Origin of the sequence: Paenibacillus sp. CFBP13512 (assembly GCF_005233705.1) — a bacterium.
Lineage (GTDB): Bacteria > Bacillota > Bacilli > Paenibacillales > Paenibacillaceae > Saccharibacillus > Saccharibacillus nuruki.
This window is the reverse complement of the sequence record NZ_QGAD01000013.1, coordinates 1-115,343: the sequence shown is the minus strand read 5'-3', so window position 1 is coordinate 115,343 and position 115,343 is coordinate 1. Positions and strand designations below refer to the sequence as shown.

Here is a 115,343-nt window from a genome sequence, read left to right as displayed (position 1 = left end):
TTCTATATATTAAAATAAAATAAATCGCTCGGAACCCGCACCACATCAACTTTCTAAACATAAAAGTTGATTTAGTCAAAAATATACGGTTTAATATAGAGAGTAATATGTTTATTTACATAGGGAACGGTTTTTAGCAGTTGTCATTAAGTTGAATACTATTTTTCTTATTGTTTCTGCTAACTTTCGTTTCTGAATTCTAAATTCTGGGAGGTATTTTACAATGGCATTCGAATTACCAGCATTACCGTACCCTAACAACGCTCTGGAACCACACATCGACGAACAAACGATGATGATTCACCATGACCGTCATCACAACACATATGTGACTAGTCTGAATACCGCTTTGGAAAGTGCTCCTGAATTGCAAAGCAAAAGCTTAGAAGAATTGATCAGCAACCTGGACAGCGTACCTGAAGGTATTCGTACAGCAGTTCGTAACCACGGTGGCGGACATTACAACCACAGTCTTTTCTGGGAAATTATCGGACCTGACGCTGGCGGCGCACCTACTGGTGATATCGCAGCAGCAATCGATAGCGAACTAGGCGGATTTGAGAAATTCAAAGAAGACTTCGCTAAAGCAGCAACTACTCGTTTTGGTAGCGGTTGGGCTTGGCTAGTTGTTAAAGATGGCAAATTGGCAGTAACAAGTACTCCTAACCAAGATAGCCCGGTTATGGAAGGTGCTACTCCATTACTTGGTATTGATGTGTGGGAACATGCATACTACCTTAAATATCAAAACAAACGCCCTGACTACATTGCAGCTTTCTGGAATGTAATCAACTGGGATGCAGTAAACAAACGTTACGCTGCTGCAAAATAAGAATATACCCTTTTACAATAGAAGTATCAAAAAGCCCTTTGGAGTATTTATATTCCAAAGGGCTTTTTTTGTATTCTTTATACTCTGATCTTCTTGGTCTTCTGTACACCATTCATCAAAATAACACCTATAAAAATCACGATCAACCCGACAATCGTTCCTAAAGTAATATGTTCATTTAAGAGCAAGATTCCCCAGAAAATACCGAATAGCGGAACTAAAAAAGTTACACTTACTGTTTTGGTTGGGCCGACATGCTCCACGAGATAGAAATATAACAGGTAGCCAATAGCCGTACATAACACTGCTAACCCTAATACAGCGATCATCACCGTTAGCGAAATCGTTGCTGTCGGTACAGTCACTACACTTAAAGGAATAAGAATAATTCCCGCTGCTAGCTGTTGCCCGATCGATAACGAAAGAGCCGGTGTATTGGTAAAGGTAAGTTTCGTATACACACTGCCAATGCCATAAAATAACGCCGCTGTTAGCGAAGCACCGATCGACAACCATACTTCTAGAGTAAAGGGAACTGAACTCCAACCCATCAGAATACACACACCTACAAGTCCAATCAGAATACCAATCACTTTACGAACAGATAAATATTCTTTTAACCAGATGCGAGCTACAATCGCTGTAAAAAGGGGGGTTGTAGCATTCAAAATAGCTGTTAAAGAAGCATTAAGATGAACAGCTGAATACGCAATAAGTGAAAAAGGAATAGCCGCATTTAATAGACCCAACATCAGATAATATTTCCATTCCTTTTTAAAATCAGGCAATTTGCGTACAATAAGCGCATAGATAAGTAGTACAATACCTGCAATCCATACACGTAAATCAATCAGCCAGATCGGTCCCAATACAGGTGCGGCTATTCGTATAAATATAAATGAGGCTCCCCAGAGAGCACCCAATAACAGTAACGCTCCTAATTCTTTAGGTTTCATAATCGTTGACCTCCACTATCTCCAAATATTATATGTCTATGTAGTATGTCTTTACTATAAAATACACCGTAGAATAAAACTTTCACTTTCTTGCTTTTGTATTTGCAACAGAAATAGCGTACACCACTGAATCTCTACTGTACGCTATATTCTCGTTGTAACTATACTTTATGATATCACTATCAAGCTTTAACAATCAGTCATAACTAATAATAAGGCAGATCCTCTAGCAATTCGGCAAAAGAATGACGACAAGGAATGATCGACTCCTCTTCCTCTAGCCAGACAACAACTTCTCCATAGTGTTGAGGCACTATTCGTAACAAAAAGCTGTTACCTCCAGCATCAGAAGCAAATGGAATACAGACTTCTTGCAAAATATCCCACGCATACTGCATATCTATCATTAATTGCTCTATCGTTAGTGAACCATACGTAATAGGCATAAATCCATGAATCAAAGGCGCATATTCTTCCCCATCTACAAATAACGGTTCTAGATAACCTCCATTATGCTGTAGATAGAAGTCTTTGAACGATTCTGGAATTGGATAGTCTATACTGTTAGCAAATGTCTGCCATTCATGCTCGGTTAATGATTGTTCACTTTCCTCTAACGATATCATGGCTATATCGCTCCTTTTTACTGGGCAAAATGCTGTTGCAGAATTTTGAGAAATAGATTTGGGAACGCATAGTTTTTCATATCGCCTGCGGTAATCCAGCGATAATCGTAAGCAAAAGCTTCACCCACCAGTGTACTTGGAACAGCTTCATAAACTTCTGGATGTTCAGCAACCGCTTCTTGTTGTTCTACTGCCAATGTATCATCAAGGTGAAGTTGTTTTTGGATTTTCTGTAGACTGCTTGGTGTTGAACCTGATAATTTGAGTTCTAATGTAGCTTGTTCATATTCCAAAGGATCGATCTCTTTCAAAGCGCCTTGTGACGCTTCTAACGGCTGTGTCGCCGAACTTGTATAACGAACAGTAGGTTCTGATTGTTGCCCTGTAGCAGAGACTCCAGCTTCACGACAGCGGAATACACGCATCGTCCAATGGATATGGCTAAACGTATGCTCTTCTGTAATCCACGGCTCTAGCGGTTGGATATCTACTCCTTCGTTATGAATCCCATAGGTTAAGCGCTTCATTGCATCTGTATCCGGCAAGTCTGCACCTGCACCTGCTTTTTTGGAATCGTCTGCAAGAATATGAGGCAACTCCCACATGCGTGCAAGTAATCCTGTAGCTGGACGTTGGCGAATCAATACTTGTCCTGCGCGTTCTCCTGTTCCTTCAACCAGAGCGAGTAAACGATGTTCAGGACGTGGAGGTTTGGATTTGGTTTTGATCGGCAATATAAGCTCCATCCCATTCATTCGTCCTTCACAATGCTTCATCACCGGACAGGTAAGGCAACCCGGAGATTTGGGCGTACATACCATAGCTCCAAGTTCCATTAACGCTTGATTGAAATCCGAAGCACGACCACGTGGAATTAACTCTTTAGCGAGCACTTCCATTTTGACCCGTGTAGGCCCCTTAGCAATATCATCTTCTAAGCAGAAGTATCTCGATAATACACGCATCACGTTACCATCTACGGCTGGAACAGGAACACCATAAGCAATACTAAGCACTGCACCCGCAGTATACGGGCCTATTCCTTTAAGGGCAGAGATTTCTTCTGGTGTATTCGGTACAATACCTTCATGACGCTCTACCACTTGTTGCGCCGCTGCTTGTAGATTACGTGCACGTGAGTAATAGCCTAGCCCTTCCCAGCTTTTTAACACTTCTTCTTCCGGTGCAGTCGCTAATGCTTCTACCGTCGGGAATTTCTCGATAAAGCGAGTAAAGTAAGGAATTACAGTATCAACACGTGTCTGTTGCAACATAATTTCAGAGATCCAGATATGATAAGGGTTACGACTTCGTCTCCATGGCAAATCACGCTTATGTTCGTCATACCAGACTAACAATTCACGACTAAAATACGTTTTGGCTTCTTGCTGTAAGGCTAAATTAGACATAGTACTCTCCTTCAATGATCGCAATCTTGTGTGATCAGATATGATGTAGAATCATGTTGTAAATGAGGTGCATAAGTGTAGATAACATGCTTAATTTCAATGGGTTAACGTTATTTTTTCGATAACGGCAAAAGCAGAAGCTAATTCGGTCTGGTGAGAAATGCTTAAATGAATAGCATACTGTTCAGCTTGATCTGATAATCCTAATCGCTCCCATGCTTGAGCAGATAAGGCAACCGTAGGTTTGCCTGAAGGATTCGGTACAATCTCTATATCACCAAAGCTTATTGTAGCGCCAATCCCAGAGCCGAATCCTTTAGAAATAGCTTCTTTGGCAGCAAAGCGTCCAGCTACAAATTCGTGTAGTTTGGCTCCTTTGGTCTGAGCAATGTTACGTTCGGCTGGTGTTAGTATACGATCTATAAATTTGGACCCTTGTGAACCTGTGACAATTCTAGCTACCCGTTTAATTTCAAGGACATCATGTCCTATACCATAAATCAAAATACGTACCTCCTGCACATTCCAATCTTGAATACTATTATTGTACCATTGGTGTTGCTTGTACTGCCAAGCATGTATAGTTAGATATTCAGCTAAAGCCCAAATCATTGTTTATTCGATATCGGTTACGCTTTGATTACCAAGTGCTTTGGGTAAGTAGTACTTAGAAGGAGGTAATGATGATGTCAAATTCATTCACGATCCCCGGAGCAGACGGGGCAGTCATTCGTTGTACTCGCTACCCTGCTAAGCATGAAGTACGAGCTGTTATTATTATCGCTCATGGTTATAAAGGATTCAAAGATTGGGGCATGTTCCCGTATGTTGCTCAGCAGTTGAGCAGTATCGGTGATGTGATTACATTTAATTTCTCACATAATGGTATTGGCGAACAGCCAGAAGAATTTACAGAGCTTGAGTTATTTGCTCGTAATACGTATGGTTTTGAATTGGAAGATTTATCGAACTTGACGAATTATATAAAAGAACAATCACAATATCAAGAAGTACCTATTTTTGTGCTTGGTCATAGCCGTGGAGGTGGAGTGAGTCTAGTGCATGCACTCGATCATCCAGATCAGATTGCTGGTGTATTATCATGGAATGGTATAAGCGATCTGCCAAGCTTATTCACAACAGAACAGAAAAAAGAAATGGTGACTGCGGGCAGAAGTTATATTACCAATGCACGTACAGGTCAACAAATGCCACTTGATCGAATCATTATTGATGATATTGAGGAACACCGTGAACAATATGATCTGCTTCATCGAATAACAGAAGCGGCGTTGCCGATTATGCTTGTCCAAGGAACAGAAGATCATCCTCATCTGCTTGAAGGCTCACAAGCTTTGCTAAATGCTAATCCTTCGATTAATTATGTTGCTATTGAAGGCGGTAACCATATGTTTAATACGGTTCATCCTTTTGTCGGTTCTTCTCCTCAATTGGATCAAGCATTGGAAGCCAGTAGTACATTTATTCGTAGTGTTATCGGTAGTCGTTTGGATTAATCTATTTAGTTATTTGGGTTGCCAATTTACATCCAAGCATAAACAGCGTTCTTTCAACCCTTACTCAGGTTAAAAGAACGCTGTTTTTTCGTGTGTATAAAAAAATCCGTCATTATGTTCAGACTTTATAGTATAGCAACTCTGATTTAGATACCTGGAATTGGATCACGTTTGTGTGCAGTGCGTTTGTAATAACTTTCAAGACGCTCTGCTGCTACTGGATCTATTGTTTTGCCTTCTAGATAGTCACTATTGTCGTTATACGTAATCCCTAACTCGTCTTCATCCGTCTGATCTTCCCATAGTCCAGCAGAAGGAGCTTTATCTAGAATCGATTGAGGTACAGCCATATGTGTAGCCAATTGACGAACCTGACGTTTGTTTAACGTGCTTAATGGCGTGATATCTACTGCGCCATCACCATATTTGGTGAAAAAGCCTGTGATCGCTTCAGAAGCATGATCGGTTCCAACTACTAACAAATTTAATTCATTAGCTAGTGCATATTGAGTGACCATACGTGTTCTTGCTTTGATATTACCTTTGGCTTGAGGTGTAATTGGATCTTGAATATCAATGCTTGGCAACACTTTATTTACAAGATCAGTGATGGCATCTACACCGCTCTGTACATCAGTTTCAACGGTATGTTCAAGCTTGAAAGCTTCAGCAACCGCATAGCTATCAGCGATATCTGATTGTTGTCCATAAGGTTGATATACACCAAGTGTCATGTATTTTTTACCTGTAGACTCACTAAGCTCATCCGTTGCTTGTTTACAAAGACCTGCGGCAACTGCACTATCAATTCCACCACTAATTGCAATCAGTAATCCTTGTGTACCTGATTTTTGAATATAGGATTTGAGAAAATCAACACGCTTGCGAATCTCTGCATCCGGTTCAATTGTTGGTTGAACACGTAAATCATCAATAATTTGCTGTTGTATACTCATCTTTATTTCCACTCCTTTTATTCATTCTGTAATACATCTTTACCCATTCCATTCTATTCATATCAGCTAAAAAAAACAAATGCCCTACCATTTTCAGCTTAGCCGAAAATCGCAGGACATTGATAGATGTTTATATAAACCGTTAGGTTAGATTACAGGCAATATTTTTCAAATGCATCATTCAATGCATAAGCAATATCTTCTGCTGAATTATTTTCAATCTGGTGACGCTCGATAAAGTGGACTAATTCTCCATCTTTCATCAAAGCAATCGAAGGCGAAGACGGTGGGAATGGTGCGAAATATTCGCGTGCTTTGGCTGTTGCTTCTTTATCTTGTCCTGCAAATACCGTATACAAATGATCCGGTTTTAATTCATTTTGCAGTGCTTGAGCTACGCCTGGACGACATTGACCTGCTGCGCATCCGCATACAGAGTTCACGACAACCAGTGTTGTTCCTTTTTGATCAGGAAGATGTGCTTCTACCTCTTCTGGAGTACGAAGCTCCGTAATACCTAGTGTAGTTAGTTCATCCCGCATCGGTTGAACCATATCTCGCATATATTGATCAAAAGACATTGACATTGTTATTCACTCCTTACTTTTAATAAGCGTTAAGTTATATTATACAGTCATATAGGCTGAAAGCAAGCAACAGAATACAATACTTGTTAAGACAATACCATAAATTAATCTTTATTTTCAGTAGAATTCACTTGATCATGCGAAGGATCAAAGATGACGTTAAACGTTGTTTTGACGCCTTCTTCTGATTCTACCTGAATACGACCATGATGGCGCTCAACAATACTCAGGCAAAGCGATAACCCCAAGCCTGTCCCTTTGGATTTGGTCGTATAAAATGGCTCAAATAATTTCTCCAACTTATCTGGAGAAATTCCCGGCCCTATATCTTGAATACTCATGGTCACCTCATTGCCATGACAATACGTCTCGATCTTGAGCTCACCTTTGTCATCCATCGATTCCATCCCATTACGTGCTAGATTCAGAATAAGCTGTTTGATCTCTTTGGAATTCAAGTTCAGTTCAGGCAAGTCTTTGCCGGGTACAAAAACGATACTTTGTCCTCGTAGATTCGCATCTGCCCATAATAACGGCAGCAATTCTTCTATAATAGAATGTAAATGAATCCACTGCTTCTCAACCACTCGATTCTGTGCCAGAGACAAAAAGTCGTTAATAATACTATTTGCACGATCCAATTCATCCATTACTATCACGTAATAATGATCAAGCGAAGGTGGGCTCTTTTCTTGCATTAACTGCAAAAAACCTCTAACGACTGCCATTGGATTGCGGATCTCATGCGTGATACTAGCAGCCATTTTACCAACAAGGCTTAACTGCTCGACATGATCCAATTCGTTACGTAACCGTTCTAACTCTGTCGTATCTTGACTCAAAATAACCACACCAGACGGTTCTTCTGAAAATGTACGCAAAGGCACAATATTCACATAAAATGAACCATAACCTAGACGAAGCAATTTGTTAATCGTTTCTTGACCTGCTTGAGCAGCTTTCGTTAACGTTACTACTTCGTGTAGACCTGGTGTAATATCTTCTTTTTGCAAGCCGGTGAAATGAAACCCGATTGCAGATTCTGCGGTCATATCCGGGAATGAGCGTTTCATCAATTGCAAAGCGCTTGCATTAATCGAAGTAATCCGTCCATGTTCATCAAGCGATGTAATAATCATGGGTGATACATTCATAATCTGACGTAACTTTTCAGCTTCTGTAATAAATTTGTTCGATAAACGTAACATCTGTCGATCAATTTCTTTTTTCTCTATAATACGTTCAATCGCTTGCACGCAATAATCTCCTGCAGCTAATGCCGCCAAAACAATCATCACGACCATGATCCAGAGTTCCGGACTCATAGGTACTGCATTTTGATTTAACAACGAAATAATCATAGATAATACAGCACTTAACAAAATAAGAGACGCTACAAACGAGCGTTTAACTTTTAAAGTCGCTATGCGAAATCGTAAAGAAATCAGGCATATAAACGGAAACAGTAATAATCCGGTATCTATAAGTAAACCATTCCAACTCCAATGGTTGTTAAATATAAAATACATTGCGATACCTAACCCCAGTAAAACTATACCGCGAAGAGGGCCTATATACATGACTCCAACAATCAGTGAAACTACGCCCATATGTAAAGCATAGGGAGATGCACTATACATCGAGAAAAACCAACAAATCATTATACTAATGGCGAAGGAAACTACAATAACGGGAGAATATCCACGCCATGCTAATCGTCCATTATGCAAGGAATCGTAGCCACTGCGTTCAATAACGCCCATGAAGAAAAAAATAGCAGAACCTACAGACAACATTTGCAGTAGAATTTCCTTGACGACAATAATAATGACGTGCCCCTCCTTTACATATGTCTTATCCCGATTAAATCATAGCAGACATTACATTACAATATATAGAAATTTACGCTAATATTTTGAAATCATCTACTCAATACCCCTGCTCGCTATCATTATAAACATTTGTTCAATAACTATTTATGATTTGTTGTCCTATCCATTCCTTATTAGTGGTATATTGAAAAAGAACGATTCTTGGATAGTATAGAGTCTGTTCCTATTTTTAAGACAAAGGAAAGATACATGTTGATATACGATATTATAGTAATTGGCGGCGGATCAGCTGGACTGATGGCAAGTGTCGCAGCAAGTGAAGATGGTGCACAGGTTCTACTGGTTGATAAAGGAAACAAATTAGGGCGTAAGCTTGGAATCTCTGGTGGTGGACGTTGCAATGTCACCAATGCCAAAGAAATCGATGACTTGATCAAATACATTCCGGGTAACGGACGTTTTCTATACAGTGCTCTCGCTAATTTTAGCAATCGAGATATTATGACTTTTTTTGAAAATATGGGTATTCAGCTTAAAGAAGAAGATAACGGTAGAATGTTCCCTGTATCAGACAAAGCCAAAACAGTTGTCGATGCACTGATTAATAAAGTGCGTTCTCAAGGCGTACAGATTCGTACCAATAGCCCTGTAGACGAAGTGCTATACGATCAAGGACAGGCTGTCGGAGTACGACTTCGCTCTGGCGAAGTATTTCACAGCCGGGCTGTTATTATCGCTGTAGGTGGTAAATCGGTTCCTCAGACTGGTTCAGAAGGCGATGGTTATGCCTGGGCAGAACAAGCAGGACATACGATTACAGACCTTTATCCTACTGAAGTTCCTATGACTTCACCAGAACCATTTATTCAGAGCAAAGAACTTCAAGGATTATCTTTACGTAATATCGGCTTAACCGTCTGGAATCCAAAGGGCAAAAAGTTAATTTATCATGATGGCGATATGATTTTTACCCATTTCGGGATATCTGGCCCTACCGCTCTAAGATGTAGCCAATATGTGGTCAAAGCACTCAAAAAATTTCCGGTTACTTCTATTATGGTCACGCTAGACTTGTTTCCTGACAAATCGGTAGATGATGTCTATAATGAAACTCTTGCTTTAGCGGAAACGGATTCAAAAAAAGCGATTAAAAATGTATTAAAAGGTTATCTACCTGAACGAATGATTCCGCTGATTTTGAGCAAATCAGAGCTAGAAGACGATATTACCTTCTATAATATTCCCCGTCAATTATGGTTAGAGATGGCGAAATTACTCAAAGCTTTCCCGATTGCGATGCATGGTACACTGTCGATCAAAGAAGCTTTTGTTACAGGTGGCGGTGTAAACCTGAAAGAAGTCGATCCCAAAACCATGGAATCTAAATTAATGAACGGATTATACTTTTGTGGTGAAGTGTTAGATATTCATGGCTATACAGGTGGATACAATATTACTGCTGCTTTTACTACCGGTTATAATGCAGGCAAAAGTGCAGCACTCCAAGCCAGTCAAGTATAAACGATTTTGTTCATACACAAAAAGAAGCTTTTCCTATCGTTATGGAAAGCTTCTTTTTTGTATGATAGTTATGCAATATAGATCAAATAATAGCTATTCTTATGTTATTCGTTAAGATACGCAAATAATCCTTCTGGATCATCGGTCTGAATCATATTCACACCACGGCGAATATGCCATTCCCATCCTTCTGATACATCTACCCGAGAAATAATATCTGAATGACCACCGCAGATCGAATCCCACATTGTATTTGTCCAAATACGGCAATGATTGCTTTTGATACGGTCTAATACTTCTATGGATATCCGTTCGTCTGCTTCATCTTCAAAGCAAATCTCAAAAGCTTGTGGCTGTACCGCTGCACAGATGTAATCAATATCTTGAACCATCTCCGGATTCGAATCATCAATAATCTGCATATACAACGGTTGCTCTATTTTATCTGCCAAAAATAACTGTACTTCTGCCGCACTGGCTGTACTTTTAAATAAAGCTTGCGATACTGTACCTGTACGTAATAATACTTCATAGACTTGCTCCCGATAATCCCAACATTTATCCAAATTAATCATAACTTTATTTTTGATCAAAATTAATATTTCTTCTAATGTAGGAATACTGTAATTGGTTAATGGTTGATTGATTCCACCTTGATATTGACGCAGACGAAGTTCCCGCAACTGTCTAAACGTCATTTCATTAATAGAGCCTGTTCCATTGGTCATTCGATCGACGGTCTCATCATGCATCAGAATCAACACACCATCCGCAGTTTGTTGTACATCAATTTCAATCATATCCGCTCCAGCAACAACTGAATATTGAATTGCTGCTAATGAGTTTTCTGGTGCTTGCTTCCAATTTCCTCTGTGTACAGCCATCATCACCCGACCATTCGGGTCCCAAAAGCTAGATAAAATCTCTTTCAACGACGATTCTGAAGGTTGTTTGCGTGCAGCAGTGATATTATTTCTCACCATGTATCATTCCTCTATTCTTTTATTCGTTAGAATTAATTGAATTTCATCAGATGTGGTTTCTGCGTTATAACTGATCTTTATACTGTAATCAATAAGGGTCAAAATCAGTAGATATTTGATCTCTTTTTATGTAAATTCGATTTTTGAATTATAAACAGCTTATACACAAATTAGTACCAGATATTAAGGGTTTACACACACTTTATCAACAAGTTATACACAGACTGAGGATAGATTTAAGTAAAATACTTCCACATTAATCATTTAAAAAAATAATTATGCACCGAAATCAGGGGATAGATTGTGGAAAACTACTTATTTATACGATTTTTCTATACATTCTATACTAATTTTACGTATATTGTCCGTAATTTAATATTCACTCTATTTATACACATACTTATCCACAAATTTTATCCACTTATACACATTTAACACACAGCAAACAAAGCAATAGAAAATCTATTTTTTTGTAAATTTAATGTTTCAAAAATCGTTATCCACAATTTATCCTACTTTTCCACGCTTTGATTGGAATTTAATATTTAAATTTAATATTTAAAAAGTCTACCATTGTGACAAATCGCATGTTTTTTCAATAAAATTACAAGTAAAATAGATTTATATTCCAATCCATTAATTCATTTGATGAATATATTCCACACTAAACTGCCTAGAAAGGGTGAATTTATCATGATCAATATGTCCATGAATGATACTGAACAATCTATGCACCTTTACCGTGTTTTCGCTAAAGCTTTTAAAAGTTTGAGTGAACATGCTGTAGCTGGAAGCAAAATTGAAGGCTTCAACTCTACTGCTTTTGCTGTAATGGAAGTTCTTTATTTTAAAAGCGCCCAACCGATACAACAAATTGGTGCTAAATTATTACTACAAAGTGGTAATGTTACTTATGTGATCGACAAGTTAGAACACAGCGGATTGTTACGTCGTCATCCTTGCCCTACCGATCGCCGTGTGATCTATGCTGAATTGACTGATGTGGGACGTGCTGTAATGGATGAAATTTATCCAAAATATGAAGAACGTCTGAATTATGCGTTAAGCGGTCTGAATTTCCAAGAGAAAGAACAAATGATTTTCTTGCTTAAAAAATTAGGTATGGAAGCAGAACGTTTGTCTCCTGCTATGCGTAAATAAACCGTTTGTACGTTCCGCATACTCTATTAAAAAAAGGATCATTCCCTATTTTCTCCATGTTTTGCAGGAGAGAATGCGAAATGATCCTTTTTGGGTTTGTTTTTTGAAAATATCGCTTGGGTGGGGTGAATGAGAGCGCTACGGGGAATAATCGTTCTTGTCGTCGCTGGTGCAAGCTGATCCCTTGAATAACCGCTTTGCGGTAGGGATTAGCTTACAAAGGCGAGCGCTTCGCTCTTTCAGAATGATTATTCCCCTCCGCTCTAGATCGCGGTGGGAGATATTTTAAGAAAAAAATTAACCCTATTAATTGATTAGGTTGACCACTTTTGGCGGATGTCTTGGGCTTCTTGGAGCATGCGTTGGATGAGTTCTGCTACGGTTGGGATGTCTTTGATGAGACCGATGACTTGTCCTGCCCAGGCGAAGCCTTGTTCGGGTTGGTCATCATAGATCCATCGTTTGTTGGCTTCGCCACTGATATAGGATTTTAACGCTTCATAGGTGGGTGTGGCTTGTTCGATTTTTAGAATTTCATTGGTATAGTCCGTTCGTAATACTCTTGCAGGTGCTTTGATAGAGCGTTTGATAATCACGGTATCGGATGCTGCGCTGTCGACCAGTGCTTTTTTATAAGAAGCTGATGCATGTATACATTCGGTTGTAGCAATAAAGCGTGTGCCCATTTCTATACCTTCTGCACCTAGCGCATGTGCCGCCATCCAGCCTCGACCGTCTCCGATCCCTCCTGAAGCGACCACTGGAATACTCACTGCATCGACTACTTGGGGAACCAATACCATCGTTCCTACATCATCGATCCCCAGATGTCCACCGCCTTCTTGTCCAACAACGATCACAGCATCTGCACCTAATTGCTCTGCTTTTTGCGCTTGTCTGGGTGACGATACAAGCACTAATGCTTTGATAGCTGTAGGTCTAAGCATCTCTAATACAGGTGCTGGATTGCCTCCTGTAATTGTGACTACTGGAACATGTTCATCTATTGCCACTTGTACTCGATCTTCATAACCAAATCCATACTGCCCTATCGCAAAGTTCACCCCAAACGGCTTATCTGTCAATGTACGTAGACGACGAATATCTTCACGTAATGCTTCGGCATCTGGCAGACTCATAGCTGTAATTTGCCCGAGTCCACCTGCATTACAGACCGCAGCCGCAAGGTCAGAGTAACCTAGATAGGCTAGTCCACCTTCTATGATGGGATATTCAATCTGTAATAGCTCTGTTATTCTTGTATTCCATTTCATCATTATCATCCTTATCTGATAGGTCTATATCTTCATTATATTTAATAATAACAGACCTAGCGCAATTAGGATGGCGATAATCATCACGATATAATCGATAGATTGCCACTGTAGTTGTCGATACGATGTTCTGCCTTTACCTTTGCCATAAGCACGAGCATCGATCGCATCACTAAGATGTTCAGCCCGTTGAACAATCATAAATAGCAATGGAACTAGAATAGGAATATATGCTAGCACACGTTGTGGTAAGCGAAGTGTAGTGATATCGTATCCTCTTGCTTTTTGCGCTAACAAAATACGCTCTAATTCTTCTAAAATAGTCGGGATAAAACGAATTGCTATCACGATCATTAATGAAAATTGTTCAATAGGTACGTTAAGTTTCCCCAGTGGATACATTAACTTCTCTAACCCGTAGGCTAGTGTTAACGGCTTAGTCGTTAATGTTAAGATCGCTGCCAGTATGACTAACAAAATAATACGCCACACCAAACGTACACCATTCTCCAATCCTTCTATCGTAATCTGTAACCATCCCCATGACCAAATAACAGTGCCCTCTGTAAATAGCATATTGTAGACAAACGTAAATAATAAAATAACGACTAATGGAATCAGTCCACGCCCAAAAATAACAACTGGAATACGAGTGATTCCTACAATCATGACCACAAATAAACTAGCTACGATATAGCTAATTCCTGTATTCAGCCATATCAAGCTCAGCATAAATATAAATAAACTGATCAATTTCGTACGTGGATCTAAGCGATGAATAATCGAATGAGTCTCTACATATTGACCAATAAGTACGGGATTAGCCAAAAGTCTGCTCCTTTCGATGCCAAATAGGTATAATTTTGGCGAAAATATCTTGTTCACGGCAACTGTCTATCTCTATCTTCTGCCCGGAGCATTGTTCGATCAACTTCAATAATTGAATAGATTCTGGCAACACCAATCCGCTTTGTTCTAATAGATGAGATTGCTCGATAAATAAAGTCACAGGATCATACTGTCCGATCAATCGACCTTGATGCAATAAAAGAATCTCGTCTGAATATTGAGCTACATCGTCCATATGATGAGACACCAAAATCAGAGTGCGATTCTCTTGTTGTTGCCATTGCCGAAGCCACTGTAGCATATCTGTACGACCGACAGGATCGAGACCTGCGGTAGGTTCATCGACAATCAACACTTGAGGATTCATCATTAAAACAGAAGCCAGTGCTACCCGTCTTTTTTGCCCGCCACTTAATTGAAAAGGCGCTAACTCTAATATATCTTCAGTTAACCCCACTTGAGGCAAAATAGCTGTAATCCTTTGCTGGATTTCCGAAGCAGAACAGCGTTGTTGTTTGGGTGCAAAAGCTAATTCTTTAGCTACAGTCGTCTCGAACAATTGATGCTCTGGATATTGAAAAACATAACCGATCTCAGGTCGAACCTTGACCTTTCCTTTGGCATCTGTTGCTACCGCTTGATCGTCAACAAGATACTCTCCTTGGAATAGAGGAATTAATCCTTTCAATACTTGCACTAGTGTCGACTTGCCTGCGCCTGTCTGTCCAATCACTGAGATCCATTGGCCGGCTTCAATCGTACAGCTTATATCTTGTAAAGCATGATGATCTTGATAACGTACACTTACCTGTTGGAGTTGATAGACCATTGTGTCTGAACCGCCTCTTTCCACTGGGGTGCCACAGGAGTGGTAAGTTGAAGGAGCTGATGAACACGCACAGCAAAAGGAACTTGTAATTGATACCGGGCTACAGGAACGTCTGCAAAAAAAGATTGCGGTGAGCCATCGAAGACCAATCGTCCTTGATCAATCAGTAATACACGTTCTGCTGTTAACACTTCATCCATATGATGGGAAATATGAACAATCGTTATCCCTTGTTGGTGAAGCTTGTGCATGATATGAAGCACCTGCTCTCTCCCTTGCGGATCAAGCATCGATGTCGCTTCATCGAAAATAATCATATGCGGACGCATCGCTAGTATGGCTGCTATCGCTACACGTTGCTTTTGCCCACCAGATAATTGATGAGGTTCTGCATCGATATGGGATTCCATCTGCACTGCTTGTAATGCTTCAAGTACTCGATATTCAATTTCAGCGCGGGGTACAGCTATATTTTCTAAGCCAAATAGCACTTCATCTCTAACCGTAGTTGTAATAAACTGATCTTCTGGATTTTGAAAAATATAGCCGATCTGTCGCCGAATATCTGCAAGTTCGATCTGGTTGGATGTATCTAATGTGTTCCATTGCACTGTGCCCTGCTGGGGTAATACCAATCCATCGATCAACTTGGCAATCGTAGACTTCCCACAACCGTTGGCTCCGACAATCGCTACAAATTCGCCTGGATGTATAGTAAAGCTCATATCTTCTATAATAGGCTGTCCTTTTTTATAATAAAAATGAACATGATTGAATGTCAGCATTCGTTCACTTCCTTTATTGATTAGCCTTTACTTCTATCGGACTAATCGCTTTTAACTGCCATACAATAATAGCGGCAATCACCGCTTTGATACAGTCTCCCGGTAAAAATGCAAAACCTCCAACAAGCCCTGCCCATACAGAAGTATTCGTCACCCATGCCATAAACGGAGCACCGATCAGATTGATCAACAATACGCCGAAAATGATATTGATTAGAATCATTTTCCATAATTTCAAACGAGACCATACTTTTTCGGTAGCATATCTGATACAAAAAGCAGCAATCGGCCAGCTCAATAGATATCCTCCTGTAGGCCCCACTAGAACAGATAATCCGGCACGTCCACCGGGTAGTACAGGCAATCCTATCGCTACCAAGACAAGAAATAAGACCAAAGCAATACCGCCAACCTTTTTACCTAAAAATCCTCCGGCAATCATAACGCCCAGTGTCTGTACTGTAATCGGCACCGGAATAAATCCTAAAGGAATCGGTGGGATCAATGCGAATACACTAATAAGAGCAGCAAATAAGGCTGCATATACCATTTCTTTTGTTGTCATGTTCTAACCTCCGTTAATTGTTAACCACTTTATATAATTTAGGTTAACAATTAAAAGAAGTCAATTTATTTTTATAAATATATTGAAAAGAGCGTTGATATCCGCTTAGATAGCGAAGATCAGCGCTCTTTTCAATGGGAACGATATTGTGCTATAGATTTGAATAAAGAATAATCGTTAACCTACCACCGATGGTTCTTTATATGATTTGCGTTGACTTACCGATTTGGAAGAACCCGGAACCACTTCTCCGCACAATAGAGATAATCGTTTACGGATCGCTTTTAACTCTTGAATCCCTGTACCTGTGATTATATATTCATCGCTACTGGAGGTCAGCATATTTTCCTGTACCAGATATTCTAGTTCTTGCTTAATCTCACGTTCGCCTACACGATAACCCCGATCTTCCAGAAACGGTTGCATATCATTGACTGTTAATTTGACTTCATGGGAATGGTGAAGTAGATGAATACGAATAAACAAATTCTGTACTTCAGCGTGCATAAATTCCTCTCCTTCCGGTTATTAGATTCACGCTGTAATTACCCGTCGCCCTAGAAGCGGAAACAATTTCTGGGTTATTTATTGATCATTTACCTAATCGTTGGGATGATGCACAATTTCGACTTTACTATTTGCAAATAAATAGAGCAGTTGTATACTGTTTTATAGGCTTGATGGTTATAATCTATTGGAAAAAAGGTGAAACTCATGTTTGAAAATATAGCGTATAGTGGTACGCGTGAAGAACAATACAAGACGGCTTTGAGTCAATTGAAAAGTCTAATTGCGGATGAGCCTGATCGTGTAGCGAATCTGGCTAATGCATCTGCGTTGCTAAAACAATGCTTAAACGATACGAACTGGGCAGGATTCTATCTATATGATGGTAAAGAATTAGTATTAGGTCCTTTTCAAGGATTGCCTGCTTGTATTCGCATCCCTTTAGGTAAAGGTGTATGTGGTACATCCGCTTCAGAACGTCGCACATTACGCATTGCGGATGTACACGAATTTCCTGGACATATCGCTTGCGATGCCGCTTCAAACAGCGAGATCGTTGTTCCTTTAGTCAAAGGCGATACGTTAATTGGTGTACTTGATATCGATAGCCCTCTAAAAGAGCGTTTTGATGCAGAAGATCAATCCTTTTTAGAACAATTTGCTGAAATATTGGTTGGCGCTCTATAATTGTAGTTCTCTAATCAAACATCGATCGTGTAAAAGATTAAACAGTAACTACTTTGATCTTATAAAGTAGTTACTGTTTTTTATGCTTGTCCACAGGAAAAGTGCTATTACAAGGAACATTCTTCTAACTCTACACCCTAAATTTATTCTATCCACATGTGTATAACTTTTTTCGGAAAGTTATCCTTATTTATCTTAATGTTAAGATTTTTTTGGATTACCTATTGATTTATAACAAATATGTAGTATCATTATAAAAGTAAGTAACAAACATTTATACATTCCAAGGAGGAAACACATTATGGCTTTAGACTTTTTCCAAGCACTTGAAAACAGACGTTCTATCTACGTAATCAGCAAAGAATCTCCAATTGCAGATAGCAGAATCCAAGAAATCGTTGAAGAAGCAGTAAAATATACTCCATCTTCTTTTAACTCTCAAAGCGCACGCGTTGTTGTATTACTAGGCGAGCAACATGATAAATTATGGGATATCACTACAGAAACATTGCGTGGTATTGTAAATAACGAAGAAGCATTCCAAGGAACAGCTGACAAAATGAACATGTTCAAAAATGGATATGGTACTGTATTGTTCTTTGAAGATACAGACATTATTACAAATCTTCAAAATCAATTTGAAGCTTATAAAGACAACTTCCCACTTTGGGGACACCATGCTAACGGTATGTTGCAATTGGTGATCTGGACAGCACTTGAAGCAGAAGGTCTAGGCGCTACACTACAACATTACAATCCAGTGATTGATGCAGAAGTAAAATCAACTTGGGATATCCCAGCACAATGGCAATTGGTTGCACAAATGCCTTTCGGTAAACCTGCTGCTCCTGCTGGCGAAAAAACATTCCAACCTGTTGAAGAACGCGTTAAAGTCTACAAATAAGTAAACCATCGCACATAAGTTAGGATGAGGTCTAACAGGTAAAGCGTATATGCTAGCTGTTAGATCATCACTATCCATATGTACAACAAAAAGCACCTCTTATCCGAAAACTTTCCCAGTCATTTAGGGCAAGATTTCAGCCGATAAGAGGTGCTTTTTCATTAGTACTCATTATAGATACAATCAAACTCAGACAAATGGCGAATACGTTATGCTTATTAACCTGAACTTGTATCTTGGTACTGCAAGCTTACGCGTTTAACATTACCGTCAGCATCCAGTTCCAATTGAACCGTTTTGCCTGTCATATCAGCTGCGCCTGCTTCTACATTTTCTTCAAAATCAGCAGCTTTATTATAAGATACTTCTTTTTCACCTTTTTTGATCATTACAGTCTTCGTATCTTCACTTACATACGTTCCGATTGGATCTTTAGTCGTATTATCTTCATCATTTGCTGCTTTAGCTAGTTCTGCACTGACAGCGGATTGACTTTGATTATCAATTTTGACACTGATCTCTTGTCCATCCATATTGTCTGGCAACGAATCGCCTTTTTCAAATGAACTTTTCTTCGGAATCACAACTTCGTTTCCGCTCACTTTAATCGTCAAATTATCTTCATTTTGACTGACAAAAGTACCCACTACATTAAAATCAGCATTCATATCTGATTTGTTCGGATCAGAAGAATACTGTCTTAGATCCGCTAGGTCTGATTGCTCGCTCGCATTTTTTTGATCGGTTGTGCTGCTATCGGTCTGACCTGTATTTGGACCTTTATTTTCAGTCTGGTCTTGTGCAGCAGGTGTTGCGTCCGGGTTGGAACATCCGGTTACTGCTCCTGCAATCAATAGACTGCCTAGTACAGTAAGTGTCGTATACTTGAATGATGTCATTGGAATGATGCCCCTCTCTTTGAGAACAATAGATTAACGATTCTGTATGCATCTTCAATTAGATGCTTTCGTTACTCTTTACCCCAAATGCACAGGGTTCCAAACTATGAATCATTTACAATATTAAGCCTGCTATCATATCATGTCGAAATTGATCATACAACCTCTTTTTGTAACCCTTTTCATTTTTATGATTTACCCTTTTCTAAAATTCAAATCGTAGCAGAATGATGATGGTTAATAGCAGTATTGTGCAATAGAAAACGCAAAGAACCCCTTACAATAAAAAGAACAACAACACACTTAGCAAAATGTAAGCGCTACAAAAAAGAAATGGTTTAAAGCACAAAGGAGGAATATCACTTGGATACAGCCAAATCGATCCCTGCTGTACGTGTCAAAAATTCCAAACGTAAGCATTTCCGCAACAGCCGTGTGCTCCTGCTGATGTGCTTGCCAGCTATCGTATTCTTTTGCATTTTTGCTTATCTACCTATGCCTGGATTATATCTGGCTTTTGTCAAATATAATTACACCGATGGAATATTCAGCAGTCCATTTGTCGGATGGGATAATTTCAAATTCCTTATTATTACCGGCGATCTCTGGCGACTCACCTTCAACACAGTGGCATACAATATTGCTTTTATTGTACTTGGTAATATTGCCCAGATCACCGTGGCTATTTTATTAAATGAAATTCGCAAAAAATGGTTCAAAAAAATATCGCAAACGCTCATGTTTTTGCCTTATTTTATCTCTGCGGTGCTGATCGGTCTGCTTGCTTATAATATTTTGAGCTATGATTATGGGTTGCTGAATGGCATCTTGCGTTCTCTTCATCTTGATCCGGTCAAAGCTTACTCTGAGCCTCATCTATGGCCATTTATTATTGTGATCACATATCTCTGGCAGACCACTGGATATGGATCGATTGTATATTTCGCTGCAATTATGGGACTTGATAGTGAAATTGTAGAAGCTTCTGAGATTGATGGAGCCAATGCTTTCCAACGTATTATCTATATCGTTCTTCCATGGCTTAAGCCTACTTTTATTATTCTTTTGTTGTTCTCACTAGGTGGTATTTTAAAAGGAAACTTCGGACTATTCTTCAACTTGGTAGGTGCAAATAATACAGCGCTATATGCCAGTACAGATATTATCGAAACGTATGTATTCCGTTCCTTGATGACTAACTTTAACTTCTCTATGGGTAGCGCAGTGAGTCTATATCAATCTGTCTTTGGATTTGTTGTGGTATTAACAGCGAACTGGATCGTTAAAAAAGTATCGCCTGAAAATTCACTATTCTAGGAGGTGAACATGAATGGATATTCGCAATGAACGTGATCTGATTGGAGGTAATACTCCACGACCTGCACGGATTCGTACCGATTACACTGAAATCATCATGAGCTGGTTTGGTTACATTTTTATCGGGTTATTCGCCATTTCTTGTTTGCTGCCTTTTTTGATCATTCTAGGCACTTCTTTTACAAGTGAAGCGGCTGTCAAAAAGTTTGGCTTCAATATATGGCCTCATGAATTCAGTACTTTTGCTTACCAGATCGTTTTTGAAAATCCCAAATTGATTATCGGTTCTTATCTGGTCACGATGGGCATTACGATTGTGGGTACTGTGGTGGGTCTATTTATCGTAGCCATGACAGGATATGCATTACAACGACCTGATTTTTCGTATCGTAATAAGATCTCATTTTTTATCTATTTCACAACGTTATTCTCCGGTGGATTGGTTCCCTTTTATCTACTGATCACTCAATACTTAGATCTCAAAGATAGTTACTTAGCCGTTCTTTTACCGGGTTTGTTAACTCCTTTTCTGATCATTATGATGAAAAGTTTTGTACGTTCTATTCCCCATGCGATCACTGAATCTGCGAAGATTGATGGCGCTGGCGATTTTACAATCTTTTTACGACTGATCTTGCCAATGACGACTCCAGCACTAGCTACGATTGGACTGTTTATTGCACTTGGATACTGGAATGAATGGTATAACGCGATGCTATTTCTTTCACCGGATATGGATTATCGTCCATTGCAGTTATTTTTGTATAACGTGGTAACCAGTGCAGACTTTATTCGTAACTCTGCGGCTTCATCAAATGTAGCGATGAGCGATGTTCCACTGGAAACGATGAAAATGGCAACTGCGGTTGTAGCGACTGGGCCTGTTATTTTGTTTTACCCATTTGTGCAACGTTATTTTATTAAAGGGATTACTGTTGGTGCGGTCAAAGGCTAAGTTCATCCTACCATCTATGCGAAAGATTCGCTTTTATTCTAAGGAGGTTAACAGATGTCCAGATTTCGTAAATTAACGATTTCAATACTGATTGCAGTGATGGTCATTAGTCTTGCAGCATGTGGAGGTAAAAAAGAAAGCAGTAGTGCAGGTGGTGATACTTCTCAATTCGTGACTATTAGCTTCGTCGTCTTAGGGGACAAACCGAAAAACGGTCAATTTGAAAAAGTAATGGAAAAAGTAAATGCTATTATGAAAGAAAAGATCAATGCTGAACTACAATGGAAATGGGTCGAATGGGCAGATTGGCAGACCAAATACAATCTGTTGCTTGCATCCGGTGAACCTGTAGATCTAGTGACAATCGGAACGGACTGGTTGGATACATGGTCTAATGCACAACGTGGTGCCTTTTTACCACTAGACGATCTTCTACCTAAATACGCTCCAAAAACGTGGAAAGAGATTCCACAAGAAGACTGGGCACAAAGCAAATACGATGGCAAAATCGTTCTTATTCCTGAAAACGATTACACGCAATGGATCAACCATGGATTCTTCTATCGTGGAGATTGGGCGAAACAAGCAGGCATTACAGAACCGATCAAAGATTGGAATACGATTGGCAAATATCTGCAATGGATCAAAGACAACAAACCTGATGTGATTCCTTATGATGTTCAAGCCAGTACAAGTAACTTTGGAGGTTGGGTGCAATCGTATACGCCTCATCTAGAGTTACCGATCTCGACAGGATATATGCCTATTTTCAACACCGAATCGTATGATGATCGGTATAAAGTCGTTAGCCCGGTATTTGAAGATACGTTCCTAGACTTTGCTAAATTGATGAAAGATTGGGCGGATAAAGGATACTGGCGCGAAGATGTACTAAATAACAAAAACGATGCACGTAATGCACTACGCGCAGGTCAGAACGGTATGGACAGTCATCATACACAGACATTCTCTGGACTTCGTGTACAAATGGATAAAGATCAACCCGGTTCTGAACTGATGATGTATCCGTTCTCCCGCACTAGCAATAATTTACTAGAAATGCCGATCACTCATGGCGGTGTATCTCTTGGTGCACATAGCAAAAATCCAGAACGTGCATTGATGGCATACGATCTTATTCGTAACGATAAAGAAGTGTACCAGTTGATTAACTATGGTATGGAAGGCGTTCAATATGATATCAAAGATGGCAAACGTGTACTTCCTGCGAACTACAATGAAACTAACGATTCATTCTATTCTGACTTCTGGGCAGGACGTATGGACAAATTCGAGATTCCTAGCGACACCACATGGGATAAGATCGGTACAATGTATGATGAGTACGACAAAATCAAAAAACCTTATCCGTATGGACAATTTGTATTTGACAAAACAGCTATTGAATCTGAATTAACGGCTATTTCTCAAGTCACAGGCGAAATGGGACCTGCGATCTCTTATGGTAAAGCAGGCGATCCTGCGCAAGCTGTTCAAGAGTATCGGGATAAGCTCAAATTGGCTGGTTATGATAAAGTAATCGCTGAGCTACAACGTCAATTAGATGCTTATAAAGCACAAATGGATAGTGCCGGTACGAAATAAAAATTAAAGCTTAAATCAAAAGTAGGAAATCCTAAAGAATTATCTTTTAGGATCTCCTACTTTATTTTCATTTTCGACAAGGTGTTACAAAACTTTCTTCCTGGTTTATAAACTATCATTGGCTTGTTATAGTACTAGCGACTTATTTTTAAAATAGATACGATTTATTTATGCGTTTCTATCGGCTTGTATGATATAAATAATGAGTCAGTTTTAATTTCTAGTATTTGGTTTTGCTTCAATTCATTAGTTTTGTATTTATTACTTGTCCAAAAGTTCCTGCCCAATTGCTAAAAGTTGTTGAGAAATTGTTCAGAAACAGCATGTATAATGTCAAAGCAGGTACTATCAAAAATGAAAGGAGCAACTCACACAAATAGCTTAATTTTAAAACTTACAGTAAGTCAACTATTAGTCGTCAGGCTCGCATGCCACTTATCATTCAGATTGCAAGGGGATATTAGATGAAAACAGCAAAACAAATAAGCGCATTCGTACTGTCGCTAATTCTTATGTTTCACCTTCTTGTTGGTGCAACTAGTACCATATACGCTGCCGATACAACACCAGCTAGCCCGGAATCTACTGATTCCTCACAAGCGGTTCAATCAGGTTCTACAGATGCTACAAGTAACAATAGTCAATCTACTGTACAGTCGGATACATACGCCCCGACAGATGGAAGTGGATCTGGTAGTAATGGATCAACAGGAGATCCAAGTACAACTCCACCTACAGACCCTACCACTACAACGCCAGCTGCCCCGGACCCTGCTCCAGTAGCTAACTCACAAAGTATCTTAACGAATGTTACTATTGTTGATGCTAACAATAACGTAATCGATATGGTCAAAAATCCAGATTATCAGATCGAAGCAGGTGCTCCTGTCAGTCTGATCTATCAATGGCAATTGCCGGATAACGGATCATACAAAGCGGGTTCTACTTTTGAATTTGATATTCCTTCAGCGTTCAAATTGTACAATGATATCAATAACGTACCGCTCAGTTTTGATGGTGATTCTGTAGGTAGCTTCAATGTAACGACTAAAGGTCATGTTACGATGACATTTAACAAATTCGTTGAAGAACATTCTCAAATTGGCGGTATGCTTCAAGTTAATACTGAATTTAGCAAAGAAATCTTAACAGGCAGTACAGAAGTCAAAATCCCGTTTCCTATTAATGGTGCGGATCAAGTGATTGTTGTGTTTATCAAACCTCAAAAAGGTACAGCAATCAGCAAAAAAGGTGAAGTTCAAAAAAATCAACAAGTGAATTGGACGGTTGATGTTAATACCAATCTAAAACATGTTCAAAATGGTGTTCTAACCGATCCCATTCCAGCCGGTCTTACTCTTGATCCTAATTCGATTCATGTGTATGAGTTGAATGTCAATGTAGACGGTAGTACTAAAGTCGGTCAAGAAATCACTTCAGGTTATCAATTAACAACGAACCCTGCTGATTTCAAAATTGCATTTGATCAAAGTATTCGTTCAGCTTACCGTGTGACTTACTCTACAAGTGTAGATAAAGGTACACAAACGAGCTATACGAATACAGCGACACTTACAAGTGATGTTGAATCAGTCAAAGCCAGTGCTACAGTCAGTGTCAAACGTGGCGAATTTTTATCTAAAAACGTAGTCGGCTATGATGATAAGACTCGCACCATCTCATGGGCTATCAATTACAACATGAATGAACAGCCCATTTCACAAGCCAAAGCATTACTTAAAGATCGCTTTAATGGCACACAACAATTCCTTCAGAATACATTTAAAGTGGTTAATGTAACGACAGGTACTACAATGGTCGAAGGTACAGATTATACGTTAACGCCTGTAACTAACGACAAAGGCACTAACGGTTTTGATCTTCAATTCAACTCTGATATTACTTCTGGTTACACAATCACTTATCAGACACAAGCCACTGGACGTGTCTATACCGATGAGAAAGTAATCAATAAAGTAACTTCAGACGGAACAAGCGAACAAGCAGGTCAAAACTTGCAAAGTACGATTTTTGTCAAAACATTAGCAGATGCCAATTATAGTAGTAAAATTGCGACATGGAAATTAGTTGTTAATCGCGATGGATATACAATGTCCAATGTAGCGATTAATGATTATTTCACTAACGGTGGCTTAGAATTCTTACCTTCTACGCTAGTGATTCGCAAAGCCGATGGCAGTAAGCTTCCAACTGCTGCTTATACGGTAACAACTAGCAATGCCAAGTCTGGTTTTGATATCAAATTTGCTCAAGACGTGACAGAACAGTTGACTATCCAGTATGGTACAACGTTCAATAACGATTGGAAAATAGATAAAACAAAACCTGAGTTCTACAATGGTGCTAAATTGACTTGGACGGAGAACGGAACACCTCGTTCCCAGACGACAGAAGCACGCTTCTGGCCAGATAATATGACCGTTAATAACGGTTCTAAAGAAGGCGTCTATAATGCAACAACCAAAGAAATCACATGGACGATCAAAGCAAATTACAACAAAAAGGAACTACCTAATGCTGTGATTACAGATACACTTGAATCAGGTCAGACCTATGTACCTGGTTCACTTGAAGTGAACAATCTGAATATTTTAGGCTGGTGGAATGGTACTTCTAAAGGTTCTACAGTAGATCCTTCAGCGTATACATTCACTGCTCCAACGGCAGAAAATACAAATGTACTAAAACTTGCTTTTAATAACACAATCAAAACACCTTACTGGATTACGTTCAAAACAACGCTTGAGAATCAAGTGATTGAATCGAACATTCATAATGAAGCTGTACTTCGTAGCGGAAATGATTATTATCCGTGGGCAGCTGTTGTTCAGATTCCTAAAGGTGGCGAATATGTCTCCAAAACAGGTACACAAGATGGAGATAAAATTAATTGGACGGTGTATATCAACCGTGGTCAATCGTATGTTGAAAATGCCAAAATTATAGATACTCCTACAACTAACCAAATGTTATCTGCTAGTTCTTTCCACTTGTTCGCAGCTAATGTAGCGAGCAATGGCGGACTTGCCAAAGGTAATGAATTGGTGAAAGATACAGACTATAAATTAGCATTTTTTGCAGGCGATGCACCTCGCTTTGAACTGACTTTCCTCAAACCGATCTCATCTGCATTCATTCTAGAGTATTCAAGTATGATTACAGCATCGGATAGAGAAAAAGTAAGCAATAGCGTAGCCTTTACAGGTAACGGTATCAAAACAGGTACACTCGTGACTCAGGAAGAGATTGAAGTTCGTACTTCTTCGGGTTCTGGTACGGGTTCTGGAGTAGTCGGTAAGTTGTCTGTACAAAAAGTGGATAAAGACGATAAGAGCTTGCCGCTGGAAGATGCAACTTTCAAATTACAAGATGTGGCTCAAGCGAAGCCAGCGATCGAACTTACAACAGATGCACAAGGTCAAGTGATGTATACGAACCTGCTCTATGGTAAATATACATTGCAAGAAATCAAAGCACCTGCTGGATATGTTCTTGATCCAACGATTCATAATGTAACGATTGATGCGACTACTCAGAAAAAAGGCAACATGTTATCCATGACGATCACTAACGAGAAAACACCTGTTGTGATCCCGCCGGTAACAGAACCACCAGTAGTCGCTCCACCTGGAGGCGGTGGTGGTGGCGAAACACCTACGACACCAACAACGCCGACAACACCAGATGGTTCGACACCAACGACTCCTGGACAACCATCTAACAATGACGATGATGATGTTCCTGGTGGACGTGTAGAGCCTACACCGGATGATCCATTTGCAACGGTTCCAGTAAATGATGATCCGATTCCGCAAGGTAATACAGAACCAACACCGGATTCACCAACACAGCCGTCACAACCAGGGAATGAGCCTTCAACTCCGGTAAGCAACAATCCAACACCGGATTCACCATCAGACCCAGAGGTTCCGATCAATGATGATCCGATCCCTCAAGGTAATGTACCTGTGACACCGGACAAAGATATTCCGGTTAACGATGATCCGATTCCTAAAGGAACGGTACCAACGAATCCGTCTAACCCAACAAGTACACCTGATGTGGATCGTTTGCCACAAACAGGTGAGTCCAGTAACATGCCTTTCTGGTTAGCTGGATCTGCATTATTATTGTTTGGATTATTGATGAGACGTATACAACACAACAAACAAAATCGTTCTAAATAACAAGATGTAACTTACGTTACATGAACACACAAAGCCCCTGTGCTAGAACAGATCGATAGTGATTATCGTTTCTGTTCTAAGCCACAGGGGCTTTTTTTGTGCGATTAAGAAGTCAATACGATCGGTTGTAATGTATGTCCTTGACGAAATGTCGATGGATTGACACCAAAGTGCTCAGCAAATTTACGGGAAAAATAAGTCTGTGAATTGAAGCCTACTTCATAGGCAATTTCGTTAATATACTGCGGGGTGAAACGTAACAGATATTCAGCTTGTTCTAGCCTCATACGTGTGACTGTATCGACGATGGTCTCCCCTGTCTCTGCTTTGTATAGATGTAACAATCGCGAAGGCGAAAGACAGACATGCTGTGCGAGATGCTCGATACGTATGTCTTCTTTGTAGTGTTCTTTCAAGTAATGAATGATCTCTGTAATTCTGGAATCGGTACGATCTTCTTGAGGCTCATAGTATACCGTAATCGATAGTAAAATTTCGCTAAGGGTATGAAAAGAAAGTTCATTATCATATCTGCTCACAGGCTCTGTGCAATATTCAAGCAGTCGTTCAAAGGCATGTTGGACACGTGAAGCTAAAATAGAATGATCGATTTGTATATGTAGGCTAGGACAGAAATCTTGAATACTTTTGAGTAGAATAGACCATTGAGGATGAGCGGTAAAATAACAACAAATGCCTTCCAAACGATGATGTGACGGCTGGCAGACGCTTTTTTGCATACCGGGTGGAATAATATCAATACTTCCTGCACGACATTCCAGACGATGATCCTGATCATGAATCATTCCCTGACCGGACAATGTATAAAGAATAACCCATTTCTGTTGTACCTGCGGACGGTAACAAGGCGATGGTCCAGCTAACAAATAACGATCAGCCGTTAATTCTGCATACATAGTAATACCCCTTTCCTTGTGATGATTACAGAATATACAGTCTCCTTCTCCAATAAATGTAAGCGCTTTATTTCGATGATATCTGAATTGTTAACGTCTGACAAGAGGGAAATTACGCAGTGCCATATAAAAAAAGCGCAATCCTTTGGATAAGGATTGCACTTTATAGATCTTTTTAACAATGACTATTCTTCTAAAAAGTACGATAGATCAGACATCGCTGTGGGATAACCATAGATTGTTTTTTTCCATTCATCAATATCCAGATCGAATTGAATCGCTGTTGCAAAATGATTAATCAAATCATCTGCTTCTCCGCTTAATATATGAGCACCTAGCACTCGTCTTGCTTGCGTATCTATAATGACTTTGATGCGAGCATGTTTTTCATTGGTTCGTTTGTAGGTGTACCATGAGGAAGTATCCATATCGTTTATTTTGATATGATCACCTAACTTTTGCGCTTCTTCAACAGTCATACCAACCGATGCTAACTTGGGAATAGTAAATACGATACTTGGCATCACTTTGTAATTCGGTATTTGCACATTGTGTTGAAGCAAATTCGCTCGTACCGCTTGAGACTCCATCCCTGCAATCGGAGTGAGTGGTAATCCTTTGGTTGCTGCTACATCACCAGCCGCATAGACACGTGAATTACTGGTACTTTGCAAATACTCATTCACTGTTATTCCTTGTTTCTCTGAATCAATATTGGCTTGATCCAGCCCAAGCTTATCGATATTAGGTACACGTCCTGCACCGTGGATCACCAGACCACATTCGATCTGTATCGATTTTTCTCGTTTATTAGATTTCTGCACAGCCTGTACGGTGTATTGATGTTCTGCTGTCTGCTTGATCGCTTGAATCTCTGTATTCAGATGAAATTGGATACCGACTTCTCGTGAACGCTTCATCAATTCATCCACTAAATCAGGATCAAAATGACTCAGTGGTTGTTCTCCATGATGGATGATATGTACTTCGGCTCCTGCTCTTACCGCAATATGAGCGAATTCCATCGAAATATAACCTCCACCGACAAATACAATCGTAGACGGCAATTGTTCCAAACTCAGGAAATCATCGCTGTTGCCTAGATACTGCTCTCCTTCAATCGATAATGGAGCAGGCTTAGCACCCGTTGCAATTAAGATATGTTTGCCTTTCAGCTGATCGTCTCCTACTTGAACGGTATCTTCATTGATAAACGAAGCGAATCCATGGAAAGTCTCTACACCCGCATCCTTTAATTTCTGTTCATGAGCAGGAGGAATATCTTCGACAAACGTTTCTTTAAAAGCCATCAGGTCTGCCCAGTTGATCGTCGGCTGATCTTGTACCCCTTTACCACGCATTCGTTCGTTCCAATCAATAATCTCAGCCGCACCAACCAGAACCTTCTTCGGATCACATCCACGAAGCGCGCAAGTGCCACCGTAAGCTCTAGAATCAATAATCGCTACCTTCCAGTCCTCTTTGCTACAAGCGATGGCTACACCCGCTCCTGCGCTACCTGTTCCAATAACAATCAGGTCATATTGCTTCTCCATCTTCATTTCCCCCTTGAGTCTTATTTATATATAACTTGTCGCAATATCGATCTATGAATAACAGTCTCTTTAATACTTTAAACCTTAAAACAAGATAGCAATCTACCACGGTTTGTTAACGATTATTATTATTTTTAAAATATGGATAATTTAGTATTGGTTTTTTTCAATTTACGTGTTAAATTTTCAACATAATCATTTTATATACTGCCAAACGCTAGATTCGAAATGTAAGATATTTTGCCTCGCAAAAATCATTTTTGATTGCATGGGGTCGCGTTTATACTGCCAAACGCTAGATAAAAGGGGATTATCACAGATGAATAAAAAACTCATGCTTACACTGGTGCTAACAGCTGTTTTGACAGGTTCTAATTTGATGTTTGCAAGCGCTACCTATGCGGCTACGGATACTGATTTACCGGATGGCACGTATACGATGGATCTGGAAACGATGGCTTCTTCATTCTCTTCTTCTTCGCTAGATGACAGTACAGAAGTTGTAGACGAAGACACGTATGAAGATAGTGAAAGTGTAGACGATCTGGACCCTGCTCTCGTTGAAGAAGCTTCTCAACTTTTAGAGTATAGTGATCAGATGGCTCCGTTGTTGGAGTATGAGAAAAAGGCATGGACAGCTTATTACAAAAATGATTATGTAACTAGCAGCAATCGCAAGCAAGAATATCTGCTTGTCACCAATACGATTATCCCAAATTACAAAAAATTCTTAACTGGCATCAGACAAATCAAACCGGTTAATCCTGAGCTGGCTAAGATGCATGCTAAATATATAAAAGGCGCTACTATTGAAATGGAAGCCTTCGTTTTATTCCAAAAATATGTATCCAAAACCAAATTAAATGATGATATACTGAACAAGTCTAATGCTAAACTAGATGTAGGCGGCGATTTGTTGCTTCAATTTGATAAAGAAATGGAAGCTTATATTTCCAAATTCCTACCTGCACAATAAACCTTAGCATGTGAATATATCCAAATCGTACTTTACACACTAAGGGGCTATTATTACTCATGAACAAAAAGAATTTATGTACAGCATTACTTGCTTTTCTACTGATCGCTACTCCTTTGATGCCTACTGCTTCTGCCTTCGCAGCCGAAGATACCACTTCGACAGATTCAACAGACAGTGAATGGATCTCAGAGGACAATAGTACAAATGTAGATGAAGATACGTATACTGACGAAGATATCGATCCTGCTTTGTTAGAAGAATACGAGCAATTGTTAGATTATGCAGATGACGTTGCGGTCTTGGCTGATTATGAGAACAAGTCGGTAGACAAACTCAATACGTTTAACGGATTCGGTACTTCTAATCGTAAACCTGCTTATACTGCACTGACCAAGACGATTATTCCGAACTATACTTTGTTTTTAAAAGGCATGAAAAAGATCAAAACCAACAATAAAGAAATAGCTTCTATGCACAAAGTGTACATCAAAGGAGCTTCTCTCAATCTGCAAGGGATGAAATTAATCAAAAAAGGATTATCTACTTCTAAAGTGAATTACACCTCTGTCCAAAAAGGAATTAATCTGATCGGGCAAGGCGGCGACTTAGTAGAGCAATTCAATGATCGATTTGCAAATTATATTGTTAAGTTTGAATAAATAAAAATAAAGCCTTCCTCTATATCTATGAGGAGGGCTTTATTTTTATTCTACTTATCGGTAGGATTGTCTTTATTTAACTGAATAATAACTTCATATACTTGCCCCATGCGTTCCCATTCTTCATCATCGGTAATATGATTTAAGAAAAATTCATCTTCTTCCTCATCATATTCCACTTTCAAAATCGTACCATCTAGCGGAGAAGGTTCTTTATGTAACAAAAGAGCATATGGAATCTGATCATACGTAAACGTTTTGACAATCATCATATCATGTTCATTACCTTGTTCGTCCAATATGAGAAACCCTTTTTGAAATGCTTCGTCTTCTAGCAATCCAAGATCATCACGGAATTGCCCTAGTTCGATCGGAAAGTTGTTGTGGTTACTCATCATTTTTCTCTCCTCAGATATACAGATATTGTAATGTCACATCGCCATGTTAGCATCATCCCGACGTAGCGTCAATCCAACCGATCCGATTACAACTCCATCTGTTGCAAAATCATTACAGCAGCGCCTACAGCAACAGCGCGTTCTTGTAACACGCCTTTGGAGAAGATAGGCTGGTAACTATCATCATACCCTACTTTCTTGCGAGCCACAGCTATGGCTTGTTCATAATAAGAAGGATTGGCATTAATCAGAGCTCCGCCAAGGATCACTTTCTCCGGTAGTAGAATATGAATAATATTCGCAAGACCAATCCCCATATAACCGGCAGAACGAGCAAATAACTCTTGTAGAAAAATATTCCCTTGATTCAGCCCTGTAATCAACGTATCAAAATGAACTTGTTCCGGTCTTAAATCTTCTGCGGCTTCCCAGATATCCATGCCAAGCTTCATCCGTTGCCGAACTTGTTGTTCTAACGCTTGAACCGAAGCAAAAGCTTCTAATGCTCCATAATTTCCTTGATCATGAAGTCTTTCTCCATCGGTCTGAATAATCATCTGTCCGATAGATCCTTCACGATCTACAGCCCCACGTACCAATTGTCCACCAGACATCATAGCAGAACGAATCCCTGCTCCTACATTTACAAATAACATATGTTGCATGTTCTCATCTCGAACTGCCCAGTGTTCGCCGATCAAAGCTGTATTCGCTCCATTTTCAAGCACAGCCATCAGTCCTGTACGTTCATTCAGCATCTGGCAGATCGCAACATTTTTCCAACCGTTCGCTGGAAAATAAACAGGATTCAGAATGATCCCTTTTTCTCGATCTAGAGGGCCGACTGCACCAATCCCTATACCGATAATCTGACTCCATGTTAATTGATAATCATTCAACATCCAGTCGATACGTTCTTCCACATAATCGACTAAGCGCTCCGGTGTCATCTCTTCATCCATAAACCAGCGATACGAAGCAATCGTGTTCATCTGAAGATCGTATAATCCTAGCACCGAATAGACACGAGAAATCTCCAATCCCAAAATATAACGATGAGTAGGATCGATCCGATATAATGTAGGTCGCCGTCCACCTGTCGATTGTCCTTGACCTGATTCACTGATCCATCCTTCTCGTACCAGTTCATCGAGAATACGATTCAGACTACTACTGGTAATATCCATTTCTTGCAACAACTCGGTTTTGGAAATCTGGTCTTGCACTGCTATACGATCATAGACTTGCCGTTTGACCATTTTCATTGGAAATTGAAATGTATTCATACGTTCTTCCCTTCTCTAACATTTAGCAGGATACATGCGACATATTTTATAAAAAAAGAGGTGATACCGTAAACGATCTATCCCTCTTCAACTCCGCTTCAAGGTTAAAATCTGCCTTCATTGTATCCTGTAAACATCGCCTTGACCACTTTTTATCAACGAGAAAAAAAGAACATAAATACACTTATTTTATAGCCTATTTTTGATTTATAAGCAAACACTTTAGCAATGATTAGAAACATTGAACTCCTCACAAGCCAAAGTTTATTTCAAAATGATTAAAAGATGATATACTTGTAACTAAGAGCGGAGTGAAGAACATGAAAACAACTAAAACTGAACATCTTCAGTTCAACATACATTTATTATGGAATCTTTTCTGGATTTTTTTCAAAATTGGCCCTGCGACTTTTGGTGGTGGTTATGCGATGATTCCGATATTGGAAAAAGAAGTGGTGTACAAGCGTAAATGGATTAATGCACAAGACATGAGCGATCTATTATCGATTGCAGGCTCTGCTCCTGGCGGTGTAGGAGTGAATGCTTCTACGTTTCTAGGATATCGAATGGGAAAGATTCCCGGAGCGATAGCGGCTGTACTCGGTATTACATTACCTACGTTTTTTATCGTATTTGCTTTAAGCGCTTTTTATTCTTTTTTTCAAGATCAACCTAAAGTGCAAGCGGCTTTTCAAGGGATTCATGGCGCTGTGATCGGGCTGATTGCTGTTGCGGCTTATCGGATGGGTAAAAATGCACTCTTTGATCGCTCTACGATTGTTGTTGCGATTGGCGCACTCATTACACTGCTGATCACCGGTCTGAATCCGATCTTTATGATTCTTTTCGGACTTGGAATAGGGATCTTAATTATTCAAGCCAAAAAGAAACTAGGCATGACCACACGTACTGAAAAAGCCACCCATGATCATATTCCACCGACGATTGAGTATTATATCTAAGGGGGAGATATCATGTTATTATGGCAATTATTTTTAAGCTTTTTAAAAATTGGCTTTAGCTCATTCGGTGGCGGTTATGCTGTGATTCCGATGATCCAGTATGAATCTAGCCGATACGGATGGCTAACCGATGCACAATTTCAAAGTACAGTCTCCCTTGCTGGAATGTCCCCCGGACCGATTGCTACCAATAGTGCAACCTTGATTGGCTATGAGACCGCAGGTTTAACAGGAGCTATTGTAGCGACGACAGGGATTGTACTTCCTTCGCTGATTGTTGTGATTATCATTGCAGCGTTCTTTTACCGAATCCATTCGAATAGGTGGGTCAAATCATCCTTTTACGGATTACGCCCTATTATTACCGGATTGATTGCTTACGCAGCGATCCATTTTGGTCTGTCTAATCATGCTGAAGTTGTCATGAGCTGGACAACACTAGCGACTTTACTGATTGGTGTTGCCGCATTCTGGGCTATTGTTAAGTACAAGCTTCATCCTTTAATGGTGATCGCAGGTTCAGCAGTTATTGGGATTGTGTTATTTTAGTGTTACCTCTTGGCGAACCTTTTCTGATATGATACCTTTATAAATGGATTTTTATAGAAAAAAAGGTACAAAGGAGACTTTATTGTCTATGAAAAAGCAATCGTTGCGAGTGATCGTGATGTTGATGATATTTACACTTATCCCTGTGTTTTATTCATCAGCTACTATACATGCAGCAACAACAAACAAACCACTGTCTAACCAAAGTCCTTCTGCACCTGAACCGATTGATATCGAAGAAGATACCTACAGCGATCATGAAGTTGCTCCTGAGCTACAGCAAGCTTTTGATGATTATGTCGATTATTATAGTCAATATAAAGAGTGGGTTCCTTATGAGACCAAAGCAGTCTCGATTCTAAACAAGTACAAAAAAGTATTAGCTTCTACACGCAAGCAAGCTTATAGCGAAATGACGAATATCGCGATTCCCAATTACAAAAAATTTCTAAGTGGAATGAAGCAACTAAAGCCTAACAACAATGATCTTTCCACTATCCACTCCAAATTGATCAAAGGAACTACGCTTCAATTGGAAGGGATGGTCCTTTTCCAGAAATACGTGTCTAAGCTTAACCCTGACCCAACTATTATCAAAAAAGCGAACGTCAAATTCACTCAAGGTCAGTTATTGATCAGTGAATTTAATGAAGAAATCGCTTTGTATAACGCTCCATTTTCACAGTAATCATACTAGCGTAGATCAATAATAAAAAAAGGATTTAGCTGATATGACGGCTAAATCCCTTTTTGATCGTATGTTGTATTCTATTTTGTATCTACGTCTACATAAGATCTCCAATAATGCTGTTGCTCGAATCCAAGCAATCGTTTGACTTTGGTATTGCTCACCAATGTCTCATATTCACCTAATTCTTTTTTCACAGGAACATTCGGGTAATACTCTGCGATCAATTCTTTGGTCGGTCGATCAGAAGACACATCATCAGCCGCAATATTCATCACCTGGAATCCTAAGCCATCTGTCTCTACCGCTAATCGGCATGCCAGTGCTAGATCACGAGTATCAATATAGCTCCATGTTATCCGTTTGCGCTGAATAGGGTCGGCAAAATAAGCAGGGAAATCTACATATCTCGCAGGATCAATCACATTGGCAATCCGGAAGCAGTACACATCAATACCTGTACGGGTCTGAAAAGCTTTGGCAGTTACTTCATTAACGACTTTAGACATAGCATAACTATCCATCGGATTAATAGGATACTCTTCATCCAATGGGAAATAATCAGGATCACGATGTTCATCTGCAAAACAAGTACCATAAGTCGTTTCACTCGAAGCAAGAATCACTTTAGGAATATTATATTTAGTTGCCGCGTCCAATATATTGTAAGTGCTCATCACATTAATTCGATACACTTCGTTATCAGGATACGTTAAAATTTGCGGAATCGCCGCCAGATGAATAATGGCATCAATCGGTTGTGATGCGATCGATTCGTGGTAACTTTTATCAATCGTAGGACTAGCCAAAGCATTAAACACTTGCCCTGCATCCGTAAGGTCTGTAATTAATGTCCGTACATGTGGATGATCCAAAGGCACTTTATCCAGATTCAGTACCTCATACCCTTGTTCAAATAGTTCTTTCACTACCCATTTACCAGCGAGTCCACTACCACCTGTTACAATCACTCTTTTGACCATCTGTACACTTCCTTTTCCTTAAGAAGATAGCAAAGCACCTATAGAACGTGTTAACATCTTACCGTGTTTAGCAATGTGCTAAAGGTTCATTCTTTATAAGTTAACCGTTTCCAATACTCACCAAGCAATTAAATTTGCTTATATTGACCATATACACTAAAATATGCTTGCTAACTTTCTAAAAGAAAGAGTGCAAAATGACGATACAAATAGTAACAGGAAATGACAAAATCAACCTATGTTATAATGAGTCTTCTCTAATATATTAGCGAAAGGGGATTATATAGTAACGTGAAAGCTCGATTATTGTGGATATTGACGCTTACCTTTTTGATCGTACAAAGTGCGTTATTGGTTGCACCTCTTCAGTCCACTCATGCAGCAACTTCTTCTGAATATGGTTATGATGATAGCCATGTCCCTGCCAAATACAAGCAGGCGTATCATGACTATGTGGATTATGATGCTCAATTGGAACCTCTTCAAGAATATGAACAGATTGCTCTGACTATTTTTAAAGAAAATAAAAAAGTGAAAGCTTCAGATCATCGTCCTTCTTATGTAGAGATTACAGGTATTGCCCTTCCGAACTATAAAAAGTTTGTTAAAGGGGTACAAAAAATCTATACTCCTAACAAAGACTTGGCTCGTATGCATAGAATATATGTAAAAGGCGCTAATTATCAATTGCAAGGTATGCTTCTTTTCCAAAAGTATTTATCCAAAAAGAAATTAGATCCTAGCATCTCCAAAAAAGCAAATACTCAATTAGCAATAGCCAACAAATTACTGACACAGTTCCATAAAGAAATGAATGCGTATCAAGCTAAGTTTTCATACTAATTTCATCCTATTCTAGACAAAAAGACCACTTATCATTAAAGTGGTCTTTTTGTCATGATTAAATCAGTCTGCTGTTCATCTCCCATATAAAACGAATGTTGACCGGTTAGCTCAAACCCTAGCTTTTGATAAAAGGCGATAGCATTATCATTCTTTTCCCATACGCCCAGCCACATCTGCTGTTTATTCAATTGTTGCGCGATCTGAAGGGCTTGCTGAAATAGATACTTGCCTACGCCATGTTTTTGAAATGATTGCTTGATATAGATGCGTTCAATTTCCAGAGCATCTTCGCTCATTTCTTCCGATTGTGCTTGATCCGTATTGATCTTGAGATAACCAGCAAGTTCATTATTCACATCAGCGAAAAAGAACTGCGAATACGGATTCTTTAATTCTTCTTCCAACTGTGGACGATTGAATGCTTTCTCCAAATAATGATCGATATTTTCAGGTGAATTCTGTTCTCTAAATGTCTCGTTGAATGTCTGATAGCTAATCTCTTGTAACTCTTCGATATCTTCTAAAGTACATGGTCGTATTGTGATACTCATCTGGGCAGATCGCTCCTTTATACCGTCTTGATAATTGCGTTTATTGCCTTTCTTCACAAATGTCCAATCCTTTTCTACATTTTTTCTTACTTTTTGCAGAAGGTCGAAAATCAAATCAGTTTCGGCTTCTGACAACCCTTCCAGCGCCATCAGATTAGAGTAATCATTTTCTTTTTTGATCATAGGATAGATCTGTTCTCCTTGATCTGTAGCAAAAAGCTTTTTGATCTTTTTGTTATGTGGATCTTCTTTTTTGTGCACCAATCCATTCGCTTCTAAATTTTTAATCGCGCGAGCAGCTGTTGTTCGATCGACTTTGATCATTTCTGCTAATTTTTCTTGAATCATACCAGGATTCTCACAGATACGTACAAGGTACAAATACTGACCTTTTGTCAGGTTATACTCTTTAAATTCAATATTGCTAATACTATCTAGCGCTCTAGCAATCATTCCGATTTCACGAAGTATCTCTTTCATATTTATCTCCTTTAATCATTTTGTTGTAAATGCAACAAATAGTTGATATTAATATAGTTTATTTTTGTTGTATTTGCAACAAAAAACCACTTCATTCATCAACGAATGAGGTGGCTTTTCGGAGCACGTTTATGGTTTGAATGTCACTGGATAGAACTAATGATGAATACAAATGCTGATAATACCTATTATTTTCGTGTAACTGTATATCCTTTTTTCTCAAGCAAATGAATAATACCATCGTTACCTAGATAATGAGCAGCACCGACAACGATAAAGTATTTCTGATTGCCACCACTTTTTAGATAGCCATCAATTTTTTGCGCCATTCCAACGTTGCGATCAACCAGTATCGCTTTATTATATTCTTCATTACCTGCTGTACTGTTTGTTAATTCTAGCAATTTTTTCTCATCGCCTGTTTTCCACATTTCTGCGGCTTCATCTGTATTTTCATGCAGATCAGCTTGATTCGGGTTGTCCAAATCGTAGAGTGTAGAATACAGCATTTGTTCTTGTAATTCATCAGAGAAGTTATTTAGCATCGTAAGCTGTGAGTCTTGTGACTCTAATTCCATCACTGTGATTTTGCGTTCTGCAGCTTGTTGAATAAAATGCAGATCGATGCCATCAGCGGATTTGTACTCTGGATCACTTGGAGCAAATGAGCTAACAATCATGTCTGCTACCCATGGTTTGAAACGATCTAACGCATCGCGTTTCCAATCATTCGCTAGAAGCGCTTTACCTAATTTGGCATACGTATACGTAGAAAGATGATCTTGCAGTCTGCTTCCATCTTTGTACTCACCGATTTCCAATACACGCTTTTGCATCGCTTCATCCGATATCTGGGTAATGTCTACTTCTACCCCAAGATAATTAGCTTGCGAGAATGCTTGTTCATACTCTTTACGTAACGGATAAAAACTTTCATTGGCAATATGTATAGAACCGACCAAGTACACGGTATTCCCGTTATTTTGTACTTCCCACATAAATCCACGACCACCGGTATCGGCAGTTTCTGTAGATGGTGCAGGTGTTGGTGTTACAGTACTGCTAGGGTCTGGAGTCACGACAGGTGGTGCTGTGTTCTCTGTAGGAGCAGTCGTTGTATCGACAGGAGGAGTATTATTTTCTACTACAGGAAGAGTGGGTGCAACTGGCGGTGAATTCAGCTGGATTGTACGCGTTTTGGCATTCCAGATCACTGTGTATCCTGTTAATTCACCAAATGTGCGAATCGGCACATAAGCAGTTCCATTGATTTTAAATAGTTTGCTGTTAACAGTAACACTTTTGCCATTAGCGACAACCGTTATGCTGTCTTTGGATACTTTGGATAATTGAATATTCATTGCTTGTAATGTCGAACGAAGTGGAACTAAAGTAACTTTCTGTTGAACAGTGGGTGCAATGCCTTTACTGTATTGAATCTTCTGATCATTTACCTTAACGGTTAACGGCTGTGTGGATGTAGCCGCCATTGCTGGTGAAGCTGTCGCCAGTAGACCTGCTGCGAGCACAAGCGAAAGCATCTTTTGGTGCCAATTTTTCATGATAGAACTCCCTCTGAATGTGTAATGTGCATTCAAAGCCAAACGTGTCCTTTTAAATATTGCATAATCTAGTTTCAAGTACAATACATTATTTCGTTATATTTATACTTTGTGATAAATAAAGGGATATTTGTAAATCAATTAACTGACTTTAGAAGGTGTAAATGCCTGCTTAATCTCCGGGAATTTGGCATATAAGATCAGACTACGTGTAGCGAAGATAACAGCAATTCCGATCCATAATATCCATTGAATACGGTGATACCCTGTTGCAAACTCTCCACAAGCAAAACCTACTCCGATTCGAAAAACGATAAAGCTTACCCATGTAATTATCGTAATCGTTGTTGCTTGAACATAGACAATCTGATCTTGAATATAGACTTTGCTATACCATGCTTGTATCGTTCCAGCGACCAATGCAGCGGCGACGACAAGAATACATTCAATCCATTGTGCAATGGGTACCGCTTGTTTAGGAAAGGTCTGATACACTTCATACATAGCAATTATTGGCAAAATAATAAAAAATAATTTTTTGACCGGTTTGGGACGCAATTGACGAAAAATAACCCACACAATAATACAAATCACGAGTAATGCTGTACCTACATTCGAATACATAAGATGACCTCCTTGGAATTTGGTTATACCTTTATTCTAAGGGTCTCACCGTTTGTATTAGTCTACTTGCAGGTTGATCTTTCAGCACCTTTGTATCTATCTAGCGATATACCTAACTTTCTCATCTATTGCACTAAACCTTGTCGTATCGCCAGTACTACTGCTTGCGTCCGATCTTCTACATCTAATTTTTGAAAAATACGATGTGCATGCGTTTTGACAGTACCATGTGAAATATGTAGCGCCAATGCAATCTCTGAATTACGTTTGCCATACGCCATCTGTTGTAACACAATTAATTCTTGATCGGTTAACGGCTCGATCATTTCATATGTGGTCGGATGAGGCGGTTGTGAGGGTTCTGCCCTTTTGAGCGCTTCAGCGAGTGCTTTGCTAGCAAGTGGTGTTTTGTATAGTGCTTCACCTTTATACACTGCCCGAATGCCTGCTAGTAATTCTTGCGTATCTGCATCTTTCAGTAGAAAACCAGTTGCTCCTGCGCGGATACCTTCTTTGATATAGTCTTGTACATCGAATGTGGTTAGCAACACAATTTTCATATCTGGTAATACACGCAAAATCTGTTCTGTCGCTTCTAACCCGGAGCACTCTGGCATCTGAATATCCATCAATACCATATCAGGCTGTTGCGCCAGCGTAACTTCTAATGCTTGATTCCCATTACTTGCTTCACCTACACATTCCATATCAGGTTGCGCATTAATAATATACTGTAATCCTTGACGTACAATCGGTTGATCGTCTGCAAGCACGATGCGAATTTGGGATAGATCACTCATGATTATTTCTCCTTAAGGTTGGATTGGATTTCCGATCGGAATCATAGCTTGAATACAGAAACCATGAGGTAACACAGGCTCAAATTGACAGGTTCCTCCTTGTTGCTTACAACGTTCAATCATACTTTTTAATCCATAGCCTATCTTTACAGCATCTTTATTTGTATAGATTCCATTATCGGCAATACGTAAATAGACGTGCTGATCTTTTTCTTCAATATGGACGGAAGCAGTATCCGCTTGTGCATGACGAAGTACATTGGTTAATGATTCTTGTAGGACTCGATACAACACAATACTGGTCTGAATCGACCATTCTGTTATGGGAGAATCTTCTACAAAAGTAAGCTTGAGTGCAGAACGTTGCCCTGTTTGTGTGATTAATCCTTTTAAAGCGACCAATCCTAAGCCCATCTCATCATTTGACCATTCTTTAACAGCTATACGTACCTCTGTAAGAGCTTGACGAGCGATGCCTATTAATTGCTTGATGCGCTCTGGCATATGCTGTGGTTCTGTAGATTGCATAATCTCCAAAGCTTGTAATTGAATAATAAGTGATGTTAGTTGATGCCCTAATCCATCGTGTATTTCTCGCGCTAGCCGTGTTCGTTCTTCTAATGCGGCATAACGTACGGAATGAGCACTTGCTTCTTGCAGTTCCAGATGGGCTTCTTGTAACTCCTTATGCGCTTGATCTAATTGCTCCAGATGTGATTTGGTCAAAGCATAAGCATTTTGACGAATTTGAGAACTGCGTACGACTAGAAAAACACCGATAATCGCCAATAAACTCCCAAAAGAAAAAGCATAAACCAATACAATCACTGTGATCGTAACCAGACTCACGACGATCGTGACATACCGGTAATTACGATTGATAAATATACTCAAAAACAATAACGGCCATAATAAACTTGAATTCACAGATCCATACTGATAATGAAGAGATAATGCTGTACTGATAATGACTGTAGACAAAATAATGTATATGGTTCGACTACGCCATATTTTGGGAATCCAAATAATAGATACATAGAGAAGTAAAATCAATAAAGTGCCATACTGATTAAATACTCCATAATTCGCATATTCATTATAGCTAGTGATCATCAGTACGATCGTTCCAAATATACGAATCAAATACCTATACGCATGTTCTTGCTCTATATCCATATGTACCCTCCGCTGATCTACATAACATCTGTATGATTGTATTTATTGTAGATCAATATGCAAAGATTTACATCTACTTAAAGATCGATATAAATGTCATCGTGTATATCTGTAGATAGATATAACTCTAATATTTGTTCGCTATTCAATAGCTTCGTGATATAAACCTTATCAATTTGGTATAACGTTTATGCTTCTTGTTCTTCTTGTGTCAGGAGATATGCAAAAAAGTCACTAAACGTATCCCATGTATCAGGCGCTACTTGAAATGATCGATCATGCAGTCGATAGACATCGATGCTATCGCACCAGATCACCGATGGAGTAGTTGCTGTATCCAATACGATCATACTTCCCGCAGGCTCTGCTAAAAACACCAACGAATGAGGAAATTGAGTGTCTTTTCGTAAGCGGAGTGTTTCTTCGATTAGATTAGGATGATGATTGGCATAACTAAATATAGAAATGCCCCCGACCAACCCTCCATTAAAAAATAAAGCGATCTCTTTAAAATCGTCAGGTAATTGTAACTGTAATTGTTGCTCAATCTTAGTCACTACCTGTGGTGTGATCACCTCATCTGGAAATAGTAAATCATATCGTTGTTTGATTGACGGTATAGCGTTCATTTCTGCATCGCTCCTTGCTATTTAACTCTATAATTATTGTATTCTATGTATTCATCTAAATGATACAACCTTCATAATCTCGCCCATCTAAAAAAAGTAGAAGGCATATAACGATGCACTCTACTTTTTGGGGTGTTATTTTAGATTTTGAGAAATCGTTGCTATATATTTTCAGTTCTAATCATACAATCACTTTAGCGCTCTATAATTAGACTTTTACTGTTTTTATCGCTTTATTCATTTCATGAGTCTGTTGTTCTAATACAGTAGAGGTCTGTGCTACACTTTCGAACATGGTTGCTTGTTCACGGATCAAGCGATAGATTTCATCCGAATGATCCGATACTTCTACCGAAATCTGAGCAATCGTATGGACAGAAGCCGCTGCTTCTTCTGAACCTGCCGATATTTCTTCAGCTGCTGTAGAGACTTCTTGAATACGTGCAGTCACCGTTTGGAACGTATCCAAGACCTGAGCAAATGCTAATTCTGCTTCAGCAGTCAGTGTCACTCCTTGTCCAATTTCTTGCACGGTCACTCCAACCTGTGAACCAATCTGCTGAGATTCTTGTTGAATATGCAATAACAAGTTCGAGATATTTTCCATAGAAGTGCTTGAAGCTTCTGCAAGCTTTCTGACTTCAGCAGCAACTACAGCAAATCCTTTGCCCTGCTCACCTGCATGTGCCGCTTCAATAGACGCATTTAACGCTAACAATTTGGTCTGACTGGCAAAGTCACGCACTGCTTGTAATGCAGTACCAATCTCTTGCGAATAATTAGTTAACACTTCGACTCTCAATACGACTTTACCCGACACATCTGAAATATGTTCCATTTGCTTTTTCATACGTGACATACTTTGTTTACCTGATTCTACGGTCGTTAGCGCACTTGTAGCCGCGTCCGATACCGCCATAGAAGATTCCGATATCTCTGTAATGCCTTTAGCGATCTCTTCCATCGCATGCGCACTATCACTTGCCCCTTGCTTTTGAGTACGTGCGCCATGTCTAATCTGTTCAACCGATTGATGGACTGTGGTGCTCATGGCTAACATTTCTTGAGTATTATGGTTAAACTGCTTGGTCGATTCTGATAAAATGTCTGTCGTTACAACTACACCTTCCACCATATCGCTTACCATTTTGTTCAGATGACCTGACATATGCATCATCGCTTGATAGGTCGTTCCTATCTCATCTTCGCTCCGTAAACGGTATGAAGTTAAAATCTGATGGGCGGCTGCAAGTTCGCCTTGTGCCATTTTTTCCACACTTGCTTTGAGTGGCTTCAGTGGACGTAATCCTCTAATAATAAACCACATCACAATCGCTATCCCCACAATCGTAATCAAGACCAGCAAACCATAGAACGGAATACTTTGTTGGATAATATCGGATTCTACACTTCCGATAATGGAGACTGCTGTATCAATACCAAGAACACCGATAAGCACGCCATTACTATCGAGAATCGGTGCATACGACGAAATATAGTTCCCATATTCGGGATTGTTAATAACAGGAGAACTGGCTGTTTGTCCTTGCTGTAACTTTTGAATCGCTTCTACAGGAATATCGGTAACTTCATTAATAGCGGAAGCTTTATCCGGATCTTTCATGCCGTCTATCATAATAAGAGGGGTACCTTTATCGTCTATTTTGACAAAATAAACATACATAGCACCAATACGTTCACGAAAATCATCCAATTCATCACGAATCTTCAGAAACATATCGTTTTCTTTGGGGTCTTTCGCAAATGTTGCATACGAGGCTTTGTCCAACTGGTTCACATAACTCTGCGCAATCTGAATATTGTAACTTGAAATAGCGCCTTGTGCGGCTGATCTCATATTAGCGATCTGTAGCAATATACTTCCAACAACAATAATAGTAATAACTAATGTAACAAAAGCAATAATACGTACCACTAACCGTTTTCTGAAAAAACCGATCATTCGCTTTCTTCCCCTCTGATCAAAGCAAACTTTTTGAAGACCGTACCCAAAAATCATATGTCTGAAGCACTAAGTTATGGGAAAATAGTAAACGAATATGTCGAATTATGCAAGAGAATATAAATTATTAGGAGAACATTTTTATAAATAAAAAACACGACTCAGTACTTGCTAGACTGAGTCGTGTTTTGAGATTGTATGATTTATGATTCTGCTTTTAGAAACCGGTTGTATATTGTATAGGAATTTGTGTTTCTTTTTTCAATAAAGAAGCAGCTTCCAATGTCCAATAAGGATTTCGTAACAATCCTCTACCTATAGCAACAAGATCGCTCTCCTCATTACCAATAACAGCATTTGCTACAATAGGATCATCCAATCGTCCCACAGCGATTACAGGTACATCGAGTGCTTGTTTAATCTCTTTAGCTAAAGGAACCTGATACGCAGCATGAGTTCCAGGTTTACCCCAAGCAGCAATCTGCCCCTCACCACCAGAAGAAATATCAAACATATCTACGCCTGCTGACTGATATACTTTAGCAAATGCAATACTTTCTTGAATACCATATCCACCTTCAACATATTCTTTCGCTGAAATGCGCATCAATAAAGGCATATCTTCTGGCATTTCATTTTTAGCGGCGGTGATCACTTCTCGACCAAATCGAGTTAAATCTTGACCATACTCATCTTCCCGTTTGTTGGTTAATGGAGAATGGAATTGATGAATCAGATAGCCATGTGCGCCATGAATTTCAATCGTATCAAATCCGGCTTGGACTGCACGAGCAACAGCACTACGGAACTTTTCAACCATTCCCTTTACTTCTTCAGTAGAAAGAGCTCGTGGCGTTTTTGAATTGGAATCAAAAGCAATAGCAGAAGGGGCAACAGGTATATCAGCATCTTCTGCTTTACGACCAGCATGCGCAATTTGAATACCTACTTTAGCACCATAACTATGACAAGCATCAACAATTCTTTTTAGTGCTGGAATCTGCTCATCTGACCATAGCCCTAGATCAAAGTCAGAGATACGACCATCTGGTTCGACATCGGTCATTTCAATCATGATCAGTGCTGTACCTCCAATTGCCCGACTAACATAATGCATATAATGCCAATCTGTAGCAATGCCATCTTTATGTTCAACTGAATATTGACACATTGGAGACATCATTGTGCGATTCTTCAACTCTAATCCTTTCAAATGATATGTGCTAAATAAATCTTTTAATTGATTAGTATTCACTTTAGTATTCCCCTTTAAATAAAATTCATGCGCATGCATGTAATTAGTAATCGTTAATATTATATTTTTTGAAAAGCTTCAGGCATCGCAAGATCACCCGCAATTAAATCAAATTCTTTTTTATAGGTATGAGGTTCATCTAATGCAAACAATATTGCCCTAGCTACATCTTCTCTTGGAATATTTCCGTTTGTAATATTGGATTCAGCTAATACTTTGCCTGTTCCTGGTTCATTCAAAAGAATACCCGGACGAATAATCGTATAATTCAAATCACTACTTTTTAAGATTTTATCAGCATAATGTTTGGCAGCATAATAAGGACGAATATGTTCATGCCAGTTGTCACGATGATTGGCTTGAATAGCACTGACCATAATAAAACGTTTAATAGAAGCTTGTTCAGCAGCTTCAATCGATTTGCCGGCACCATCCAAATCAATCAACAACGTTTTGTCATCTCCTGTTTTACCACCAGAACCTGCTGTGAATACGATCGCATCGCATCCTTGCGTCGCTTCTATGATGGAATCAACAGATCCTTCTAAATCAGCGACAACTGTCTCTATACCTACATCTTCATACGCTTTGGATTGTTCTTGTTTACGAATCATTGCCCGTACTGTATGTTGTTTACTTTCATGTAACAATGTAATTAATTTCTGTCCGATTTGTCCATTTGAACCGATCACAAGTACTTTCACAGGTATCATTCCTTATTTTTAAATTAAATTCATGCGCATGCATATAATTTAACGCATTGCTAAATGATTGTCAAGTTCGCGGACATTAAACAGTTCAAGCTAAAAAACAACCTGTTAACTAGATAACAAGTTGTTTTAAACAATCCACGTACTTTGTTCTATTTGTGATTTCTTTTTTTAAATATATGTTGTAACTGGATAAACTGCTCTGGCTCAATTTCTTGTTGTAACAGTTCATTGAACGTTATTAATGCACGTTGAAGCTTATTTTCTCCTAATTCAGTGATTCGAGTATATATCCCACGCTTGTCATCTTCACAAGTATGTCGTTCCAAAGCTCCACAACTTTTCGCTTCCATTCGTACAACTAAACGAGAAGTCGCACTTTGGCTTAAACCTATCATTTCTTGGAGCTGTTGCAACCGTAGTTTTTTGTCTTCTGCATTACATATAAAATATAATGTATAAAATTCTTTTAACGATAACTGATATTGTTCTTCTAAAGCTTGTTCTAATTTATGTTGGACACTAAAATAACCGTCTGACAATGACAACCATCTATCCAAAGTATCCTTATGATTTTCCAATTGTTTTCCACCTAATCTAACCAAAGTTTATAATTGTATCATTTATATTATTGTATCAATCCTACACATAATGGTCAAAATAATTAACCTTATCTTTTTTCTTTTTTAGTAGCTAACTCCTCATCTTCAAGTTCAATTAATTCTTGCGGTGTAGAAATCGCTACAGATACTAATAGTTTAAAAGGAGTACTGTTTAATCCGTGAGTAATCCAGTCATTATCTGTTTCTTCAAAAGTAGGCTGAGTATGGCTTAATATCTTATACATCTGTACGATTTTAGTCTTGTTCACCCCATTCACTCCTTCTTATTTCTAGCCACATAAATGAATCTACTCACTGGCATGACCGTTCTTTTTTATCCCATATAATAGTTTTTTGTGATCATCCATCGACTGTTTGAGGTCAATAATAGGTGTGATATAGGGATTGATTTCAAGACTCCATGGTTCATGGATATTTGTATCATCCAAATGACGCAATTCAGGAATATATAATTTGATAAATTCACCTTTAGGGTCATTTTCTTTACCCTGCTTAATCACATTATGCATTGGAATATGATGTTTAGGATCAATACCAGATTGAAGTTGCATCTGTTTCCAGTGAATCCCTGGATCATAATCAGTAAAAGCATGAGCCAAAACCTTGCCAACCACTCGCCAATCTAAAAGCAAAACGTTACATCCAAATGTCGCTAACATGGCTCGCTGTTTAAAATTAATCCATCCTGTTTGTTGTAAGCTACGCATACAGGCATCCAGAAATGGGAATCCTGTTTCACCTTTAATATAAGCATTCAATAATTCAGGATTCTGATGACGTATACCTTCAAATCTAGAATCTAATGACCTAATATGCATCATAGGAAAGTTCTCAACCGTCTGTACAAAGCTACTTCGCCATTCTAGACGTGCTTGGAAAGACTTCAATTGTTCAAATAAAAAATCATATTCTGATGGATTCGCAGTCTGTTTTAAATGTTTCATATGCTTTTGCACCGCACGCATCAAAGATTTTAACGAAATATTTCCCCATGTCAGATAAGGGGATATGATACTAGATGAGGAAGGCGCAACATAAGGCTTATTCATATCTATGTTGTACCGCATATACTTTTCTTCAAAAAAGCGCTTTGCATAGGCAATGCCTTCTTTTTCACCACCACGTATATCGATTGCTTTTTCTTCACCGGGAACCTGCAATGATTCCAAAATAGTGAGATCATTGGTGAGTTCGTTAGGAACTGTTGATAACGAAAAAACCTGTCGAGGAATAGCAAGAATCGGTTCTTTTATCCATTCTTTTAAAAAATCTCTTCTTCTAGGTGCATTTTTTCCCCTAACCACAGGAAAATCAGCATACTCTGTCCATAGGCATGTATGTTCATGCATCCAGCGTTTAACACGTAGATCGCGATCAAAAGTAGGTTGAATCCCATGCTCATAATGACTGTGCATACGAAAAGCTCCATACATTTTATAAATATCATCTAAAATCGATTCCATTTCACCGATCGCTACGTATAATTCTCCTCCTATTTTTCTTAAAGACTGTTGTATATCTTCTAAACTTTGTTGCATAAATGTAAGATGGCGTTTGGCTAAATCACCTGCCTGCCAAATTGAAGGTTCAGCAATATACATAAATAGAACTTTTTCGCCTGTAGCTACTGCATGATGAATAGCTTGATGATCAAATAAGCGAATGTCTCTTTTAAACCAAACCAGTTGCAACATTAAATGTCCCTCCCACACTTACGTTCTATCATTTTTACTTCAATTCTATTATGGTCTATTATTCTATTTTCATTCGTAGATCAAAATCATTTGTATTTTAAGTATACTGTTGAAACCCTGACAAACTATGTCATAATATAATTATATTATTTAATGTATCGTTATTTATGTTATAGATAGGTGGATATGTTATGAAATCAAATCGGTTATTCGAAATATTGATGATATTAATACATAAACGAAAAATGACTTCCAGTGCATTAGCGACACATTTTGAAGTATCTTTGCGGACTATATATAGAGATATCGAAGCCTTATCTATAGCAGGCATTCCTGTATACACAACTACAGGAAAAAATGGCGGTGTACATTTAATGGATAACTATGTACTAGACAAATCTTTTATTCCTGATAAAGAACAAAGCGAAGTGTTATTAGCGTTGAAAAGTTTGAGTACCGTCCCCAATATAGACGAAACAAAAGTATTAAATCGATTATTAGCGTTATTTGATCAGAAACAGAACCATCGAAATTTAGACTGGGTTGAAGTCGATTTTTCAAGATGGCAAAGTACCGATTATGAGCAAGAATTGTTTAACCAACTCAAGCAAGCTATTTTGAATAAACAAGTTATACAATTCGACTATATCAATGCTATGGGCGAAGAAAGTATGCGTACAGTTGATCCTTTAAAACTTATATTTAAGTTTAAAGACTGGTATGTACATGGATATTGTAAAAATAAAAAAGATTTCAGAATGTTCAAACTATTACGGATCAACAATTATCAAACGCTCCCCTTAAAAATCGAAAAAGAGTACATGGATGTCCCCGTTCCGTATCAAAATAATTATGTAGATCCTAATCATATGATTCATGTAGAATTGTTATTCCCCAAAAATGTAGCTCATAAAGTTTATGAATGGTTCGATAGTCAATACATCTTTAACGAAAATGAGCAACAGTTACGAGTATCTGGAACACTGATTAAAGATGATTGGTTTTTCTCTTCTTTGCTCGCTTTCGGCTCAGATATTATTGTAGAAGAACCTTTATATGTTAAAGCAGAATTGATTCGAAGACATCTCAAAGCTGCTGAAGATCTGGGCTTGTAATTCTATCATTCTCAAAGCAAAAAGAGCCATTATCAATAACGGCTCTTTTGATGTAATCAGTAGATATAACTTATATTTGTGATGCCATATCGTTCAGTTGTGTAACAAATGCTCCTTCATTAGAACCTTGTTGATCACGAATCATTTTTGCTTGCTCAACGATTACTTCTTCTGTATCTGTACCCAGTAATCGTATTGTTTCTTTAATAAAGTCTTCAAGTGGCATAGCATGCGGATCTTTACTCAGATCTGTCATAAGTTCTGTCTGAACACCCGGCGGTATGATTTCGAGTACTTTTACGGTGGTGTCTTTTAGCAAATAACGTTGGGATAATGTGTAAGAATGAAGTGCTGCTTTGGTCGCTGAATAGATCGCCGTTGCCGCATAGGGAATAAATCCAACCGCAGAAGTCGTATTGATGATCACAGCGTCTTCTTTAGACTTCAAATGTTCGATCAATGACGATGTTATGCGGATCGGTCCAAGTAAGTTGGTAGAAACGGTTGAAATCAGAATCTCCTCATTTATGACACCCACAGCCTCATCGAAAAGCATAATACCTGCGTTGTTAAATAAGACATTCAATTCGGGAAAGTCCTGAATAAGTTGCTTGGATGTTGCCTCAATACTGGAAAGATCTTGTATATCCAATTCAACTGCTGACATTCCGGGATTAGCACTCAGAACTTCCTCCAGACGCTCTTTTCTGCGACCTGAAATGATGACTTTGTTACCAAGATGGTGCAATGCTTCTGCTAGCGCACGTCCAATTCCTGAACCGCCACCTGTAATAAAAATCGTATTCCCTGTAAGTTTCATATCTAATTCCTCCACTGTTTTATTTTGCATAACTTTGTGATTGATTACATGGTTAACTGAATAAGATGTTGCTCCTTACCTTACTCTTTAATCGTTCTGAATAGACTAACCGCCTTCGTAGGATTATACTATTACAACAGTAGTTGCTTTAGTAGTTCAATCTTATCTGGAACAGTATAGAGTAACAACCAACAATATGAGCGATATGTTGGTTTAAACAAAGGAGTTGAATGAATGGGAATGAAAGTACGAAATATACGCACCACTCGAACAAGAGAATCGATTTTTGAAGCACTTTTTGAACTTATCGCAGAAAAAGATGTGGATAAAATAACCATACAAAATTTAACCGAACGTGCCCAAATCAATAGAGCCACTTTTTATGCTCATTTCCAAGATAAATATGAATTACTCGATGAAATTATACGGCAATCCTCCGAAGAACTTGTTCAACAGCATACAAATGGTGTGTGCGCATTTACCAAAGAAACGATAATGCAATTAGTATTCGCATCCTTTGAATATCATCAGCAAGTTAAACAAAAGTGCCTTCGGAATTACTCAAAAATCATTCCGTTACTCTCTTCTAAATTAATCGTTGCTCTAAAGAACTATTTGGATCTGGCAATGCAGGATATATATGCTGAAGAACGTACTTTGTATGTACAAATCTATGCCCATATGATTAATGAAGCTGTTACTCTGCATACTTCTGAACAAACCAAACTAAGCCAACAAAGTGTGGCAGAACATATTGTTCAAATGGTACGTCTAAACTAATTCATCGTGGATCTCAACTAAAAGAATACAATCTATAGGTTCTAACGAAAAAAAAGGACTTCCTTATGCTTGGAAGTCCTTTACATGTTGTGTATATATCACTTATTCTGTGGGATACTCAATAACTTTTCAAATGCTTTGATATTGGTATCAAAGTTAGGCACCGTTTGAGATTCTTCAGCAAATTTGATCTGTGCTATAACTAAATCGTTAAATGGTGTGGAGATTCCAGTGCCTTCTGCCATTTGTGGAACCACTCCATTAATATAATCGATTTCAGTTTTACGTTTTTTCTCCAAATCTTGAAGCATACTTGCTCTTAGCAATCTAGAGGGTTCCATGACGACTCTAAAGGTTTGTATACGTTCAGGCACATCATGTTCGCTTGTTAATTCTAGAGATTCCAAGTCAAATCCACCCATTTTAGCAAATGTGACCCCATTGGCGTGTCCAACTTTTATCGTCTCATCGGCGATATGAACAGCACTAACAATGCCAATGTCATGATCAAGAATATCTCCGTATTCTCCGTTTAATGCTGCGGATAAACCACTGAATGCATTGTTAATCAGTAATTTAGACCATTTCGTTCCCACTAAATTATCGGAAATATGTGTTCCGCCTACAAGATCCAAAACCGATTTAATACGCTGGATTCTTGCTGTCGTTTCACCGTTTAATTCTCCAATTTGAAAAGCATACTCTTTAAATTGAGTATAATCGGTTGTCAATTTGGATACGCCAGGTTCAATAAATGTAGCGCCAAATTCAACAGAACCTGCAATAACACGTTCGTCACCAACAATAGAAGCTACTTTCTGTTCAGGTATACCGTTTTGTAAAGAACAGACCACACTATCTTCGTTCAAGAATGGAAGCAACTCTTCAAGTACAGAGTCGTTATATAATTGTTTGGTTAACAGTAAGACTAAATCATATTTACCTGACTTGTTTTCAGGGGTAATAGCTTTCACCTTAGCCTGAAATTCGGTAGTACCAATGACTTTAGCTCCCGCTTGATTGAGAGTATCTACATGTTCTTGATAAGCATCAATCAACTCAACGTCTATTCCTCCAGCAGCAAGATATGCTCCCACTATGGTTCCCAAAGAACCTGCTCCTAAGACTGCAATTCTCATTTAAAAATCTCCCTTATTGTTCTTCTAGATAATTATATACAGGTTGTGCCGCATTCAACGTTAAATCTGTAAGAATATGAGATGCTGAAACGACTTCCAAAACAGGCAGATCGGCAAGCGGTGCCAGTGCGTGTTCAAATAATTGAAGTCTAGCCGGTCCAGTCCAAGCCCATTTAACATCTATATTCGTTATTTGTGTTCGTACCAAATCACAAATCTTTAAATTCCCATTGTAATCGGTAGCAATTTTAACCATAAAATTAGGGCGACAAATTTCACTTTTTGCTATTTCTTTATCCATTTCAACATGCTTATATCCCATAGTGGCATTGGCTATACGAAGTGAACCGTAATCAAGCGTGCCTACTAATGTATCTGAATCTACATAAAGTTTAGGTGCGCCTAACTTTTTAGGATATGCTGTAAGCTCTCGGCCACTTGCAATCGCTGGGAAGTTATCGACGTACATCGAATGTGTGTAATCGCCATCTTCACCATTAAATCGGACAGGAATGACTTGACCAGCTTCAGTATAAGCACCTAATCCAGACACATCAGGCATCCACATTACTTCGAATTTGACTAAAGGTTCACCGATTTCAAGAGGTTCTGGTACGGCTGCTCGTAAAGCTTTCTCATCCGTCCGATAAATAATATTGAGATATTCACGGTTAATAAATTTGTAGGGTGGCATAGGGTAAGCGGGTGCAGTTAATGGTGTGTTGAGATTTCGGGCTATATTATTGATATCAATTTTCATCATGCACCTTCCTTTTTCACTCAAAGTTTTTAGTAGCTATTTTACTTATTGGTTAGTGTTTACTCATATATCTTATATATCTATAATACATCTATATTTACATATAATCTAATATATAATAATGTATATATACATTTACTCCAATAAATAAGTGAGGGATATCTATGGAATTGCTTCAGCTCAAATACTTTCAGACTGTTGCCTATACAGAACACATTTCCAAAGCAGCCCAACTATTGAACATCGCCCAGCCTTCTTTAAGCCTGACTATCAAAAGACTTGAAGACGAACTGGGAACAACGTTATTTGATCGCAAAGGAAGAAATATTCAACTGAGTGCGTCAGGCAAAATTCTTCTGAAGCACGTCAACCGAATTTTTATTGAGATTGAAAATGCACAAATGGCAATTCAATCGGAAGAACATCATCTTGCTAACACTATAAAAATAGCCATTTCCAATCCAAGATTTCTTACCGGTCTAATCAGTGAACATATCAACCTTTTTCCTACATCAAAAATTCTCCAGTCTATTGGAGTGAAGAACGACATATTAACAAGTTTGAAAAAGGGAGATATTGAGTTAGGCATTACAAGTCACCCTATTCAAGATGACGAGTTAGAAAGTTGTTTACTGATCGATGAAGATATTGTTCTCGTTTTGCCTTCGAACCACAGATTAACGGGGAAAAATGAAATTTCGTTAAGTCTTTTTGCCGATGAACCATTTATCACTCTCGCTAATAATGTAGAGTATAGTGCTTTTACTACTTTTCTTTGTGAGAAAGCTGGCTTTAGCCCCAAGATTGCATTTGAGGTTGATTCCCATTTACTGGTCGAAATTATCAAACTTGATCAGGGTGTGGCTTTAATTCCTATTTCCGTTTGCAGAACATTGGGGTTAAATTATATAAAAATTACGGATGACTCTACTACCTATCCTGTTAGCTTATCTTGGGTAAAACACAAGACGTTATCCTCTTCAGCAAGACATTTTCGTGACTTTATTATTTCGTATTATCAAGATAACTATAAAATGTTCAAGGTGTATTAATATTTTTTATATAAAACAAAAAAGGATAGTCATGATGACTATCCTTTTTATTATCTTTAATTTATTTAGCTGTAATCGTCTCACCTTGTACAGGCTCACTTCCATCTTTCCACTTGATCTGAATCGCTTTAGACTTGAACAGATCTGCTCCGTCAGACACTTGATAATGCAAATGTGCTTCGCTAGAATTACCGGAGTTGCCGACCAATCCTAGTTGATCGCCTGTTTTCACCATATCTCCAACTTTTACCAATGCCGATCCTTTTTTCATATGACCGATTACGCTGTATTCTCCATTCGCATGAGCAATCACCACTTCATTGCCCGCAGGAACATCAGGGTTCATTTTACCTACAGGCTCATTATCTGCAATATTGCTCAATACCGATACGACTTTACCATCAGCAGGGGCATATAACGGTTGTCCAAAAGCATAATAGCTTTCATTTTTGAGTGGATCGCCACTATAAGAGTGTCCGTCTTTGCGCTGGATAAAGTCATACGCATAACGCTGACTTTCGTACTCATAATGGTAATTGATCAAAGCATTATTCCCACCCCAGAACACAAACCAGTCTCCTTTGAATGGAAATGCATATTCATTTTTGGTAGTGACTTTATCTGTAGTCGTTGCTGGTGTTAATGCTTTGGCTTGTAGACCTAGAATGGTTCCCTGTTTGTCCATCGTCACATTCAATCCTAGATCACCTGAATCACTGACCCATGAACGAACATCGGCATCGTTGATCTCCATATCTGCTGCTTCATTGAATGTTTTCACTGATTTTATTGACATTTCGGCTGAAGTGATAAAGTCTTTTTCCGATATTTGCTTTTTAAAATCGTCGCTAAATTGATCGTATACTTCTTTATATTTGCCATCTAATAATGCTGTTGGAATGTCTTCCGCTGTAAGCATTTCCGAGTCGGTTGTCGGTTGTTCAGTGGTTGCTGGCGGTGTAGTCGTTTCTACCGTTGTTGGAGATGGTTGAGTTGCATTACCTCCACAAGCTGCTAGAACTACGGTAAGTGCTCCCAAAGCTAATCCCATTTTGCTGTAATGCATCCAGTTTACATTGTTTCTTTTTTTCATCATATTGCACCTCTTTATATACTATAATTTATAAGATTTCATTGCTTTACGTAATTCTTTCAAGGTTGGACGTTTACCATACATTAATACACCGGTACGATAGATTCTGGCAGATAACCAACCGAAGAAGAAAATCGATATCAGTAGAATAGCAATCGAGATCGCTATTTCCCAGATCGGCATAGAACCGAGTCCAATACGTACAATAACTGTCGTTGGAGAGAAGAATGGAATATAGGAAGAGATACGCATTAATAACGAATCTGAATTCGAGATACTAAATATTCCGATATAAAATGCCGCTAATGTTAACATGGTGATCGGTGCTATTGCTTGCCCTAAATCTTCTGTACGGCTCACAATAGAACCGATCGCCGCAAACAAGGTAGCATATAAGAAATAACCCAATACATAATACAGCAATCCAAATCCAACCACGTTCAAAGATAGATTACTTACATGTAGATCGAATCCAGCTAGTACTTCTTGATAGTATGGAAGAGATAAATTAATCGCGATCACGATACCATAGGAAGCAATTTGTGTTAGTCCCACTAAGAAAACGCCGATAATTTTACCGAACATTTGAGTCAGCGGAGATAGGCTGGAAATTAAGATTTCCATAACACGCGAGCTTTTTTCTGCTGTTATCTCGGAAGCGATCATATTGCCTGTAATGGTGAGCGAGAAGAAGAACAATATCATTAACAAATAGACTAGAATATAGTTCTCAGTGTTGGACTTTATTGGATTTTCTTTCGGTTCTGTCGAGCTCTTATTCAGATCATCAATAGAAGTCTGATTGACTATAACAGGTGTCCCAATCTGTTCCAACTGCGTATTGGTTAACTTGCCTTCTGCAATATATTGAACTTTGGCGGTTTGAGTAGCCGTTTGTAATAGATTTTGAATCGTTGCATTATTTTTCTCACTGACATACGTAACGGTTGGGAAAGCCACGTCACCTGTAGTCGGCTTTTGCAATAATAGATAGCCGCCAATACTTCCGTCTTCGACCTGTTGGCGAAGAACCGATTCAGATTCTGCTTTGGCTTGCCATTGTAGCTGTGTGTCTTTGGCTTGACTGCTTGTATTCGTAGCTGTATGCTCTGCCGCTGAAGATAACGCTTGTTGCTTTTGCGCTGCTTGCTGAATCTGAGTCGCAATCTCATTGTAGCTACTGGTTGCAATACCAATTTTCATATTGTCTTCATCGTTGTTACCCGAAAATAGTTGAATAAAATACGGCACATTGAGTCCAACCAGTAACAATACTGCAAGAGTTAATGTAGTCCACCGAAACGATTTATTTTTGACTTTATTACGATAGGTAAAATTAATGACATGTCCAAGCTTATTCATTATTGCCCACCACCTTAATAAAGATTTCGTTCAATGTTGGTTCCTTGATCTCGAACTGTTCTACATTTCCATGTTGCATTGCTAATTGTAAAATCTGTTGTGCTGCTTGTTCTTGATTAATATGGATCAGATAACGTCCGTTCTCATCTTGTGGCTCTACATGCACGATACCTTCAATATCGCTTAAACCAGATAATGGATGAGCTGTACGCAAGACCACTTTCTCGCGTGGATATGTGTTTTTGATATCTCGTAAATTTCCTTGCAAGACAGGCTTAGAACGACGAAGTATCGTCATATTACGGCATAACTCTTCTACATGTTCCATCCGATGAGTAGAAAATAAGATCGCTGTGCCATCATCCCGTAATTCTTGAATCACTTCTTTGAGCATTTCTACATTGACGGGATCAAGTCCACTAAATGCTTCATCGAGAATCAAAATACTCGGATGATGTATGACAGCAGCGATAAAGCCCATTTTCTGCTGATTTCCTTTGGATAACTCTTCTATCCGTTTATCTAAATACTCCATCGCATCAAACCGTTCTAGCCACTTGTGTAGACTTTGAACAGCATCTTTGTGAGTCATACCACGCAATTGTCCAAGATAGACCAGTTGATCACTGATTTTGACTTTAGGGTATAATCCACGTTCTTCTGGTAGATATCCCATTTTGTGTTGTAACTCTTTGCGATATGGACGACCGTCATACAGAATCTCGCCTTCATCTGGATAAATTAGTCCCAGTACCATCCGCATCGTTGTTGTTTTACCTGCTCCATTTGCTCCAAGCAAGCCGTAAATTTCTCCTGCTTCTACTTCAAGAGACAGTTGATCTACAGCCGTTTTACCTGCATAATGTTTGATAATTTGATTCAATACCAATGGTTTCATCACTTTATCGTCCCTTCATATCAAATATTTTGCATCAGCAAAAATCACTTTTTCATTGAACTTGGGTCGCGCTTATATTGCCAAGCGCTTATCGTAAGATATTTTGCTAAAGCAAAAATCATTTCTTCATGGAACTTGGGTCGCGCTTATACTGCCAAGCGCTCTGGCGCCAGTAGTATAGTAAGTCTTCCCATTCGAGTCCTCGGGTTTGGATGGGGATATTATTTTCAGCAGCGGCTTCTTCTAATTCAATAGCATTCGTTGTTATCACACGTACAGAGAGATCGGATTGTGCTTCCCATGCGACAATGCCGTCACATTCATGCAGGCTATGAATAACATCTGCATCGCCTACACCTGCATTGATCCATATTTCTTTCCATGTTTGATACAGTGTATCTTTTTCCTGTATACCATAGATCATGCCGTCATTCATCAACATGACATAATCAGCAAGCCGTTCCACTTCTTCCATCCGATGGGTGGTGATCAGAATACTAAGATCATCGGTATCCATAAGTTGATGCAAGGTACGAATCATATCTTTCCATGCGAAAGGGTCTAGTCCAGAAGACGGTTCATCCATCAACAGCAGATCAGGTGAAGTGGCTATTGCAGCAGCCAATTCAAATTTTTGCCGTTGTCCTTTGGACACTTTATTTAACTTGGTCGTAGAAGGTACTTGAAATTCAGTCAGCATTTGTTCGAATCTTTTTTGATTCCATTTGGGATACCATTGAGAGCGGAAATGGGCGGCATCTAGAGCAGTCATGCGATTTTCTTCAATTGATGAATGTTCAGATACATAAGCGATTCGTTGCCGGATCGACAGAGGCAATTCGCCTTTGGCTGGTTGTCCAAACCATGTCATCCATCCTTGATCTGGATAAATGGTCTGCATCATCAGATTTAACAATGTACTTTTTCCTGCTCCATTTTCACCGACAAGAACAGTAATATACCCTTGAGGTAATTCAAGATTAATAGGCCCAATAGTATGTTGACCTCGTGTTTTGTAGACTTCATGTAATGAAATGACTGATTGTTCCTGCATAGCTGTTTCCTCCTTAGCTATATGATAGGCTTATCATTCAATAGTGATGTTATGTTGTAAAATGTTGATGGATTAGCTCTGCAAACAATTGTTGCAACTGCTGTTCATCCCATCCAAGGGCGGTACTTTTCTGAATCGCTTCATTTAGAATTTTGCGTACATTTTCTTCACTCATCTGGGTAAGTTGCCCTTGTTCGACTTTGGTAACAAATGTTCCTGTTCCCTGGCGTGTACGTAACCATCCTTCATTCTCCAAGTCTTGATACACTCGTCGAATTGTAATAACACTACATTTCAGATCCGCTGCAAATTCACGAATAGAAGGTAATAATGTACCCTCCTGCAATTTGCCTCCAATAATGAGAGAACGTAATTGATTCTCTACCTGCCGATATAATGGTTCAGCACTATCTTCATTGATCTGCACAGGTATCTTCATACGCCTACACCTCCTAACCCTAGCGCTCTCAAATCCATTACCTTATACCAAATCTCTATGTCTTAATGTACGTCGAATCCCATAAATAGATAACGTCATACACACTATACTTACTGCAATACAACTCCACATTAGTGGTGAAGCCAAGCCATATTTCATAGCCACTAACAAAAAGGTGTTGGTGATATTCCAATCTAACCAGACACTGCAAATCGACAATATAACAAGTACAAAAATAACAATAAAAGTAAATTTCATATACTTTTTACCGGAGAGACTAAATTCAAAATATAAATAAAAACTCATTAATGTTATACAAAAGCCAGCCCAAGTGAGTGCAAAAGCAATATAAGAAATGAGTGAAATATCTACTTCAAAACGAATCCTCATGATATACAGAATAGAGAAAAATAATGTCCAGTTATATAAAAAGATAAGTGCCATCTGTTGAAATCTTCCCCATATAATCGCAGCTGAGGAAACAGGCAAAATACGAAGATAGACTAAATTTTTGGTGTACGTATCTTCTTTTTGTAAATTAAATGCTCGCCTAGAAAAATCAGTTCCCAACAACGGTGCACAGATCAGCATAATAAAATCAGTTGTACTCGATTGTAAAAAGTGATTTTGTCCAGCTAATGTACCTGTATAAAAAAGAATACCTAGTACACCACCCATATAAAGTACAAATATACTAGACCAGACAAACATCAGCCGATTGTTCGCAAAATCTTTACGAGCTAATATCCAACCGTATTTGAAATTTTCTATCATAAATATATCCTCCATTCGGTGTATATACTGTATATATCTATATACACAGTATACATTGTATATATACAGTGTCAATAGATTTAGAGATATTCGTACTTTATTTTTGGAGATTATTATCTTCCATGTTCGAATATTAACTTTAATACGTTGTTATAAGAATTAAATATTATATTTTCATCTTAAAAAATACAAAAAAAGTCCTCTGGCGGTCAGTCGCCAAAGGACGGTATGTCTTGCTTTCATTAAATTACGAAAATAATCATCACATTCATTGTTCAGTTGTTACATTAAATCTTAATCATTACATTTTCAATAATCGTCGCATGTGCTTACATACTTAATCAAGAGACGGACGAATCTAACTTAACAAGTTCATCCTCGACAAGAAGCGTGAGTTCTTCTTCGTATCCCCCGGTTATGTGATACTTGCGAACATATTCCTTAACAAATTTCTTTGGATCCTTAGGCCGAAAAATGCGTGTCATTTCTCGTAGACTTTCCTTGACTTCATTGTGTCCTTTAGTTGCCATGGAATTCCCTCCCAAAACGTGCCTTGTTTTTGAGAACGCCGAAAAGATCCTTTGGTGTGTTTGTAGTTAGATATGAAGTTGTATCTCATCTGTGATCTTTTAGCACTTTCTTCGGGCATCTGACATATTACATACCCTTTAAGATAAATGCTGAATCAATCCGGCTGAATGCTCTTATCTTCTTAGTACAAGGCTGATCTACCCGCATATGGTATATCCCTGCGCATCTAAGCGCCTCTCTAGTGTGTTGGTCGCTGTTAGCAACGTGTTCAACGCCAACCCTTATCTAAGCACCTTATTATTTTATAATATCATACTTTTTAAGATTGTAGCACTTTTGTTTGTTAAAAAAAGGTACGAAATAGGTTAATTTTTGGGCGAATAATCATCGTTTTTATAGCGGTAAAAACTCTTTAGAACATGAAATAAAAATGCGTTGTCTCGAAAAGGAAACCAACGGGTAAACTATAGTAGAAAGTGACTTTTGCAGATTGAGTTGTCTCTATATTATATACGTAAAAATGTCCACATTGGATTATCTATAACTTCTCGTGCTATGCTCAACAAGAATAGAGAAGCAGCTCATATAGAAACAGAATATATATGGCTTAGAAAGGAATTCTAGTATGTCTTACAATTCATCTTCAATTCTAATCTTATATGCAAGTTATGGACATGGACATTATCAAGCTGCCAAGTCTTTGCAAGCCAGTCTATTCGAACGTGGTGTTCCACGTGTAACGTTACTTGATGTGATGGCTGAATCTCACCCTTTGATCAATAAAGTGAGTCAATTCATTTATATGCAAAGCTTTACTACCATTCCTCACTTGTATGGCTGGGTATATTACAGCACGCGCAAAATGAAAGCCACTTCTTTATTCGGCAAAGCTCTTCATTCGCTAGGTATGCAACGTTTACAAACGGTATTAGAGCAGGAGCAACCTGATCTAGTGATTCATACTTTTCCTCAATTGGTATTACCTAATATGAAAAAGCGTTGGAAACTCACGATGCCACTTGTAAATATACTAACTGATTATGATCTACATGGGCGCTGGTTGCATCCTCATGTTGATCATTATTATGTACCAAGTACAGACATGAAGCAGGATATGTTGACTCATGATATCTTGCCAGAACAGATCAGTGTATCCGGTATTCCTTTACGAGCTGACTTTGATCATCTATCTACCGATACGTATGAAGTATCTCATCAAGCAGAGCGTTCACAGCTTCGTATACGTGCTGGTCTGCAACCAGAGTCCAAAACCGTACTGTTACTTGCAGGTGCTTATGGTGTGCTTAAAAACGTTCGTGAAGTCTGTGATCAGCTTGCTAGTCGTACCGATACTCAGGTGATCGTGATCTGTGGTAAAAATGAGTCTTTATTGCAAGAATTAAATACTCATTATGGTGATCATCCTGCTTTTACCCTGATAGGTTTTACAGATCGAATGAATGAATGGATGATGATGAGCAATTGTGTGATTACCAAGCCAGGCGGTCTTACCGTCGCTGAATGTATTCACTGTGCATTGCCACTATTTCTACTCAAACCTGTACCCGGGCAAGAATTAGCGAATGCTCTGTATTTGCAATCGTATCAAGCTGCTGAAATATGCGATTCTTCAACGGCATTAGCTGAACGTCTGATGATCGCTTTAGATCAACCGGAGATTTTAGAACGTATGCAAGCACAGCTTCGTACACTTCAGACACCCCAAGCTTCTCATTACATTGCCGATGATCTGATCGAACGTTATCTGTCTCAAGCTCATGCTACTCAGTTAGTCAAAGTACCACTGAAGCCCAATCTGCGAACAACGATTAATTAAAACGGAGACTATTCATCTACAAATTCAACACGTCCGTTATCTAGCGAACGGATTCGTACCAGTGATTCTAAGCGATATCCTTCATCTATAAGCAGTTGAGCGCCGGGTTGGAAAGACTTTTCGATCACAATACCAATCCCTACAACTTCTGCGCCTGCTTGTTTGACTATACGGGCAAGACCAGAAGCAGCTTCTCCATTAGCTAGAAAATCATCAATAATCAGTACCCGATCACCAGGATGTATAAATTTTTTGGAGACGGTAATATCATTACTTTGCTTTTTGGTATAAGAATATACGGTTTCTACAAAAATATCTTCTGTTAATGTAAGAGACTTCTGCTTACGGGCAAAGATCAATGGAACTCCAAATTCTAATGCTGTCATAATACCGGGAGCAATGCCTGAAGACTCAATCGTCAAAATCGTTGTTACGCCTGTATCTGCGAATAATTGTGTAAATGTTTTGCCGATTGCCTGCATTAATACAGGGTCCATCTGATGATTGAGAAAAGAATCGACTTTGAGTACTTGTCCTTCAAGGACAATCCCCTCATTAATCACTTTTTGACGAAGTAATTCCATAATTGATTCCTCCTTGGTTATCTTTAAAGAATACAAAAACAAGTGAAAGTACATAAACTATATCATGTCTACTTCACTTGTACTGCGCTATACAGCTACAAAATCATTTAAATTCTTTTTTATATTTGAAAGGACTTGTCTAAATGCCATAGTAAAGCATAGCAAAGTAGTGGTATAGTAGGACTATATAACTATTATTCGTTTATTTAGGTTGTATGTTCATTATATTTTTCTAAAATCCGATATATAAAGTGATCCATACTACCTTCTTTTTGCGTATATTTTATATACATTTATTGGTTATTGAGTAAAACAATAACTAAGTAGGTAAGTTATATGTTGTATTCTTATATTTTACATAAAACAGCATATGCAATTTTACCTAATCATTATATATACTAAGATGTATACCTACTAGACTCCACTCTCTATAATTTATCTACTAAATTAGTATATAGCAGTATAAGAAAGTATATCGTCGAAAAAAAGAGTATAGATGGTAAGACATGCTAGTTAGGAATTGTATTTATATAGGCAATAATGACTTCACATGATATAATATGTATTATTGTCTGCGGCTTTTTTCCTAACTGTAACAGCATCCGGTCGCACACATTTTAGGTTATTTAGGGGGTTTTTGAATTGTTTGCCAAACGCCTCAAACTACTTCGCAAACAGCGAAATATGTCGATGAAGGAAGTTGCAGATCATGTAGGAGTAGCTAAGAGCACATACGCAGGCTACGAGTCCGGATACAGACAACCCACTTTGGAAACGATCCAATCTATTGCTAAAAAATTGAGTACTACTTCTGATTATTTGCTCGGTTTGACCGAAGAATATGATCCTACTCAACAAAATACGAATGCACGTGAATTTCTCAACTATACCCAGCTTCATTGGGATGGTGTGCCACTTGAAGAAGAAGATCTTCAATTGATTCGTCAACTGTTAGAGCGTGTAGTAAGAGATCGTTCCCATTCCCAGTGAAATTTCCATTCTATTTCTCATGATTAGCGCTGATCGAGCGTAAGAATATTCAATCACGATCTACAACCAGAGCTCTCCAATTTTCGCTGATGATTATGGATAGATGTCCTGATCCTCATATCTGAATACAACAGCAAAAAAACCGACCCTGAAGATACACTTCAAGGTCGGTTTTTGCTATATAGGTTAGAGATAAGAATTAAGATTGAGTCGCGATAAAGTGATCACGAAGCAATGCTGGACGACCCATAGAATGGTAATCAAAGCCTGTTTCTTTCACACGTTGCGCGCTATATACATTACGTCCATCTACAAGTACAGCTTGATTCATAACAGCTTCTACTTCTTTAAGATCGATATTCACGAACTCGCCCCACTCGGTTAACAAGCAGACTGCATCACAACCACGAGCGGCTTCTAAAGCACTTTCTGCGAAAGTAATCGATTCGTGATCATATTCACGGCGGAAGTTTTCTGCGGCTACTGGATCAAATACTTGTGGTTTTGCACCGAATTCTACTAATTTCGGTACGATCTCCAATGATGGTGCTTCACGAATATCATCTGTATCTGGTTTGAATGCTAGACCCCAGACAGCGATTTTTTTACCTTGTAAAGTACCTAATGCTTCTAACAACTTATCAACAATTCCCCAACGCTGTGCTTGGTTGACTTCAACTACAGATTTCAGTAATTTAAAGTCATACTCTACATTACCTGCGATTTGGATCAAAGCATGCGTATCTTTCGGGAAGCAAGAACCACCGTAACCGATACCTGCATTCAAGAATGAAGGTCCGATACGACGATCCATTCCCATTCCTTTGGCAACTTCATCAACATCTGCGCCAACTTTATCACAAATGTTAGCAATTTCGTTGATAAATGAAATCTTGGTTGCAAGGAAAGCATTGGATGCATATTTGATCATTTCAGCACTACGGATATCTGTTACTACTAGATTTTCAGTCAAAGGACGGTGCAATTCAAGTAGCAAGTCTGCTGCTTGTTGTGTCTGTACACCAAGTACTAGACGATCTGGGTTGAATGCATCTTTAACCGCAGAACCTTCACGCAAGAATTCTGGAATCGAAGCTGTATCAAAAGGTTGATCGGTTAAAGAAGCAATAATGCTATTTACGCGCTCATTGGTTCCAACAGGAACTGTACTTTTCACTGCAACGACAGTGTAGCCTTTCATGGAAAGTGCAATTTCACGAGCCGCCGCTTCGATATATTGTAGATCTGCTTCACCGGAAGGAAGTGGTGGAGTACCTACTGCAATAATCACGAGATCCGATTCGGATACCGGTCCACTCAAGTCCGTTGTAAATGTTAATCGTCCTGCTTCTACATTCTTCATCATCATTTCTTGAAGACCTGGTTCGTAGATCGGGATGCCACCATTTTGCAACGTCTCGATTTTAGAAGCAATTTTATCCACACAACGTACGTTGTTTCCTATTTCTGAAAAGCAGACACCTGATACCAAACCTACATAACCTGTACCTATTACAGTAATATTCATCATTACCACTCCTGTTCCTTATTTGTAATTTTATATTTCAAAACAGATTGAGTATGTTATTCCTAAACTCTATTCATCTATCCCGTAGTTCAACCGATATAGTATTTATAAGAAATTGATTCATTTGTCAGATTGACAGATTCAATCTAGTACGGATTCAATCTATGATTGGACAAATACTTTTCAATCTCATTCTATATTTGGAGGCTGACCATTATGAGATATCAAACCAATCCATCATTTGCAAAAGGATGCCTATGGGGCACTGCACTTTCACTATTATTATGGGGTGCTATCGTCTGGATCGTTATGCACTAAGTTCAGACCACTTTTACATGTTGTAAAAGATTTTGAATATAATCTGCAATTTCAACTAAAGTAGAACTAGATCGTTCATTTATGCTTAACCCTTTGCCTGTTTGTGCATCATGACGTTGACCTATTTCGTCTTCTGTTGATAATGTTAACTGCTGAATCTCTTCCCATGACATCAAGTACAATGGATGGTCGCTAGGAACAGCTGCAATCGTATGACGATCTTCATAAAAATGACTGCGATTAAGCAAAATGAGTGGCTTTGCTAACTCGATAGCTTCACAGACGGTACCCCAACCTGGCTTAGTAATCACCAGATCGGCGGCAGCTACATAATTCTGTGATTCGGTGTATTGATCAGGAATCTGTACAACATTGGGATGGTCAATATCCATATTGGACGATACGATAAATACGCATTGTTCACTATCCCACAGTTCCATCGTTGACCAATGATCCACCTGTATACTACGACCTAAGCCGAAAAAGATAATTTTACGTTGCCTGGTCGGATCTAATTCTGTACGTATACGCTCGACTTCCTGAAGATCAGGTTGTCTGCAAAAGAATCCAGTATCTATTCGGCATTTGCGTCCCCACTCGGGTTCAGCACAACCGGCTAGACTGATAAAATGATCCATTTGAGCATAAGCGGCACGCAATGTATTTAAATCTGACTTTTCCAACATATCTTGATAAGCGGTGTACCAGGTAAAGTTCGATATGCCTAAAGACTCTATACCTGCACGCTGTGCGGCGACAAACGGAATCGGTGAAATATCACTGATCACCAGTTGCACCTTAACTCCAAGTAAAAATTGCTGTTCTTGAGTAACTCTTTCTTCAAACAACGATATATCGAGGTTATATTGTTGTCTAAGGCTCTGTATATCTGCTGCAATTGAATCGTGTTGTAACACATAACCGGTATCAGAAAATATACTTCTAAATTCAATACGATGATCATTGCTGATCCATGGCAACATTTCTTTTTGTAATGAATCGATTAAAAACGGTAATGCTTTGCCGCAATTAACGATTAATCGGATAGGTTGATCATGATGTCGCTCTAGTACCGTGCGGATAATTGCGATACTTCGCGTGGCATGTCCATATCCGTAATCTGAAATGTAATAACAGATGGTGATTAAATCTTCATGCAGTTTTGTTCGATCTCTTCCCATGAATGGAATAGCTCCACAATTTGATCGTTCTGCGCATTAAAGCCCGTTTGTACAACGATCACTTCTAGATCCTTCACTGCACGGATACTATGAAGTGCTTTGACTGGAATATGCAGTACGTTCCCTGCTCTTACCCGCATCATGTTACCATTAAGAACAAATTCGCCTTCGCCTTTAACCACTGTCCATACTTCTTCGCGATCCGTATGTGACTGATAGCTCAAGTTCTTACCTTCTTGTAGACCGATACGCTTCGTTAATACACAGCGTCCGTCTTCATACTTCTGATCATCCAATACAACAACCCAGCCCCATTGACGCTCTTCATACATAGGACCTTGATCGAAATTCACTAATTCTTTCAAACGTGGACTGGATGCTTTGTCAGATACCAGAATACCGTCCGGGCTTACAGCAACAACAACATCTTTCATACCTAGAATCGTAACAGGTACGTTTGTTTCGTTAACCAAATGCGTATTTACACAGTCTTCACTGATAATACCGCGTCCAATTTGTACGCTGCTCATTTCCTCGGTCAATGTATTCCATGTACCCAAGTCTTTCCAGTAACCGGTATATGGAAGAGCAATAATATTTTTAGCTTGCTCGACAACTTCATAGTCAAAACTGATTTTTGGTAAACGGTCATACTGTTTAAGGAATTGCTCATATTGAATTGGTAATCCTTTTTCTTCAAGTAAGCTAATCAGATAGCCTAGTTTGAAAGCAAATACACCACAGTTCCAAAGTGCATTTTCTGCAATTAATTGTTCTGCATACTCTTCAGTCGGTTTTTCTTGGAAACGGCTTACTTTGCGAAGACCGGTTTCTGTCGTTTCACCTGACGGAATAATATAACCATATTTAGAAGAAGGATATGTTGGTTCTACACCGATTAGTGCGATATCTGCATCGGATTCTTGTAGTGCCATTTCCATACTTTTTACTGTGTCAAAAAACATATTGTCTACATAAGGATCAACTGGCAAAATCGTAATGACTTCATCCAAGCTGACACCTTCTATGGAATATAGATAGGTTGCTGCAAGTGCTATAGCAGGAAACGTATCTCTTCGTTCTGGCTCAATAATAAGAGGTACATCAGCACCGACTTGACTCCGCATAATCTCGACTTGAGATTGACCGGTTGCGATAAGGCTAGATTCGCTTAATCCACAAGCATCCAATTGATTCCATACACGCTGAACCATTGATACCAGTTCACCTTGTTCATTTTCCAGTACTCTCAAAAATTGTTTTGATCTTGCATCGTTAGACAGAGGCCATAAACGCTTACCTGAACCTCCAGATAAAAGGATAAGTTTCACTCCAATCCCTCCCATTTCTTTTTTTAGTATGTTACGGATGGTTGGTCGTTCAGACTATATTTATCTTGATTCAGAAACCATAGTTGTGGACGGGGACTGTGTCGCCATGGATAACAATAGCTGACGATATTTTTCCAGCGATACATCGCGGCGTAAATATTTTTCCAGATAGTCCCGGCCATTTTGACCGATCGCTTGAATTTCTTCAGCATCCATCTCATACAGACGACGAAGTTGAATTGCAATATCCTCATAATTTTGAGGTTCTGCTACAAGTCCACAAGCGCCTTCTACGATCAGACGATGAGCTTCACTACCTGATTCCAGTACACCCAGTACTGTTTTACCAGCCGCCATAACGCCGTAGATTTTACTTGGAACAGAGACCCCTTTGATGCCTTTCTGATTCACGACCAGATGAACATCAGCTGCATTAAGCGAATATTTCAAATCCTCTTTCGGTTGGAAAGGGAGAAAACACACTTGACCGGATTCTTCGAGTCCATGTTGTGCTGCATACTCCTGCATCTTTTTCTTTACCGCACCTTCTCCGATAAAAGCAAAGACCAAGTTTTTGCAATCTTTCAGAACCGGTATAATCGTCATTAGATTTTCTAGATCATAATAAAGACCTAGATTACCGGAGTACATTACAACAAATTTATCTTGCCAGCCATGATCGGCGATAAACTTAGCGACTCGTGGATGATGTTTATCCAAAGGAACGATTTCTTCTTCATTCGTCCAATTGTTAATCACTGTATTCTCGATATGCTTGCGTCCACCAAAGCGATTCACCAATGTTTCTTGCATGTCTTTACCTACGGTGATAATATGATCCGCCATCGAGCAGTTGATATTATCAATCGCACGCGCTACATTAAAAATCCATTGTCGCTTCGTGTAACCGACAGCTTCTGCTTGTTCAGGGTTGAAATCCTGAATATTATAGATATGTTTGGAACGTTTGAATAATTTACCGATGGTACCGATCAAACCGCCTAGTACTGGTGGTGTAGAGATCGTATAGATAAAGTCTGTATTTTTTTGCTTCAATAACAAGTAAGTCGCATAGAAGAAGTACGTCGAAATATACTTGATCCGGCTGAACTTACTTTGCTTATCCACCTCAGGAAGACGAATACGGATCACTTTAATATTTTCAAGATGATCGGTAATATAACGTCCTTTTGCTGCGGCTTCGCCTCCATACCCTGGAGGACATTCTGCAATCACTGTAATATCAAAGTCATGTTGTAAGTACAGACACAACTCGGTTAATAATTGTCCCGTTGATGCATAATCGGGATAAAAGTAGTTAATGACAAAAACTATTTTTGGTTTCACATTCATCCCTCTTTTGTCTATAGGACTCATTTGGTTTATTTGATACGGTGTACTTGAGCAATCGGTGTAACTTGATGTTCTGTCGGTACTTCTTCAGCGAAACGATGCTTGTGAAATGCAGCCGGAAACCCGATATGCACTTCATTCGCTGGAATGTCTTTGAAAATCGTACTTCTTGCTCCTGCAACACCTAATTCATGAATCGTAACGCCTGGATAGACAAATACGTCGCTTGCTACCCATGCACCATCTTTAATATGAATAGGCTTTGTAATTAATCCGAACGTTGGATCATTGAGCTTATGACTACCTGTACACAGATAGGAATTCTGGGAAATCACACAATGGCTGCCGATGACAATCTCATCAAGACTGTAAAATTCAACATTGTCGCCGATCCAAGAATACTCTCCGATCGTAACTTTCCACGGATACGTGAATTTAGCAGATGGACGAACATGAACACCTAGTCCAAGCTTCGCTCCAAAGCTATTGAGAAGAAATCTTCTCCAGTTATACATATTGTGTAGGGAGAAACGGAATAACGTTCCTTGTACAAACCACCACAGTAGACAATAGAGTCCTGATCTTCCGCGTGAATACTCTTCTTGTGAATATTGATCCAGTCTGATCTTTACCATCTTCATCCCTCCTTCCTGCTTATTTCATTGAGGTGGATTCCGAATAGACGACTTTCTCTTTGGTACCACCGCTGATTGCACGATTCAGTACTTTATCCAATTTGCCAGCCACGACTTTATGAGAACAATCGCTGATCAACCATTGCATCGCACGAGCTGGATATAGACTGTATTGTGCTGGATGACGCAAGATTTCGTTGATTGCTGCTGCTAATTCTTGTGCACTATCATTACCATAGGTGACAAACATATTTTGGTTAATCAGATTAATATCAGATACACCGGAAGTTAGAACCAACTTACCGTATTTGATATATTCGACCACTTTAGAAGGGAACGAACATTCACTGAACAGAATCTTTTCACGTTGTGTATTTACAAATAAATCCGCTTGTTCCATCAATGCAGCATAATCGTTATCATCCAGAAAACCATGGAATGTGATATTAATACGTGCATTAGACTGACTTGCGATAAACTGTTTTACTTTTTCTTCTAATGGACCATAGCCTGTAATATCTAATTGAATCATGCGCTCAGTGTTCACATGGGGGAGCGCTTCAAGCAGAATTTCGATACCACGGTCGTAATCCAGTCGTCCAGAGTACACCATACGAAATGCTCGATCGGCTGTACCTAGATTCACTTCCTGCACAGGTTTGAGCTTTGCAGGATGAACCGTACCTCCGCGGACAACTGTGTAGTTATCCGTGCGAATTCTTTTCTTGAGTACAGATGTAACAAGTACAGCGCCATCTAACAATTTGTTAGCAAATTTCTCTACCATGACGGTTAGCTTTTTGTAGTACTTATTCGTTTCTGTAACAGCATAGATTCCATCTTCATACTCAACGATAAGAGGTACACGATATAGCATTTTGAACAACATCGCTGGTAACGCTGTTTCTAAGCGATAATTGTAGAAAATCACAGCACGTGATTCACCTTTATACGCCCGATTCCAACGAACCAGTTGAAAGAATGTCGTAAATAGTGTCAAAAACAGACTGATAAATTTCGCATCTACGGTTGCCGGATAAATGACTTCACTTCGATGTCCAATCGAATAACGATCTGCGCTGAAAAAACGAAATGTATTCTTTTTGAGTAGCAATGGCGAGATCACCGTAATCTGGTTATCGCCTTCCTCCAACGCATGCAAGATACAGTCAATTTTTTTATTGCCTGCCGTATGCTTTGAGCTATATCCCCTTTTCTGGTGCAATTGCTCGTCCACGTAAGGGGCTACGTAAGCGATTGACTTCGTTTCCATGGAGTTGTTCACCACTCTTTAATTTTTGTTCTGAAGCTTTAACATCGAAAAACATTAACATGACGAACAATGGCTGAAAGATCATGTTTTCCGTTGAAAATACAATGATCAGTGCAATAAAAATCAGTATGCTTTGAAACACACTTCCAATCGCTCGCTGTAATCTTGAATAATAATAAATCAGCATAATCAGTAGTAAAGGTAAGCCAAATTGATAACCAAAGGTTAGTAGTGAGTTCGATGAATCTCCGATCCCATACCTTTCCATCAGTACGCTATTGTTCTGGAAGCCCCAACCGACTAGCGGTTTCTCTATCATCAGCTCCAGATTCGATGTAGTATCCAATGATCGACGATCAAACGATTGATTGCCATCTTGAAACTTATCTGCAATAACACCGCTTTGACTTTCAAAATAAATGAGCGGAATTAACAGCAACAACGGAATAATGAGCTGTGTCATTTGCTTGCGTTTACCGCTACGGATTAGATAAGCGAAGTAGATCAATCCGCAGATCATATATCCTGAAGTGGACATCGTTGTAAGTAATGTGCCGGTAACGAGAATCAATTGCCATTTGGGCAGCTTCCGGTTGGTGAACAGCATCAGGAAAATGCCCAAATTCAGAAAGACTTGAAAAGCACCAGGTTCCCAGAAGATCCCCTGATTTCGTGACATATTCCAATTCCCATATACATAAAATGGTGTGATTCGATAAACACCGTTCCACACATCCACTGTTGGGAAAGTAGATCTTACAAATTCAGGGCTAACCACACCCAAAGCGTAAAAAGGTAAACTTAGTAATGCTAACGCAACGATAATCCACTGATAACTTTTACCAGCCTGATGAATATCCAGTCGATTGATAATCATAAAAATCGCTAGAATTTTCAGGATCAATCCACCATAGCCCCCGATATTATCGCGGTACAATAATAGATTAAATAAGATAAAAGCTAAGATGACCATCAAAGTCAAAAAGTGCTTGGGTTCTATTCGCTTCGGAAAGTAGAATACTACCGCTGTTGCGAACAGAATCATAATAAAGAGGGAATAATACAATTTGCCGAATAACACAGAACCCGACGTGATCACTATAAGCACCATCGTGATAAAAATGATAAGCTTATTCTTAACTGTGATATCTATTTTTGGCGACAAAGCCTGTTCATTCAGCATATTATTCCACTCCTTCCAAGTGCTTAATGACTTTAGCCGGTACTCCAGCAGCAATACAATTAGGGGGAATCGAGCTAGCGACAATACTGCCTGCTCCGATTACACTATTGCGACCAATAGTTACTCCTTTGAGTACAATCGCATTCGCACCCACCCATACATTATCTTCAATGATCGTATCGGCTTTACTCACATCTAGCGGATTTTTGTTGAAGCGGCGATTCTCTGGCTTAATCGGATGAAAATCAGTATCACTGATCTGTACGTTTACGCCCAGCATCACTTGATGACCGATACTTACACGCGATACGGCACAAATGCTCGCTCCGCTGATGCCTACATCATCGCCGATCTCAATCACTGCTCCTTCTGCAAGGGTACGAATCACTGTACGATGATTAAGACCTATCGGATTGCTATAATCCGATGAACACAAAATAGCGTTATGTCCGATTCGAATCGAGCTTCCCTTTTCTCGATCCACAATCGGCATTCCTACAGCGATCAAGTTGTTACCAAATTGAATCTGCTGTTCTTTCAGCATTCTCCGGGTGAAGACGGTAGAACACTTTTTAGCTATTTTGCGTTTGAAACGTATAAAGCTTGTGATCATACCGTTTCCCTAACAAAGAATCGGTTATAGAAATCAAATGTCCGCTTGGTGTTCTTACGCGCATCGAAGTTCTCTTCTGCAAAAGCCAATGCATTTTGAGAAAGCTTCTCGTACAATGCTTTGTCTGTACCGATCTTAACCATATAATCTTCCATCGCTTTGTGATTACGATCCTCGAACAGGAAGCCTGTTTTGTTATGAAGAATCAGTTCATTCGGTCCACCAATATTGGTAGCAATCGCTGGTTTCTTCATCGAGGCTGCTTCGATAATACTGCGTGAAAAGTGAGGTTCTACAAACGGGCACATCATCACATTACTTGCGGCAATCAATTGCGGTACATCATCACGGAAAGCCAGTGTAATGATCTGATCATTTCCTTTAGCTTCTGCCATAACTTTGTCTTCATACGCATTATTTTTATTAAAGTAAAATCCACCAACGATCAACTTGAAGTTTGGATGATCTTTGCTGATTTTGTTAAATGACTTCACCAGATCCAATACTCCATTGCCTGTTACTACACGACCAATGTACAAAAAGACGATATCGTCATCGTCTATACCGAGTTCCCGACGAACAGGAGTCCCGTTTACATCTGGATTGTAGGTTCCAAAGTCCACGAAGTTGTATACGACTTCTAATTCTTTACCATTACTATCCACCGTCTCGGAATCGAACTGATCGATAGAGATATAACCGTCTACATATTTGTGATTCATACGCTTCAAGATATTTCCGGCAAATGAGTTCAACAGCGGTTCACGTACGTGACAGACCACTTTAGTATCTGGAGATACTTTTTTGACGGCTTTTGCCACTTGGAACAAACATGTGCTGTTCAAATGAACGATATCTGGTTTGTATTTACGAATATATTTTTTAGCTTGAAAATAAGTTGGTAATGCTCCGATCAGATTACGAATAAACAACTTCGGTCTCATGCCAGAAACTGTTGATCCGTGGAAAGGAAACATACCTTTAGCCACTTCTACAGGTAATCCACCGGATTCCAACAGTTTTACTGCCGGGCCATTGCGAATCGTTAGCACGTGTCCGTCAAATTTGGTCTTATCCAGATGACTAATGAGATAAGTCAGACTTTTCGGTGCTCCGCCCATGAATCCTGAATGATGGACATATAGTACTTTTTTCATCAGCTCTTACCTCCTTATGTCTGTGATTAAAATGCTTTGAAATACGAAGTGCTCAAGTTTTTCGGAAAAGGTACACCACTTCGTGAACAAAATCGTTCTTGTCGTCGCTTGTTGTTATCGACTCCTTTGATTTCCCGCTTTGCGGTAAGGACTCGATAACAAAGGCGAACGCTTCGCTCTTTCAGAATGATTTTGTACCCTTCGTTCCGACGCTTGTCCTATACTTGAACACTTCATTTCAAAAATGATTTGTAAGCAAGATATAATATCGGTCTGCATGTGAAGCAAACCCTTTTAATGTAGATTAGTTATTGGTTCTGACTTCACGTTTGCCAGGTCTAAGTTTGTTGAAGATGGCGGTGAAGGGAGAGATTAGTGTTTTGGACATCATGATGCCGGATACGCGGGTTTCTTTGAATAAGAAAGTAAATGCGTAACTGGATACGATAAATGCCACTACTGTTCCCATCGCTGCGCCGACTCCACCGAACATAGGAATCAGAATTAAGTTAATTCCGACTTTGGCAACAGCACCCATGACCTGACTGATCAGTTCAAAGCGATATAATCCTTCGCTAATGATCCATTTATTTAAGGCAGCTCTCATAAAGACGAAAAGACATGCCCATACGTGAATCACCAGAATACTGATGGCGCCTGTGTATTCTTGACCGTATAAGATCGAGATCACCGGTTTAGCCATAAAGGTGACGACAATACAGATAGCCAGTGCGAACCAGAACAGCATGTTGTACAACTTTTGCAGCTCGGCTTTGTAAATATCAGGGCCTAGTTGCTTGTTTTTGATCATACTCGGAAAGTACGATGCAGCAACTACCGTCGGTATGACGTACCATACTTCAGATAGTCTAGCGGCTACAGCGTATACTCCAACGGCTGTCTCATTGATCATGTAGTTCAGCATAACCTGATCAATTTTGAGATAGATGATCGTGGAGATTCCGGCTACGATCAAAGGCCATGAGCTATTCATCAACCGTTTACCAAGCGGCCAGTTAAATGACCATTTGGTAAATTGAATTTTGTTTCCCTGTGTGAATAGTAGGAAAAGAAATCCAAGAATTAACTCTAGTGCATACGAAACGGCGAACCAGATTAGTGGTGCATGCATGACGACAAGCACTATTTTCATAATGGTTGTTAATGCAAAAGCAGCACCTTTGGCATAGACAGCATATTTGGCTTCCACGACTGAATCGAACCACTGGGAAATCACATCCAGCGGTTGAAACAGAAGGTTAGCTGCAATGATGACCATGCTCCACTGTACGACTGGATCTTGTCCAGGCAATGTAAAAGCAGCAACAACGGTAATTGCAAAAGCAATCAATCCACTAAACAGACGTAATAATGAGACTGTTCCGAGAATTTCCGTTTTATTATCAGGGTCTTGCACCAGTTCTTTGACAATAATATTAGCAAGTCCTAATGGAACAACAGCACCAATAATAGTGACAAAAGCAATCGCGAAATTATATTGTCCAAATTGCTCGGGACCCAGATAACGCGCTATCCAGATACTGATGATCATGTTGATCGCAAGTCGTCCGAACTTGTCCATGATCTGCCAGTTGGTATTGAAAAAGATTTTGCGTTTCTCTGGCGTCATCGAAAATTTCTTTCGCATTTTGGCGATCGGGTTAGCCATGTGGTTATCATCTCACTTCATCATTTTGCAAAAGTCCGTGGCAGTAAGTTACCCCTTAACTGATCTTTTCCTACTCGCTTTATGAAAAGAATCGATTAATATACAGGTACTTCTACGGGTCTTCCTGCATGACGTTTAAGATCTGCGTCCACCATGTTTGCTACCAATTGTTTGAAACCAACTTCCAATTCCCAGCCCAATTCTTGCTTCGCTTTCGTGCAATCACCAAGCAACAAGTCTACTTCTGCTGGACGAACAAATTTCTCATCAATAACTACATAGTCTCTCCAGTTCAGACCCACATGATCAAAAGCAACTTGTACTAGCTCTTCAACCGTGTGCATTTCACCTGTAGAGATAACGAAATCGTCCGGTGTATCTTGTTGAAGCATCAACCACATTGCTTTAACATAGTCTCCTGCAAAGCCCCAGTCACGTTGAGAATCCAAGTTACCTAGACGAAGCTCTTTGGCTAGACCCAATTTGATCTGTGCTACACCGTCAGTAACTTTACGAGTTACGAATTCAAGACCACGACGTGGTGATTCGTGATTGAACAAGATACCGGAGCAAGCGAACATGTTGAAGCTTTCACGATAGTTAACTGTGATCCAGTGTCCATATAATTTAGCGACGCCGTAAGGGCTACGCGGATAGAAAGGTGTTGTCTCGATTTGCGGGATAGCTTGTACTTTACCGAACATCTCACTACTGGATGCTTGGTAGAAACGAGCATCTGGCTTAGCAATACGTACTGCTTCTAACATGTTCGTTACAGCAAGTGCAGTCAGTTGACCTGTCGCAATCGGTTGTGGCCAAGAAGCCGCTACGAATGATTGTGCTGCCAAGTTGTATACTTCATCCGGATTAGAAATACGTACCGCTTCGATCAATGAAGCCAAATCCGTCAAATCGCCTGAAATCCATTCGATTTTATCTTGGATATGCGCTACATTTTCATAGTTCGGTGTACTTGTTCTGCGGCGAAGTCCAAATACTTGATATCCTTTTTCTAAAAGCAATTCCGCCAGGTAAGATCCATCTTGTCCAGTAACTCCAGTAATTAGTGCTCTTTTCATAATTAATTCCCTCCACAGTATGTTTTTATTTTTTTAAAATATATTTGAAATGTATGAGTTTAATTTATTGATTTACAGCAACCGTATTACGGAAATCAGCATAGACAGCGCGGATACCTTCTTCTAAAGGAATACTTGCTTTCCAGCCCAATGCGTTAATTTTAGTTGTATCCACCAATTTACGTGGTGTACCATCTGGCACGCTTGAGTTAAATACCAAGTCGCCTTCGTACCCAACAATGTTTTTGATCATCAGCGCCAGGTCTTTGATCGCGATATCTTCACCAACACCCACATTCACGATTTGGTTATCTTCGTAGTTGTCCATTAAGAACAAGCACGCATCTGCAAGATCATCCGCATGTAGGAATTCACGTTTTGGTGTTCCTGTGCCCCAGATTTCAACCGTTGGGCTGTTATTTTCTTTGGCTTCATGAATTTTGCGTACCAATGCTGGCAATACATGAGACGATTTAAGATCGAAGTTATCATTCGGACCATACATATTCGTAGGCATTGCTGAGATAAATCGTGAACCGTATTGACGTTTGTAAGATTCACACATTTTGATACCTGCGATTTTGGCAATCGCATAAGGTTCGTTTGTTGGTTCCAACTCGCCTGTTAGAAGATATTCTTCTTTAAGCGGCTGTGGTGCGAACTTCGGATAGATACAAGTTGATCCTAAGAACAACAATTTCTGTACTCCGTTAAAGTGAGCTGCATCGATAACATTTGTCTGAATCAACAAATTGTCACGAATGAAATCAGCAGGGAAATCGTTGTTAGCCGCAATACCGCCTACTTTTGCTGCGGCTAGGAAGACATAATCAATCTTTTCTTGTTCAAAAAAGCGATACACATCGTCTAGTTTACGCAAGTCCAATTCAGAACTGCTGCGATAGATTAAGTTATTATATCCTTGTTTTTGTAGCGCACGTAGGATTGCAGATCCAACCAACCCTTTATGTCCAGCCACATAGATTTTGGCATCTTTATTCATTAATGTGTCACCTCGTCCTTATCTTATGATGTTGTTCTCAAAACGCGTCTTTAGAACCGAAAAGGACTCTAACTGTTTTGAAAAGAATATAAATGTCGAACAGGATTCCTCTTTTCTCGATATATTTCAGGTCTAGATCAACCATTTCTTCAAAGCTTAATTCATTACGTCCGCTTACCTGCCATAATCCGGTACATCCCGGTATAACACTTAGACGCAATTTGTCACGTTTAGTATATTCTTCGACTTCTCTTGGCAATGGAGGACGTGGTCCAACCAGACTCATATCACCGCGAAGTACATTCCACAATTGTGGAAGTTCATCGATACTCGTTTTACGAATAAAGCGTCCGATACGAGTAATACGTGGATCGTCTTTCATTTTGAACATCGCACCCTGGATTTCATTCTTCTCTAATAGTTCTTTCAGACGCTCTTCGGCATCCGATACCATTGATCTGAACTTGTACATCCTAAATGGCTGTTCATCTTTACCGATCCGTGTCTGATAGAAAAATACTTTTCCTTTGGAGTCCTCAACTTTAATCAAAATGCCAAGTACAATGAAGAGCGGTGACAATACAATCAGACCGAGCAATGAGCAAAAGATATCCAACATGCGTTTCATCAGTACATAAAAACGTAATCTAGCTGACGTTTTACCAACATGTCTTGCATAAAATTCGCTATAGTTCGCCCAGGCTTCCGCTTCACTCCCTTGTCTTGGAGTCATTAGCTATCACCTCTTACCACGAGCAACTCTTCTTGCAGTAACTCTCTTTCCAATGTTTCTTTAAGAGAACGCAATAAAGGTGCTTTCAGGTCTTCGTTTCGTAACGCAAATTCGATCGTTGTTTGAATAAAACCTAATTTTTCACCTACATCATAGCGCGTACCCTGGAAATCATAAGCGAATACTTGTTGCAATTCATTTAAGCGTTGAATCGCATCTGTCAGTTGAATCTCTCCACCTGCGCCTACTTCTTGCTCTCCTAGAAATTCAAAGATTTCCGGTGTAAGCACATAACGTCCCATAATTGCTAGATTGGATGGTGCTTGACCTGCTGGCGGTTTTTCTACAAATTGGCGAACTTGATGAAGTCGACCAAATTGTTCCGACGGATCAATAATTCCATATCGATGTGTCTGATCTTCAGCAACGGTTTGTACACCGATAACTGATTTCTCAGTGAGTTCGTATTGTTCAATCAATTGACGTGTACAAGGCGTATCGGATTGTACGATATCATCACCCAATAACACGGCAAATGGTTCGTCTCCAATAAAATTACGTGCACACCATACTGCATGCCCTAATCCTTTTGGCTCTTTCTGCCGAATATAATGTATATCGACTTTAGAAGACTTCTGAACTTCATCCAGCAAATCCAATTTGCCTTTTTCCAACAGAGTCGCTTCTAATTCAAAAGCATTGTCAAAATGATCTTCAATCGCACGTTTACCTTTACCAGTTACGATAATAATGTCTTCAATACCCGAAGCGATAGCTTCCTCAACGATATATTGGATCGTTGGTTTATCTACGATCGGTAGCATTTCTTTCGGCATAGCTTTGGTAGCTGGCAAAAAGCGTGTGCCTAGCCCCGCCGCGGGAATGATAGCTTTACGAACCTTCTTCATAAAATCACGCCCTATCCTGTTTTTTTTGTTTTTGTGCATCATGCTGGCCAAGTTGCAGGTATGTAAGCATTTCGATCTCAACCTTTTCATAGAAGGTGAGGTCGCTGCTTAGAGCCTATTGTTGCGGTAGGAAGTCTGAAGACAGGAGTTATATTCTCTCCAATGGTTTTTTACTATAACGCACATCTTCAGCATCTTCATATTCAGGCTCTCTTACATTATAAGAATGCGGGCATTTAACCCGTCCTCACCATCATACCCTTGACGATAAACGTCTAAGGCTACTTACATAGCCCACAGCATGACCGAGTATCTCCAGTGATATGGGTGCAGGAGACATTACCCCAAGCTTGACCTATATAGTTGTAAGTCAATTATTGCTCTTCATGATAAGCCGTTGATAATGTTTTGCGACTCGCTTGATTGAGTACCGCTCCTAATACATGAGCACCTACAAATTCAAGACTTGCTGTCGCTTTGACAATATCTTTACGACTGGCTCCACCTGCTTTGATAACCATGACAACACCCTCACATAGCGGCGTCGCTACCTGTGCATCGGTAAATGGTAACAAAGGCGGTGTATCGAGAATTACAAGATCGTATTCGGACTTCACTTCTTCCATTAATGCTTCCATCCGTTTAGAACCCAAGATTTCAGAAGGATTCGGAGGTACAGCACCGGAAGTCATTACACTCAGATTCAATGTTCGTGTCGATTGAATCGCTTTGGATAGATCGTCTTTATCAAATAACACATTGGATAACCCGATATTGTTAGAAATGTTAAAAATACGATGCATGGCTGGATTACGTAAGTCTCCATCAATAATGAGTACGCTACGCCCTGTCTCAGCATACGCTATAGCTAGATTAGCAACAGTTGTACTTTTACCTTCGCCCAATGTAGCAGAAGTGACGATAATGCTTTTCACTTTGGCATCCAATCGGGAAAAATCGATATTTGTACGCAGACCTTTATAAGATTCTGCGATCAATGACTTTGGATTCTCTTTGGTAATTAACGGCCATTTAAGTGTGGTTGGCACGTTCTCCACCTCCTGTAAACGGCTTAGCTGGCACTCTCTCTTTTGCCGTCATGTCTTCTTCTTTCATTTTGGCAATCACTCCAAGCACAGGCATTCCGAGAACATCGCGGATATCTTCCTCGCTTTTGATGGAATCGTCCATATACTCTAACAAGAAAGCAATAGCGATACCCACAACCACAGACAATACTAATGCAATAAGAACAAATAACATTGGACTTGTTGTAATCGGTGCTGTAGGAACACTAGGATCTGCTTTGTCCAAAATAATAATGTTGTCAAAATTCATTAATGTTGGAATCTCACGTTGGAACACGGCTGCAATCGCATTTACTTTTTTAGCAGCACCTTCATACGAAGTATCCACTACCGATACAGACATAACTTGTGTTTCATTGACTGCATTCACACTCACCTGATTGATCAACTGAGAAGCGTTAGCATTCAAATCTGGATACTCTTTTACCACTTTGTTCATAATGGCAGGCGTTTTAATAATTTCTTTGTAAGTTTTGATTAACTGAATATTAGAGTTGATCGCTCCGATATTAGCGGTTGTACTATCCTCACCTGCTGTTGGACTACTGTTTACAACCAATTTGGCTGTAGCACTGTATTGCGGGCTATTTGTCATATAAGCGTACACGCCAGTTCCGACCGTAATCACCACAATAATCAAAAGTACCAACCATAATCGCTTTTTAATAATATTAAAATATTGTTTAATCTCCACAATCCTACCTCCAATTACGTATAAGTTGAACGAATCTTCAGGCTACGAACCTATGCGACCGTTCTTTATGTGTATATTGAATGACTTCAACACTCCTCCTATTTTGAAAATATCCCCTGATGACCAATGCCTAACATGACTCCACCCAAGTTGTATCACAATCAGTTACAGTCTGTCATTTATTTATTACAAATTTGTAACATAGTTTGAATAAGAAATAACGGCGTTCACATAATTCCTAGATTACGAGAGATAGCCGTCTATTGTGACTGGGTTGGAATCGCTAGAGTATCACAACTCTGTCCATAAATCTAATTGTGTGTACTGCAATAGTAGGAAACATCTTAGGTGCCGAGGTTAGCAAATGTTGTAACTTCTTCATCAGCCACATGATCCGGATACACCTGATAGGGGTTTGACGGAGTTTGAAAAAAGGTTTGTGTATGAAGTGGTTGTTTAGCTGCCCATTGAGTTGAAATAGCTGTCCATTCACTTTGACTTGTCTCCAACACTTCTTCGCTAACGGATGTCCTTGATTCTATATGAGTCTTTTCTTGAAGCGGACCGTCAATCAATCGAATCAGCATAAATACTTCTTGAGGCGTACCCTCCATATCAATACCTTTAAAACTGATTTTCATCACGCGCCCACCTCTCTTAAAATGATTTTATAATTTCATCGCATAATAGCTAAGCTTCTAAATTATTACATTTGTGTAATATGATTTCCAATCCAAAAGTTATTCGTTTTGAATAACTCCTGCGCTCATTATAATGCGTTCTGAAAATTTTGTAAACCTCTTTCAATTGCAAATTTTCTTACATTTTACTTTTTTAGGCAATTTACTTCTCTTGTTTTGTGATAAATCCTTCCAAAGTACCGCCATTATTTATATGTTTTACAAGATCATCTGCACTGGCTGTTAGACCCGATTGTTTGAAAAGTAAGTCTACTAACACAGCAACATTGACTCCATTTTGCGTATTTGTATGCAAAGGACGATATGTTTTACCTTCATAAATGCCATACTGATGGGATATTTCTTTAGGTAATGGAGAAGTTGCTTTCGTAAGCCATTCATTGACATCAAAATCTTTATTGCTTTCTTTTTCCTGTTTGAGCGATGGATCTACGGAAAGTTTATGAAAGAAAGCTTTAACACCATTCCGCTTTTGAATCCACTGATCATTAAGGACGTTCTGGTTTCTCACAGTTATTTCCCTCCTGTTAATCCTGTCTCTTTTTATTCGTTTCGCATAATTATAAAATAGGTTATCTGAAAATCATGTCGAAATCTAGTATAAAAATAAAACTTTATTTATTTAAATTTCGACTTTCTATCCCTTTTGAACTGAGCAGAAAGCAACACTAAATGTCGGATGACTATACCTAAGACTCACTTTATTTGAGCAAAGTATCTAAATTGAGTCTTATTATCTAGTTCCCAATCGAATAACAGGTAACTAATTAAACAATTCAAATTTTAGGTTTATAGCCTATTATCTTCTTTACATGATTATAATTAGGAGTATAAAGTCTAAATAGTTGTCATTATTCCATTTCTTCCACTGTATTACTTATGTTACGATTGAATTGTTCAAAAGGCATAATGGAGCATTACCCCAAAGTAACGTGAATTATTCATAAATGCTAAAAGAGAGGAATAAAGAACTATGGGATTGTTAAAAGAATTTAAAGAGTTTGCGGTACGCGGTAACGTGATCGATCTTGCAGTTGGGGTTATTATCGGAGCGGCTTTTGGTAAGATTGTCACTTCTGTCGTTAATGATATCATCATGCCTCCTGTTGGGAAATTGCTCGGAGGAACTAACTTTTCAGATTTATTCTGGGACTTAGACAAAACGTTCAGTGGTTCTACAGCAACATATGCTTCTCTTGCAGAGGCTCAGCAAGCAGGAGCGGCTGTTATCGCATACGGACAATTCATTAATACGGTTATCGACTTTCTGATCGTTGCTCTATGTGTGTTCCTATTAATCAAAGGAATCAATATGATGAAACGTAAAGAACACGAAAAGCCTGCACCTGAGAAAACTACACGCGAATGTCCATACTGTATGACTGAAATTTCAATCAAAGCCAGTCGTTGCCCGCAGTGTACATCCGAGCTACATAAGGCACATGCGTAAATATGCACAAAAAACCTCTTTCCATCAATACGGAAAGAGGTTTTTTTATATAATCAGAATAGATTGCAACCTTGTAATCATTTTTCTGCTCCCTCTGTATCATTATACATATTAGATAGGGCGATTAGAGGTAGGCAACAAGTTGGACAGTATTCCTTTTAAATCCCGATCTTCTGTAAACTTTTTATCACCGGTATCCAGTTCTTTTATACGAATATGCTGAAAAGGAGCAGGCGACTGTGTAGGCATAAAGCGTAAAGAATCTCCTCTGTCTGCGGTCACTTCATATTTCATATCTTTGAACATTTCTTCCAACTGTTCTGTTGTAGGTGCTTTGCCATCTTCGACAAAAACAAGACCTCTTAACGCCTTCACTTCATGGTCATGAATAACATCAAATTTTACAATACATTCCATTGTTTCTCATCCTCTCCGTATATTAGTATTTCTTCTCTGTAAGAACTCTACTATTATAATAGTAGAAAGTCGTTTTTTTTACGTAGCCAAAACAACTTATAATTCAATAATAGAACAAATATGTGCTGTTTGAATATGAACTATTTAACTTTGAAGGGAAGTGTCACCAAATGGTAACAACTGAAATGCTCGATATCTATGATGAACAAGATCAACATTTAGGTACATGTGAACGCTCTGAGGTTCATCGACTAGGACACTGGCATCATACTTTTCATTGCTGGTTAATCCGGGATACTGTTGAAGGAAGACTATTGGTTTTTCAAAAGCGTCATCCTGATAAAGATACTTTTCCTGATATGTATGATATTACGGCTGCTGGTCATTTATCTGCGGGTGAGACGTTTATAGATGCTGCACGCGAAATTCAAGAAGAATTAGGACTTCCACTTCGTTATGAGCAATTAACTCATGTATTGGATATTCGTGATGAGACATTTGGAAGTACTCGTCATGGAGCATTTATAGATCGTGAAGTCAGCAGTGTATTCGGTGCATTCAGTCCGTATGAACTTCCTAAGTATCAATTGCAACAAGATGAAGTCTCCGGTATTTTTGAAGCGCCTTTACAAGCCATGATCGAACTTTATCAAGGAAAATGCAATGAAGTGATGGCTTCTGGGGTCTATACGACAGATACCACAGCAACGATTCACAAGCTCACTGTACATCGTGAACAATTTGTTCCTCATGAAGGGCATTATTATATCGATGTTTTCCAGAAGCTGCTCACTCTTTAATCGATATCTTTGTGTACAAAGCTAGGCATATATTTATTTAAAATGTGTTCATATCCTTCTCCATAACGCTCAATCAGCTCAGCACCCAGGTCATTTTCAAGTTCAAACAGAATAATTTCCTGGGCAAAATGCTGAAGTAACAATTCTACCATCAATGGATGTTCTGTAACGATCGCTTGAGCAGGCAATTCATCGCCTCTCATACCTACAATACACCAACGCCGATCGACCACCAGCCAGAACTTGCGTCCCCCTTGTTGACTCGCAGTTAAAGGCAACATGCCTGAGAATTTCCCATCTTCGTCACCTTCAAAAGACCAAAGTACTCGTACACCCCGTTGTTCTGCTCGCTCTAATCCTTGCCTTGACCATTTGGCTTCTTCCCGCCATATTCCTGCTACAATCTCTTCGCTCGCTTTATCCAGTTCACGATTCAATGTCTCAATCACTTTACGTTCTCCTTCTACAATAAAGAAAGAAGGTTGTTCATGAGTTTCACTAGGCATATGTTGTTCTAAATAAGTTAATGATTCGCCCATCTGACCTGAGATCATCTGAGTAAATTCTTTGATCGGCATCATCGTATAACGAGCAGGTTCGCCTGGTGTCAGTTGGATCACTCCTCTTGATACCAGACGTTGCAGTGTAGCATATACATTCGATCTTGATACACCCAGTCGCTTAGCCACTTCATAACCGGATTGTGTCCCTTGCTGAGTCAGACTTACCATCACTTTGGCTTCCAGTTCAGTAAACCCTAGATGGCGTAAATGGTTAAGCAATTGTTCCATCAGGTGCTTCATCCTTCCCGATTGGTGTTCAGAAGATGTCTATTGATGTATTGCAGATACGATCATTATGCTTACCGAACAGTATAATATTGAAATTATAGCTGTTCTGCGCCGCAGTTCGGGCACCATTTGGAACCTTTTTGCAAAGAACTTCCGCATACCTGACAACTGAACATATCTGTTCCTAGTTCAGGTTCCATCTCTTCTTCGATCACTGGCGTAGATGTAGCTGTTGCCGCCGCAGGAATAATAGGCTTCTGCACAGGCTCTTGTTGCAACTCTTCTTTTTCCAGTTTCACTTTCGGTTCAGGTTGAGCAGGGTAATCTTCTTCATCCGGGTTCTCATCGACACCTAGATTTTCTTTCCATGAACGAACCAGACGATCCAATTCTTCTTGACGTTCATGTTCTTCACGTAGACGATCGGCACGACGTGATTCTTCTTCGTCCACAGTCATATCTTGTAACTCTTCATCTTCTTCGTCCAATTCTTGTTCATACTGAGTAGGATAGACGATAGGTGAATTACGTTCATCATCTGGATCATCGCCAAATCCTTGCTCACGTTTAGACGCAACAGGTAACTTTTCCATTTTGCGTCCACAATTTGGACAGAAATTAGCTTCTAACGATACAACGGTTCCGCATTCGCATACCCGTTCGTTTTTCAAAACAGCAATCTTCGTATGCACTTCATCGATTTCTTCCATAAGAAGATCACATGCTTTGCACAAATCAGTCATCTCTTCTTCAGCAAGAGACATATCTCCGGCACGGTACCCTTCGTAAAATACTTGTCCCATCCGCAAATAATGAACCTCAATCTCGCGTTCAATATCTGTCACATGACCGTTTAAGCGGTTAATCTCTACTGCATTCTGTGCACGCTCGGTCGCTTTACCTGCGCCGCTTTTGAGCCGTTGCAACAAATTCATGACTGTTCTCCTCCTCTAATTCACATCATTTCATCATGTTCTCATGGATGAATGATCGTTACCGTTTTCATTGAATTTTTCATATGAATATACTCGGGGTACTACTTCAACTGCTATCTATCCATTATAATAGAAGGATATGTATAGCAGTACCCGGATACGGGTTGCTTCTATCATACCAAATTTCTGCTGTACTTGAAAAAGATAAGCCGGAAAGGAAGATTTATCTGTTGAAAGACACCCTATGGCAAGATTACCCGAGACCTCAAGGTATTCAACCGCATACAACTGTTCCGGCTGCCGAAAGCGCACCTCGTGATACCAGTATAACCCTTATTTCGGATGAAGAGGACGATGCTTCGTTTTTCCGTGCTCTGGAAAGTCAGGGTATTTTACTGAACGCACCGCAAATTGAAGCTGTTCGTCATGGCACAGGTCCACTTTTGGCATTGGCTGGAGCAGGTTGTGGCAAGACGACTGTATTGACTGCACGTGCAGGATATTTACTCTCTGTACGTAACATAGATCCGCGTCAGATTTTATTAGTGACATTTACCACCAAAGCCGCTGCTGAAATGAAATCCAGAATTGCCGCTTTGCCCGGCATCTCCGCCGCCAAAGCACGTGCTGTTGAAGCACGTACGTTTCATTCATTTGGGCTATTGATGCTTAGACGATATGGCAATCTGAAAGAAGAAATCTTCGGTGATGCACGTGCCCAACATGCGGTATTGCAACGTTTACGACGAGAAATTGGTTCGACAAGCACCACTCCACCCGAGACGTTACTAGCTACCTTATCGGCGATGAAGCTAGATGGCGGATCCGCAGAGGATCTACCTAAAGATACGCCTGAAGAGCGAGATCGTTGCGCTTTACTTTGTCGTTATGAAGAATGGAAGCAAGAATATCGCCGGATCGACTTTGATGATATCTTGTTACGTACCGATATATTGTTAAACGATCCACATACGTTAGCAATATTACAGGAACGTTTTCAATATGTGATGGTCGATGAATTTCAAGATAGTAACCGACTGCAATACGGAATGGTTCGTAAAATTGCAGATGCTCATCGCAATCTTATGGTGGTTGGTGATGATGATCAGACGATCTATTCATTTAATGGAGCGAAGCAAGAATACATTTTGAATTTTCCGCAAGAATATCCGGGAACCAAAATTATTGCACTTGATATTAATTATCGGAGTCATCCGCAGATTCTAGGTCTGGGTACACATATTGTGACTCATAATACAGCTCGGCATCACAAAGTATTGAAAGCTGGCGTAGCCGCAGGACAAGCTCCACGTTATCTGCGTCCTGCACATGCCGATGCTGAAGCCGATCAAGTGGTTCAACGATTGTTAGAACAACAAAAGCAAGGGATTCCGCTAGGTGATATCGCTTTACTTCATCGCACGATAAGCGGTACACGAGCGATTGCAGAACGATTATTGATGGAAGATATTCCATTTATTCAATACGGTGAAGCTCCTGTTTTCTATGATCATGCACTGATTCGTCCGATTATGGATCATTTACGCTTAGCCGTTAAGCCTAGACGGATGGATGCTCTTCCCGGCGTGATTGGCCCACTCTATATCTCTAGAGATGCAGGGATGGATCACATTATGATGAAAGAACAGCAGCAATCCAAAAAGTATCCTTTGATTCATCTGTATCATTGGGATCGACTCAAATCTTTTCAGCGTCAACAAGTGAAAGATCGGATTGTGTTTCTCAAAAAAATCAAAGAAATGAAGCCACTGTATGCGATTCAAGAAATTCGGCGTGTATTTTATGATAAATTCGCCAGTGCAGACTTTAGTGGACCAGCGACCCGACACAAAGATACAATTCGTGAGACACTGGATGAACTTGAAAGTGCTGCTGGCAAATTTGCTACAGTAGAAGAAATGGTTAAATTCGCCGATGAATTATCTATGAAACGTGAAAAAATGACTGAACTACTCAAGCAAGAATCACCGCAAGGTGTTCATCTGATGACGATTCATCGTGCCAAAGGATTAGAGTTCCCTTGTGTGTATCTGCTGGGTGCTTCGGAAGGTATTTTACCGCATGAAGCGGCTTTGCAAGATTTTGCACCTGAAGATGTACGGGCTGCGCAAAACATGAAAGGTCCTGATAAAGAAGGGATACTGATGAAAGCCGCACTAGAAGAAGAACGCCGCATTGCTTATGTTGCTGTTACACGTGCCAAACAAGAGCTGTATGTGTCTTCGCCTGCAATGCATCATGGTAAAACAGTTGCGCCGTCACGCTTTTTGATCGAAGCGTTTAAATCCTAACTATTTGTAGTCTTTATGCAAATGTAATGCTAGCTCTATAGCCTTATATTTTGTTTCCCTTTTCAACCCATGTACAATAGAAATAGAGGTGAATCGTATGAGTGAATTAGACAAGATTATTTCGCTAGATCTAAACAATCTAGATTTAGCTAAGCTTAAAGAAATCAGTGAACATGCCGATACACTTAAACAATTTGAAGAGTGGAAAAAGCTACCGATTTTGTATGAGCTAGCATTAGAAGAATTGCAAAATAAAATCAAATTAATTCAAGCCGAATGGGAATTAACCGATGGCTTTAGCCCGATCGAACATATTAAGACTCGTCTTAAAGATCCCAAAAGTATGATCGAAAAGCTTGTTCGTAAAGGACTGGATACAACGGTCGAAAATATTTTTGAACATATTCATGATATTGCAGGTATGCGTATCGTGTGTGCTTTTGTGCAAGATATTTATCGCATGTTCAACCATCTTCAACAACGTGAAGATATCAAGATTATCGAAATTAAAGATTATATTGCTAATCCCAAATCCAATGGATATCAAAGTCTGCATGTCATTGTAGCTGTTCCACTGGTCTTAATGGAAGGCAAACGCTGGATCAAAGTCGAGATTCAGTTACGTACACTGGCAATGGACTTCTGGGCAAGTCTTGAACATATTATTTTCTATAAATACGACAAACAAGTCCCTGCACATATTGTAAATGAACTGACAGAAGCTGCCAAAGCCGCAGATGAATTGGATCTTAAAATGCTGAATCTGCGTAAAGAAGTCCTTTCGCTAGATGATTCTGTCACTCCTCCACCTCCATATGTACGCAAAGAATCATCAAATTAAGCTATAAATACACACCAAAAAGCATGCGATCTCCATCATAGGATGAGAATCGCATGCTTTTTAGTTCGTTTATGAGGCGACAGCTTCGAATGTAATTCGACTGACTTTCATTGCTCCGGCATCCCACTGATAATGCAAAATGGCTGTTCCGACCGCTTCACCATCTGCTAATTGAGCCGCCACTTCTGCGGTTAATGTATGATCTTCATCCAGACGATAATCAATAATATTGCCGAACTGAGGCAATTCATTTTTATCGGTAGCTTTCAAAGACAACTCGACCGCAGGCTGATCGGTGACAGTAGCTTTGACCGAAGATGTTCCTGATTGATGTACCAATGAAAAGGAAACATGCGCTTTGGTATACGCTAGTGCATCCTCAACAGTGATTTCAGTCTGCTCTTTGGTCTCAATCACATGGGCTTCGGATATGTATACACCTGTTCCATAGCCTTTAGTCGTGATCACAATCATCTCCGCTTGCCCGTCCCCATTCAAATCTTGTTCATGAATCATCGGTTCATAACCCGGGTTGCTTACTGTCTCCCAGTCATACTGTTGCGCTTGCTCGCCCTGACCTTCATCAATCGCTATGTTGTGATAGACACCGTTCTTCTCTTCACTCGCATACAGACTGATCTTGCCTTCTTGAACCAATGGCGCAACTGACGCTTCAACAGATGGAGTCGACTTCTGAATCGATGCGCTTGGGTTAAACGCACATCCGGTCGCTTCCAACAGTAAAATAGTAGCAAATACCGTCATTTTCCGCCGATGGTTCATAGCTTCCCTCCTTTATTTTTGAATCTGATCTTCATCAAAATATTCTTCAAGCGTAAGATTTTTAGCGGTAACATCTTGTGCTAAATCTTTGCCGATATAACGAATATGCCACGGTTCCCATGTATACCCTGTTAGGGCATCTGCACCTTTTTTGTAACGAATCACGAATCCGTACTCAGCCGCATGTTTGGCTAACCATTTGCCTTCTGCTGTTCCTCCGAAAGACTGCTCCAAGCCATACCCGATACCCGGACCCGATACATCTATGGCTAGTCCTGTCTGATGCTCACTGGTTCCCGGCTTAGCACTCACACGGTCAGTGTATGCTTGTCCTTTGGTCGCTACATTATTATTGTAAATCGTAACCTGACGTTTGTATGAACGGTACCCAGATACCGCTCGTAGATCCAGACCTGCTTTTTTGGAAGCTGCAAATAGTTTTTCTAATGCTCCTGCGGCTTCTTTACGCATATGGCTTTTTTCTAATACGCCGTCATATGAAAAAGCGACTTTCGGTACAACCAAATCAGGCGGAATATATCCGTCAGGCAGCGAACGTTTTTTGTTAACGATGACTGTCATTGATTCAGGATTAGTGATTACCATTTTGCCATTCATCTTTTTGATCGTCGATTGAAGAGAACTATCTTCACGCTGTTGAATCAATGGATCTACAGTGCTGGCTGTATTGCTCGCCGTAGAAGCAGTGCCACTGGTCGAACCTGTTGTCTGCGCAGTCGACGAATCGTTACCTGCTGTTGTAGCAGCTGTATTGTTGGTCGGAGCTGTCGTTGCCTGTTCTGCACTTGCTCCACAACCTGCTAATAAGACTCCTGATAACAATACACTTGCTGGAATAATCATGTTCCATTGCACACGTAATGGCTTTTTGGTATTCATTATAAATCTCCTTTATTTTGCAAAATGACTCCGCATCATACGTTCTGCCACCTGTTTGCGTACTTCTTGATAACCTATTCCGGCGCCTTGTACCCCTGGTAATAATGCTTGAATATCAGGTATTTGTAATTCTTTATTTTCGACAAATGGAATTATCTTTTTGGCGGTTGCGCCTTCTAATTGCTTATTCCACTTTTTACTCGATTGATTCAAATACGCTTCAATCTCTGCTAGTCCTTCTCCGGGTTGATGCAGTGTTCCGGCTGTTGCCGCTTCAGCAAGTAAACTGCCTAGATTCGGTTCATCTGAAAAAGGCTGTCCAGCCATCGTACCATCTTCTAGAGCGAATTCACTTTGAGCTTGTTCGGAGACATGTTTGCCCCAGATATGGAAAATATCTTTGGATAACGTCTGTGGACTCCAGCCTGCTAATTGCCATGCCAGCAAAGGATTCGCTGACAGACGTTCGATCGACTTTTGGATCACAGCTTGCACTTGCGGACTTTGCAATTCCCACTGACTTTCCACTTGTTGCACAGGTAGATGGGCAGAGGTGGATTGTTCTTTGAGATAAGGTGTATAAAGTAGTAAATCTTCTCCAGTCGAAGACCATTCATGTACATCTTGAAGCACATGTTTGGGCATCAGGTCGACGTCTTTGGTTGTCGCTGAAGGAGATTCCATATTTAACAATAGATACATACTCCATGCCGAAGCACTGAGTGATTCCAACATTTTTTGCTTTTCGTCTTCCGATGGAAGTGCAATATGCAAAGTTACATTTGAATCTTCAGTGGCTTTGGCTGTAGAAGGATAGACCTGAGCCTGAATCTGCCCTGTATGGACTTGCCAGTTGCTTACTGTCCATTCTATATCACTCATTCGTCAGCTCCCCATTCCGCAGATTGAAGAGATACCAATTGCTTCAATTCTTCATCTGACATTTCAGTTAGCCATTGCTCGCCTGTACCGATTACTTGCTCTGCCAGTGTTTTTTTACTTTCAATCAATTCATCAATACGCTCTTCTAGTGTACCCTGACAGATTAACTTATGCACCTGTACATTACGGCGCTGTCCGATCCGGAATACACGGTCTGTCGCCTGGTTCTCTACCGCAGGATTCCACCAACGATCATAGTGAATCACATGATTAGCTCGGGTTAGATTCAGCCCTACGCCACCTGCTTTGAGAGAAAGTACGAATAATGGAGGTCCTTGATCATTTTGAAAAGCATCGATCATTTCGTCACGCAATACTTTGCTGACTCCACCATGTAAAAAGAACGGTTCTTGTCCATAATGCTTACTCAGACGAGCAGTAAGCAGTTCACCCATTTCGACATACTGGGTAAAGACTAACGCAGATTCCCCGCTATCACGAATCATATCCAGCAGTTCAATCAAGCGCGCCATTTTACCAGAACGTTCTTGTTTGGACGTATCTGGCTTACCGTTACTGGCTACCAGATGAGGATGATCACAAATCTGCTTCAATTTGGTCAATGAAGAGAGCACAATCCCTTTACGTGTAATGCCTCCACTACTGCCCATCCGTCCTAACATTTCAGACACTACACTTTGATATAGACCAGCTTGTTCGACCGTCATATAACAATACGATTTGAGTTCGATCTTATCCGGTAGATCACGGCGAATATCAGGATCACTTTTCAGACGACGCAACATAAATGGAGCTACTAATTTGCGTAACGTCTGTAAGCGACTTTCCATCTCAACACCAGACGCATTATACATCTGACGGAACGATGAAGAAGTGCCCAGATATCCTGGATTCAAGAATTGGAAAATAGACCATAACTCACTCAAGCGATTTTCTACAGGTGTCCCTGTCATTGCAATTCGGTGAGGCGCGTTGAGTTTCATTACACTTTGCGCTTGTTTGGTACGGTAATTTTTAATATATTGAGCTTCATCCAAGACAATCGAAGCCCAGTGCACTTCACGTAAATCTTCTCCATCTCGTCCAGCTAAATGATACGTGGTGAGCACAATATCATGAGAGCGAGCTTCTTGTAGAAATTCTTCGCCACGTGGACGACGACTGCCGTGATGAATATAGAGATTCATTTCAGGTGCAAAACGTTCCAATTCACGTTGCCAGTTCCCGAGTAAAGAGGTCGGGCAGACGATAAGACGTGGGCCTGCGGAAGGTTGGTCTAACATACAAGTGATTACCTGTATTGTTTTACCGAGTCCCATATCATCAGCAAGACAAGCACCGAATCCTAGATCACGCATAGCCGCAAGCCATTGGAATCCTCGCTCTTGATAAGGACGTAGTGTTCCATGAAGACCTTCAGGTACTTGACGCACAGGAATATCCCGCCAAGCATTGCCTTCCATCAGACCATTCAACAACGATCCAGTCTCAATTTCAAAAATATGCAGACCATTCCATGAATTTTCGTCTTCATCCGCATAGATATGCATCAATTCATTGAACGAAATTTCGCCTTCTTCATGACGGCGAATAAAGCGCAATACCTGACGAATTTCGGTCAGATCGACTTCGATCCAGCCACCATCAAAAGGAATCAAAGGCACGCCGTTTTTAGCGATTTCCGCTAATTCAGCCACAGTTAATGTTTTGCCATCTAGAACAGCTTCCGGTTCAAAGGCAACCATCTGATTCATACCCAGACGGGATGTTTCTTCAGGTCCACGACTGCTGTCTTGTGGAGTTTTAAGTTTTAATTTGACTCCGCTACGGCGCTTACCTTCTCTTGTCCAGCGTGAAGGAATCTGCACAGCCACGCCAGATTTGCGCAATCTAGGCACATCTTCTTTGAGAAAAGTATAGACATCCGCAGCTTCCATATATCCACCTTCAGGGCTTGCTACTTCTAGAAAAGAAGCTACAATCGGTGAACGTTCTGCCGCTTGTCCGAGTTGAATTAAAATATGCTGTTGTACATTTTCATACGTACGACCACGTACGACTAACTCTGTATCATCATGCTTCCATAACACACCTACAGGTATCAATATAGCTGCATCGGATTCATCATCTGCCCAGAAAGACATTCGCCATTCTTGAGTGTTCGAGTACATCGCTTGTTCCGCAGGGGTAGCATCTGCTGAAACTGGTGGTTCCAATCGCACCACAAGGCGTAATTCCCCCTTGCGTTCTTCAACACTGTCCATTTCAGGCACAGGTACAGCGGCTCCATTATGTTCACGAATCTGTGCCGCCAGTTCAGCCATATCATCGGCTGTTCCTTGTACTGCTAGATCACCTGTCGCATCAAACATCGAGTTCCACCACAAATGAGCTTGTGGTGAAGTTCCGCGGCGGTAGGCTGCCATATAAGCTCTAAACTTGCCATAACCCGCATCACGGAACATACGCCGAATCTCGGCATCCATCACAGCGACCAAGAACGAATGCAGTACATCTGCACGTGCTTGTGCCGGACGATCCGGTTCTGAAGCAGGGAAAAGCGATAGCGCTGATAATCCGATCATCGGAATAGCATCTGCTAATTTGCCAAACATCTCACGGTCTTCCCCTTGTAAAAGAGGTTTCCATGTTCCATGTAATGTGGCTTGTGCACTGCGGCGACCTGTTCCTGCAATCACTGTGCTATCCGGCAAAATCTTACCTTCTCGCAATAGCTTTTGTGCAAATTGAACAGCTCTATGCCAGTAGCGCATCTCTCCACCCGGTGTAATTCCTTGACGTGCTAACAGTGCTTCATCCCAATTTAGTAGCAAATCATAAGCTTGCTCAGGGGATAAAGCGAGTCCTTCCACCATTCTACCTGGCAGGCGTTTGCTTCTTCCTGCGCGACGTGTAGGTACTTCTTTGGCACTTCCACCTGAAGGACCGAACTTCAATTCAGCTAGACGCAATCCAGATTGTGCAAACGGCTTACGACCGATTGGCATCTCTAGACGACGCATGACTTTCATCCAAGCATCGACCTTAGGTTCAGACATTTCACCGGAAAAACAAAAAAATACGTCTCCGATCCATATTCCATATAACGGTTGATCCATCTTTGTCTCCCGTCCATCTCAGTTACGTTTTCATAATAAGTGCTTATCTATACCAGCACGACTAAGTCAAATGAGAAAATGATTTTATCACCAAAATTCTGACAAACAACAATAATCTTTGTCAGAGTAGGTATCTTATCTATTATAAGGGTGGATGCCCAAAAATTCCAGATTTCCTACTAAAAAGACTGAGATTCATTTTAAAAATCTTAAAATGGCAATCACGAACATGGTAAGCTGTCTATAAATAGGAGTACAGAAAGAGAGGTTGTTATGCGAAAAATACTGGAAGTGATTGCAACAACGCCAGCAGATGCTATCATTGCAGATCAAGCAGGTGCAGATCGAATCGAATGGATAGCGACTCAACAAGAAGGAGGGCTTACACCCAGCCTAGACGTTATCGAACAAATGACCGAATCGGTCTCTATTCCTATCAATATAATGGTGCGTCCACATAGTCATCATTTTGTATATGATGATGCTGATCTAACGCAGATGGTACAGGATATCCGTCATATCTCTCATACGGATGTAGCAGCGATAGTCACTGGTGTACTAACTGCGGATAGGGAGATTGACATTATTGCATTAGAGCGACTACTGGATGCGGCAGATGGCAAGCCTTTTACGTTCCATCGTGCTTTTGACGAATTGGATGATCTAGAGCGAGGGCTGGAGATATTATCACGCTATCCTCAGATTACGCATATTTTAACTTCAGGGGGGCAACCTTCAGTGATACAAGCTACCGAGCCAATGATTACTCTGGATCGCTTAACCAAACAATCTCATATTCAATTGATTGCTGGAGCAGGATTAACTTTGCAGAATCTGGCTACCTTTATCAAAGAGACATGTATTCAAGAAGTTCATTTGGGTAGCGCTATGCGTATCAATAGCGATATTCAGCTTGCTCTTGATCCTACTCGAATCGCCGAAGCACAGCGTATTTTACAATTGAGTATTTAACATAGCAATTCGAGCCGCTCCTACCATGCCTGCATGATTCCCTAATTGTGCAGGCATTAATAATACCGGTCTACCGCCCAATTCTTGAATACGTTGAAGAAGCAATTCCCACCACGTTCCACGTGTAACAATTACACCACCACCGATCACAATCGCCTGTGGATCGAAGATTTGATCCATATTAATAATCGTATTTGCCAGATCATTGATCCATCCGTCTAATATAAATAATGCTTCTGCTGTGCCTTGCTTGGCTTCTCTCATCAAAGTATATGCATTCCAACCGGGTACATACTCATCTGCACGACGATGTAGTGCTGTGCCTGAGATATACTGTTCAACACATCCTTTTTTACCACAATTACAAGGTAAGCCTCCAGGGTGTAGAATCATATGCCCTAATTCACCAGCTCCTCCGTATTGACCGGAGATGACTTCACCATAGTGAACAAGCGCACCACCTACTCCTGTTCCGATCGTTAGCATGATAGAAGATTGCACCTGAGAAGATGCACCAATCCAATCTTCTCCTGCGGCAGCAGCATGAGCATCATTGACAATCCATGATGGTAGTCCTGTTGAAGCAGTAACCAATTCAGCCAGTCGCATTCCTTTCCATCCCGGCAAATTATCAGTCGCATCAATTACGATCCCACTTTCACGATCGATTCGACCTGCGGAACCGATACCGATACCATGAACGGAGATAAAGCGTTGTTTCACACTATCATAGACAATACTTTTGAGTTCATTGGCGATATATAAGACTCGTCCTAATATAAATTCAGCACCTTGTTCTGCTTGGGTAGGCAACTCCATACGTTCAATCATCTGTCCCTGCTCATTTACCAAAGCCCCTTTAATGCCAGTGCCTCCTATATCTATTCCGATCCAGCATGATTGCATGTATTCATCTCCAATATAAGTAGATTTCTATGTAATATAATCATCTAAGACAGTTCACATCTATTTTATAATTTATCAATCTAGTCTAAAAGCTCATTGGGGTAGTTATCATCATTATCGTCTTTTTATTTAAAATCATAAGTAAAAATGAAGATATCTACTTATATCATAACATGGTAAAAGGTCATCTCCTTCACCAATCTCTGTGAAAGAAATGACCTTTTTTTTAGACTTTTAGAATCCATTCATTTTGTTCGGTATCCAATACTTGAATTAAAATATCGCCACTTTGTTCATCCATACTCCAGCCTGTTTTCCCTTCAGCCAGATCATCCAATGTGATTGACTCTAGCCCTACAATTTCGGATGGCGTGAATTCAGGTTGACGTAATGTAAAGCGCAATTGATCACGTACAGCTACATATTCTCTATGAGCATAGCGCATCGACAACCGTAATCCATCGGTCTCCCCTTGTACACGAATATCCAGCTTTGAGTGCTTGCCATTTTCATAAGCAAATGTTTCTCCATCATCTTCATATAGACTGTATGCCGCAGTAAATGAATCATCTGCAATCGCACCATAAATATGGAATGTAATCGAATCGTCAGCTTGATCACCGGTATATTGACGTAAAGATCCTTCAACTACAATCGAACTTGCACGGATAAACATCGGTAATACATCCAGCGGAGCATCAACTAATATATGCGTGCCTCCTTGATGACGTTCACCTGTCCAGTAATCATGCCATATGCCTTCTGGTAAATACACTGCACGACAGTACGTATCCGGTCGGTAGATCGGTGCAATTAATAAATCGGCGCCTACAAGAAATTGATCACATAGATTCGTCACTTGTGGATCACGTGGATATTCTAGAATCAGTGGACGAATAATCGGCATTCCTGTCTGGGACGCTTCATGAAATAGATTGTACAGATGTGGTAACCAGCGATAACGTAGCCCGATATATTCACGCAAAACACCTTCAATCTGCTCACCAAACGACCATGGTTCCTGACGTGTTGTGCCCAGAGAAGAGTGATTCCGACAATACGGGAAAAAGGCTCCCATCTGCGTCCATCTTACCAATAACTGTGCAGACGTATGATGTGCGAATCCGCCAATATCAGGCCCTGCAAAAGGTAATCCGGATAGACCCATATTAAGTACCATGGGAATCGCCATCGCCATATGCTCCCAGAAGCTACGATTATCCCCTGTCCAGATAGCCGCATACCGCTGAATACCTGAATAACCTGCACGGGTCAAAATAAATGGACGACGACCATTCATATGATCTTTCATACCTTCATACGTCGCTTTGGACATTAATAATCCGTACAAATTATGCAATTCTTCATGTGTCATTGGCTTGCCATTATTTTTGTGAATCACATCCAAGTCCATCGTTTTCAATGTATTAAAAACAGCCGGTTCATTCATATCATTCCAGATGCCTTCTATTCCGAGTGAGGTATAATATTCATGCAATTGACCCCACCACTCCGCTGTTCGATTATCTGTGAAATCAGGAAAAGCACTGGTACCCGGCCATACATCTCCGAAATAGATATCTCCTTCTAAGTAACGGCAGAAATGATCTTCTTGCACCCCTTCACGATATACGGGATATTTAGGATCTTTTTTCACGCCGGGATCGACGATTGGTACGATACGAATCCCCATTTCCTTCAGTTCGGCGATCATACCTTTCGGATCAGGAAAGCGAATTTTATCAAACGTAAATACACGATAGCCTTCCATATAATGAATATCCAGATAGATCACATCACACGGAATATCTTTCTCACGGAAATCACGTGCTAACTGCATCACTTCACTCTGGTTCATATAACTATAACGGGATTGATGATAACCAAGCGCCCATTTGGGTGGTAAAGAAATACGTCCGGTCATAGCGGTATACCGACGAATTACATCTTTCAATTCCGGTCCATAGATAAAGTAAATATCGTATTCACCTGTAGAACATCCAATCGTATAGGCTACACCATGTGAACGCATATCAAAGTCTGAACGCCCCGGATTATCTAGAAAAATGCCATATGTGGTCTCGCCTTGCATATGCAGCAATAATGGAATCGATTCATACAACGCTTCGATCTCTGGCATATGTGGAGCATACACATCCGTATTCCACATCGTATACCGTTCTCCACGTTTATCAAGAAAGCTAGACTTTTCCCCTAAGCCATAAAAGTGCGAGCCTTCTTGCATATTGAACAATCCATTTGTTGCTCCACGCGGACTCCAACTGACTGTTTCTTGACGGGCAATCTCTTGACCATTCTTGTCTAACACCGTTAGTGCAAACGTTTGCCTATTGAGCAAAACTTGAATAACCGATGTTGTAAAAACAAGGTTTTCTTCGTTTTCTTCAACTTCTGGTTGGGATGTTTCTGTGCGAGGTAATATGGCTATCGTTGTCGATAGATCAGGATATTCTCCTTGAAATACTTTGAAGCGAAATTCGCCATCTGATAAAAAAATAAGGGCGGCATGACTGCGTTCTCCGTAACAAAGGTAAGCTCCATTATGTTCTTGCCAGCGAATCATATGCCCAAATGAGTTCCATGTTTCTTGCACGACAGGTAAGCCTGCTTTGTCCGGGTGTATCGCTTCGCTTGTATCTTCCATTCTACTTTTCCCCTCCACTTTAGCTTTTGGTGGGACATGATATACCTTGATCATAGATCAGGCTTACACCTGCTACTCGCTTAGCCTGATCTACGACAAGATCTATTCATGTCAAACTATCTTAATTGCAAATTAACCCATTCTGCTTGCATTTGTTCCAGCATCTCATCTCTAGTCAACTCGCCAGCGATGTATGCTTGAATCGTACTGCCGTAATCTTTGGTTAATCCTGTTGCAAATCGTGGGAATACCCATTGGAGCGTTTTGCCTGCTTCATTGTATTTTACAATATCTGAACCGATAGGACCTAGCTGTTTATCGGTGGTAGGAATACTTTTGAAAGCAGGTATAAATTTAAATTCGTCAGTGATATAGTGTTTTCCTGTATCTGAAGTCACTAACCAATTTAAAAATTCTTTTGCTTCTGCTTTAACCGGTGAATTTTTGTTCACAATCCAGTTGTTAGGCACGCTGACAAATAGACGATCATTTTCTTGCTTATCATTATTAATCGGGATAGGCATAAGTCCAATATTCATATTCGGCTTAATCCCGTCAATCTGTACCTGTGTCCAGTTCCCTTGTTGCATCATTGCGGCTTTACCATTGGCGAACAACGTCACCTGTGTATTGTAATCCGTCGTTAACGGATTATTATTTCCGTATTTCACCATCAGATCAACCAGATTCAACCAGTCTGTAAATTTCTCGTTTCCTGGAATCTGTGCTGTACCTGCATCCAATTGTTGTAGAAATTGTACAGGATCACTTTGATGCGCAAACGGAATATTGGAATTATGATTCCCTAATACCCACCATTCTTGGAATGCATTTGAGAATGGAATATAACCGGCAGCTTTCAGCTTTTCACAGACGGCTTGTAATTCTTCTAATGTGGTAGGTAATTCTTTAATCCCTACTTTATCAAAAATATCTTTGTTATAAATAAATCCATATCCTTCTAAACCGATCGGTTGTCCATAGATATGCCCGTCACGACTAATAGATTCTTTCGCTCCATCGACCAGATCGCTCACCCACGGCTGATCTGACAAATCTTCCATGTATTCAAACCACAGATTCATTTCTTCATATCCACCGTTACTGAAAATATCAGGTTCATCCCCTGAAGCAAATTTGGCTTTAAGCGAAGCCGCATAATCACTACCGCCACCGACAGACTGAATATCCAACTTCACGCCAGGATGCGTTTTTTCATACTCTACTTTTAATTTGGCAAGTGCATCAGAGATTTCTACTTTATATTGATAAATATGAATCGTTTTGGTTCCACCTGCATCTTCTGTATTCTGATTGCCACAACCGGATAATACTGTCGCTAATCCGAATAGCAAAGTCAGTGGTAGTAAAAGTATTTTTTTCATACTTCGATCCTCCTGTTTTGCTGATTTAGATTTTTTCTCTATTTCATTTTGAATATTAATTGTAGGTCAGAGAATCTTCCTATTACCCTTTAACTGATCCTGAAGTGATACCTTCGATAATATAACGCTGCATAAACAGGAAGAAAATAATAATAGGAGTAATGCCAAGTACCAACGCAGGTAATGCCATATCCCACTGCTTCGTGTATTGACCGAAGAAGCTATACGTCGCGATAGGAATGGTGCGTAATTCTGGACTCGATAAGATTAGAGAAGGCAAAAGATAATCGTTCCAGATCCATAATGTGTTCAGAATAATAACTGTTACAAACATCGGCTGCATTAATGGACACACAATACGGAAAAACACACCATAACGTGAAGAACCATCTACACGCGCCGCTTGTTCAATTTCAAGAGGAACCGTTTTGACGAATCCGTGGAAAAGAAATACAGATAACGGTGCCCCAAATCCAAGATAACTTACGATCAACCCGTACATGCTATTATTCAAACGATATTTACTTGCCATTTCCATCAGTGGCAACATGATTGATTGAAAAGGAATAACCATCGCAGCAACAAATACGAAAAATAGAATACGATTAAACAAAGAAGGCTGACGTACCATCTGATAAGCCGCCATTGAACTGATTAAGACGAGCAATAGATTACTAACGATCGTAACGATCAATGAATTTTTAAGTGCTGTAGGAAAATCAATAGCTGTCCATGCTTTGGCATAATTGCTCCATAAATAAGCTTGCGGCAAGCCTGCTGAATTGGACAAAATGTCTGCAAATGACTTAACAGAGTTGACCAATAAAAAATAAAACGGAATCAGGAAGATTAAGCCGACAATCACAACAATAATTTCGAGAATCAGTGTACGGACACCGTATCGTTTTTGAATATCCATTACAGTTCAACCTCCCTGCTTTTCGTCAGACGTACCTGCACACTGGTAATCAGTGCAACAATCACGAAGAAAATAACTGCTTTTGCTGTACCTAAGCCTAGACGGTTATTGGTAAAGGCTTCATTATAAATATCCAATGCTACCGATTCAGTCGCTTTGAATGGTCCACCATTGGTTAACGCTAAGTTGAGATCGAACATTTTGAACGCCCATGAGATCGCTAAGAACAAGCAGATCGTAATCGCAGGCATAATTAATGGGAAAATAATATGACGCACTACTTGCCAGCGTGTCGCTCCATCAATTTCAGCCGATTCCAAAACATCTTTGGGTACATTGTTTAACGACGATATGTAAATAACCATCAAGTAACCTGCGGTCTGCCAGACAAACACAATCACGATTCCCCAGAATGAAGTAGCGCGATCACCTAACCATGGAAGATTGAATAACGATAATCCAGTAGCTTCACCGACAGCAGCAAATCCTTTGATAAAAATAAACTGCCAGATGAATCCAAGTAACAATCCACCGATCATATTCGGCATAAAGAAAATCGTACGCATCAGATTACGTGTAAATAAAGGCTTGGTCAAAATATACGCTAAAGCAAAGCCTATAACATTGGTAATAATAATGCCAACTACTGTAAAGCGAACGGTAAACCAAAACGCATTTCGAAAATCAGGATCTTTGGTAACGATATGTGTGTAATTGCTAAATCCAACCCAGTTGATTGTTTTCGAGATCCCATTCCAATCTGTAAATGAGTAGTACAGTCCCAAAATAAAGGGGATAATCACAATCAATGCAAAAAACAAGGTTGCAGGTCCTACAAAAACAATCTGTTGAATCCATTGTGACGCTTTTTTACCGACCATATTCAATGTCCTCCTTCAAGTCCCTTTTATCAGCTGAAACAATCAACATATTGTTATATACCCAAGGTTTGTCAAATTGATGACTGTTTTAGGAATATTCATTTCAAATTATGAGAGCGCATTCATTTTTTTGAATCCAATACATGCATATATGAGTATATCCATATGATTACTTTCATCACTTCTGCTAATAGGTGGTAAATAACTTATTCTGTGTAATTACAGCTTCAAATGGGTATATAGTTAAAGCATTCTGTTTATTGAATGTTAGCTTTACATATAAACTCAAAAAAATAAGGAGGGGCTCCTATTGTCCAAACTCAATACGTACAAATGGCTTAATGCAGTAGCTATTGCGGCGGTATTGGTTATGAATTATCTAGCAGCGACACTACCGCTATTTGGTAGAGGTACAGGTGAAATTTCAGACATGTTCGAAATTCTATTAACACCTGCTAGTTATGCATTTTCCATATGGTCTGTAATCTATCTGCTATTAGTCGGCTTTGTAATTTATCAATTCCGCAATTCTTCTGAAAGTAACGAAGGAATCGAAGCAGTCGGAATGTGGTTAGTCATCAATTCATTATGTAATATCATCTGGTTATTCTTCTGGCACTCTTTATTAACTGAGATTGCAACAGTGATTATTATTTTATTATTATTAACCACCATTGTGTTGTATGTACGCACAAGAAGAATCGTTCGTCCTTCTGTAGCGCAGATTATTCTCGTCAAATTACCTTTCAGTATTTATATGGGTTGGGTATCCGTAGCTACTATTTTGAATATCGGAATCGTCTTACACAAAAATGATTGGTCTGGTTTTGGACTATCACCGACTGTCTGGTCAGTCATTGGACTAATCGTAGGTGCATTGATTGCTCTTGTGATTGGATATCGTTATCGTGATAGTATTTATCCGCTAGTCTTTGTATGGGCGTATAGTGCGATTGCATTCAAACATCAAGACTCCCATGCCACATGGTTAACGGCTATTATTTTAGCAGTTGTGCTGTTTATCTATGCGATCTTTATCTTCTTTGTTCGTAATCGTACAAGGGATTAAGAATGTAATAGATATGTAGTGCGATTGTGTTGCATGATCTTTAATTTGATCAAAAAAAGACGTTCTCTATACACGAGAACGTCTTTTTTAAGTTCATCTAATTATTTTTTCAAAGCGATAACTTCGATCTCAACCAAAGCATCTTTCGGTAGACGAGCTACCTGTACAGCGCTACGTGCCGGATATGGTTCTTTGAAAAATTGACCATAAATCTCATTCATTGCTGCGAAATCATTCATGTCTTGCAAAAATACAGTCGTTTTGACCACTTGATCTAAACTGCTACCTGCGGCATCTAGAACAGCAGTGACATTTTCAAGAGCTACACGTGCTTGCTCTTGTACACCTTCTGCTAATTCTCCACTGACAGGATCAAGACCCAATTGACCGGATGCGAAAATAAAAAGCCCTGTATCAATCGCTTGGGAATAAGGTCCAAGTGCTCCAGGAGCACGATCGGTAGAAATCGGTTGTTTGCTCATTGATCATAACCTCTTTTCATCAAAATAGTGTAATCGAATGTATACTCATAGTTTGCAGTATGCCTGAACTCATTTTAAGCGTGTACACTGGAGTTTGGCAATTTTTATCTGTTCAATCATGATGATCCTCTGTATGTTGAGTCACTCGTCGAATTTAAAAGGAATGAGGATTGGGATTTTTCAATACTTTACGTCCTACTGTCAGGGCTAGTAATAACAATAAAATACCTACCGCTGTCTGAAATCCAAATACCTGCACCCATCTAGGCAAAGGCTCAATCCATTCAAAAATCTTACCACCTACCAATGGCCCGATAAAAGAAGTCAGTCCTGTAATGGCAGAATAGACAGCGATAAACATCGGACGATCATTTTTCGGCGTATCTCCAATAATAAAGTTAAAAGATAATTGGTTGAATCCACCCACTCCTACGCCTAGCAACATATGAATAATCAATAACGCCAGCACCGTCGGAATAATCGCATTTAGACTCCAAGCGATACAAGAAGCCGCAATAAATGGCAATGTCCAATACAGCAATGTTTTATTGCTAAAGCGTGCATTCATATTGCCCCAGAAATAAAAGCTGATCATCATAAATATGGTCTGCACTACTGTCATCGTCGATGTAATCGAGTAACTCACATGCAGTACTTCTAACATCACATACGAGTATAACGGAACGACCAGTGTCTGCAACAATAACCAGCACGCTAGAAACCATGTTGCTTTCATAAATAGACCATCATATAACGGCTTACGCAACATGGGTACGAACTTGGTCTCTGCTGAACGCTCGAAAGGTGCATCTGGATAGAATAAAAAGATCACCACATTCATAACAACACAGATCCAGACAATAATATATAAAATCAGAAAACCTTGCCCGCCGGGATACTTATCCAGTAGAAATCCTCCGACAAATAACGTGATACTACCGAGCGCATTCAATATTGTATTGCGAATCCCAAAATATCTACCTCGTAATCGTCCGGGCACAATATCCCCGATCAACGAAGCCCATACGACACCGATTACAGCATTCGCTACAAAGGCTGAAATATACAACATAATAAAAGCAGGAACCCAGAGTTCTTTGGCAAAAATAAACGGTACAAGCCCTGTAGCCCCCCATAGTACGCGGTGCAGAAATACAGATAAAATTAATACCCATTTCCGCTTATGTAATCGTTGGATAAGAAAAGCAACAATCACCTGTCCGACATTGACCAGTGTAGTTAATGCAATCACAAATCCAATCTCTCCTGCTGTCGCACCAAGATACAGTAAAAAACCTGTTAAAAAAGGACCTCCTAATAACGTTGCAAATATCGTGGCTGGAATGCCTTCTGCTGTAGCGATTCGTAAATGATTACGATACATCGAATATCGTCGCTTCTGCACATTCAAACGGTTAAGTCCAAGAGCACGTCTTCGTTTGATAAGTATCCTCTCCTTCGTAAATGACAAAAGTAACCTTGACTACGAAAACTTTAGAGTTAGGTTTGTTTACCCTTCCTGAAGATAACCAAACGTTGATTATACTCTTGTTTAGACATGTATCCGTTATCATTTCAGCAATCATGCAACAAACAAATTGATAAATAAATTGAATTTATTTGTTCAATTTGCTTATGCCGATGATAAATGATGGATTTACAGCGTGGGAGATGAAGGCTCATCACGATCCATATGTAACAACGGAAGATAGAGGGCAAACGTGCTCCCTTCATTTTCTGTACTATCCATATGCAGATAACCACCTAACATATTCGCTAGATCACGACTGATCGATAATCCCAGACCTGTACCTCCATAACGACGAGTGATCGAACTATCTGCTTGTTCAAAAGCTTCAAAAATCAATTGATGCTGAGACGGAGGAATCCCAATACCTGTATCTTGTACTGAAAATACAATCCATTCGCTATGATCTTCTGCACAGCGATACAGATAAAGATGCAACGTGACGCTACCTTTTTGTGTAAATTTAAAAGCATTGGCAAGCAAATTACGCAAAATCTGTTGGATACGCTGAGCATCTGATGCCATAGTCGGTGGAATATCCTCTTCTTGTTCTGTATAGAAAGCAATCCCTTTTTTACGAGCCATAATCTCAAAATGCATCCGTAATCCTTCCAGCAGTTCACGTAGATTCACTTCTTCATACGTAATATCCAGTTTGCCCGCTTCTACTTTGGACAAATCGAGTACATCATTAATTAATTCGAGAAGATCCAGACCCGATCGATAGATCATTTCACTATAAAGAACCGTTTCTTCTGCTGTCCGTTGATCTTCTTTGTCTGCCATCATCTGCGCTAAATTGATAATACTATTAAGCGGAGTGCGCAATTCATGAGACATATTAGCCAAAAATTCAGATTTGTATTGAGAGACCAATAACAATTGCTTGGCTCGTTCTTCTAACACAAATTGAGTCTGTTGCAGTTCTTCGGTCTGTTGATACAATAACTCATTGGCGCGTTCAAGTTGCAACATACGTTGTTGTTCCATATGAAAGTCACGCAAAATCAATACAAATACGCCACTCATTAAAATAGACATCGGCAAAGTAAACGGCATGATCTCGAATACATAGACACGTGTCGGTACAACACCTAATACAGCAATATCAAATGCATTAACCATATTCACGACCAGCACAGTGACAATCCCTTTAATAGACAACTTCACCGCACTATTACGCATCCAAATATTAAGAACAGCACAGACTGCTCCCAAAATGGTCAAATTCAATACACCTACAAAAGCCGCTGTATCAATACTGAAGGTTAATCGAGTTAATCCTATCCCAATACCTACCAACATAATGACAATCGGACGTGAATAAACAGCCGCTGCTACGATCAAAGGTAAAAATCGCAGATCAAAAATAACGTTTTCACTTAACCGAAATCCAAAAAAGCAACTTGCCCAACCCGCAAAAATCAATAAAAAGATTGAACTAATATACTTAATGCGTGCTGAAAAGCGTATAAGGGCATATTTATAAATAATATTTGCCACATATGCAATGGTGACCATCATACCCGCATTCATCAGGAAATTCTTTATGAACCCCACATGATCACCTCTAATTTTAATGTAAAATAAAGTAAAATTATTATAGTATATTCCAATTAAATTTGCAGTATATACCACATCTTTTTTGCTTTTTGGTAACGTTTATAAATTCTGTTATGATGTCTGTATATGAACTTCAAGGAGGTTTGAATTGGTTATGAAATTTCGCGTATCGGCGGTACAATATCGCCTTCAAACGATAGCGTCTTTCGAAGACTTTGCAGCTCAAGTTACTCATTACGTGAAGACGGCTCAAGAATTTGAAGTCGATTTTATTCTGTTTCCCGAATTTTTCACCACTCAATTGTTATCCATAGGTGATGTGCACGGCAAAGCTTTAGGTATCGAGAAATTGCCCGAGTTTACCGACTCTTATATACATTTGTTTCAACAATTAGCTCAAGAAACAGGAATGCATATTATCGGTGGTACTCATGTGATCGAAAAAGAAGGAAAATTATATAACACTGCTCATTTATTTTATCCAGATGGACGGGTAGCTGTACAGCCCAAACTTCATATTACACCAACAGAAGTGACCGAATGGAATATGTCACCCGGTGAAGGCTTAACCGTATTTGAGACCGATAAAGGTACAATTGCTTTATTAACTTGTTACGATATTGAATTTCCTGAAATTGTACGTATGGCAAAAGCTAAAGGTGCAGATGTCATCTTCTGTCCATCCTGTACTGATGATCGTCATGGATTCCATCGTGTTCGCTATACCAGTCATGCTCGTGCTGTCGAGAATCAAATCTATGTAGTCACTACAGGAACAGTCGGTTCTTTACCAACGGTAGACTTTATGCGTGGTAACTTTGGACAAGCGGCTGTTATTACGCCTAACGATGTTCCTTTTCCACCACGAGGTATTCTAGTCGAAGGCGAGATTAATGATGATATGATCGTGACTGCCGATCTGGATCTAGAACTATTATATCAAGTCCGTGAAAAAGGTTCTGTTACCACATGGCGTGATCGCCGTACCGATCTCTATACCGATTGGTCTTAAGTCATGAGCACTTTTGAAGGTACTCTTCCATCATATTATAAATCTTGTTATGTATTCCATAACCAAATGCCATATCCTGCTATTGTGCGTTCTTATACCGAAAAAGATTTTGCAGACTTGATCGAAATTCAACGTGCGGCGTTCCCTCCACCCTATCCTTCGGAGTTGTGGTGGAATGCCGAGCAACTGCGTGAGCATATTTCTCGCTTTCCGCAAGGAGCTCTTTGCATCGAAATCGATGGTGTGCTAGCAGGTTCGATGACTTCATTATTGATTCATTTCGATCCTGCACATCCTCAGCATACATGGGAAGAAGTCACAGATAACGGGTATATTCGCAATCATCAACCGTCAGGAGATACACTGTATGTCGCTGATCTATGTGTACACCCTCATTATCGGCAATGGGGCTTGGGTAAATTAATGATGCAGTCGATGTATGAAGTGGTCACAGCGATGGGACTGACCCGCTTGCTTGGTGCAGGTCGTATGCCCGGTTATCACAAAGTCGCTCAGGACTACACGCCACAGCAATATGTCGAAGCGATTACACAGGGCACACAATACGATCCGGTCATTTCTTTTCTACTGCGATGCGGACGAACACCACTGACGATTATTGAAAATTATTTAGATGATAAAGAATCACTCCATTATGCTGTTCTGATGGAATGGCAAAATCCGCTTCTTATTAAACGTAACTTGAAAGGATGACCTTATCAATGGAATTTGTACGTATCAATCATATCGAAGATCCGTTATTTGCAGATATGCACGGCTTAATGGGACGGATTTTCCCCGCAGAGGAAGTACTATCATTTGACCTGTGGAAAGAACCGTTAGAAGATCCGAGTATCCGCGTGTTTGTAGCTGTACATGAAGGCAAAGTCGTAGGTGCAACAGAATATCGTTATTACGAAGATGATAATGTAGCGATGACTGACTTTACAATTATCGGTGAACCCGGACTTGGGATCGGCGCTTTTCTAGCCCAACAACGCCAGCTCGATCTACAACAAGTCGCTAGTGAAGCAGGCAAAGAATTATTCGGTATGTTCGCTGAAATCTACGATCCCTATCGTATCGAACATCATGAGTTTGGTGGCATCAAACCCATGGACCCATTTGTACGCCGCGAAGTTCTGTCTCATCTAGGCTATCGCAAATTAGACTTCCCTTATATTCACCCTTCATGGAACAATGACGGTGAAGCCGTATCCGAACTCGATTTCTGCTTTTTAGCCTACGATCCTGCAACTCAATCTCTACCCGGATCACTGATCGAAAAGTTCCTACGTCGTTACTACGCCGTCCTAGCTCAAAAACCGGAAGCGTGGGAACAAATGGTCACCCAAGTCGGCCAACGCTCCCAAGTCTCTCTACTCCCACTCTAAAATAAAAAAAATCATACCAAAAAGCTGATGCCAGCGAGAAACACTTCCCTAGCATCAGCCTTTTTACATTCTCATTTATAATCATATGTATTTGATATATTCAATATATTCAATATATTTAAAGTACCAAACATTTTTTTTAATAAACTGTAAACTATTCCATTACTTCATCCGTATATATAATATATAAAACAAACAAATTTCTTTAACACCAAAATCTTAAAATCCCTATAACCCAATCATACTCTCTTAACTTTCCTTCTCTACCCTGCCCACACCCACGGCGGAGCCGCAAGAAAAATCATTATTCCATGCCCGAGCACGTAGTGAGCGGAGAGAAGGGGAATCTTCTGAAAGTCGCCTTTGAACGGTGATCCCCACCGCAAAGCGGTTATTCAAGGGATCATTGTTCACCAGCGACGCCAAGAAGATCCCCTTCTCGCAGCGCCTCTCCACGCGCCCCAGCATTCCATTATTTTTCCCATTACAAATGAATAAGGCGATTGTGATATCCCCGATTAAGGATATTACAATCGCCCTTTATGTTATGTGCCATCTATGTCGTTGTTAGTCACATGCAAGACCAATTTTACGATACTTTGACCATTCTGGCAAGTCTAAATTTCAATTCTATTTCGATACAGCTTATAACAACGTGTTATTTGCACTATTTTCATAGTGACGCTTACTCCACGTATTGTACTCTTCTTCTGCTGCTTCTTTGCTATGTCCATAACGCTCTTGCAGTTTTCCGATAAACTTTTCTTTCTCACCGTTGATCACATCAAGATCATCATCAGTTAGTTTACCCCACTGTTTTTTCGCTTCACCTTTAAATTGAGTCCATTTACCTTTGATAATATCATCATTCATGGTTATTCGCTCCTTTATCATTTTGGATAGGATCAGTATCAGATTAATGATGATAACTTTATCTGATATGCATACCGACTTACTTTGATTCAAAGCATTCTCATTATGAAAATTATGATATAATATATTAATTAGATAGCCTACCTAAGTAAAAAGATAATATTCACTTGCTTGTTAGGCATATAGCGTTTATTATCCATACTCAAGGTGTGTAATCTTAAGGTACGAATAGAAGCTATCTTATTTTGTATTTAACCTGACCTTTTGCTTCTGAATCTTTAGGGTAATGTTAAGAATTAGAGGTTAAATGATATCATAGACTATTGAACTGACTATAGGCGATTAGGTGGTATAACAAAGTTATGAGAAATATTTGGACTATTTATAAAAGTGATTGGAAAAACATTTTTGGCGTCTCTACAGGTATTCTACTGGTCATTGCAATCATGTTATTACCTTCTGTATATGCGTGGTTTAACCTCAAAGCGATGTGGGACCCGTACAGCAATACATCAGGCATCAAAATTGCGATCACTTCTCAAGATAAAGGCACCAAGATTGAAGGCAAAGAGATCAATGTCGGGGATCAAGTACTGCAAAATTTAAAAAAGAATACGACACTTGGCTGGACATTTGTGGATGAACAGACAGCCAAACATGGCGTAGATACAGGAGAGTATTATGCTAGCCTGTTAATCCCATCCGACTTTTCTGACAAAATCGCAAGTATCTTAACCGATGATCCTGTCAAACCCAAAATCATTTATACGGTGAATGAAAAAATCAGTGCAGTTGCTCCTAAGATTACAGATAAAGGTGCATCTACGATCACTCAACAGATCAGTGACGAATTTATAGCGACTGCAAGTGAAGCCGTACTTACCAAGATGCAAGATGCAGGCATCAAATTAGAAGAAGAATTGCCAACGATTCGTAATATTGAGAATAAAATTTTGACATTAGAAGCTCGATTGCCAGAGATTGATGAATTTGCAGATAAAGCGTTAGAACTTGAGAAAAAGCTTCCTCAGATTGATGCTCAAGCTCAAAAAATAGTTGCTTTGCAAAAACGTATTCCTGAAATCGAAGCCGCTGGCGATATGATTCTCAAGGTAGAAGATAATCTTCCGAAGATCAAAGAAGCAGGCAACCAGATTCTTTTACTCCAAAAGCGTCTGCCTGAAATTCAAGCGGCGGCAGATAAAGTCAGTGAACTGGACAAAAACTTTTACAAAGTCGAAGATGCGCTGAATCAAGCGATTGATGATGCTGACAAATTATCCGGCATTATCACAGCTGCTCAAGAAGCATTACCTAAAGTCAAAGAAATCACCGATATCAGTGCTGATTTTACCAATCGAGTGAATACATTTTTAGATGAAAACGATGGTGCTTTTGATTCAGTAGCGCCTATTGTTCGTCAAAATCTAGTCCTTTTACAACAAACAGCGGATGCAACCACTCAACTGGTAGATGCGATTCAAGGAGCCGATATTGATCCACAAGCAGCACTGGATGCTCTGTCGTTTCTTGATACACGATTATCTCGTGCTATCGGTATTATAGAACGTACAACTGATCTATTAACTCGCTTAAATAATGTACTACCTAACCATCCACTCGATAATCCGATTAGTCGTCTGAACACCGTACATGACAAATTTGAACGTCAATTGGATCTGGTACGCAGTATTCATCAAGCGATAACCAATGGACAACAACCGGCTGAAGATATTTTGAACAATCTTCGTCAATTGTCTACTGATGCAAGTGATGCTTTAGGAGATCTTATTTCAAGATACGATTCAGAGATTGTACCTAATATTAATCAAGGATTAGATAATCTCAAAACCGTCGCCAAAGACGCAGCCAGTGTTCTTCAAACGGCTCAACAGAAGCTTCCTGATGTCGAAGCTGTACTAAACGATGCTCAAAGTGGTGTGGCTTTCGGTCAAGAAGAGTTAAAGCAATTACAGACCGATCTACCGAATATTGAGAAAAAATTACATGATGCCGATCAATTACTACAAAGCAAAATGGTGGAGTTTACCAAGCTGATAAACAATGCTGCTGATTTTGTAAATAATGATCTGCCTGGCATAGAGACTAAAATTCATGATGCTGCTGACTTTGTACGCAATGATCTACCCAAAGCAGAGAAAGAATTAGATAAAATTACTGATTTGATTCAAAATAAACTGCCTGAAGCTGAAAATGCGGTGCACAAAGTAGGCGACTTTATCCGCAATGATCTGCCTGGACTTGAAAAATCAGTGCACAGTGCAGCCAATAAAGTTCGTTTGCTCAAAAATAGTGATAGTGAGCTGTCCCAGATTATCAAATGGCTTAAAGGCGATATTCAACAAGAAAGTGACTTTTTATCTAGCCCTGTTGAATTAGAAGCTAATCGCACATATCCTATCCCTAACTATGGATCAGCCATGTCTCCTTTCTATACCACACTCTCGATCTGGGTAGGGGCAATGTTGTTAGTCTCCATGTTCAAAGTGGAAGTAGAGGATATTGAGAAAAGGTATCGTCCATACCAGATTTACTTTGGTCGAATGTTCACCTTTATGACGATTGGTATGGTACAAGCGCTGATTATTTCACTCGGTGATATCTTTATTTTAGGTGCCTATGTCGTCGATAAAGTCTGGTTTGTCGGATTAAGTGTGTTAATCAGTATGGTATTTGTCACGTTAACGTACACCCTTGTATCGGTATTCGGTAATATTGGTAAAGGGCTTGCGATTATACTGCTCGTACTGCAATTTTCAAGTTCAGGCGGTACATTCCCTGTCAGTATGACCGGTACTTTTTTCCAAGCCTTACATCCGTGGTTCCCATTTACGTATGCGGTTGAAGTGCTACGTGAAGCTGTCGGCGGTATGCTGATGGAGACAGTCTATCGAGATGTGATGTATCTGGTTGGATTTATGATATTGTTTATGCTCTTTGCAGTCATATTCAAAAAACCACTTGGACCGTTAACCGAGAAAATGGCAGAAAAAGCGAAAAAGACAAAACTAATTCCTTAAGCGCTTGGCACCATAAGCGCGACTTCTTCTACTTCAATCAAACCTGATTTTTGCATAGCAAAATATCTTACAT

108 protein-coding genes and 1 pseudogene are annotated in these 115,343 nt (G+C 39.6%); 31 read left to right on the top strand and 78 right to left on the bottom strand.

All coding sequences use genetic code 11. The features are described 5' to 3' along the window. Window positions 1–223: 223 nt before the first annotated feature. Window positions 224–832, top strand: coding sequence for a superoxide dismutase (locus PaeCFBP13512_RS17710; protein WP_069329434.1), 609 nt, complete (start codon window positions 224–226; stop codon window positions 830–832). Between the two features lie 77 nt (window positions 833–909). On the opposite strand, the gene PaeCFBP13512_RS17705 is transcribed toward PaeCFBP13512_RS17710, so the two are convergent. The 4 genes from PaeCFBP13512_RS17705 to acpS all read right to left on the bottom strand — a co-directional run bounded on the left by PaeCFBP13512_RS17705 (window position 910) and on the right by acpS (window position 4,327). Then, complete coding sequence (locus PaeCFBP13512_RS17705) at window positions 910–1,788, bottom strand: DMT family transporter (protein WP_137224947.1); 879 nt, start codon at window positions 1,786–1,788, stop codon at window positions 910–912. Between the two features lie 206 nt (window positions 1,789–1,994). After that, a complete protein-coding gene (locus PaeCFBP13512_RS17700; protein WP_137224945.1) occupies window positions 1,995–2,414 on the bottom strand; it encodes an SMI1/KNR4 family protein in 420 nt (139 codons plus the stop codon). A 17-nt stretch (window positions 2,415–2,431) separates the two neighbouring features. Next, the gene (gene mutY / locus PaeCFBP13512_RS17695) at window positions 2,432–3,823 is read right to left on the bottom strand and encodes an A/G-specific adenine glycosylase (protein WP_137224943.1); all 1,392 of its coding nucleotides are present in this window, start codon (window positions 3,821–3,823) and stop codon (window positions 2,432–2,434) included. Window positions 3,824–3,919: 96 nt separating this feature from the next. Further along, a complete protein-coding gene (acpS, locus tag PaeCFBP13512_RS17690; protein ID WP_069329438.1) occupies window positions 3,920–4,327 on the bottom strand; it encodes a holo-ACP synthase in 408 nt (135 codons plus the stop codon). A 182-nt stretch (window positions 4,328–4,509) separates the two neighbouring features. Between acpS and PaeCFBP13512_RS17685 the strand changes: the two genes are divergently transcribed. Further along, entirely contained in the window at window positions 4,510–5,340 is an 831-nt protein-coding gene (locus PaeCFBP13512_RS17685; RefSeq protein ID WP_069329439.1) for an alpha/beta hydrolase family protein, read from the top strand. Between the two features lie 146 nt (window positions 5,341–5,486). Here the strand turns inward: PaeCFBP13512_RS17685 and nadE are convergent, their stop codons facing one another. From nadE to PaeCFBP13512_RS17670, 3 genes are all read right to left on the bottom strand, one after another. Beyond that, a complete protein-coding gene (gene nadE / locus PaeCFBP13512_RS17680; RefSeq protein WP_137224941.1) occupies window positions 5,487–6,296 on the bottom strand; it encodes an ammonia-dependent NAD(+) synthetase in 810 nt (269 codons plus the stop codon). Window positions 6,297–6,448: 152 nt separating this feature from the next. Next, window positions 6,449–6,883 (bottom strand): BrxA/BrxB family bacilliredoxin, encoded by a 435-nt coding sequence (locus PaeCFBP13512_RS17675; RefSeq protein WP_069329441.1) that lies wholly within the window; start codon window positions 6,881–6,883, stop codon window positions 6,449–6,451. 104 nt (window positions 6,884–6,987) lie between these two features. Then, the gene (locus tag PaeCFBP13512_RS17670; protein ID WP_161594297.1) at window positions 6,988–8,646 is read right to left on the bottom strand and encodes an ATP-binding protein; all 1,659 of its coding nucleotides are present in this window, start codon (window positions 8,644–8,646) and stop codon (window positions 6,988–6,990) included. A 321-nt stretch (window positions 8,647–8,967) separates the two neighbouring features. Here PaeCFBP13512_RS17670 and PaeCFBP13512_RS17665 point away from each other — a divergent pair, with 321 nt between their 5' ends. After that, entirely contained in the window at window positions 8,968–10,236 is a 1,269-nt protein-coding gene (locus PaeCFBP13512_RS17665) for an NAD(P)/FAD-dependent oxidoreductase (RefSeq protein WP_137224978.1), read from the top strand. Window positions 10,237–10,340: 104 nt separating this feature from the next. On the opposite strand, the gene PaeCFBP13512_RS17660 is transcribed toward PaeCFBP13512_RS17665, so the two are convergent. Beyond that, on the bottom strand, window positions 10,341–11,219 hold the full coding sequence (locus PaeCFBP13512_RS17660) for a glycerophosphodiester phosphodiesterase family protein (RefSeq protein WP_137224939.1): 879 nt from the start codon (window positions 11,217–11,219) through the stop codon (window positions 10,341–10,343). A 693-nt stretch (window positions 11,220–11,912) separates the two neighbouring features. Between PaeCFBP13512_RS17660 and PaeCFBP13512_RS17655 the strand changes: the two genes are divergently transcribed. After that, entirely contained in the window at window positions 11,913–12,380 is a 468-nt protein-coding gene (locus tag PaeCFBP13512_RS17655; RefSeq protein ID WP_069329444.1) for a MarR family winged helix-turn-helix transcriptional regulator, read from the top strand. A gap of 314 nt (window positions 12,381–12,694) precedes the next feature. On the opposite strand, the gene PaeCFBP13512_RS17650 is transcribed toward PaeCFBP13512_RS17655, so the two are convergent. The 6 genes from PaeCFBP13512_RS17650 to PaeCFBP13512_RS17625 all read right to left on the bottom strand — a co-directional run bounded on the left by PaeCFBP13512_RS17650 (window position 12,695) and on the right by PaeCFBP13512_RS17625 (window position 17,189). Beyond that, window positions 12,695–13,654, bottom strand: a complete 960-nt coding sequence (locus PaeCFBP13512_RS17650) for an NAD(P)H-dependent flavin oxidoreductase (RefSeq protein WP_137224937.1) — start codon at window positions 13,652–13,654, stop codon at window positions 12,695–12,697. 24 nt (window positions 13,655–13,678) lie between these two features. Then, complete coding sequence (locus tag PaeCFBP13512_RS17645; RefSeq protein WP_137224935.1) at window positions 13,679–14,482, bottom strand: energy-coupling factor transporter transmembrane component T family protein; 804 nt, start codon at window positions 14,480–14,482, stop codon at window positions 13,679–13,681. After that, a complete protein-coding gene (locus PaeCFBP13512_RS17640) occupies window positions 14,475–15,332 on the bottom strand; it encodes an ATP-binding cassette domain-containing protein (protein ID WP_137224933.1) in 858 nt (285 codons plus the stop codon). The genes PaeCFBP13512_RS17645 and PaeCFBP13512_RS17640 overlap by 8 nt, the downstream gene beginning before the upstream one ends. Continuing rightward, the gene (locus tag PaeCFBP13512_RS17635; protein ID WP_137224931.1) at window positions 15,308–16,117 is read right to left on the bottom strand and encodes an energy-coupling factor transporter ATPase; all 810 of its coding nucleotides are present in this window, start codon (window positions 16,115–16,117) and stop codon (window positions 15,308–15,310) included. Before PaeCFBP13512_RS17635 ends, PaeCFBP13512_RS17640 begins: the two co-directional genes overlap by 25 nt. 13 nt (window positions 16,118–16,130) lie before the next feature. Further along, window positions 16,131–16,682 carry a biotin transporter BioY gene (locus tag PaeCFBP13512_RS17630; RefSeq protein ID WP_137224929.1) on the bottom strand — a complete coding sequence of 184 codons (552 nt, stop codon included), beginning with the start codon at window positions 16,680–16,682 and terminating at the stop codon, window positions 16,131–16,133. Between the two features lie 177 nt (window positions 16,683–16,859). Then, on the bottom strand, window positions 16,860–17,189 hold the full coding sequence (locus PaeCFBP13512_RS17625; protein WP_137224927.1) for a hypothetical protein: 330 nt from the start codon (window positions 17,187–17,189) through the stop codon (window positions 16,860–16,862). A gap of 207 nt (window positions 17,190–17,396) precedes the next feature. Here PaeCFBP13512_RS17625 and PaeCFBP13512_RS17620 point away from each other — a divergent pair, with 207 nt between their 5' ends. Beyond that, entirely contained in the window at window positions 17,397–17,876 is a 480-nt protein-coding gene (locus PaeCFBP13512_RS17620) for a GAF domain-containing protein (RefSeq protein ID WP_069329451.1), read from the top strand. 301 nt (window positions 17,877–18,177) lie between these two features. Continuing rightward, window positions 18,178–18,780, top strand: coding sequence for a nitroreductase family protein (locus tag PaeCFBP13512_RS17615; RefSeq protein WP_137224925.1), 603 nt, complete (start codon window positions 18,178–18,180; stop codon window positions 18,778–18,780). A 218-nt stretch (window positions 18,781–18,998) separates the two neighbouring features. Here PaeCFBP13512_RS17615 and PaeCFBP13512_RS17610 read toward each other — a convergent pair whose 3' ends face one another. Beyond that, window positions 18,999–19,679, bottom strand: a complete 681-nt coding sequence (locus tag PaeCFBP13512_RS17610; protein WP_137224923.1) for a hypothetical protein — start codon at window positions 19,677–19,679, stop codon at window positions 18,999–19,001. Between the two features lie 447 nt (window positions 19,680–20,126). On the opposite strand from PaeCFBP13512_RS17610, the gene PaeCFBP13512_RS17605 reads away from it, so the two are divergent. The 4 genes from PaeCFBP13512_RS17605 to PaeCFBP13512_RS17590 all read left to right on the top strand — a co-directional run bounded on the left by PaeCFBP13512_RS17605 (window position 20,127) and on the right by PaeCFBP13512_RS17590 (window position 27,764). Continuing rightward, window positions 20,127–20,996 carry an ABC transporter permease gene (locus PaeCFBP13512_RS17605; protein ID WP_241669423.1) on the top strand — a complete coding sequence of 290 codons (870 nt, stop codon included), beginning with the start codon at window positions 20,127–20,129 and terminating at the stop codon, window positions 20,994–20,996. A 13-nt stretch (window positions 20,997–21,009) separates the two neighbouring features. Continuing rightward, complete coding sequence (locus PaeCFBP13512_RS17600; protein WP_069329455.1) at window positions 21,010–21,951, top strand: carbohydrate ABC transporter permease; 942 nt, start codon at window positions 21,010–21,012, stop codon at window positions 21,949–21,951. A gap of 54 nt (window positions 21,952–22,005) precedes the next feature. After that, a complete protein-coding gene (locus PaeCFBP13512_RS17595) occupies window positions 22,006–23,556 on the top strand; it encodes a DUF3502 domain-containing protein (protein WP_137224919.1) in 1,551 nt (516 codons plus the stop codon). A 464-nt stretch (window positions 23,557–24,020) separates the two neighbouring features. After that, the gene (locus PaeCFBP13512_RS17590; RefSeq protein ID WP_137224917.1) at window positions 24,021–27,764 is read left to right on the top strand and encodes a collagen binding domain-containing protein; all 3,744 of its coding nucleotides are present in this window, start codon (window positions 24,021–24,023) and stop codon (window positions 27,762–27,764) included. 104 nt (window positions 27,765–27,868) lie between these two features. Here the strand turns inward: PaeCFBP13512_RS17590 and PaeCFBP13512_RS17585 are convergent, their stop codons facing one another. Next, window positions 27,869–28,681 (bottom strand): helix-turn-helix domain-containing protein, encoded by an 813-nt coding sequence (locus tag PaeCFBP13512_RS17585; protein WP_069329458.1) that lies wholly within the window; start codon window positions 28,679–28,681, stop codon window positions 27,869–27,871. A gap of 185 nt (window positions 28,682–28,866) precedes the next feature. Then, window positions 28,867–30,237, bottom strand: a complete 1,371-nt coding sequence (locus tag PaeCFBP13512_RS17580) for a dihydrolipoyl dehydrogenase family protein (protein ID WP_137224915.1) — start codon at window positions 30,235–30,237, stop codon at window positions 28,867–28,869. A 319-nt stretch (window positions 30,238–30,556) separates the two neighbouring features. Here PaeCFBP13512_RS17580 and PaeCFBP13512_RS17575 point away from each other — a divergent pair, with 319 nt between their 5' ends. Together PaeCFBP13512_RS17575 and PaeCFBP13512_RS17570 are read left to right on the top strand one after the other, a co-directional pair. Continuing rightward, a complete protein-coding gene (locus PaeCFBP13512_RS17575) occupies window positions 30,557–31,213 on the top strand; it encodes a hypothetical protein (RefSeq protein ID WP_137224913.1) in 657 nt (218 codons plus the stop codon). Between the two features lie 59 nt (window positions 31,214–31,272). Then, the gene (locus PaeCFBP13512_RS17570) at window positions 31,273–31,875 is read left to right on the top strand and encodes a hypothetical protein (protein ID WP_069329461.1); all 603 of its coding nucleotides are present in this window, start codon (window positions 31,273–31,275) and stop codon (window positions 31,873–31,875) included. Window positions 31,876–31,925: 50 nt separating this feature from the next. Here the strand turns inward: PaeCFBP13512_RS17570 and PaeCFBP13512_RS17565 are convergent, their stop codons facing one another. Next, window positions 31,926–32,270 carry a DUF1292 domain-containing protein gene (locus PaeCFBP13512_RS17565; RefSeq protein WP_161594296.1) on the bottom strand — a complete coding sequence of 115 codons (345 nt, stop codon included), beginning with the start codon at window positions 32,268–32,270 and terminating at the stop codon, window positions 31,926–31,928. A gap of 89 nt (window positions 32,271–32,359) precedes the next feature. After that, window positions 32,360–33,559: an ROK family transcriptional regulator gene (locus PaeCFBP13512_RS17560; RefSeq protein ID WP_137224911.1), complete on the bottom strand. Its 1,200-nt coding sequence runs from the start codon at window positions 33,557–33,559 to the stop codon at window positions 32,360–32,362. A 320-nt stretch (window positions 33,560–33,879) separates the two neighbouring features. Here PaeCFBP13512_RS17560 and PaeCFBP13512_RS17555 point away from each other — a divergent pair, with 320 nt between their 5' ends. The 3 genes from PaeCFBP13512_RS17555 to PaeCFBP13512_RS17545 all read left to right on the top strand — a co-directional run bounded on the left by PaeCFBP13512_RS17555 (window position 33,880) and on the right by PaeCFBP13512_RS17545 (window position 35,758). After that, the gene (locus PaeCFBP13512_RS17555) at window positions 33,880–34,521 is read left to right on the top strand and encodes a chromate transporter (protein ID WP_069329463.1); all 642 of its coding nucleotides are present in this window, start codon (window positions 33,880–33,882) and stop codon (window positions 34,519–34,521) included. Between the two features lie 12 nt (window positions 34,522–34,533). After that, a complete protein-coding gene (locus PaeCFBP13512_RS17550) occupies window positions 34,534–35,070 on the top strand; it encodes a chromate transporter (protein ID WP_137224909.1) in 537 nt (178 codons plus the stop codon). Window positions 35,071–35,158: 88 nt separating this feature from the next. Continuing rightward, the gene (locus PaeCFBP13512_RS17545; RefSeq protein ID WP_137224907.1) at window positions 35,159–35,758 is read left to right on the top strand and encodes a hypothetical protein; all 600 of its coding nucleotides are present in this window, start codon (window positions 35,159–35,161) and stop codon (window positions 35,756–35,758) included. Window positions 35,759–35,838: 80 nt separating this feature from the next. On the opposite strand, the gene PaeCFBP13512_RS17540 is transcribed toward PaeCFBP13512_RS17545, so the two are convergent. Continuing rightward, window positions 35,839–36,741: an NAD-dependent epimerase/dehydratase family protein gene (locus tag PaeCFBP13512_RS17540; protein ID WP_069329466.1), complete on the bottom strand. Its 903-nt coding sequence runs from the start codon at window positions 36,739–36,741 to the stop codon at window positions 35,839–35,841. A 291-nt stretch (window positions 36,742–37,032) separates the two neighbouring features. Between PaeCFBP13512_RS17540 and PaeCFBP13512_RS17535 the strand changes: the two genes are divergently transcribed. Then, window positions 37,033–37,584, top strand: a complete 552-nt coding sequence (locus tag PaeCFBP13512_RS17535; protein WP_069329467.1) for a hypothetical protein — start codon at window positions 37,033–37,035, stop codon at window positions 37,582–37,584. Between the two features lie 35 nt (window positions 37,585–37,619). Here PaeCFBP13512_RS17535 and PaeCFBP13512_RS17530 read toward each other — a convergent pair whose 3' ends face one another. From PaeCFBP13512_RS17530 to PaeCFBP13512_RS17470, 13 genes and pseudogenes are all read right to left on the bottom strand, one after another. Next, complete coding sequence (locus PaeCFBP13512_RS17530; protein WP_137224976.1) at window positions 37,620–38,138, bottom strand: GNAT family N-acetyltransferase; 519 nt, start codon at window positions 38,136–38,138, stop codon at window positions 37,620–37,622. Window positions 38,139–38,168: 30 nt separating this feature from the next. After that, window positions 38,169–38,618: pseudogene (locus PaeCFBP13512_RS17525) on the bottom strand (MarR family winged helix-turn-helix transcriptional regulator); the annotation flags it as partial. 188 nt (window positions 38,619–38,806) lie between these two features. Further along, entirely contained in the window at window positions 38,807–40,180 is a 1,374-nt protein-coding gene (locus PaeCFBP13512_RS17520) for a TraB/GumN family protein (RefSeq protein ID WP_137224905.1), read from the bottom strand. A gap of 141 nt (window positions 40,181–40,321) precedes the next feature. Then, window positions 40,322–40,804 carry a DUF1453 family protein gene (locus tag PaeCFBP13512_RS17515; RefSeq protein ID WP_137224903.1) on the bottom strand — a complete coding sequence of 161 codons (483 nt, stop codon included), beginning with the start codon at window positions 40,802–40,804 and terminating at the stop codon, window positions 40,322–40,324. Between the two features lie 125 nt (window positions 40,805–40,929). Continuing rightward, window positions 40,930–41,604, bottom strand: coding sequence for a response regulator transcription factor (locus PaeCFBP13512_RS17510; protein WP_137224901.1), 675 nt, complete (start codon window positions 41,602–41,604; stop codon window positions 40,930–40,932). Window positions 41,605–41,616: 12 nt separating this feature from the next. Beyond that, a complete protein-coding gene (locus tag PaeCFBP13512_RS17505; RefSeq protein WP_137224899.1) occupies window positions 41,617–42,780 on the bottom strand; it encodes a sensor histidine kinase in 1,164 nt (387 codons plus the stop codon). A 188-nt stretch (window positions 42,781–42,968) separates the two neighbouring features. Continuing rightward, window positions 42,969–43,409, bottom strand: coding sequence for an SMI1/KNR4 family protein (locus PaeCFBP13512_RS17500; protein WP_137224897.1), 441 nt, complete (start codon window positions 43,407–43,409; stop codon window positions 42,969–42,971). Between the two features lie 208 nt (window positions 43,410–43,617). Continuing rightward, entirely contained in the window at window positions 43,618–45,372 is a 1,755-nt protein-coding gene (locus PaeCFBP13512_RS17495) for a methyl-accepting chemotaxis protein (RefSeq protein WP_137224895.1), read from the bottom strand. A 217-nt stretch (window positions 45,373–45,589) separates the two neighbouring features. After that, window positions 45,590–46,627, bottom strand: coding sequence for an NADH:flavin oxidoreductase/NADH oxidase (locus tag PaeCFBP13512_RS17490; RefSeq protein ID WP_275094496.1), 1,038 nt, complete (start codon window positions 46,625–46,627; stop codon window positions 45,590–45,592). A gap of 59 nt (window positions 46,628–46,686) precedes the next feature. Continuing rightward, on the bottom strand, window positions 46,687–47,331 hold the full coding sequence (locus PaeCFBP13512_RS17485) for an SDR family oxidoreductase (RefSeq protein ID WP_137224891.1): 645 nt from the start codon (window positions 47,329–47,331) through the stop codon (window positions 46,687–46,689). A 158-nt stretch (window positions 47,332–47,489) separates the two neighbouring features. Continuing rightward, a complete protein-coding gene (locus tag PaeCFBP13512_RS17480) occupies window positions 47,490–47,918 on the bottom strand; it encodes a MarR family winged helix-turn-helix transcriptional regulator (protein ID WP_137224889.1) in 429 nt (142 codons plus the stop codon). An 89-nt stretch (window positions 47,919–48,007) separates the two neighbouring features. Beyond that, window positions 48,008–48,208, bottom strand: a complete 201-nt coding sequence (locus tag PaeCFBP13512_RS17475; RefSeq protein WP_137224887.1) for a hypothetical protein — start codon at window positions 48,206–48,208, stop codon at window positions 48,008–48,010. Between the two features lie 39 nt (window positions 48,209–48,247). Then, entirely contained in the window at window positions 48,248–49,654 is a 1,407-nt protein-coding gene (locus tag PaeCFBP13512_RS17470) for an FAD-binding domain-containing protein (RefSeq protein WP_137224885.1), read from the bottom strand. 191 nt (window positions 49,655–49,845) lie between these two features. Here PaeCFBP13512_RS17470 and PaeCFBP13512_RS17465 point away from each other — a divergent pair, with 191 nt between their 5' ends. Further along, complete coding sequence (locus PaeCFBP13512_RS17465) at window positions 49,846–50,769, top strand: helix-turn-helix transcriptional regulator (protein ID WP_241669420.1); 924 nt, start codon at window positions 49,846–49,848, stop codon at window positions 50,767–50,769. 70 nt (window positions 50,770–50,839) lie between these two features. Here PaeCFBP13512_RS17465 and PaeCFBP13512_RS17460 read toward each other — a convergent pair whose 3' ends face one another. Then, window positions 50,840–51,589, bottom strand: a complete 750-nt coding sequence (locus tag PaeCFBP13512_RS17460) for an SDR family oxidoreductase (protein ID WP_069329479.1) — start codon at window positions 51,587–51,589, stop codon at window positions 50,840–50,842. 234 nt (window positions 51,590–51,823) lie between these two features. Here PaeCFBP13512_RS17460 and PaeCFBP13512_RS17455 point away from each other — a divergent pair, with 234 nt between their 5' ends. Then, window positions 51,824–52,369 (top strand): TetR/AcrR family transcriptional regulator, encoded by a 546-nt coding sequence (locus PaeCFBP13512_RS17455; RefSeq protein ID WP_137224883.1) that lies wholly within the window; start codon window positions 51,824–51,826, stop codon window positions 52,367–52,369. Window positions 52,370–52,467: 98 nt separating this feature from the next. Here the strand turns inward: PaeCFBP13512_RS17455 and PaeCFBP13512_RS17450 are convergent, their stop codons facing one another. Together PaeCFBP13512_RS17450 and PaeCFBP13512_RS17445 are read right to left on the bottom strand one after the other, a co-directional pair. Next, window positions 52,468–53,508, bottom strand: coding sequence for a ketopantoate reductase family protein (locus tag PaeCFBP13512_RS17450; protein ID WP_137224881.1), 1,041 nt, complete (start codon window positions 53,506–53,508; stop codon window positions 52,468–52,470). Window positions 53,509–53,521: 13 nt separating this feature from the next. Continuing rightward, complete coding sequence (locus PaeCFBP13512_RS17445; RefSeq protein ID WP_137224880.1) at window positions 53,522–54,268, bottom strand: acetoacetate decarboxylase; 747 nt, start codon at window positions 54,266–54,268, stop codon at window positions 53,522–53,524. Window positions 54,269–54,432: 164 nt separating this feature from the next. Between PaeCFBP13512_RS17445 and PaeCFBP13512_RS17440 the strand changes: the two genes are divergently transcribed. Beyond that, window positions 54,433–55,320 (top strand): LysR family transcriptional regulator, encoded by an 888-nt coding sequence (locus tag PaeCFBP13512_RS17440; protein WP_137224878.1) that lies wholly within the window; start codon window positions 54,433–54,435, stop codon window positions 55,318–55,320. Between the two features lie 61 nt (window positions 55,321–55,381). On the opposite strand, the gene PaeCFBP13512_RS17435 is transcribed toward PaeCFBP13512_RS17440, so the two are convergent. The 7 genes from PaeCFBP13512_RS17435 to PaeCFBP13512_RS17405 form a co-directional block, all read right to left on the bottom strand. After that, window positions 55,382–56,413, bottom strand: coding sequence for a peptidoglycan DD-metalloendopeptidase family protein (locus PaeCFBP13512_RS17435; protein ID WP_241669419.1), 1,032 nt, complete (start codon window positions 56,411–56,413; stop codon window positions 55,382–55,384). A 21-nt stretch (window positions 56,414–56,434) separates the two neighbouring features. After that, a complete protein-coding gene (locus PaeCFBP13512_RS17430; protein ID WP_137224876.1) occupies window positions 56,435–57,775 on the bottom strand; it encodes an ABC transporter permease in 1,341 nt (446 codons plus the stop codon). Then, window positions 57,768–58,673 carry an ABC transporter ATP-binding protein gene (locus PaeCFBP13512_RS17425; protein WP_069329485.1) on the bottom strand — a complete coding sequence of 302 codons (906 nt, stop codon included), beginning with the start codon at window positions 58,671–58,673 and terminating at the stop codon, window positions 57,768–57,770. The genes PaeCFBP13512_RS17430 and PaeCFBP13512_RS17425 overlap by 8 nt, the downstream gene beginning before the upstream one ends. A gap of 118 nt (window positions 58,674–58,791) precedes the next feature. After that, window positions 58,792–59,727 (bottom strand): ATP-binding cassette domain-containing protein, encoded by a 936-nt coding sequence (locus PaeCFBP13512_RS17420; RefSeq protein WP_069329486.1) that lies wholly within the window; start codon window positions 59,725–59,727, stop codon window positions 58,792–58,794. Between the two features lie 49 nt (window positions 59,728–59,776). Next, complete coding sequence (locus PaeCFBP13512_RS17415) at window positions 59,777–60,166, bottom strand: GntR family transcriptional regulator (RefSeq protein ID WP_069329487.1); 390 nt, start codon at window positions 60,164–60,166, stop codon at window positions 59,777–59,779. 42 nt (window positions 60,167–60,208) lie between these two features. Continuing rightward, window positions 60,209–60,940 (bottom strand): hypothetical protein, encoded by a 732-nt coding sequence (locus PaeCFBP13512_RS17410; protein WP_069329488.1) that lies wholly within the window; start codon window positions 60,938–60,940, stop codon window positions 60,209–60,211. A 341-nt stretch (window positions 60,941–61,281) separates the two neighbouring features. After that, entirely contained in the window at window positions 61,282–61,470 is a 189-nt protein-coding gene (locus PaeCFBP13512_RS17405; protein ID WP_069329489.1) for a hypothetical protein, read from the bottom strand. Between the two features lie 626 nt (window positions 61,471–62,096). On the opposite strand from PaeCFBP13512_RS17405, the gene PaeCFBP13512_RS17400 reads away from it, so the two are divergent. Then, on the top strand, window positions 62,097–63,308 hold the full coding sequence (locus tag PaeCFBP13512_RS17400; protein ID WP_137224874.1) for an MGDG synthase family glycosyltransferase: 1,212 nt from the start codon (window positions 62,097–62,099) through the stop codon (window positions 63,306–63,308). 8 nt (window positions 63,309–63,316) lie between these two features. Here PaeCFBP13512_RS17400 and PaeCFBP13512_RS17395 read toward each other — a convergent pair whose 3' ends face one another. Further along, window positions 63,317–63,892 carry a xanthine phosphoribosyltransferase gene (locus tag PaeCFBP13512_RS17395; protein WP_069329491.1) on the bottom strand — a complete coding sequence of 192 codons (576 nt, stop codon included), beginning with the start codon at window positions 63,890–63,892 and terminating at the stop codon, window positions 63,317–63,319. A gap of 642 nt (window positions 63,893–64,534) precedes the next feature. On the opposite strand from PaeCFBP13512_RS17395, the gene PaeCFBP13512_RS17390 reads away from it, so the two are divergent. After that, window positions 64,535–64,882 carry a helix-turn-helix domain-containing protein gene (locus PaeCFBP13512_RS17390; protein WP_083243654.1) on the top strand — a complete coding sequence of 116 codons (348 nt, stop codon included), beginning with the start codon at window positions 64,535–64,537 and terminating at the stop codon, window positions 64,880–64,882. Between the two features lie 199 nt (window positions 64,883–65,081). On the opposite strand, the gene PaeCFBP13512_RS17385 is transcribed toward PaeCFBP13512_RS17390, so the two are convergent. The 18 genes from PaeCFBP13512_RS17385 to PaeCFBP13512_RS17300 all read right to left on the bottom strand — a co-directional run bounded on the left by PaeCFBP13512_RS17385 (window position 65,082) and on the right by PaeCFBP13512_RS17300 (window position 83,840). Then, window positions 65,082–66,410 carry a UDP-glucose dehydrogenase family protein gene (locus PaeCFBP13512_RS17385; protein WP_069329492.1) on the bottom strand — a complete coding sequence of 443 codons (1,329 nt, stop codon included), beginning with the start codon at window positions 66,408–66,410 and terminating at the stop codon, window positions 65,082–65,084. Window positions 66,411–66,730: 320 nt separating this feature from the next. Next, window positions 66,731–67,909 carry a glycosyltransferase gene (locus PaeCFBP13512_RS17380; protein WP_137224872.1) on the bottom strand — a complete coding sequence of 393 codons (1,179 nt, stop codon included), beginning with the start codon at window positions 67,907–67,909 and terminating at the stop codon, window positions 66,731–66,733. Further along, window positions 67,873–69,240, bottom strand: coding sequence for a sugar phosphate nucleotidyltransferase (locus PaeCFBP13512_RS17375; RefSeq protein WP_069329494.1), 1,368 nt, complete (start codon window positions 69,238–69,240; stop codon window positions 67,873–67,875). The genes PaeCFBP13512_RS17380 and PaeCFBP13512_RS17375 overlap by 37 nt, the downstream gene beginning before the upstream one ends. Window positions 69,241–69,300: 60 nt before the next feature. Then, window positions 69,301–70,587 (bottom strand): glycosyltransferase family 4 protein, encoded by a 1,287-nt coding sequence (locus tag PaeCFBP13512_RS17370; RefSeq protein WP_137224870.1) that lies wholly within the window; start codon window positions 70,585–70,587, stop codon window positions 69,301–69,303. Window positions 70,588–70,622: 35 nt separating this feature from the next. Continuing rightward, a complete protein-coding gene (locus PaeCFBP13512_RS17365; RefSeq protein ID WP_083243655.1) occupies window positions 70,623–71,228 on the bottom strand; it encodes a putative colanic acid biosynthesis acetyltransferase in 606 nt (201 codons plus the stop codon). 19 nt (window positions 71,229–71,247) lie between these two features. Next, window positions 71,248–72,501, bottom strand: coding sequence for a glycosyltransferase family 4 protein (locus PaeCFBP13512_RS17360; protein WP_137224868.1), 1,254 nt, complete (start codon window positions 72,499–72,501; stop codon window positions 71,248–71,250). Next, the gene (locus PaeCFBP13512_RS17355) at window positions 72,431–73,684 is read right to left on the bottom strand and encodes a hypothetical protein (protein ID WP_069329498.1); all 1,254 of its coding nucleotides are present in this window, start codon (window positions 73,682–73,684) and stop codon (window positions 72,431–72,433) included. The genes PaeCFBP13512_RS17360 and PaeCFBP13512_RS17355 overlap by 71 nt, the downstream gene beginning before the upstream one ends. Before the next feature lies 1 nt (window position 73,685). Continuing rightward, a complete protein-coding gene (locus PaeCFBP13512_RS17350; RefSeq protein WP_161594295.1) occupies window positions 73,686–74,228 on the bottom strand; it encodes a DapH/DapD/GlmU-related protein in 543 nt (180 codons plus the stop codon). Window positions 74,229–74,293: 65 nt separating this feature from the next. Beyond that, window positions 74,294–75,454, bottom strand: a complete 1,161-nt coding sequence (locus tag PaeCFBP13512_RS17345; protein WP_069329500.1) for a glycosyltransferase family 4 protein — start codon at window positions 75,452–75,454, stop codon at window positions 74,294–74,296. Between the two features lie 304 nt (window positions 75,455–75,758). Continuing rightward, a complete protein-coding gene (locus tag PaeCFBP13512_RS17340) occupies window positions 75,759–77,123 on the bottom strand; it encodes a flippase (RefSeq protein ID WP_137224864.1) in 1,365 nt (454 codons plus the stop codon). A gap of 95 nt (window positions 77,124–77,218) precedes the next feature. After that, a complete protein-coding gene (gmd, locus tag PaeCFBP13512_RS17335; protein WP_069329502.1) occupies window positions 77,219–78,202 on the bottom strand; it encodes a GDP-mannose 4,6-dehydratase in 984 nt (327 codons plus the stop codon). A gap of 64 nt (window positions 78,203–78,266) precedes the next feature. After that, window positions 78,267–79,205 carry a GDP-L-fucose synthase family protein gene (locus PaeCFBP13512_RS17330; protein ID WP_137224862.1) on the bottom strand — a complete coding sequence of 313 codons (939 nt, stop codon included), beginning with the start codon at window positions 79,203–79,205 and terminating at the stop codon, window positions 78,267–78,269. A gap of 37 nt (window positions 79,206–79,242) precedes the next feature. Continuing rightward, complete coding sequence (locus PaeCFBP13512_RS17325) at window positions 79,243–79,938, bottom strand: sugar transferase (RefSeq protein ID WP_069329504.1); 696 nt, start codon at window positions 79,936–79,938, stop codon at window positions 79,243–79,245. Further along, the gene (galU, locus tag PaeCFBP13512_RS17320; protein ID WP_069329505.1) at window positions 79,938–80,846 is read right to left on the bottom strand and encodes a UTP--glucose-1-phosphate uridylyltransferase GalU; all 909 of its coding nucleotides are present in this window, start codon (window positions 80,844–80,846) and stop codon (window positions 79,938–79,940) included. The genes PaeCFBP13512_RS17325 and galU overlap by 1 nt, the downstream gene beginning before the upstream one ends. Window positions 80,847–81,220: 374 nt before the next feature. Then, window positions 81,221–81,895, bottom strand: a complete 675-nt coding sequence (locus PaeCFBP13512_RS17315) for a CpsD/CapB family tyrosine-protein kinase (protein ID WP_069329506.1) — start codon at window positions 81,893–81,895, stop codon at window positions 81,221–81,223. Further along, entirely contained in the window at window positions 81,879–82,628 is a 750-nt protein-coding gene (locus PaeCFBP13512_RS17310) for a YveK family protein (protein WP_069329507.1), read from the bottom strand. Before PaeCFBP13512_RS17310 ends, PaeCFBP13512_RS17315 begins: the two co-directional genes overlap by 17 nt. A 344-nt stretch (window positions 82,629–82,972) precedes the next feature. Beyond that, the gene (locus PaeCFBP13512_RS17305) at window positions 82,973–83,269 is read right to left on the bottom strand and encodes a hypothetical protein (RefSeq protein ID WP_137224860.1); all 297 of its coding nucleotides are present in this window, start codon (window positions 83,267–83,269) and stop codon (window positions 82,973–82,975) included. A gap of 202 nt (window positions 83,270–83,471) precedes the next feature. Further along, window positions 83,472–83,840, bottom strand: a complete 369-nt coding sequence (locus tag PaeCFBP13512_RS17300) for a hypothetical protein (RefSeq protein ID WP_069329509.1) — start codon at window positions 83,838–83,840, stop codon at window positions 83,472–83,474. A 462-nt stretch (window positions 83,841–84,302) separates the two neighbouring features. Here PaeCFBP13512_RS17300 and mscL point away from each other — a divergent pair, with 462 nt between their 5' ends. Beyond that, on the top strand, window positions 84,303–84,779 hold the full coding sequence (gene mscL / locus PaeCFBP13512_RS17295) for a large conductance mechanosensitive channel protein MscL (protein ID WP_069329510.1): 477 nt from the start codon (window positions 84,303–84,305) through the stop codon (window positions 84,777–84,779). A 111-nt stretch (window positions 84,780–84,890) separates the two neighbouring features. Here the strand turns inward: mscL and PaeCFBP13512_RS17290 are convergent, their stop codons facing one another. Next, complete coding sequence (locus PaeCFBP13512_RS17290; protein ID WP_069329511.1) at window positions 84,891–85,196, bottom strand: hypothetical protein; 306 nt, start codon at window positions 85,194–85,196, stop codon at window positions 84,891–84,893. Between the two features lie 170 nt (window positions 85,197–85,366). On the opposite strand from PaeCFBP13512_RS17290, the gene PaeCFBP13512_RS17285 reads away from it, so the two are divergent. Continuing rightward, window positions 85,367–85,996, top strand: a complete 630-nt coding sequence (locus PaeCFBP13512_RS17285; protein WP_137224858.1) for an NUDIX hydrolase — start codon at window positions 85,367–85,369, stop codon at window positions 85,994–85,996. On the opposite strand, the gene PaeCFBP13512_RS17280 is transcribed toward PaeCFBP13512_RS17285, so the two are convergent. Both PaeCFBP13512_RS17280 and PaeCFBP13512_RS17275 read right to left on the bottom strand, forming a co-directional pair. Continuing rightward, window positions 85,993–86,787 (bottom strand): TrmB family transcriptional regulator, encoded by a 795-nt coding sequence (locus PaeCFBP13512_RS17280; protein WP_137224856.1) that lies wholly within the window; start codon window positions 86,785–86,787, stop codon window positions 85,993–85,995. The genes PaeCFBP13512_RS17285 and PaeCFBP13512_RS17280 overlap by 4 nt on opposite strands. A 95-nt stretch (window positions 86,788–86,882) precedes the next feature. Next, window positions 86,883–87,722 carry a hypothetical protein gene (locus PaeCFBP13512_RS17275; RefSeq protein ID WP_137224854.1) on the bottom strand — a complete coding sequence of 280 codons (840 nt, stop codon included), beginning with the start codon at window positions 87,720–87,722 and terminating at the stop codon, window positions 86,883–86,885. 230 nt (window positions 87,723–87,952) lie between these two features. Between PaeCFBP13512_RS17275 and PaeCFBP13512_RS17270 the strand changes: the two genes are divergently transcribed. Both PaeCFBP13512_RS17270 and PaeCFBP13512_RS17265 read left to right on the top strand, forming a co-directional pair. Next, window positions 87,953–90,034 (top strand): ATP-dependent helicase, encoded by a 2,082-nt coding sequence (locus PaeCFBP13512_RS17270; RefSeq protein WP_069329515.1) that lies wholly within the window; start codon window positions 87,953–87,955, stop codon window positions 90,032–90,034. Between the two features lie 97 nt (window positions 90,035–90,131). After that, entirely contained in the window at window positions 90,132–90,875 is a 744-nt protein-coding gene (locus tag PaeCFBP13512_RS17265; protein WP_069329516.1) for a GTP pyrophosphokinase, read from the top strand. Window positions 90,876–90,944: 69 nt separating this feature from the next. Here the strand turns inward: PaeCFBP13512_RS17265 and PaeCFBP13512_RS17260 are convergent, their stop codons facing one another. From PaeCFBP13512_RS17260 to PaeCFBP13512_RS17245, 4 genes are read right to left on the bottom strand one after another with little or no spacing between them, the layout of a single operon-like run. Next, window positions 90,945–91,658, bottom strand: coding sequence for a hypothetical protein (locus PaeCFBP13512_RS17260; protein WP_137224852.1), 714 nt, complete (start codon window positions 91,656–91,658; stop codon window positions 90,945–90,947). 12 nt (window positions 91,659–91,670) lie between these two features. Next, complete coding sequence (locus tag PaeCFBP13512_RS17255) at window positions 91,671–92,558, bottom strand: M15 family metallopeptidase (protein WP_069329518.1); 888 nt, start codon at window positions 92,556–92,558, stop codon at window positions 91,671–91,673. Between the two features lie 12 nt (window positions 92,559–92,570). Beyond that, a complete protein-coding gene (locus PaeCFBP13512_RS17250; RefSeq protein ID WP_137224850.1) occupies window positions 92,571–93,440 on the bottom strand; it encodes a hypothetical protein in 870 nt (289 codons plus the stop codon). Further along, the gene (locus PaeCFBP13512_RS17245) at window positions 93,437–96,580 is read right to left on the bottom strand and encodes a DEAD/DEAH box helicase (protein ID WP_137224848.1); all 3,144 of its coding nucleotides are present in this window, start codon (window positions 96,578–96,580) and stop codon (window positions 93,437–93,439) included. Before PaeCFBP13512_RS17245 ends, PaeCFBP13512_RS17250 begins: the two co-directional genes overlap by 4 nt. 273 nt (window positions 96,581–96,853) lie before the next feature. Here PaeCFBP13512_RS17245 and PaeCFBP13512_RS17240 point away from each other — a divergent pair, with 273 nt between their 5' ends. Next, a complete protein-coding gene (locus PaeCFBP13512_RS17240) occupies window positions 96,854–97,552 on the top strand; it encodes a copper homeostasis protein CutC (RefSeq protein WP_137224846.1) in 699 nt (232 codons plus the stop codon). Here PaeCFBP13512_RS17240 and PaeCFBP13512_RS17235 read toward each other — a convergent pair. The 5 genes from PaeCFBP13512_RS17235 to PaeCFBP13512_RS17215 all read right to left on the bottom strand — a co-directional run bounded on the left by PaeCFBP13512_RS17235 (window position 97,535) and on the right by PaeCFBP13512_RS17215 (window position 104,308). After that, window positions 97,535–98,458, bottom strand: coding sequence for an ROK family protein (locus tag PaeCFBP13512_RS17235; protein WP_137224844.1), 924 nt, complete (start codon window positions 98,456–98,458; stop codon window positions 97,535–97,537). The two genes, PaeCFBP13512_RS17240 and PaeCFBP13512_RS17235, sit on opposite strands and share 18 nt — an antisense overlap. 226 nt (window positions 98,459–98,684) lie before the next feature. Beyond that, entirely contained in the window at window positions 98,685–101,123 is a 2,439-nt protein-coding gene (locus PaeCFBP13512_RS17230) for a glycoside hydrolase family 31 protein (RefSeq protein ID WP_137224842.1), read from the bottom strand. Window positions 101,124–101,239: 116 nt separating this feature from the next. Further along, on the bottom strand, window positions 101,240–102,508 hold the full coding sequence (locus PaeCFBP13512_RS17225) for an ABC transporter substrate-binding protein (RefSeq protein WP_069329526.1): 1,269 nt from the start codon (window positions 102,506–102,508) through the stop codon (window positions 101,240–101,242). Between the two features lie 82 nt (window positions 102,509–102,590). Then, on the bottom strand, window positions 102,591–103,427 hold the full coding sequence (locus PaeCFBP13512_RS17220) for a carbohydrate ABC transporter permease (RefSeq protein ID WP_069329527.1): 837 nt from the start codon (window positions 103,425–103,427) through the stop codon (window positions 102,591–102,593). Further along, window positions 103,427–104,308 carry a carbohydrate ABC transporter permease gene (locus tag PaeCFBP13512_RS17215; RefSeq protein WP_069329528.1) on the bottom strand — a complete coding sequence of 294 codons (882 nt, stop codon included), beginning with the start codon at window positions 104,306–104,308 and terminating at the stop codon, window positions 103,427–103,429. Before PaeCFBP13512_RS17215 ends, PaeCFBP13512_RS17220 begins: the two co-directional genes overlap by 1 nt. Before the next feature lie 310 nt (window positions 104,309–104,618). On the opposite strand from PaeCFBP13512_RS17215, the gene PaeCFBP13512_RS17210 reads away from it, so the two are divergent. Further along, on the top strand, window positions 104,619–105,377 hold the full coding sequence (locus PaeCFBP13512_RS17210) for a tryptophan-rich sensory protein (protein ID WP_137224840.1): 759 nt from the start codon (window positions 104,619–104,621) through the stop codon (window positions 105,375–105,377). A gap of 101 nt (window positions 105,378–105,478) precedes the next feature. Here the strand turns inward: PaeCFBP13512_RS17210 and PaeCFBP13512_RS17205 are convergent, their stop codons facing one another. The 3 genes from PaeCFBP13512_RS17205 to PaeCFBP13512_RS17195 form a co-directional block, all read right to left on the bottom strand. Continuing rightward, window positions 105,479–105,859 (bottom strand): RidA family protein, encoded by a 381-nt coding sequence (locus PaeCFBP13512_RS17205; RefSeq protein ID WP_137224838.1) that lies wholly within the window; start codon window positions 105,857–105,859, stop codon window positions 105,479–105,481. Between the two features lie 154 nt (window positions 105,860–106,013). Further along, entirely contained in the window at window positions 106,014–107,270 is a 1,257-nt protein-coding gene (locus PaeCFBP13512_RS17200) for an MFS transporter (RefSeq protein WP_425415585.1), read from the bottom strand. A 246-nt stretch (window positions 107,271–107,516) separates the two neighbouring features. Beyond that, window positions 107,517–108,947: a sensor histidine kinase gene (locus PaeCFBP13512_RS17195; RefSeq protein ID WP_441343341.1), complete on the bottom strand. Its 1,431-nt coding sequence runs from the start codon at window positions 108,945–108,947 to the stop codon at window positions 107,517–107,519. 157 nt (window positions 108,948–109,104) lie between these two features. Here PaeCFBP13512_RS17195 and PaeCFBP13512_RS17190 point away from each other — a divergent pair, with 157 nt between their 5' ends. The 3 genes from PaeCFBP13512_RS17190 to PaeCFBP13512_RS17180 all read left to right on the top strand — a co-directional run bounded on the left by PaeCFBP13512_RS17190 (window position 109,105) and on the right by PaeCFBP13512_RS17180 (window position 111,356). Continuing rightward, window positions 109,105–109,962, top strand: a complete 858-nt coding sequence (locus tag PaeCFBP13512_RS17190) for a carbon-nitrogen hydrolase family protein (protein WP_069329533.1) — start codon at window positions 109,105–109,107, stop codon at window positions 109,960–109,962. Between the two features lie 66 nt (window positions 109,963–110,028). Then, entirely contained in the window at window positions 110,029–110,676 is a 648-nt protein-coding gene (locus PaeCFBP13512_RS17185) for a GNAT family N-acetyltransferase (protein ID WP_137224834.1), read from the top strand. Window positions 110,677–110,684: 8 nt separating this feature from the next. Then, entirely contained in the window at window positions 110,685–111,356 is a 672-nt protein-coding gene (locus tag PaeCFBP13512_RS17180) for a GNAT family N-acetyltransferase (RefSeq protein WP_137224832.1), read from the top strand. Window positions 111,357–112,001: 645 nt separating this feature from the next. Here PaeCFBP13512_RS17180 and PaeCFBP13512_RS17175 read toward each other — a convergent pair. Then, window positions 112,002–112,229: a CsbD family protein gene (locus tag PaeCFBP13512_RS17175; protein ID WP_069329536.1), complete on the bottom strand. Its 228-nt coding sequence runs from the start codon at window positions 112,227–112,229 to the stop codon at window positions 112,002–112,004. 362 nt (window positions 112,230–112,591) lie between these two features. Here PaeCFBP13512_RS17175 and PaeCFBP13512_RS17170 point away from each other — a divergent pair, with 362 nt between their 5' ends. Further along, window positions 112,592–115,270: a YhgE/Pip domain-containing protein gene (locus tag PaeCFBP13512_RS17170; protein ID WP_069329537.1), complete on the top strand. Its 2,679-nt coding sequence runs from the start codon at window positions 112,592–112,594 to the stop codon at window positions 115,268–115,270. Window positions 115,271–115,343: the final 73 nt, after the last annotated feature.

Excerpts from the sequence above, each read along its gene's own strand:
- PaeCFBP13512_RS17440 (WP_137224878.1), top strand. The coding sequence starts at position 54,433 with ATGGAATTGCTTCAGCTCAAATACTTTCAGACTGTTGCCTATACAGAA.
- PaeCFBP13512_RS17170 (WP_069329537.1), top strand. The coding sequence starts at position 112,592 with ATGAGAAATATTTGGACTATTTATAAAAGTGATTGGAAAAACATTTTT.
- PaeCFBP13512_RS17530 (WP_137224976.1), bottom strand. The coding sequence starts at position 38,138 with ATGAGTATCACAATACGACCATGTACTTTAGAAGATATCGAAGAGTTA.
- PaeCFBP13512_RS17215 (WP_069329528.1), bottom strand. The coding sequence starts at position 104,308 with ATGGTCGGTAAAAAAGCGTCACAATGGATTCAACAGATTGTTTTTGTA.
- PaeCFBP13512_RS17285 (WP_137224858.1), top strand. The coding sequence starts at position 85,367 with ATGGTAACAACTGAAATGCTCGATATCTATGATGAACAAGATCAACAT.
- PaeCFBP13512_RS17305 (WP_137224860.1), bottom strand. The coding sequence starts at position 83,269 with ATGAAAATCAGTTTTAAAGGTATTGATATGGAGGGTACGCCTCAAGAA.
- PaeCFBP13512_RS17540 (WP_069329466.1), bottom strand. The coding sequence starts at position 36,741 with ATGGTCAAAAGAGTGATTGTAACAGGTGGTAGTGGACTCGCTGGTAAA.
- PaeCFBP13512_RS17455 (WP_137224883.1), top strand. The coding sequence starts at position 51,824 with ATGGGAATGAAAGTACGAAATATACGCACCACTCGAACAAGAGAATCG.
- PaeCFBP13512_RS17445 (WP_137224880.1), bottom strand. The coding sequence starts at position 54,268 with ATGAAAATTGATATCAATAATATAGCCCGAAATCTCAACACACCATTA.
- PaeCFBP13512_RS17705 (WP_137224947.1), bottom strand. The coding sequence starts at position 1,788 with ATGAAACCTAAAGAATTAGGAGCGTTACTGTTATTGGGTGCTCTCTGG.
- PaeCFBP13512_RS17420 (WP_069329486.1), bottom strand. The coding sequence starts at position 59,727 with ATGCAGGAACAATCAGTCATTTCATTACATGAAGTCTACAAAACACGA.
- PaeCFBP13512_RS17355 (WP_069329498.1), bottom strand. The coding sequence starts at position 73,684 with ATGCTGAATGAACAGGCTTTGTCGCCAAAAATAGATATCACAGTTAAG.
- mscL (WP_069329510.1), top strand. The coding sequence starts at position 84,303 with ATGGGATTGTTAAAAGAATTTAAAGAGTTTGCGGTACGCGGTAACGTG.
- PaeCFBP13512_RS17360 (WP_137224868.1), bottom strand. The coding sequence starts at position 72,501 with ATGGAAACGAAGTCAATCGCTTACGTAGCCCCTTACGTGGACGAGCAA.
- PaeCFBP13512_RS17260 (WP_137224852.1), bottom strand. The coding sequence starts at position 91,658 with ATGAACCATCGGCGGAAAATGACGGTATTTGCTACTATTTTACTGTTG.
- PaeCFBP13512_RS17435 (WP_241669419.1), bottom strand. The coding sequence starts at position 56,413 with ATGAAAAAAAGAAACAATGTAAACTGGATGCATTACAGCAAAATGGGA.
- PaeCFBP13512_RS17650 (WP_137224937.1), bottom strand. The coding sequence starts at position 13,654 with ATGAAATGGAATACAAGAATAACAGAGCTATTACAGATTGAATATCCC.
- PaeCFBP13512_RS17700 (WP_137224945.1), bottom strand. The coding sequence starts at position 2,414 with ATGATATCGTTAGAGGAAAGTGAACAATCATTAACCGAGCATGAATGG.
- PaeCFBP13512_RS17190 (WP_069329533.1), top strand. The coding sequence starts at position 109,105 with ATGAAATTTCGCGTATCGGCGGTACAATATCGCCTTCAAACGATAGCG.
- PaeCFBP13512_RS17560 (WP_137224911.1), bottom strand. The coding sequence starts at position 33,559 with ATGAATACATTTCAATTTCCAATGAAAATGGTCAAACGGCAAGTCTAT.
- PaeCFBP13512_RS17430 (WP_137224876.1), bottom strand. The coding sequence starts at position 57,775 with ATGAATAAGCTTGGACATGTCATTAATTTTACCTATCGTAATAAAGTC.
- PaeCFBP13512_RS17330 (WP_137224862.1), bottom strand. The coding sequence starts at position 79,205 with ATGAATAAAGATGCCAAAATCTATGTGGCTGGACATAAAGGGTTGGTT.
- PaeCFBP13512_RS17235 (WP_137224844.1), bottom strand. The coding sequence starts at position 98,458 with ATGCAATCATGCTGGATCGGAATAGATATAGGAGGCACTGGCATTAAA.
- PaeCFBP13512_RS17365 (WP_083243655.1), bottom strand. The coding sequence starts at position 71,228 with ATGGTAAAGATCAGACTGGATCAATATTCACAAGAAGAGTATTCACGC.
- PaeCFBP13512_RS17625 (WP_137224927.1), bottom strand. The coding sequence starts at position 17,189 with ATGCACGCTGAAGTACAGAATTTGTTTATTCGTATTCATCTACTTCAC.
- PaeCFBP13512_RS17640 (WP_137224933.1), bottom strand. The coding sequence starts at position 15,332 with ATGGTCTATCAACTCCAACAGGTAAGTGTACGTTATCAAGATCATCAT.
- PaeCFBP13512_RS17265 (WP_069329516.1), top strand. The coding sequence starts at position 90,132 with ATGAGTGAATTAGACAAGATTATTTCGCTAGATCTAAACAATCTAGAT.
- PaeCFBP13512_RS17230 (WP_137224842.1), bottom strand. The coding sequence starts at position 101,123 with ATGGAAGATACAAGCGAAGCGATACACCCGGACAAAGCAGGCTTACCT.
- PaeCFBP13512_RS17280 (WP_137224856.1), bottom strand. The coding sequence starts at position 86,787 with ATGGAACAATTGCTTAACCATTTACGCCATCTAGGGTTTACTGAACTG.
- PaeCFBP13512_RS17290 (WP_069329511.1), bottom strand. The coding sequence starts at position 85,196 with ATGGAATGTATTGTAAAATTTGATGTTATTCATGACCATGAAGTGAAG.
- PaeCFBP13512_RS17380 (WP_137224872.1), bottom strand. The coding sequence starts at position 67,909 with ATGGGAAGAGATCGAACAAAACTGCATGAAGATTTAATCACCATCTGT.
- PaeCFBP13512_RS17660 (WP_137224939.1), bottom strand. The coding sequence starts at position 11,219 with ATGGTGAGAAATAATATCACTGCTGCACGCAAACAACCTTCAGAATCG.
- PaeCFBP13512_RS17615 (WP_137224925.1), top strand. The coding sequence starts at position 18,178 with ATGGCTTTAGACTTTTTCCAAGCACTTGAAAACAGACGTTCTATCTAC.
- PaeCFBP13512_RS17500 (WP_137224897.1), bottom strand. The coding sequence starts at position 43,409 with ATGAACGCTATACCGTCAATCAAACAACGATATGATTTACTATTTCCA.
- PaeCFBP13512_RS17345 (WP_069329500.1), bottom strand. The coding sequence starts at position 75,454 with ATGAAAAAAGTACTATATGTCCATCATTCAGGATTCATGGGCGGAGCA.
- PaeCFBP13512_RS17255 (WP_069329518.1), bottom strand. The coding sequence starts at position 92,558 with ATGAATACCAAAAAGCCATTACGTGTGCAATGGAACATGATTATTCCA.
- PaeCFBP13512_RS17240 (WP_137224846.1), top strand. The coding sequence starts at position 96,854 with ATGCGAAAAATACTGGAAGTGATTGCAACAACGCCAGCAGATGCTATC.
- PaeCFBP13512_RS17340 (WP_137224864.1), bottom strand. The coding sequence starts at position 77,123 with ATGGCTAACCCGATCGCCAAAATGCGAAAGAAATTTTCGATGACGCCA.
- PaeCFBP13512_RS17545 (WP_137224907.1), top strand. The coding sequence starts at position 35,159 with ATGAAAAAGCAATCGTTGCGAGTGATCGTGATGTTGATGATATTTACA.
- PaeCFBP13512_RS17175 (WP_069329536.1), bottom strand. The coding sequence starts at position 112,229 with ATGAATGATGATATTATCAAAGGTAAATGGACTCAATTTAAAGGTGAA.
- PaeCFBP13512_RS17675 (WP_069329441.1), bottom strand. The coding sequence starts at position 6,883 with ATGTCAATGTCTTTTGATCAATATATGCGAGATATGGTTCAACCGATG.
- PaeCFBP13512_RS17655 (WP_069329444.1), top strand. The coding sequence starts at position 11,913 with ATGATCAATATGTCCATGAATGATACTGAACAATCTATGCACCTTTAC.
- PaeCFBP13512_RS17575 (WP_137224913.1), top strand. The coding sequence starts at position 30,557 with ATGAATAAAAAACTCATGCTTACACTGGTGCTAACAGCTGTTTTGACA.
- PaeCFBP13512_RS17570 (WP_069329461.1), top strand. The coding sequence starts at position 31,273 with ATGAACAAAAAGAATTTATGTACAGCATTACTTGCTTTTCTACTGATC.
- PaeCFBP13512_RS17635 (WP_137224931.1), bottom strand. The coding sequence starts at position 16,117 with ATGCTGACATTCAATCATGTTCATTTTTATTATAAAAAAGGACAGCCT.
- PaeCFBP13512_RS17670 (WP_161594297.1), bottom strand. The coding sequence starts at position 8,646 with ATGGGCGTTATTGAACGCAGTGGCTACGATTCCTTGCATAATGGACGA.
- PaeCFBP13512_RS17550 (WP_137224909.1), top strand. The coding sequence starts at position 34,534 with ATGTTATTATGGCAATTATTTTTAAGCTTTTTAAAAATTGGCTTTAGC.
- PaeCFBP13512_RS17610 (WP_137224923.1), bottom strand. The coding sequence starts at position 19,679 with ATGACATCATTCAAGTATACGACACTTACTGTACTAGGCAGTCTATTG.
- PaeCFBP13512_RS17520 (WP_137224905.1), bottom strand. The coding sequence starts at position 40,180 with ATGAAAAATTGGCACCAAAAGATGCTTTCGCTTGTGCTCGCAGCAGGT.
- PaeCFBP13512_RS17555 (WP_069329463.1), top strand. The coding sequence starts at position 33,880 with ATGAAAACAACTAAAACTGAACATCTTCAGTTCAACATACATTTATTA.
- PaeCFBP13512_RS17605 (WP_241669423.1), top strand. The coding sequence starts at position 20,127 with ATGTGCTTGCCAGCTATCGTATTCTTTTGCATTTTTGCTTATCTACCT.
- PaeCFBP13512_RS17350 (WP_161594295.1), bottom strand. The coding sequence starts at position 74,228 with ATGCTGAAAGAACAGCAGATTCAATTTGGTAACAACTTGATCGCTGTA.
- PaeCFBP13512_RS17395 (WP_069329491.1), bottom strand. The coding sequence starts at position 63,892 with ATGGAATTACTTCGTCAAAAAGTGATTAATGAGGGGATTGTCCTTGAA.
- PaeCFBP13512_RS17685 (WP_069329439.1), top strand. The coding sequence starts at position 4,510 with ATGTCAAATTCATTCACGATCCCCGGAGCAGACGGGGCAGTCATTCGT.
- PaeCFBP13512_RS17410 (WP_069329488.1), bottom strand. The coding sequence starts at position 60,940 with ATGATAGAAAATTTCAAATACGGTTGGATATTAGCTCGTAAAGATTTT.
- PaeCFBP13512_RS17620 (WP_069329451.1), top strand. The coding sequence starts at position 17,397 with ATGTTTGAAAATATAGCGTATAGTGGTACGCGTGAAGAACAATACAAG.
- nadE (WP_137224941.1), bottom strand. The coding sequence starts at position 6,296 with ATGAGTATACAACAGCAAATTATTGATGATTTACGTGTTCAACCAACA.
- PaeCFBP13512_RS17185 (WP_137224834.1), top strand. The coding sequence starts at position 110,029 with ATGCCATATCCTGCTATTGTGCGTTCTTATACCGAAAAAGATTTTGCA.
- PaeCFBP13512_RS17595 (WP_137224919.1), top strand. The coding sequence starts at position 22,006 with ATGTCCAGATTTCGTAAATTAACGATTTCAATACTGATTGCAGTGATG.
- PaeCFBP13512_RS17400 (WP_137224874.1), top strand. The coding sequence starts at position 62,097 with ATGTCTTACAATTCATCTTCAATTCTAATCTTATATGCAAGTTATGGA.
- PaeCFBP13512_RS17205 (WP_137224838.1), bottom strand. The coding sequence starts at position 105,859 with ATGAGCAAACAACCGATTTCTACCGATCGTGCTCCTGGAGCACTTGGA.
- mutY (WP_137224943.1), bottom strand. The coding sequence starts at position 3,823 with ATGTCTAATTTAGCCTTACAGCAAGAAGCCAAAACGTATTTTAGTCGT.
- PaeCFBP13512_RS17505 (WP_137224899.1), bottom strand. The coding sequence starts at position 42,780 with ATGGATATAGAGCAAGAACATGCGTATAGGTATTTGATTCGTATATTT.
- PaeCFBP13512_RS17225 (WP_069329526.1), bottom strand. The coding sequence starts at position 102,508 with ATGAAAAAAATACTTTTACTACCACTGACTTTGCTATTCGGATTAGCG.
- PaeCFBP13512_RS17325 (WP_069329504.1), bottom strand. The coding sequence starts at position 79,938 with ATGACTCCAAGACAAGGGAGTGAAGCGGAAGCCTGGGCGAACTATAGC.
- PaeCFBP13512_RS17585 (WP_069329458.1), bottom strand. The coding sequence starts at position 28,681 with ATGTATGCAGAATTAACGGCTGATCGTTATTTGTTAGCTGGACCATCG.
- PaeCFBP13512_RS17460 (WP_069329479.1), bottom strand. The coding sequence starts at position 51,589 with ATGAAACTTACAGGGAATACGATTTTTATTACAGGTGGCGGTTCAGGA.
- PaeCFBP13512_RS17590 (WP_137224917.1), top strand. The coding sequence starts at position 24,021 with ATGAAAACAGCAAAACAAATAAGCGCATTCGTACTGTCGCTAATTCTT.
- PaeCFBP13512_RS17415 (WP_069329487.1), bottom strand. The coding sequence starts at position 60,166 with ATGAAGATACCTGTGCAGATCAATGAAGATAGTGCTGAACCATTATAT.
- PaeCFBP13512_RS17385 (WP_069329492.1), bottom strand. The coding sequence starts at position 66,410 with ATGAATATTACTGTAATAGGTACAGGTTATGTAGGTTTGGTATCAGGT.
- PaeCFBP13512_RS17180 (WP_137224832.1), top strand. The coding sequence starts at position 110,685 with ATGGAATTTGTACGTATCAATCATATCGAAGATCCGTTATTTGCAGAT.
- PaeCFBP13512_RS17250 (WP_137224850.1), bottom strand. The coding sequence starts at position 93,440 with ATGAGTGATATAGAATGGACAGTAAGCAACTGGCAAGTCCATACAGGG.
- PaeCFBP13512_RS17405 (WP_069329489.1), bottom strand. The coding sequence starts at position 61,470 with ATGGCAACTAAAGGACACAATGAAGTCAAGGAAAGTCTACGAGAAATG.
- PaeCFBP13512_RS17450 (WP_137224881.1), bottom strand. The coding sequence starts at position 53,508 with ATGAGAATTGCAGTCTTAGGAGCAGGTTCTTTGGGAACCATAGTGGGA.
- gmd (WP_069329502.1), bottom strand. The coding sequence starts at position 78,202 with ATGAAAAGAGCACTAATTACTGGAGTTACTGGACAAGATGGATCTTAC.
- PaeCFBP13512_RS17580 (WP_137224915.1), bottom strand. The coding sequence starts at position 30,237 with ATGGAGAAGCAATATGACCTGATTGTTATTGGAACAGGTAGCGCAGGA.
- PaeCFBP13512_RS17470 (WP_137224885.1), bottom strand. The coding sequence starts at position 49,654 with ATGTTGCAACTGGTTTGGTTTAAAAGAGACATTCGCTTATTTGATCAT.
- PaeCFBP13512_RS17515 (WP_137224903.1), bottom strand. The coding sequence starts at position 40,804 with ATGTATTCGAATGTAGGTACAGCATTACTCGTGATTTGTATTATTGTG.
- PaeCFBP13512_RS17495 (WP_137224895.1), bottom strand. The coding sequence starts at position 45,372 with ATGATCGGTTTTTTCAGAAAACGGTTAGTGGTACGTATTATTGCTTTT.
- PaeCFBP13512_RS17425 (WP_069329485.1), bottom strand. The coding sequence starts at position 58,673 with ATGAAACCATTGGTATTGAATCAAATTATCAAACATTATGCAGGTAAA.
- PaeCFBP13512_RS17220 (WP_069329527.1), bottom strand. The coding sequence starts at position 103,427 with ATGGATATTCAAAAACGATACGGTGTCCGTACACTGATTCTCGAAATT.
- PaeCFBP13512_RS17275 (WP_137224854.1), bottom strand. The coding sequence starts at position 87,722 with ATGAATTTGTTGCAACGGCTCAAAAGCGGCGCAGGTAAAGCGACCGAG.
- galU (WP_069329505.1), bottom strand. The coding sequence starts at position 80,846 with ATGAAGAAGGTTCGTAAAGCTATCATTCCCGCGGCGGGGCTAGGCACA.
- PaeCFBP13512_RS17600 (WP_069329455.1), top strand. The coding sequence starts at position 21,010 with ATGGATATTCGCAATGAACGTGATCTGATTGGAGGTAATACTCCACGA.
- PaeCFBP13512_RS17245 (WP_137224848.1), bottom strand. The coding sequence starts at position 96,580 with ATGGATCAACCGTTATATGGAATATGGATCGGAGACGTATTTTTTTGT.
- PaeCFBP13512_RS17510 (WP_137224901.1), bottom strand. The coding sequence starts at position 41,604 with ATGAGTGATCTATCCCAAATTCGCATCGTGCTTGCAGACGATCAACCG.
- PaeCFBP13512_RS17565 (WP_161594296.1), bottom strand. The coding sequence starts at position 32,270 with ATGAGTAACCACAACAACTTTCCGATCGAACTAGGGCAATTCCGTGAT.
- PaeCFBP13512_RS17465 (WP_241669420.1), top strand. The coding sequence starts at position 49,846 with ATGAAATCAAATCGGTTATTCGAAATATTGATGATATTAATACATAAA.
- PaeCFBP13512_RS17630 (WP_137224929.1), bottom strand. The coding sequence starts at position 16,682 with ATGACAACAAAAGAAATGGTATATGCAGCCTTATTTGCTGCTCTTATT.
- PaeCFBP13512_RS17710 (WP_069329434.1), top strand. The coding sequence starts at position 224 with ATGGCATTCGAATTACCAGCATTACCGTACCCTAACAACGCTCTGGAA.